Origin of the sequence: Maribacter halichondriae (assembly GCF_027474825.1) — a bacterium.
Lineage (GTDB): Bacteria > Bacteroidota > Bacteroidia > Flavobacteriales > Flavobacteriaceae > Meishania > Meishania halichondriae.
On the sequence record NZ_CP107030.1, the window covers coordinates 3,404,154 to 3,519,496 of the forward strand.

Consider the following 115,343-nt stretch of genomic DNA (forward strand, 5'->3'; position numbering starts at 1 on the left):
CCGTTCCGGAAATCTGCGGTAGTTCGCGAATACAGTCCTTGTACCAATTGATGCAAAAGTTTGGTCCGTGCAATTACTTGGTCTTTTTGCACTTCAATTACGTTATTCTGAAACTCTACAGGGTTTCCGATACCGTACAAACACGAAACGGAAGCGACTACAATAACGTCACGTCGACCGGAAAGTAAAGAGGAGGTGGTACTGAGACGTAGTTTTTCAATATCCTCGTTGATGGATAAATCTTTCTCAATGTAAAGTCCTGAAGACGGAATAAAGGCTTCCGGTTGATAATAATCGTAATAGGATACGAAATACTCGACTGCATTCTCGGGAAAGAATTGCTTAAATTCGGAATATAGCTGGGCCGCTAAGGTTTTGTTATGTGCCAGAACCAAAGTTGGTCGTTGTACTTTTTCGATAACATTGGCGACCGTAAACGTTTTACCAGAACCTGTAACCCCAAGAAGCGTCTGATAACGCTCCCCCGACTCCATGCCCTCGACCAATTGTTTGATGGCTTCGGGCTGATCGCCGGTCGGTTTAAAATCGGATACTACCTTAAATTTCATCCTTTAAAAATACAAAAGACGAATGTTAAATTTCAATTGAAGAAGTATAATTTAAAAGGTTACCTTTTTAAAGTAAAGTGTCCTTGGATCAGTTGTTGACTAATAGACTCGGCCCTGAACCAATAATCAGAAGAAGGTACAGGTCTTCCCTTGACCAAACCATCCCAGCCTTTTGATTTTGGATCGATTTGTTTGATCAGTCTTCCATACCTATCAAAGATGGAGATATTTCCCTTGATGACCTCGGCTGTTTTTTCATTTTCTGGCGGGGGTATGAATTGCCAATAATCGTTTATTCCATCTGCGTTCGGTGTGAAAAATTTTGGAAAATCCTCAGATTTTAGTCCCCGTTCTATGAGTCGCGAGACTGTACCACAGCCATTTTTATCCCTAACAAAAATAAGATGTGGGCCTTCGGCGATATTGTAAAAGCTAGCCTCATCTTGGTACGGGCCATCTTCATTGTCAATAGCAAACTCATAATCTCCAAGACCCGTTACATTCACGGTTGCTTGTTTACCGGCCGTAAGCTTTCTTATGGCTACGGATTCTATGGTGGCGACCCCTGACGGAATGACATTAAAACTATTGATGGTCGGACATTCCAAGGTAATGCCTGAGCGGTCTATTCTATTATAGGCCTCAAGAAAGTAATTGCCTGTTTCAGTAATTTGAAAGTCCCTATTTTGCGACAATAGTAATTCATTTCCATTTTCAACGCGATACCAACGAAAGCCATCGGCCTCGCCTTCGGCCGAAACAGCAATGGGGCCGCTATTTTCACATTTGATGAATAGGTTTGGAAATTCGATTTCGGGCCCCGATGATTTTATTTCTCCGGTAATTGGGTCTTCCTCCTTACAAGGGTCGTCTATGGCTCCCGTAAAAAAACGTTCTTCCCTACAAGGCAGAGCAATACCATTTTCGTTTTCGGGAATCACGGTAACATATATCCAAAGGTCTTGTGGTAAGTCCTCAGGAGGGTCATAGGACAACACATTACCGACGTTGTGTTGGTCTAAAATATCCGTTCCTCCTTCTGAAGTTCCGATAGAGAGGGTATAACTTGTGGCTGTCGGGGCATATTCCCAAACAATATCGGTTACTACGGTCACATTGGCGGCATCATTGTCCGGTGCAAGCAATATAGTGCAGGCCGGAGGAGTGGTCACATCAACAGTGGTGAAACTTATTTCGGTACAGGCCCTAGGTATGGTATTGAATTGAATAATACTTAAATTGACATAAATGGGACTATTTTCGGGCAACCCTACAGGGGCTTTATAGAAATTATCGATTCCGGTGGCCTGTCGATTGACAATATCCGATCCGCCGGGAGTGGTTCCAAGCGAAATGAGGTATCCATTAATACCATTGACCGCGGGCCAAGTGACGGTGGCATCGACCGGGATATTGGTAGCACCATTCAAGGGATAGCTTATGTTCGGGCATTCTTGGGCATGCGCGAAGCATACAAATAGAAACAGAACATAGAACAGTTTTTTCTTCATTTGAATAAAATTCAAATATGATGTACGCAATAAGGGTTCATTAATTTATGCTAAAATCTATCGTTTAAGGGAAAAATGCCCCGTAATCTCTTGGGCATCGTTCGTAATTGCCTTAAACCAATAGTCAGACGATGGTAATCTTTTTCCCTTAAAAGTTCCATCCCAACCTTTTGAACTTGGATCGACCTGTGAGAGCAATATTCCATAACGATCATAAATATGGATTGTCTCAATGGTGATACCGTTATTTTCTGAAGGAGGGACATATTGCCAAAAATCGTTATATCCGTCTTCATTGGGAGTAAAAAATTTTGGAAATATAATTGAAAAAGTCTCCTTGGGCTCTTCTTGACAAATTGTTGGGTCGATGGTAACATTAAAACTGCTTTGGTCGTTACAGTCACCAGCCACTGCATAAATATAGATACGTTGCGACGTTGAAATAACATCTCCCGCAGAAAATATCGTACCGCGCCCACCGGTTTGTGAAAAATAGTCGATGCCCTCATCAAGTTCTGGTAAAACATAGTTTTCGCATTCCGCAACATTCTCAAATTCGGGCACTTTTGGCGGCGGAAGGACGATTAAATTGAAAATAGTTTCCTCAAAACAACCATCAGCGTCGGTCGCCCTGGCCATAACCCTACGTTGGTTTACCGCGAACTGGGTACCCAAGCTGAAATCAATAAGATCACCACCCGGATTATGATACGTAACCGTCAAACCAGTCTGTGTGCCGATGAGACTTATTTCAAGTGCCATAAGATCTATATTGAATTCTTCAAAGTTATCTTCGTCGGGGTCGCAAGTGAAAAAGTCGGGTACAGGATTTATAAAATGATCACAACCTTGTTGGGGTTCGGCATTGCCCGTGGTGAAGAGTTCATACGGACATGTTTGATCCGGTCTACCGGGAAAGCGTACTGTGATCTTTACGGATATGATTGTGTTTGCGGGGTATGTATCCCCTTCCGGAAGTTCGAACTCGGTACTGGTTCCAACGTCTACACGATCTACGAGATCTCGCCCACCGGGCGTTGTACCGATAAGAACATAATAACCCAAGGCATCCTCGACGGGTGTCCATGAAATCGGAGTAGTTACCGACACATTGGTGGCATCGGATGAAGGAACGGTTATACTCGGGCAGGTTTGGGCCATGGAGATACCTATGTGAAAAAAAGAAATAATATATAGGAATTTCTTGATCATATTTATAACTCTCAATTCGGCGTTTACTATCGTTTCAATGTAAAGTGCCCCTTTATCTCTTGTCCACTAAATGATGCCGCTTTATACCAATAATCAGATTCCGGCAATCGCCTACCTTTGAAAGAACCGTCCCAACCCTGTGATCTTGGATCTAATTGTTTCAGCAAATTGCCATAGCGATCATATATTCTAATGTATTCCAAATTGATTTCACCGCTTTCAGGGGATGGTCTGAATTGCCAAAAATCATTCGCACCATCTTGATTCGGTGTGAAGAAACGGGGGAAATTATCGGGAGACAAATCGAGTTCTATGGTACGCTGTACTTGACCGCATCCATTTTTGTCCCTGACAAAAACGGTTCGTTCTCCTTTGGGTACATTTTGAAAGACAGGACTTGCCTGATAGGGGCCAAATTCGGAATTTATCGTGTATTCATAATCTCCTTCGCCCGCCACGTTGACCGTGATTTCCAGTCCCGAGGTTTGCCTCTTTATGTCAACCGAGTTTATGGTAGGTACTTCTGAACGAACCACGGTAAAATCTTTCGAACTGATACATTCTATTGGAACCCCATCTTGACTGACAGTATTGTAAGCTTCAAAACGATACTCCCCCATATCAGAGGGTACAAACTCGTTGGTTTCAGAAAGTAAGGTCTCGCTTCCATCTTGGTTTTTCCTGAACCACCGAAAACCGGAAGCCCTTACAATACGGCTTAAGAGTGTTGTTGTGGTACCATCTATGCAAATGCCCACTTGATCAGGTATATCGACTTGTGGTAGAAAAGGGCTACAGTCAAATTCCGGTTCACTTACAATCAGACTTTCAATCTGACAGGGCCCATTATCACCATTTTCATTGTATGGTACAATCTGCACAAAAATTTCTTGATCCAAGGGTAAATCCTTTTCTGGAGCATAGGATAATACATTACCCACGTCGACATTATCAGCAATATCATTTCCCCCGCTTGTTGTACCTATGTTAACGCGATATCCCGTAGCCCCGTAAGCATAAGCCCAGTAAATACTTCCGAAGGTATCTCCTGAAACCAATTGGGTACATGGGGGCGGTTCGGTAACATCTTGTGTTGTGAAGGTCTCACCAGGACAATCTACTAAGGTGCCTTCGGTCACGAACAAACTAATGGTTACGTAAATACGAGTGTCATCCGGTAGGCCCAACTCCGGCGAGAAAGAATTGACCAGGCCGGCGGAACGACGGTTAAGTATATCTGTGCCTCCAGGGGTTGTTCCTAAAGAAATGAGGTATCCATCGACTCCGTTAACTTGGTTCCATCGGATCTCAGTATCCACAGGAACACCCACTGACCCGTTGGCAGGATCCTGTACCCTTGGACAGGTCTGGCCATAACTTAGTAGACCAAGACAAAAGATAAATATATAAAGTACCCTTTTTCGCATTTGTTATGATTTGCCAACTAGTAAATCATCTATGTTCTTATCTTTTAAAGTGAAATGGCCTTTGAACTCCCTTCCATTTGCCATACTTACTTTGAACCAATAATCAGAACTTGGCAGCATTGTGCCGTTATAGGTTCCGTTCCAGCCGGTACCGTCTGCGCCAATTTGCGCCATTTGCTTCCCGAAACGATCATATATCGCTATGAATGAGTCTCCCTGAAATCTATCATCGATTCCTATGAGTTGCCATGTATCGTTATATCCGTCGTTATTAGGGGTAAAAAATTTCGGGTAACCCAGTACCGAAATCAATTCTTCCGAAATACCGCATCCATTTTTATCCCTCACAAAAACTGTGCTAAGACCAGCGGGTACGTTCTCAAAAAAATTGGGTTCTTGATAGTTTTCACCATCCAAGGAGAATTCATAATCACCGTCACCTGAAACCTCGATCTGCACTGTATTGTTATCCGAAAAATCCGCAACGAGCAAATCTTCTATAATCGCTATATTCGATGGCAATACCGTAAACTCGAACCGGCTCTCACATACGGTGGTATTTCCATTTTGGTTATATGTGTAACCAACATCAAGTGCATATTGGCCTATCTCAAAAATCTCAATCTGCTGTGTGGTTGAAATAAGTTCTTCCGAGCTACCTACGATTTTATAAAAGGTATAGATGTCAAAACCTTCCGGCGCATCAATGGTCAATGACGGATTATCGGTACATATTAAATACGATGGTTCTAGTGAGAACAAAGGGGTGGGATTTACCATCAATGAAATTTCCAATACATCTTGACATTGATTAGCGTTTTCAAGTCGCACATATACCGTTTCGGATTCTGTGGCGTACAGATTTAGCAATTCATTTTTTTCAAGGGAAACATCTTCAAGAGAACTATAAAAACTTACTTCGCTATCCGGATATGTGGTGTTCTTAATTTCCTCTAAATCAAAAATTCCGATAAGCACATTATCCGTGGCATCTTCATCGCAACTATAGAAAGTATTCTCAGGACCATTGAAAACTATCGGCTGTACATGGATCGCTATTTCTCCAGAATTTCCACATCCCAAATTGTTGACGACACGATAGTAAATAATCTGATCAAAAGAGTTTGTATTGCCATAGTTTTGAGGGTTTTGAATCGGGGTGTTGTTCTCCATATCAGCTATGGTCTCATAATATAAATAGGTCACATCGGGGTTCTGTTCCACCTGTTTTAAATCCATAACCGTAAGACCATCGGTTGAGTTTTGGATATCGACATCACATTGAACTAATTCGATATTGTTCGCTTCAGGTATTGGTTCTATAGTAACGGTAGCTTCACCGATAATTGGGCATTCCGATGGATCGGTGGTCGTAATGGAAAGTCGATAACGTCCTGAATCATCGGCATCTGTGCTTTGTATTTCTAAAATGTTTTCAGTTAGATTTTCAAAAGGAACACCATCTTTTTCCCAAAAATAAGTAGCACCAGGAATTAGTTCTGTCTGTAGTACCAGACTTTCATTCCCACAAAGAGAGACGGTACTGGCGGTAGACCCATCAGGATTCAAGATCAAATCAATTTTGCTAAAGAACGATTGGATGAATGGAGGCAATCCCTGACCGGAGACTCTGCCGTTCAGTGAGATTGCGTTGTGCTGATAGTTAGAGGCTACGCCCTTGACATTCGGGTTGTTTATAACCCCGAGATAGGATGTGCCGATAAAATAATTCTGTGATATGGTTCTATATATTTTTCCATTGTCGGCCAATTGAAGACCCCCTCGATATAAGGGTCTGGAATCGAGAATTACTTCTGAAGCGGAAATATTCTGTGACAGCATATCATACTGAAGTAGATTGGAGAAATGCCCCGTAGCTTCTAAAAGATCATTGGATGCATGAACGTACAGGAATTGCCCATTAGGCGAAAACTCGACTCCGTACGGCACTTTATGAGGTGCCGAAATCGAGATGCGCTCTTGGTTTGATAGCTGTCCTGTGGCCGCATCGAAATCATAAGAATAGAGGCCAAAGTCACCATTGGCGCTGACAATTTTTGTGCCATCGGGAGAAACTTTCAGATTCCCCCTCGCATCTTGAATGGCCAAATCAGGGAATGTAGATCGTATCGATGTGGTAGCCACTCCTGTGGTGCTTATTTCAAAGGCGTGATAGGTATTGAAAGGATTTGGCCCACCGTTATTATCCGCTAACGTGATTAACCAGATTGATTGGTCCGAACAGTCTCTTAATACCGCGGTAATCTTTTCGGAACAATCGCCCAAGAGCCTGATATTTTTTTGAGTTATGGCGCCCGCACCAGAATTCATCGAAATGTCGACGACAGAATAGTTCAGGCCGTTATCCACATCCCCTTGCTGCACTGAGGTGTCTACGGTGAAGATGTAATAAATAATTGGTGAGCCTGGTCGTGGTACGATCAGTGCCGATTGCGTACTCGAAGGGTCTCCATATAATCCTCGGCCATTTTCCATGACCTGATGATTGCGATCGTATACGGTTATGCCATCGGTGTAGAAAAGTAGATTTCCCAGAGGGTCTGAAATTGTAGCACACCCCTCTATGGTATCGATCTGTCCGTCGGTCAGACCGGTAACACTACCATCTGGATTGAACTGTATGCCAGCGCCGTTGCCAAAATACCAATTATTGGTCTCACCTTGCCCAAAAAACAGGGTAGGGCATAGCAAAGCCAACATCAGAAGTTTAGCAATTTTCATTATCATAGCGTTCTCGGAACTCTACAATATACTACAAATCTCGCTTTTTCAATAATGCATAAGACAAATAGATAAAAATGGCCGTCCAACCGAGAACGATCAAAATCTCGTACCAGCGTACCGCATAGTCGAGTACAATTTGTTCACCTACCTGATCGGCCACGGTTTGTACGGCCTCTAATCGGGTCACGGGCTCCTTGATCAAGTTCCACATGGCATTCAAGGGAAAGAACCCCATGACGGCATCGGTGGTATCGCCATCGAACAATTTCCAACGCATCATTCCGCGTGCAAATCCTTCGAAGACCTGCCATAAAACAAGAAATCCTAAGGCGAAGGCCGATCGCTTTACTAAAATGCCCAAGAAAAGGCAGAAAGAGAAAAACCCCATCAGTTTTACAAAAAAGGCCAATAGAAATTCAAGGTCGGAAAAAATAATGGACAGTTCGTTGTAGTCGGAATAAATAAGCCCTAAAATCATCGACACCACAAAAACAAATACAGTGGAAATCAACGCGAAAGAAAATACGGTCAAGACTTTTGAAAGGATGAACTCTTTTTTAGAAAGACCGTCTATCAGGTTTTGTTTGATGGTCTTATTACTATATTCATTTGCCATCATTGATACGATTACAATGGCCAAGAAAAGTTTAAAAAAGGCGGTTACGAAGGTATTGAAATGCCATATATAGGGGAAGTTGAATATACCAACTTCGGCCAAATGAAATTTTACCGGCCCAATATCGAATTTTATGGCGGCGACCAGGGCTATCGATGTCAGAAGGATAAAGTATGATAGAATCAAAACCCTACTGGCCCGGTTGTTCCAAAGCTTTATGAATTCTATTTGAAGGAGTCGTACCATGTTTTTCGTTTAATTAGCTTGGTTCTTGGTCATTGTCAGGAATTGTTCTTCAAGACTTTCTTTTCTTTGGACCAAATGGGATAGGATGATACCCTTGTCAAAAAGCATTTTATTCAATTCGGCGGGATTAAGTTCCTCCTTTAAAAATGCGGTAATCGATCCGTTTTCTATTTTTAGTTCTCCAAAACTGGCATGGTCTTCCAAAAAAGATTTTAGTTTTTCGGTTTGATCGGTTTTCAATTCAAAGAATCCATGACTGGCCAACATACCGTCTACCGATCCTGAATAGAGTTTCTCGCCTTTTCGCAAGATGACGACGTGACTGCAAACTTTTTCGACTTCATCCAATAAGTGCGATGCCAACAAGATGGTCGTGCCTTGGGAAGCGATTTTTTTTATGATTTCCCGAATTTGATGAATTCCTTGTGGATCGAGACCGTTTGTAGGTTCATCCAAAATCAGAATTTCAGGGTCGTTCAGAAGCGCGGAAGCTATCGCCAAACGTTGTTTCATTCCTAAGGAATAGGTCTTGAATTTGCTGTTCTTTCTATCCAGAAGGCCGACCAGTTCCAGTTTTTCCTCAATTTTAGCCTCTTGTACCTCTTTGATTTTACAGACCAATTTTAGGTTTTGAACTGCAGTCATGTAAGGATAGAAATTGGGACGCTCAATAATAGCACCTACTTTTTTAAGGGCCTGATGGGTCGATACGTTTCCGTCGAACCAAGAAAACTCACCGCCCGTTCGGTTGACTACGTTCAAAACGATGCCCAATGTTGTCGATTTTCCGCTCCCGTTCGGGCCGAGAATACCATAAACATTGCCTTTTTCAATAGAGAAGGAAAGATTTTTGACAGCGGTCAGATAACCGAATTTTTTGGTAAGGTTGTTTACCGTAAGTATTTTTTCCAAAATAGGGCTGTTTTTAAGTGGTCTGTTCTTACTTGACGAAGAAAGCCTAAATTTGTTACAAAGAAGACCCATAAATTCGAAATATGTCCGAAGAGCGATTAATGTCAAAGAAAAAACCGGCCTATCCGGTAAGTGCGAAGTTGGACGAGTACTTGGACCACTACAGCCGAAAAATCGAAATCCCCATTTTTTATGAGGATTTGCTTCGCTTTTCTGGTTCGGTGGTAGTCTATGACGCCAATGACGAAGACACGCTTTGGATTCGTGTATATTATTCGGAGTTCGACCGGAAGGAAATAGACGAAAGTCTGAAAAAAGTATATTCTATTTTGCATTCCGATGGCAGCAATAATATACATCAGTACCTTAATGTCGATGCTGTCGATTTCTGCACTTTTGGTAACTCCAAACCCTTCCGTATTAAAATCAGAAATATCCTCAACGACAATTTCACGTATTTCTATATCAAGAAAACCGACGCTTCAAGAATTTACGGGTTGGAGCTTGAACACATGTTGTCTCCTTATAATTTGAACTTTTTAGTGTACAAAGATACACTGATCGAAGAGCATATAGCCGGTATTCCCGGCGATGTTTTTATAAAGGATATGTTGCCTAAATGTACCGAATCGGAAAAAGCACAATTGGCCAAGGAGTTCGTTAAATTCAATGAACGCTGTATGATCCGCCTTTTGGGCGACATGCGTTCTTATAATTACGTAATCGTACCGGTGCATGATTTTGACCATGTCGTTTATAGAATTAGGGCCATCGATTTTGACCAACAATGTTTCGAAGGAAAGTTAAAAGTCTATCGCCCACAGTTTTTCAAGGAAAATTTTAAAATGGTCGAATTGGTACGTGGAAAACTGATGCGTGACTCTGTCGATCAATATAAGTTAGAGGAACGTTCTATCGTTGCAAAGCGGATTCTTAGTTCTGGCAACAGAATTAAAAAATTAAGGGCCATTAGTAAAACGGATACAATTTCCACTGATGAAAATATTGATTTGCTCAAAAATCAGATTTATGATATGACTTTGGACATGAACTTTAAGAAATGTAAGGGCATGGGAGAGGTCCTAGATCTAGCTTTGAACTTTGTGCGCCGAAACTATGAGGATGTTAGCATGAAGCAGATTATCGAGAATAAGATAAAAATATAAAATTCCAAATCGCAAGCTCCAAGTTGCAAAAATATGTAATTGGTGTTGGTACGTAGGATTTTATTTTTGTGCTACGTGCCCTAACTTTTCTGCTCTTTATTGAAATACACGAGGTAATAGTACATCTGCCGCTCTTCGTCCCAACCTTTCTCCACGAACTTTTCGGCGGATTCAGGGTTGATGAAATCAAGTTTTATTTGAATATTGGTATCTAGATTGATGACGTTCTTGATTTTTTTTCGAGCGTCTGATACGGCTTTGTTCGCTATATCAAAATTGGAAACATCTTCAATACTGTATTTTGGTCCTTTTTCTACCTTGTAGTGCTTGAATTCGGGAATCAGCTCAGGGTTCTCCATGACCTCGTTCAGAAAATTACTTTCCTCGAAGGCGTCGTTTTTTGCAAAATGATTGACGGCACGGTTCATGAAAAGCACTTCTTGCTGTTTATCCTCGGCCGGTAAAACGACATCCTTCGCAAAATTCTGGCAAAACTTCAGGTAATTCTTTGTATAAAAGTTTTCATCGGCAAGTGCATTCACTTCCAAGAAATTCTCCAGCCAATATTTGGCGTCGTAGCGGTTGTTATCTACCGATAGCACTTTATACCCTGCTTCTTTTTGTACATTAAAAATCAAACATCCTTTGTCCAATTTATTGATGTTGATGCCTTGTTGTACCACAATATCTAAGTTTTCGCCTTGCTCTTCGAGCTGTAGAAAATCATGTTTTAGCTCACTTTTAAAAATTCCGACGGCATCAACTTTTTTATTGTCCAAAAGAATACCTGACAAATACGTCACATAAACCTCTCCACTTTTGATATGTGGATGGTTGGACTGCTCATAAAGATGTGTGGCCAGTTTTTTGGAGTTTTGGTGGGTTTTCGAAGAGTCGTCAAAAATCTCGGATACATATTTATAGACTTCATTGAATTCGACATCGACCTCATTTGCCAGATGAAAATAATTCTCTTCTTTTTCACGGAAAGGTTTAAAGAAATATTCCTTTAGCAGACCTGTCGTTTCATCATTTAAGTTAAAAGGCTCCGCAGAAAGAAAAATACTTTCGCTTTTGTTTTTATTGCCAACACGGTGCAAAGAAATACTTTCAATTTGAGTAGGGTAGAGGTTAATCATTCTTTTGTTAGGAGTTAGGAGTTAGGAGTTAGGGCAGAAATGATTCAAAAATTCGGTATTAATTCCAATTTTCATCAAAATCAAGGTCATCGTAGTTTTCAAAAGTGTCATCAAAATCGAAAGTGGGATCCGCTTCAAATTTTTTTTCGGGGGGTGATTCGGGTAACTCACCAAAACTAAAAAGTACGCTCGGATATGTTTGCCCATCTACTTTTTCAACAATATCGGCAAGTTCTACGAAGAACGTCCACATGCTTAAAAAATCATAGACATAAATGAGCTTTGGCGAATCTTCATCTACGACATCGACTAGAAATGTCTCGTTCATCAATCGTACGTCAGAGCCATTTTCACTCATGTCGAAGAGTGCAATTTCTTCATCTTGCACCCAATTTTCGTCGCAGGTATAGAACGATGCCATTTCATTTCCCAAAAACCCGAATGATTGCGCAATGACATTGTGGAATTCTTCCATAGAACTGTCCGCATCAATTTCGATATCTCGAAAAATATCATCTTCGGCATCCAGGATTATCCTGATTTTGTAAATCATCTCCCTCATTTTTTGAGTGAGGCAAAGGTACAACAATAACTTAAAATGGGCTGATTATTTCGAAAAGCGATGAAGTGTAAAGGTCATTGCTGCCAATAGAAAAAAGGCTCCGATTTGGTGTGTTACACCAAGCCATAGCGGTACCGCATAAACCAAGGTAAATACACCAAGAATGAATTGTAAAGCGACGATGGTCAGTATTGACTGAACGCCGTATTTCTGTGGCAACGTCAAATTTCGGCCTTTTGTTCTGTACCAAATTGCAACGCAAAAGCCGACTACGATATAGGCTAGATATCGATGAACGAACTGCGCGCCGCTCTTACCTTCCAGAAAATTTTTCATCAGTGAGTCATGCTCGATATAGACCGTTTCATGAACTAGTTTGCCTTCATTCATCATCGGCCAATGATTATGAATCCAACCGGCATCTAAACCTGCCACGAAAGCACCCCATACAATTTGAAGTATTAAGAAAAAGAACGTGAAACGAACCAAGTTTCGAATACCTAGCGAAATCTGTTTTCTTTCAGGATATATCAAATCAAGAGCTACCCACAAGCTATAGGCAAAGGTCAAAAAGGCTGTTGTCAAGTGCGCGGCCAATCGGTAGTGGGAAACATCGGGCCGGTCCACTAGTCCGCTTTTGACCATATACCAGCCCAAAAACCCTTGAAAACCTCCTAAAAAAAGAAGTACAAGGCATTTTTTGAGAGTAGCTCCACTCAGTTTTTTGGTTAATAAAAAAAACAGAAAAGGAACGATGAAAACTATGCCGATAAACCTGCCGATGACCCGGTGCAGCCATTCCCAAAAATAAATATCCTTAAAATCCTCAAGTGTAAAATGAGTATTGAGTTTCTGATATTCAGGATATTGTTTGTAGAGTTCAAAAGCCTCGTTCCACTCTTGTTGATTCATAGGCGGTATAGTGCCGCTTATGAGCTTATAGTTCGTAATGGACAGGCCAGAGTGTGTCAGTCTGGTTATACCACCGACCAGCACCATAATAAATATCAGTAAACAACCCGTAAGTAGCCAGTAGACAATAGGTTTATGTGTTTGCATCCAATTTTCTTTTTCAGTGCAAAATTAACACACTTTAGCCAAAGAATACGAAATGATAAGTATAAAAAAGGACGACCTAAGTCGTCCTCTTCTAAAATCCACCCACTAATCTATTACTCTATTACAATGAACTCCGATCTACGGTTTTCTTGATGTTTTTCATCCGGACAGCTTTCTCGGGTCGTACAGTCGTTGGTCAACTGTGTTTCACCAAAACCTTTTCCGGTAATCCTAGTTTCTTCGATACCTCGGTCCACGAGATATTTTACGGTTTCTTTGGCCCTTCTATTTGAAAGTCTGTCATTATATCGCTTTCCGGCTTTAGCATCGGTGTGCGATTGAACTTCCACTTTGATATCATTGAAAATGCCCATGTATTCGATGACCTTGTTCAAGGTTACTTCCGCATCCGGGCGAATGGCCGATTTGTCCAAATCAAAATAAACAGGCTCTAGGTTCAAGAATTTTACTAAATCAGAACCGACCGGAGCGCGACGGATTGTTTTTTCTAGCTCCACCTCGATACCTGAGCTATCGTTCGCATTGACGATGGTAAATATTTCGTTGCCATCGTTGTAGTCTTCTTTTATGGCGGTAATAGTGTAGCTTCCATCCTTACAATCACCGTCCAATGTGAAGGAACCGTCATTTGCTGAAATGGTTTCGGCAACAATTTCTTTTTGGTCGTTCAATATCGTGACTTTGGCGCCAGATAACGGATAGCCTGTTTCTTGGTCCTTTACGATTCCATCGACCGTGGTATTACAAATAAGGTCGATTGGTTCTTTTTCGATAAAACTATAGATATCATCATTTCCGAGACCACCTTCACGGTTCGAGGCAAAATATCCTGTTTTGGAAGATTCATTGACTATGAATGAAAAATCATCCTCCTCGCTATTGACCGGTCCGCCTACGTTGACGACGTAGATATCATCTTCGTTGCCGATTTTAGTGGCGAAAACGTCCAAGCCGCCCAGGCCGGGATGCCCATCGGAGGCAAAATATAGCACGTCAGATTCAGTTACATAAGGAAAGGTCTCACGAGCTTCGGTATTAATCTTGTTGCCTAGATTGACAGGCGTTCCAAAATTTCCGTCCGAATTGATATCGACTACGAAAAGATCCGATTCGCCCAGTGTACCTTCCATATCCGATGCAAAATAAAGTTTACTGTCATCAGCACTAAGTGCCGGATGTGCTACCGAATACGAATCGCCGTTAAACGGTAGTTCAAAGATATCGGACCATACACCGTTATTCATCGTGGCGCGATAGATTTTCAGTCGGCTCACGCCTTCCTCGTCCCTTGAAAAACTTCCATTATCGGAATTGTTTCTGGTAAAATATACCGTACTACCGTCTTTTGTGAAAGCAGTAGAAGACTCGTGGGTCTTTTTGTTCAAAATACCGGAAAGCCTTGTTGCATTGATGAGTTCCCCTTCTTCAGAAACTTGGGCCGTATATAGATTCAAAAAAGACCTATTGTTCCATTTATGTATGATGCGCGCTACGATACCACTATCCCTGGCCGTTGAAAAAACGATTTGGTCATCGTTGAAAGAAGGCGCAAAATCAGATGCCGCAGAGTTGATACCTAAATTCTTGAAATCATATCGCCCTGATTGCTCCCGAATTTTTTCGAGGTAATCAGAATTGTTCAGATACTTTGAGGCGCGCAGATCGTTTTCCGTGGCCGCTTCGAACTTCTTCATCCATTCAGCCGACTTTGCATAATTACCCATCGATTTTAGACTTTGGGCATATCGATACATATATTCAGTGTCGATTTCACCATCGGTTTGAAGTAATTTTTCATACCATATCGAAGCTTCGTCGTAATTGGCGTTCAGGTAATTGGCATTGCCTAAATTCTCAAATACCTCTTTATCGGAATACCCTTTCGTCACAAGATTTTCGTAGCTTTCTATGGCATCTACATACGAATAATCGTTGAAATTATCAGCGGCTTTTTTTCCTTCTTGTCTTGCGCGAAAGTCAATGAACAGACAATAAATAAGGCTCCTATGGTTAATGTTAGTGTTTTTTTCATTTTGAAATGTCTTTTAAAAGAATCTTGGTGTCAATACCCTTTTGTATCTTGTTTTTAGTTCATAACGTAGCAGGACTTCAAAAGAACCGTCGTTAAACTGCGTACCACCCAATTCAGTGGTCTCCTTATCATAGGCCAGACCGATCATAAAGGCATCCGAAAGTTGGAAACCTACAAGTGCACTCAGGGCTGCATCCCATCGATAAGCAGCTCCTAGGGTAAATTTTTCATTGAACATAAAATTAGCGGAAACATCAACTTGTAAAGGTGCTCCACTTACCGCTTTTAATAATGCCGCCGGCTTGAATTTTAAATTTGGATTCAAGTCGAACACGTACCCAGTAATCAAGTAAAAGTTCATGCGCTCGGCCGCCAAAAATGAACTGTTCGAGCTGCTGTTATCGAAATGCTCGGTCTTCAAAAAGTTCGGTACCGAAAGCCCTGCATAGAATTTATCGGTATGGTAATAAATGCCGGCACCAAAATTAGGGGCAAATTTCTTATCAATATTGCTTTGACCAATAATAGCAGCCTCGTTATTATAGTTTTGGAGTTTTGTAAAGTCAACATTCAATAGATGACCACCCGCTTTCAATCCGAACGATAGTTTTCCGGTATCGGAGGTCGGTATCGTGTATGAAAAAACCGCATCGAAGTAGGTATCTTGATTCGTGCCATTTCCTATTTCATCATTCACGATGGAAAGCCCAATACCGACTCGTTCGCTTACCGGAGTATTGAAATTCAACGTCTGGGTATTCGGGGCACCATCAAGGCCGACCCACTGTGATCTGTGTAGCCCAGTTATGCTCAGTACACCTCGCGATCCTGCATAAGCTGGGTTTACCGCGATAGTATTATACATGTATTGTGTATACTGCGCATCTTGCTGCGCCAAGACTCCCCAAGTCGTAATCGTCAGAAAGAAAAGTGTTATGAGGGATTTTTTCACGATATTTTTGCTTTTATATTCTAGCATGGGTTTGTTTTTATCGGTTGACGTACAGGTAGCCGTTCTTGGTTTTATTCTCTCCGTTGTTCACGTAGTTTACGATATAGAAATACACGCCTACCGGCAAGGCCTCGTTCTGTTGAATGGTCGCCCTTCCATTTGAAAACCCTCTAAAGGCATTTCCTGTATTGTCATAGGCATTCGTTTCAAAGACCAGCACGCCCCATCGGTTATAAATCTGTACCGTATTGTTCGGATAGGATTCGATATTCGTAATTCTGAAAACACCGTCGTTGATTCCTGGTTGTACAAGATCCGATTCGAAGATGATATCACACGCTACCCCTGCAGGAGGTGTACCTCCGATTGAACTACAAGGGTCGGCCGGATTCGTACCATCGGTAATCTCTTGCCCGTTCGAGATGGTATCGCCATCACAATCGGCAGTCAAATAATCACCTGATCTTTCCAGAGTAACACTTGGCTCTAAGAAATCACAGGGATCTGATGGGTTTGTGCCATCAGTGGCTTCGGTACCATTAGTTACGCCATCGCCATCACAATCAGAAATCAAGTAATCACCTGAAGTTGCCAAGGAAACATTTGCCGTATTGAAATCACATGGGTCTTCTGGGTTGGTACCATCGGTAATTTCCTGTCCGTTGGTTACGCCATCGCCATCACAATCCGCGCTCAAGTAGGGTTCCCTTTGGGGTTCTGTAATACTTGCTATCTCATAATCACAGGGATCGTTCGGATCCGTGCCATCGGCGACCTCAGTATCATCGAGTACACCATCGCCATCTGAATCAAGACCTTGTCGATAATCCACATCACCGCCAGGCACTTGGGTGTCTGGTAGGGTAGAAGGATCATCGATTTCGTCGTTTACATCGTTGGGGTCATTGTTATCGACACCTTCAAAACCATCGTCCAGACCATCACCATCGGTATCGGTTCCTGCAAAATCTCCTCTTCCACCTTCCATCAGGTCGTCGATACCGTCATTATCGGAATCCGAATCCAAATAATCAGGAATCAGATCTCCGTCGGTATCCTCAGGAACGAATCCTGTGGTATAAGCCGTATCCAATCCGTTTTGTGCGGAGGTACCGTTTGGTGTAATATAACCCACCGTAGGTTGGGCCTCAATATTATCGGGAAGGCCATCGTCATCGGCATCGATATCCAAATAGTCGGGACCGTCGTTTGCATTGCCGTCGGTGTTCGGTGGAGTTAATGGACTTGTCGCTGTGGGATCGTCCAAGCCATCACCATTTGCATCTGTAAAGCCATCGATCTCGCCGTCTGCGCTTGTATCGGTACCGCCTGCTTCGGTCGCATCGGTAATTCCGTCGTTATCAGAGTCGATATCCAAATAATTGGGTCTTCCGTCGCCGTCAAAATCATCTCTCGGCAAAGGTATTCCACCGCCATCCAAGACAGTGAGAGTTGTATTGTCATCGGTATCGATGCTATCGGCAAACCCATCACCATCGGTATCAGTAAAGCTATCGATTCTTCCATTGCCATCGGTATCGGCGCCACCGGCCTCGGTTACATCGGTAAGTCCGTCATTGTCGGAATCCAAATCCAATCGATCGTCCACACCATCATTATCCGTGTCGGGATTTGGTAATGGTGTTCCTGCGGTAGCTGGGCCTATAGGATCAACACTATCAGCCAAGCCATCGAAATCGGAATCCGTGTTAAAAGTGTCAATAACACCATCACCATCTGTATCTGGGCCACCGGCCTCGGTAACATCAGGTATACCATCGTTATCAGAATCCAAGTCGATTCTATCGTCAATACCATCGTTGTCTGAATCAGGATTCGGAAGGTCGTTACCTCCATTATCCGCATCGACTAAATCGCCCAATCCATCATTATCGCTATCGGTAAAGGGGCCATCGCCTATAATACCATCGCCATCGGGATCGCTTCCGCCTGCTTCGGTAACATCGGGAATTCCATCATTGTCTGAGTCGAGATCGAATTTATCGATGATACCATCGCCATCTGTGTCCGTAGTTTCTCCTTCAACAATGTCTAAGATGCCATCGTTATCGTCATCTGGATCTGCAGAATCCGGAATACCATCATTATCATAATCTAGAGCTTGTCTCCAGTCGCGATCTCCGCCGGACAATTGTGCATCGGGGAAGTCGCCCGGTACCTGTCCGTTGGTCGGATCTGGATCAGCGTCATCATTGTCGAAGTTATCATCTAATCCATCACCATCGGCATCGGCATTGGCCGGGACAGTTTCCGGAGTGCCGTCGGCATCGGTATCCCATCCTTCTACAATATCGTTGATTGTATCATTGTCCGAATCCAAATCCCTGAAATCGGGAGTCGTATCGGTATCGGTGTCGACAATAGGGATCGGAGTGCTTCCTACAAAATCGGGATCATATTGGTTGTCGATTCCGTCTCCGTCATCATCCGCGCCCAAAGGAGCTTGGTACGCACCGGTCGGTTGACCTTCAATATTATCCACAATACCATCATCATCGGCATCGATATCCAAATAATCAGGATTTCCATTGCCATCGGTATTCGGAAGGGCCAACGGTGTTCCGCCGGTAACTTCGCTACCGCCACTTCCATTATCGATGTTATCCTGTGCGTCGTTCAATCCGTCGCCATCGGCATCGGTAAATCCGTCTATGATACCATCAAAATCAGCATCGGTTCCTCCTGCTTCATAGACATCGGGAATACCATCGTTGTCGGAATCCCTATCAAAACAGTTGGCGACCCCATCTTGGTCGTCGTCGGCCTGCGTCAAGAACCCGAAGGTCAAGGCCTGAAGGCCGCCACTTGTTGGATCGGTAGTTCTAAAGGTTATTTGTGATACGTTGTTCGACTGCACCAGCGGCACACCAAAATTCGTATCCATAAAGATTACATATGATGTTCCGAGTCCTGTAACCGTAGGGCCTGCACCGGAGTAGGCGACCTGATCGACCAAACTCCAATTTGTACCATTGGTAATGGCCTCATTCGTTTCTCCAGTATCGGAGCTTTCGCCATCGGTAAAAATGACCGATGGATTAAAGGTGTTGCCGTTCGCCGTGGTTCCGACCACTTGAAAGGTTACTTCGAGTTCAGCTCCCCTAGTGGGATCGGTGTTATATAGGGCATAATTATCATCAATATCGTCATATTCGGTTTGCAAAAGTGCTCCGCCGTAGGTCGCAATCGAACTTGGTAAAAAGCCTTTGGCCCCAGCATTGGCGTTCAGTACGGTCAAGGTAATGGTAGAACCGTCGCTTAAATTTTGGGTGATTTGATCTCCAACGTCAATGCCATCGGCAAAATCGCCTACCCAGCCAATAAAGGCGAGTTGTGCCGCTAAATCTCCGGTGCTGTTGTCTGTATTTCCAACGGGATTTGGTTCTGAACATTCCACACTATCGGGAATTCCATCGTTATCGTCATCAAGATCCACGGAATCTTCAACCCCGTCGCCGTCGCTATCTATCGAATTATCGCGATAATCGACTTCTGGATCATTGGGGTTTTGCGTGTTCGGCAAATCTATGGACGGATTGTTGACCGGTCCATCGGGATCGGTATAATCATCACCGTTGTTCAGGGTATCATCATAGCCGTTTAGGCCTACGGGACTATTGGTCCTGCCATCGTTATTGGTATCCAAGGTACCGTTACCGGATTCTATGATATCGGCCAATCCATCGCTATCGGAATCTAGGTCCAGGTAATCGGCAATACCATCAAAGTCGGTATCCTCGGGCGTATCGATACCGTCAGTATCGCTACCTATCGCAGGTATTCCGGTCGCAGGGTCGATAACTCCAATAGGTTGATAAGTGCCGGTCGGTTGTGCTTCGATCACATCAGGAATGCCATCATTATCACTATCAAGATCGAAACAGTTGGCAACTCCATCGTTATCGTCATCGGCCGGTGTCAAAAAACCGATCATCATGGCCTGTTGTCCTTGTGGGGGACCATTCGTCACATCGGTCGTCGTAATAGTCAGTTGGGAAACATTGTCAGAACGCATTAAAGGCACCCCTAGATTGGTATCGGCCAGGGTTACTTGGCCCGTGCCTGTTCCCGTAATGGTAGGTCCGGCACCGCTATATGAGATTTGTTCGACCAAAGCCCAAGGGGAGCCATTGGTCACTGCACCATTGGTCTCACCACTATCGGTGGATTCCGCATCCGTGAAAATGACGGAAGGTTTGAACGGGGATCCGTTTGGAGTGAGTCCGCTTATCTGAAACGTAACATTAAGTTCCGCTCCGCGATCGGTGGGCTGCACATAAAGCGCATAATTTTTGGCCGTATCGTCGTAACTGTTCTGTAATAATGCCCCGGAATAGGTTGCTATCACATTGGGCACAAAACTTTTGGCACCTGTATTTGCGGCGATCACCGTCAAGGTAATTTGTGATCCGTCACTCAAAGTTTGCGTAATTTGGTCGTTCACATCGATACCATCGGCAAAATCGCCACCCCACTCGACAAATGCCAATTGGTTCGCCAAAAGCCCAGAGCTGTTATCGGAATTACCGACATTGTTGGGTTCGGCACATTCGACGCTATCTAGAATACCATCATTGTCGTTGTCAAGGTCTACATTATCTCCGACACGGTCTTGATCTATATCGGTCTGAACAAAAATAGTTTCTGTTAAATCATCGGTATCGGAAATAGGATCGGCTAGATTGTCGGCAGTTGCCGGGCCAGAAATGTTATTTATGATATCAGAACCCGCGGTGCCAGAATCGACAGTAGCCAAAATATCAATGCTGGCAGTGTTCCCATTGCTCAAATCGCCAATTGACCATATTCCATTACCGTCGTTATAAGTGTTGGTCGTTCCGCCTAAGTTATTGGCAGTGCCTGTAAATGTCAATCCAACGGGTAGAACATCAGTGACTTCGACATTCGTAACGTCATCCGGCCCATTATTCGTAACGGAAAGTGTAAAAACCAATGAATTTCCTTCTATGGGAAAGTTTTCGTCAACAGCTTTTGTCGTTACCAAATCTGCATCTGTGGTTGAACTAAAGCAGTAGTCAAGTAGGGGGAAAACTCCGCAGTCCAGAGCAACGAAGCTACCGTTCGACAAGTCACCATCGCCAACGTTCCCTTCCGATTTGTGACCGCCGAAACAAGGTCTGTCGTTTCCAACTTTTTTTACTAAGATATAGTGGCCGGAAACCCCAATGTAGGTTGCGAATTCGGTTCCTTGAACGAAGCCATCAGGAATACGAGGATTATTATATTGAGACCCGGTTCCCGTTAGCATTTGCGAGCTGTTATCGCCCCAAAAATAGGGTGTGCCATCACTTAATATCGCACCTGCTGCTGGATGACCGGGGCTATTGTCCGCAGCATTCAAGAATACCACATTTTCCAAATCGCCTGTGTCGGTCGGGTTTTGGACTATGACCCAAGAAAGTTGGTCTGTAGTGCTCCCGATACCCAATTGTCCGTCTTTGTTCTCTCCAAAAGTATATATTTTGTTATCTATGGGGTTAAGCGCATAGTACGATATGGTATCTCCAGTATCACCACTGCCCGTTATTGCCAGAAAAGTTGCGACACCGGCAAAAGGTGCGGACATTTGGGTAGGCGAATTACGTGCAGAAAAGGCAGTACCATCACCAAGGGCGCATGAGGCTCCCCAAGTATAGTAAGCACCTGATGTGATAACTGCGAAGATTGCATCTTCGGTTACCTTAATGCGCTCAACATTTGAAATTGTAGCTTGATGCCAGTTATTGTCGATTGAGGTAGATCCGTCTCCGAGGATTTCAAAATCGTCGTCGGCCATTATATAAACATTCCCCGTATTTGTCAAAAGTGCGATTGCGCCCTTAGAGGCCGACATATATTTTACATCCGTTGGACTTAGACCAGAAGGAAGGCCCGTCGATGGATTTCCGGTCGGCGCTGTTACTGTCAGCAGCTGAAAAGAAGTACTTGAGGTCAAGGTGCCGTCCACTACCGCATTTTCTTGGCCCCATACATAAAGGCCATCGGTTGCAAGTAGAAAGTTTTGAGGATTGGCACTGCCCTGCAAATCATCGCCCAACGTAGCCAATAAAGGAGTTCCGGAATAAGCGTAGCCATTCGCCGGTGTTATATCAGTAGGGTTGCCGGTCGTAGTGCCATCTGCCAAGGCCTTATCGCCCCATATGCTAAACCCGGTTTCGGTTCTTACTATCGTAGAGTGATATCCCTCTATTAATATTTCCGAGTCATTGGTGAAGGGCAACGATGGACAGCTTCCTTGGGCCAATACAGAATTCATGCTAAGTAATCCTAACAATAATAAAATAGACTTTGCTCCTATTTTAGAAAACAATAGGTACTTGAATACGCTTTTCATGGGCTTTTGGGGATTTCGGTTAGTGTAATTAATTACGTACAGATGTGCGAAAAAGCCTATGGGATGCACATCATTAATAACAAATATAACTTACCACTAATGGAATTTTTAGGATTTGTTGACTGTTAAGAGGAAAATGTATGTGAAAAGAGCAAAAAGTGTTGTTTGTCGATAAGGTATTTTCTTTATTGACTTGATCGATGAAATGCGGCTCTAGAACGAAGTATTTGATTTAAGACCCAATTCTCTACCTTTTTTCAGCATAAATTCCCTTGCGGCTCCATGCTCGTTGGCGATTTCCCCTTCCAATATGGCCTCTTTTATAGCTTCTTTTATGATTCCAATTTCTTTGGAAGGTTTTAAGTTAAAGGCTTCCATGATTTCCTCGCCGCTTACAGGAGGTTGAAAATTACGAACATGATCTCGAGCTTCGACTTCCTCTATTTTTTGACGGACCAGTTTGAAGTTGTTCTTGTACTTGTTTTGTTTTTTCGGATTTTTTGTGGTGATATCCGCTTCACATAAGGTCATGAGATCATCGACGTGATCTCCCGCATCGAACACCAGTCGCCGTACCGCTGAATCGGTCACAAAATCCTCTGAAAGTACTTGTGGTCTTGAACTCATCAAGACCATTTTTTGTACAAATTTCATTTTGTCGTTCAAAGGCATCCGCAGGCGTTTAAATAATTTGCACACCATTTTTGAGCCTACAAATTCATGTGCATGAAACGTCCAACCCAGTTTTTTATGGAATTTTTTCGTTGGGGCTTTTCCAATATCATGTAAAAGGGCGGCCCAGCGTAACCAGAGGTCGTCCGTAGTTTCGGATATGTTATCCACCACCTCCAAGGTATGCCAAAAATTATCTTTATGACGTTGACTCTCAATTTCCTCGATGCCTTCCAAATCGGTTAGTTCAGGGAGGATTAACGGCAATAATCCAGTTTTGTGTAATAGGGCAAAACCTACCGAAGGTTTCTGACTTTCCAAAATTTTGTGCAGTTCGTCAACGATCCGTTCGCCTGAAATGATTTTGATTCTGTCTTTGTTTTCGGTGATGGCCTGTAACGACTTCAATTCGATTTCAAAGCCTAGCTGGGTAGCAAAACGTATGGCCCGCATCATTCGTAAGGGGTCATCAGAATAGGTAATTCGGGGTTCAAGGGGGTGCGTATCAATTTTTTATCAAGGTCGCCCAAACCATCGAAGGGATCTAAAAGATTTCCGAAGTCTTTTTCATTCAGTGAAAGTGCCAAGGCATTTATGGTGAAGTCCCTTCGTTTTTGATCATCTTCCAAGCTTCCATCTTCCACAACGGGTTTTCTGCTGTCGCGATGATAGCTCTCTTTTCTCGCTCCGACGAATTCGAGTTCTTCATCGTCATGTTTCAGCATGGCAGTTCCAAAATTTTTGAAGACCGAAACTTTAGGTTGTCCAGAAAGTTTTGATGCTACTTTTTTGGCTAGGGCTATTCCGCTCCCAACCGCAACTATATCGATGTCTTTTGGGGTTCCCCTTTTCAAAAGATAATCACGTACAAAACCGCCTATCACGTAGCAATCCATGCCAAGTTCTCGTGCAGCTTCGCTCACGATTTTGAATATTGGATTTTTTAGGGCTTGTTTGTAGTTCAAAATTTAAGGTTCAATATTTAAAGTCCAAGGTGGTAAGGATTTGTGAATTTCGTTTCCGGTGGCTTGGGCTTTACCCCTCCGTCTTTTTCCGCCAAAAAGCGGAAAAATCCACCTCCCCTTGCCCTTCGACTGCGCTCAGGATGACAGGGGGGCGAAAGGTTTAGCCATATAAACAAACTCACCAATGTGGCACGATTAACTTTTAACGAATAACTATTCACGAATAATTTTTACCGTTCCATCATTACCTAATTTAATTATAGATGATGGCGTACCGTTTATTTCGTCCCGGCGCAAATTTACCACATAGTCCACGCCTTTTAAAATCGGATCGCTGATTTGTCCAAAATTTTGAGGGGTCGGTTCGCCCGAGAAGTTGGCTGAGGTCGATACGATCGGTTTTTTGAATTTGTTGATCAAATATTGACAAAATTTATCAGATGCCACGCGTATTGCCAAGGTATTATCGCCAGCGACTAGATTCTTGGCAACACCTTTGGGGTGGTCGTAGATTATGGTTGTCGGTTTGGTCGAGAGATCAATGATGTCATACGCCACCTCGGGCACTTTTTCAATATGTCTTTCGAGCATGGCATCATTCGAGACCAGGCATATCAATGCTTTCGAATCTTCACGTTTTTTAAGGGCGAAGACTTTCTTTATGGCATTTTCGTTTGTGGCGTCACAACCAATTCCCCAGACAGTATCGGTAGGGTAGAGAATGAGTCCACCTTTTTCTAGTACCGAAATAGCTTTAATTATTTCTTCTGCAAACATTATTTTCAAGTTCAAGTGTCAAAAAAATTATGAGTTATGAATTTTTAAATTTTCCTCACTCCTCACTCCTCACTGCTCACTGCTCACTGATTACCTGTTTATGTCTTATGGATTTTCCTAAGGGCAGCCCAATTAAAATACGATGTAATAATGGAAAATATTTGGGCTTGACGATGGAGACCAAACCGTATCGCAAGATAAAAAAGAGACGCAAGGCTTGATAATGTAAATAACAATAATTTTTACGGATGACATAGAACATCGAGGTCTTTAGTTCAATTTTTGTCGCAATCGGAATACCCGTTTTATCGATGCTTTTTCCTTGGTAATGCAAATAGGAAACCGAGGGAATAAAATATGTCTTTTTGCCAAGTTTTTTGAGCCGGTAACAAATATCACTTTCCTCGAAATAAAGAAAAATATTGGTATCGAATCCGCCTACCTTATTAAAATCTGACGCTCGAAAGAACATAAAACTCCCATTTACGTAATCAACGGCTATCGGTGCGGTGTAGTTTTTCTTCTTTTTGGTTTTGAATAAACCATTTCAACAAACTTTCTACCAAAAACCTCCCTGGAAAAAGATGTAAAATGGTCGAAACTTACTTCTTTTTGTCCGTGTTCGTTGTGAATTTGTGCTCCGCATACCGCAGCATCCGGCGTTTTTTCCATAAAATCAAAACACGTTTTTATGGTAGTATCCTTTACAATTGTATCGTTGTTCAGAAAAAGATAATATGAAGCCTCGATCTGCTGAACGCCCGACATATTACCTCCACCGAACCCCGTATTGATCCTACTTCTAAAAAGCGATACCTGGGCACTCACCAAGGTTTTGATATTTTCTTCCAGTATTTTGTAATCACTTGCTTCCGAAGCGTTGTCGACAACTATGATCTTGAAATCGACTGCTTGCGGTATTAGGGTTTCGAGAACACTTTGAACACATTTCACAGTGTATTCCGAAGAATTATAGTTGATTATGATTATGGCGATATCGCAACTTGTCTTTTTCATTTGGCCCGCTAAGATCATTGACAATATTTTTTCAAAAATTCAAGCAATGGTTCTTTGAAAAGCTTGGGTTCAAGTGAGGCATACAAGGCGACAATATTCCTCTTTATTTCTTTATTGTCCATTTTTTCGAGCTTTTGTGGATAATAATCCGATAGGTGGATTCCGTAATGAAGGCTTTTATTTTCACTATGCCACGCTCCTTTTATGATGAAAGGACTGAATATGCAAAATGTGGGAACCCCCAATGCTTTTGCCATATTTACGGCACCACCCTCATTACCTATCAGAGCATTGCATTGTGATAAGAGCGCGATAAATTTACGCAATGAAGACGCATAAAAATCCAAATCGATTTGAGCTTTTGTTTTTTCATTGCACTTATTGTAGATGGCTTGCGCCTCCTCTTTTTGACTAGGAATGTAATTGAAAAGTAATTTTGCGTCGACCTGGTCGCAAATGATATTCAATACTTCCGCTATATATTTCGGAGGATACGTTTTTAAACCACTACTTCCCAAAATACCGATCATGATTAATTTTTGATCGGGGTGATTTTTTATGCTTTTGACACTCTCGGAAGCCTCACGAATTTCCGATTCCTTCAAGAATATTTTTGGACTGGTCAAAAAGTTACCAGGTCGATCTAAGATAGGTTGCAAAAGGGCCAAGCGGTTCTCTATGGCCAAAGGAATTCTTCCATCCGGATTAAGATTTTCAACTACCGTATGGGTATATATCCATCGGGTATAGCTTTTGTAATGTGAGATCTTATATTTTGATGTAGTAAATAGTGAAATCAAGTTGCTCTCCAACTTTCCGTAAGCATCGATGACGGCGAAGTATTTTTCTTTCCCCAAAGATTTTAAAAATTTATAAAATGCCCACTTGCTTTCCCTTAACTCATTTCCAAAAATGATGACCTTATCAATATGTGGGTTGTTCAGAAGTACGGGCAAGGTATTCTCATAGGCCACAAAATGGACCAGTGCATCGGGAAAATGGTATTTTATACTTTCGCAGATTACCGTACTGGCCAAAACATCACCGATCATTTTTTGCTGTATCACAAGGAATTTCATTTTGGCCAACGAACTACGATTATGAATTGCGCCAAATATAGCCAATTTGAGTGCATCCTGTCGAAAAATGGCTCATTTCCTTTTGAAATCCATGGAAGATCTTATGCAAAAAACTACATTTGTAAAATGCCTAAAATTCCAGAAAATAGATGAGCACGGTAAGTGTTATCGTAAGTACATATAATAAACCGGAGTGGCTTGCAAAAGTGCTGTGGGGTTTCAATTGCCAGACGTATAAAGATTTTGAGGTCATTATTGCGGATGATGGCTCAGGCCCAGAAACGACTCAAATGATCGATGCTATGCGTGACCAGGTTTCTTTTGAAATGAAACATGTTTGGCAAGAAGATAGCGGCTTTCAGAAATGCCGTATTCTCAACAAGGCAATAGCGGCCAGCACGACCGATTACATTTTAATGACCGATGGGGATTGTATACCGCGGGAAGATTTCGTTCAGGTGCATTACATCAATAAAGAACCGGGTACTTTTATTTCAGGAGGATACTATATGTTGCCCATGAATATTTCATTGGCCATTACCCGAGAGGATATCGAAAAGCAAAACTGCTTTAACATACAATGGTTAAAGGAGAAAGGATTGCCCAAGACTTTTAAAAACAATAAGTTGACCGCCAGAGGGTTCATTTCTACGCTCTTCAATACGTTTACCCCAACCACAGCGAGTTGGAACGGTCACAACTCTTCAGGTTGGAAAAAAGATATTCTCAACGTAAACGGTTTTGATGAACGGATGCAATATGGTGGCGAAGACCGAGAATTTGGCGAGCGATTGATGAATTTTGGGGTCAAGACGAAACAGCTGCGCTATAGCGCGGTTTGCGTACATTTAGATCATGAGCGCGGATATCGAACTCCTGAAGCCATTGCCAAAAATCAAGTGATTCGAAAAGAGGTCAAGCAGAATAAAAGTGTTTGGACGTATCACGGCATTACCAAATAATAGGCAAGCTCGTTTTTCTTTTCCAACTTTTTGAGTTCTCTATAACGTTCGTAGTCTCCTAATGCATTCAGGTATGAAATGGTGATTCCTTTTTTTCCATCCAAAATACCCAAGCGCAGAACATAGTGATGAAAGAATTTCCAAACGGGTTTAAAAACTAATGAAAAATAGTTGAACCGCTTCTCTCTGTAAAAAGCTTCTTTGGCCTTAAGACGTCCGTATTTCAACATTTTCGATTTATAGTCTTCGTAGTTTTTATAACAATAATGGGTCAACTTCTCTTTCAAAATACCTGATGCACCATCGACGTTCAAGGTCTCATGAACGATTTTCTTATCAGAAAATTTGGCTTTACTTTTTCTAAAAAGTCTGTAATTTTTATCTGTCTGCCAGCCACTAAAATTCAAGACACTATTCTGGAACATGAATTTTCTGTAGAACCAATAAGCGACAAACTCGGTATCGCTATTGACCGTAGCTACAATTTCTTCTTGTAATTTTTGAGAAACCACTTCATCGGCATCTAAAAACAGCACCCAGTCATTGGCAGCCTGTTTAAGAGCAAATGATTTTTGTGCAGTGAAATTGGCAAAAGGATGTTGAATAACCTTGACCTTCGGGTGATTTTGTAAATATTCATAGGTGCCATCGGTACTATACGAATCTACGACGATGATTTCGTCGGCAAAAGTGACCGATTCGATACATTTTTCAATGTACCCCATCTCGTTAAAGGCAATAATTAAAGCCGAAATTTTCTTTTTCTGGTAACTCATATTATAATAGAATCAGTAGGTTTTTTTAGTCTGGTCGACAGGATAATAACTAAAAAAAAGTAAAAAAGTATACTTTACCATAAAATTCCTACAATCTATACCGCAACATCATATTCGCGAAGGGCATCGTTCAAAGAAGTTTTTTTATTGGTGCTCTCCTTTCTGGTTCCAATAATCAGGGCACATGGAACTTGAAAATCACCAGCAGGAAATCTCTTTGTATAGCTCCCTGGTATAACAACTGAACGTGCCGGAACCCTACCTTTTATTTCAATAGGTTCGTCTCCGGTCACATCGATAATTTTTGTCGAGGCGGTCAAAACGACGTTGGCCCCAAGTACGGCCTCACGTTCTACACGTACGCCCTCCACCACGATACACCTGGATCCGATAAACGCATTATCCTCAATAATCACCGGTGCCGCCTGTAAGGGTTCCAATACGCCACCGATCCCAACTCCGCCACTCAAGTGTACGTTTTTACCTATTTGCGCACAACTGCCGACGGTTGCCCAAGTGTCTACCATGGTGCCTTCATCAACATAAGCACCAATATTGACATAACTTGGCATCAAAATAGTACCAGAGGAAATATAGGCACCGTGTCGGGCCACGGCATGAGGCACCACTCGAATTCCTTTTTCCGCGTACCCTCTTTTTAAGGGAATCTTATCATGATATTCGAAAATTCCGACTTCGAGCGTTTTCATTTTTTGAATGGGAAAGTAGAGCACGACCCCTTTCTTCACCCATTCATTGATCCGCCATCCGTTATCAGACGGCTCGGCACAACGAAGTTTCCCAAGATCCAGTAAGTCGATGACTTCCCGTATTGCTTCCTGGGTGGTATTTTCCTTTAAAAGTTCACGATTTTCCCAGGCATTTTCGATGGTTTCCTGTAGTGCTTTCATATCATGTTAAAATTTCCGCAAAGATACGGGCTTGTGCGAGAATTCATCCATCAATTTCGGGCATATAACAATTTTAGGTTTATTTTTGCCAAAAATTTAATTTGGGAAGGATTTTGGCTTTGGATTATGGAAAAAAAGAACGGGAATTGCGATTACCGATGAATTGCAATTGATCGCATCCGGGCTTACCACCGTACTGACCCATGACGTGTTACGTTATTTAAAGGAATATACCTCGGCTGAGAATGTGGACCGATTCATTGTTGGAGAACCAAAACAAATGGACAATACACCATCAGAATCGGAAGTCCTGATAGGCCCCTTTTTAGATAGACTTAAAAAAGAATTCCCCCAAATACCTATTGATCGGCAAGATGAGCGTTTTACCTCAAAAATGGCGTTTCAAACCATGATCGATAGTGGACTCAATAAAAAGCAGCGTAGAAACAAGGCGCTAGTAGATGAAATCAGTGCGACGATTATTCTACAGGCATATTTAAATAGAATAGCATGATATTACCCATTGTCGCCTATGGCGATCCGGTTTTACGAAAATTGGCAACCGACATAGACACCGATTATCCTAAATTGAACGATTTGTTGGCCAATATGTGGGAGACCATGTATAATGCCAACGGAGTAGGGCTGGCCGCACCACAAATCGGGCTTCCCATACGATTGTTTTTGGTAGATACCAGTGCCTTTGCTGATGATGAAGATCTTTCCTCAGAAGAGCGAAAAGTATTGAGTGGATTCAAAAAGGCTTTTATCAATGCAAAAATGGAGGAAGAGACCGGCACGGCATGGGCCTTTAACGAGGGGTGTTTGAGTATACCCGACGTCAGGGAAGACATTACACGGCAAGATACCATAACCATTTCATATCTTGACGAAGATTTTAAGACCCATACCGCGACCTATGACGGACTTTTGGCAAGGGTCATTCAGCACGAGTACGATCATATCGAGGGAATTTTGTTCACCGATAAACTTTCATCCCTGAAGAAACGATTGCTCAAGGGCCGATTGAACAATATCTCAAAAGGGAAGATAGACGTGGATTATCGCATGCGATTTCCTGCGGCAAAAAAAGCAAGATAATGAGACCTCATTATCCAAGGAAAAATATAATATTTGATTTCCCATTACCAATAGGAACTTGAAAAATATAAACGCTATATGAGTCTAGATAAAATTTTGTCGATTGCCGGAAAACCGGGACTGTACCGATTAGTAACCCAAACACGCTCCGGTTTCGTCGCCCAGTCACTTTTAGATGGAAAGAAAATCACGGTGGGCATTCGCAGTAATGTGAGCGTACTTTCGGAAATCGCTATCTATACTTTGGAAGAGGAAGTGCCACTACGCGAAGTATTTCTTAAGATACAGACCAAAGAAAACGGTAAGAAAACTTCAGTTGCCCATAAAGACGAGAAAATTAAATTGGAAGAATATTTCTTCGAGGTATTGCCCGATTACGATGAAGATCGCGTCTACGCCAGTGATATTAAGAAGGTAATTCAGTGGTATAATATTCTTCAAGAGAACGGTATTACCGATTTTGCCGAAGCAGCGGAGGACTCAGAAACCAAAGCAAAACCGACCGAAAAGAAATCGGCCGAGAAAAAGCAGGGCATGGAGAAAACAGTTTCAACGAAAACATCAAGCCAAAAGACTTCTGGAAAAAAGGTAACCCAGAAAAATCCTGCTGCGAAAAAGAAATAAGTACAGAACGCAAATTTAATAGCGAAGTTCCTCTCCTTACTTCTTTACTTCGAAGTTTCCAAAATAAATTCTGAAACCTCTTTTTTAAATTGCTCCAATGAGGGTTGATGGGTGTACATCATGTGACCTGCCTCGTAATATTTCATAATAATATTGTCCTTGATTTCTTTTTTAAGACCCAAATGGTTGATAGAATGCTCTACTCCGTAGAAGACGGTAGCGATGTCATAGATTCCGTTCAATATTAGAACTTTCATATTAGGATCACGTGATAACGCTTCGGCCATATCGATACCGGTGTTAATGGCCGCTTGGGTACCCCAACGTTTGTTTCCTTCATGTTCCCAATCCCATTTGAAACCTTCGCGTCGACCTGCGGTGATGGAATAAGTGGTTTCTTTGTTCACGTTAAGGGCTCCGTAGAAATAATCTAGGAAACCTGCGATATAGGCGGGAGAAATGGCAGCACTCTGGGGGTCATGGCTTCCTTCTTGCGAAAGTAGATCTTGGTTGATTCCGGTAAAACGGGAATCCAATCTACCGACGATTTGACCTTCGTCCCTTAAAAATTCTGCAAAATACTCACTGGCCGTTACCCGAAGATCGGCCTTTACCCAATAATCAGCTTCAGTACCTGTATAATTGGCGAGTTTTTCGGCAACGGCTTTTTTATCCGCTTCTGAAAGTTGGTCGCCTTTATAGAGTGCGGGTACGTATTCGTTTTCGGTAAAACTACGGACATCGTCTAGAAACTGATAAACATCCTCGGGTTTGTTCGCAACCTTATCGTGGTACCAAGCGGTAGCCGCATAAGTCGGGAAATGGGCAATGAAGGGCATATCATCCCCCGGAGGAAATACTAGGGTGCGTAGGTCGAAAACGGCTGAAACCATAATGACCCCGTTCATAGCGATACCTTGACCCAACAATTTGTTCATCAAGCCCGCATTTCGAAATGTACCATAACTCTCACCCAATAAGTATTTTGGACTGTTCATACGATTATTGGCAATTAGAAATTGTGTGATAAAAAGCGAAAGACTACGAATATCTTGATCCACGCCCCAAAAATCTTTGAATTCCGCCTTTCCGATGGGAATGCTCAACCCTGTGCCCACAGGATCGATCATGACCAGATCGGCCACATCGAGAATCGAAAAATTATTATTGACCAATTGATAGGGTGCTGCCGGGGTCGATACAGGGTCGTTTACGACTATACGTTTCGGTCCCAGCACCCCCATGTGCAACCAAAACGAGGAGGAACCTGGTCCGCCGTTGTAGGCAAAGACAATGGGTCGCCTATTGTTTCTGGTTTTGGATTCTTTGGTGTAGTACGTGTGGCCCATCAGCGCAATGGGTTCGTTATTCTCGTCGCGAACTTGAAAGGTGCCGGCCTGAGCGGTTAGGTAAATGGTATTGCCATTGATGTTAACACTTTGCATGGTGCTAGAGACTTCCGCCTTGGGCAATGTGTCATTTTTAGTTTGAGAATGTCCCATAACTAGAAAGGTGAGTAGGGTCATGGTGAGTACTATTTTTTTCATCATCTGAGTTTTTGGTTTGTATTTTTTATAATTTATTTGCGTTGTGCCTTAATATACACTTCAATATTATCCGGTCGCCCGTTCACAAAATGTAGGGCAGTCAGTCCATCTTCATTTTGGTCGATGACCGCGGGAATGGAACTGGTGGTTAAAAACCATCCTTCGGGCAAAACCACCACATTGCGGTTTCTGCCGAAACTACGGTCCCAAACCAGTTCATCTTCATCGAGACCGTATCGGTTCTCGTCGGTATAGGTCTCCGTAATGCGTAGGCGTTTTGATTGACCTTCTTCGACCGGATCATACCATATGGCGATAACTTCGGAGGTTTCGGTAATCGGCCCATCGATTGCTATTCCTTTTTCTGCGATTTCTTGCCCTTTAAAAGTTTCTACTTTTAGCGATTCTCCAGTATCTAAAAGGATTGCAGAAGGGTCTGAGGCTTTGCTTCCTGCCCTGACGATATTGAGATAGCGATCCATACCTGGTCGTGTCTCGGTGTAATCGTGGTAGAGCCGAAAGGAATGGGTCTCGGGCTGCCGTAAAAAATAAACGATTTCACGGTTTTGGTAGGCACGTTCATCGAATTCCCACCCTAACCGGACTTGTGCCATATTTCTTCCCGAACCGGAATTATCAAAAACGTATTTGTTCTCTTCCGGTTTTTTAATGCTTACGGTTGGCGGTAATGGTTTTGCCTTGATTTTCAAGGGAATAGCTTGCGGTCCATCATTCATAAAACTAAGTTTAATATGGCCCTCTGAAGTCAATTGCACCTGTGAAGGATAATTGCAATGGGTCAATTCATAGCCTTTTGGCAGTACGATGCTGTTTCGTTCGATGCCCAAACTCCTCGAAAAAATGATAGATGCATCGTTCGTAAAATAACTTTCTGCATCTTTATAGGTCTTGTCGATTCGTAACCGCGCCTCCCCATTTTCAGGAACGACGCGCGCCAATTGTATTTGCAGGTATTCGCCTTCATCATTGGCATTGGCGAGTCCATTTTGTTTTGCGGTCTTGCCGTCTACGATTTGCCAGGTTAGTTCTTTTCCGGAATATAAATCCCAAACCGCATCGACTTGATGTTCACTTCCTTTTCGTAGCGTGTTCCAATAATACTTGGCCCCTGCGGCGGTAGCACTAACGTCATATATGATTCGGAACGATTGGCTTTCAGGTGTCAAAAGTTCGTAACGGGTATAACTATCGGCTTGGGTCTGTTGCCCGATAGTCGAAGTGCAAAAGCATACTGCGAAAACTAAAAAAAAGTTTTTACAACGACTCGAAAAATAGCAGGGAAGATGGATAGAAAATTTGTTGAATTGGCCATTTGCTAATATAAAGAACTTGTTTAGCAAGACCATGTTTTGTTTTGTAAAAAAATGTTTTTAGATAGGGGGTTATTGCTGCTAAGTCAGGAGACTTCGCAGAGGGTAAATTTATAGTTCAGAATTATTAATTTGATTGGGCAACAATGCTTACATTAAAACTTCCGGTCTGGTTTAAATTGGCAGTATGGGAATTCCCGATTTGAAAGACCTTTGCAAAGTTGCCTAATTGTCCGTTTTGACTAATAGTACTAAGGTGTCCCTCGCCCACTTGAAAAGATTTCGCAATACTCCCGAGCGAATTTTGAGAGATAGTGGTTTGATTATTATATCCTTGTTGATTGATTATGGCCATATCGTTCTCTCCTTCTTGAAAGATTTGACCATTATGGTTTAAAAGCCAAATTTAAAAATTTGGTGGTCTTTGTGAATTAGCACAAACCTTTCGATTTAGCAATTACTAGCTATGTTTTATACACGGTGTGCCTGTTGCACAAGTTAGCGAAAAAAGTTGTTGATGATCATTGTGCTTTGGAGGTTGGATCGTAACTTTAAGTATGCAAGGCAAGAAAGATTATCAAGAAAAGCTGTTCGCCCAATTCCAGCTTAGCGAACGGATCCCGAAGAACAATTTTTATCGGGGTTTAAGAGGTGCCATCGATCTGGATTTCCTCTATCCCCTTACCAAGGATTACTATGGGCAGAGCGGCCAGAAGAGCATTGACCCTGTTGTATTTTTCAAGTTGTGTTTGGTTGGTTATCTGGAGAACCTGATCAGCGACCGCAAGCTGATCGACCATTGTTCGCTGCGTTTGGATATTCTATATTTCATTGGTTATGATATTGACGAGGAGCTGCCATGGCACAGTACTATAAGCAGGACACGGAATCTTTTTCCTGAAGCCCTGTTCGAAGAAGTCTTCACAGGAGTTTTGAGTCTGTGTGTTGAAAAGGGTATGGTCAGCGGTCATACGCAAGCTATCGATAGTGCACCTGTCAAAGCGAATGCCAGTATGGATACCTTGGAACTAAAAGTGCCGGAAGAAGATCTGGAAGAACATCTTCGAAGGGTCCGGGCGATCAGTTCAATGGATAAAGAAACACCCCATCGTAAGAGTAAAGGCGACAGGTCGGATAAAGGTCAACGCGGTATAACTGCAAGCAAGAAGGAACTTGATGCGATAAAGGGCCGTAACAAGAAATGGGCGAAGGATCAGGACCAAAGACCAGGGGCGGGCAACAAGGGTAGTAAGTACACCAGTAACAAGACGCATTATAGTCCGACCGACCCTGACGCCCGTATCAGCGTAAAGCCGGGCAAGGCCCGGAAGCTGAACTATCTCTCACAATTGAGCGTGGACACCGCACACCATGTAATCACCGATATCAGGGCTTACCACGCTGATGGCAAAGACAATCAGCAGCTTCCCGATATCGTAAGGAGATTAAAGAAGCGATTGTGGAAGCAAGGTCTGGTTTGGAAAAACTGTGTAGCCGATACCGGGTATAGCAGCGGAGAGAACTATGCCTTTCTCGAAGCGAAGGGGCTAAAGAGTTTCATTCCGCCCCACGGCACCTATAAGGGCGGCCCAGATGGTTTTGTATACGTTGAAGAACAGGATTTTTATCTATGTCCTCAAGGCAAGGTCGTTCCTTTCAAGAAAGTATTTTTGGACAGCCGCACCAAGACAAAAAAGAAGTCTTACCGTGCATCGAGCAAGATCTGCAAGGGCTGTCCGCTACGGTCTACATGTTTGGGAAAGGTGAACGAGAAACAGTTCTCGGTCACCTATTATCGAGAAGAATACGAGCGTAACATCGAACGGGTGAACAGTAAAGAGGGCAGGTACATGAAGGGCAAGCGGCAGAGTACTGTGGAACCGGTCTTCGGGACCCTCACCCAGTTCATGGGCCTGCGCAAGATAAATACCATCGGTATCGGTCAGGCGAACAAGGTCATGCACCTCTCGGCGATTGCATACAATCTCAAAAAGTATCTAAAATTCGTTCAAAAACGTTCTAAAAGTGGGGTGGGGCAGCTTGCTTTTAAGGTCTTTGTGAAAAGTGTTGTCCAAGACCTGTTTTCAGCTTTGTTAAGGCATCGAAAATTGACTTTGATTTATTGACAGGATATAGAAAAACCCCCTTACAGTGGCTTATATCGATTCAATATTTCAAAAATTATTGGCTTGCGCAACGGTTACCATTGTTGTAACACGTTTTTTAGCTTTCTAAAAAGGTTAGGTCTAGATAATTATTATGCGGATTTTGCGAATCAACATACAATTCCGTTTTCTCTTTGACTGCGAAATGCATTTTCAATTTAGTCAGCTCCATATCAATATTCAGTTTATACTTGATTAATTCATTTTGATATGGCACTTCAAGTAATATTACATTATGATTTACATCAACATATTCATTCCGCTGTTGATATCCACTTCCTACTGTTATTTCCTGTTTGTAACTGTTCGTTTGGATTTTTAAATTATCTAAATCTATTATTAGTTTGTCTCCAGTTTTTACCAATTTGTTTATTCTCTCAATATTTTCGTCAGATGCTTTTTTTATTATCAGTTTTGTTTTAATCATATAGATTAACATCGGAATAATTAGGACTAATCCTATTCCAACAAAATACCAATTTGTCTCTCCAACTGGCACGTATCTTCCCCTTCCACCAATTCCTGTATAAATCAATGCAATTCCTAAAAATGTTAATCCTGCAAAAAGCCATCCACCAAAGTCAGACAATATATTCTTAATATTCATTGATTTTTTAAATGTGTTACAACGGTTGGGCTAAGCGTAGTGCGGAGGCAAGGAAACTTTTCGTTTCCGTCTGCCGACGTAGCCAAAGCTTATTGTTTTGCTTTTTCTTTTTTGTTCCAAAGCTAAATCCATAAGATTTAGCGACTTTATAAATATACACAGACCTTTCGGTTTCGCCCTAAAGTCCGCATTACGTTTAGGCTTTGTTGAACTAAACCTAAAGGTAGCTTTTGGTACGAGACCATTGGCTACCTTTATTAGTTCCAATAAATTCTAATATTTAAAATTATGAAAAAAAAGTAGTACCCTTATCGAAAGGGCCAGTGAAAGTGTTCCCGGATTTGATGTGACCTACCAAAAGTTGAAGCGTTCAGTGGAACTCTCGGGCAAGAGCCAAAGTACCTTGACCAATTATGCGCGCTGCCTTGCCCATGTTGCCCTGCATTTCAACTGCAGTCCGTTGGAACTGGACTCGGAGCAAGTGTTGGATTACCTGCACCACCTAAAATCGCTGCACAAGACCCCTTCGGACAGTTTTTTCAAGCACACGGTCTATGGCCTTCGATACCTTTATCGGGTGTACGGACTTCCCGAACATCGGGTCGCCCTTCCTTCCATAGAAAGGCCGAAGAAACTTCCAGTGGTCCTGAGCAGGAACGAGATCAAATTACTTCTAAAGACCCCGAAGCTGCACAAACACCGATTGATGCTGGCCTTGCTCTACGGCTGTGGTCTTCGCAGTCTGGAACTGCGGAACCTGTGTATCAAAGATATCGGTATGGACAGGGAACAGCTGCATATCCGCCAGGGGAAAGGTCGCAAGGACCGCTATGTTCCCCTGTGCGACCTATTGGTGCGTGGCATACGCAAACACCTGGCATCGGAAAGGCCGGTACAATGGCTTTTTAATGGCAACAATGCAGAGGGCAATGCTGTAGGCCTATCCGCCAATGGGGTACGATGGGTGGTGAAACAGGCCAGGCAACAGAGCGGTATCCAAAAAGTGGTCACCACCCATACTCTCAGGCACAGCTATGCCACTCACTTATTGGAGATGGGCATGGACATCATGACCCTGAAAGACCTGTTGGGCCATGTGGCCATCCAGACCACCCTGGTGTACCTGCATGTAGGGCGGATCGACAAACAAATGGCCTTTTCCCCTTTGGAGAGGCTTTATACCCGTTAAGGATGCAGGTGCGCCATGAAGTGGCGCAGGTGTTGGAACGCAACGTGGGGGACCTATCGGGGCTTTGTGCCAATAGCTGGCAGGCAAGGACATTGCATGCGTTGCGCAAATGCCGTACTTCGGCCTTGGGAGGCCATATCGATAGGTGTGACAATCCCATATGCAACAGCCTGCACCTGAGCTACAACAGCTGCCGTAACCGCCACTGCCCCAAATGCCAGGGGCACAAACGGGAAGAATGGATCAGGGCAAGGGAAGCGGAACTGTTGCATGTTCCCTACTTCCATGTGGTGTTCACCCTGCCCCATGAATTGAACCGCATATGCCTCTATGCCCCGAAAGAAATATACGGCCTGTTTTTCAAAACGGCATGGTCGGTCATCCGGGATTTTGGGGCCAACAGAAAGTTTCTCGGGGCCGCTACGGGCATGATCGCGATACTGCACACCTGGGGGCAGAACCTGTCATTGCACCCGCACCTGCACTGCATTGTCCCGGGTGGCGGCATTACACCATCGGGAAGATGGAAGCATATCAGGAACAAAGGCAAGTACCTGTTCCCGGTAAAGGCGATGGGCAAAGTCTTCAGGGCCAGGTTCACAGAAAATCTCAGAAAACAGTTCGATCATCCTGCGGCTTTTTACGACAAGCTCTTCGCCAAGGACTGGGTGGTGTATTGCAAGGCCCCGTTTTACAATACTTCGCAGGTGGTGGAATATCTGGGCAGGTATACCCACAAGATCGCCATAAGCAATCACCGCATCGTAAAATCGGGGGAGGGCACCGTGACCTTTTCCGCAAAGGACTACCGCCATGGTGGCAAAAAAGCGTTGCTCCGATTGACGGATGAGGAGTTCATCAGGCGCTTTTGTCTGCATATACTCCCCAAGGGCCTAGTACGCATACGCCACTATGGGATACTGAGCAGTAGCAAAAAGAAGACTGTATTGCCCATTGTACGGGACCAGGTAGGTGCTGCCACGGTAAAAAGAGACCCGGGGCCGATCCTGCACAGAAGATGTCCCACATGCAAAAAGGAAGGTTGGTCACACTGATGACCTTTGACAGTAGGGGGCCACCGAAACATTGGACCGAGAAACTGGAAAACCGACATACAAGGCCCCAAAACAGAACAGCTCAATGGCTGTAATAGATGACCATTGCCCAAATCGGGGGTTCTTGATAAAACGGTGGCCCGCTACGAGCGAACAAAGGGCCTTTAAAGAAGAAAAAAACAATACGCCTTGAATTTGGGCAGTAGATCCAATTTTATCAAGGGCACATAGCTACAGGATCCCATGCCCGATCCACACCAATCCCCATAGGAAGAGAATACCGACCCGGTTCAGTCAACACTGGCTTCATGTTGGGTCGTACCGACCACACGAAGCCTTAGTTATTGTGCATAGTATTTTAATACCCAGACCCAAGTTCTATAACAAGCTCAACCTTTTCAGTAACTCCAACCGTTATGGAGTCTCTAAAACTAAAAAGTCCCACATATTCCGTCCGTATTAAATACTTTCCAGATGGAATATTTTGAAATTTGAAATTACCGCCTTTGTCGCTAGTTTGAACATATGAATTTTTAATACTTATTAATTCAATGTTTGCCGCTCCCAAACCATACCTGTCGTTTTTTTCAATTATTTTCCCATAAATATCAGCGCGTAATGTCGCCCCGGTACTACTTTTGTTTACTGTAAATACATTTCCATCGCCCCTTTTTGGTAAAGTCCGGCAACTGTTTAGGATTAATAATATTAAGACTATGATTGCAATGTTTCTCATTTTATGCACAACGTTTATGTATATGGAAAGTTGCGTGTTTGTGTGCGAGGATTTTCCGAAGGAAAATCAGAAGCTAGCAAACAAAGCAACTAACATTGATTAAGCACAAAACAGCAATTTTTTATATACGGTGTTGTGCGTAGTATTTTTTATAGTTCAATTATTTTCGTAAAATTATTATCCAGTTTAATTTCCGCCGTTAATGTCAGAGGAAAAACATCTGTTAGCTTTTTTCCTATTTTTTCAGCAAATGGAATTGGACCATCTTTTTCCAGTACAAAATCGGGTGCTGGTTTTGTCAACAAAGTAATCCAACTATCATTGATATAAAAACTGTAGTTTGTTAAAGAACCTTCGTTAATGTCCAGATTACAAATTCCATTAAATTCAGTTTTGTCGTTTGTTTTGCAATTTATTCTAACCCAAATTTGTTCGTCGCATATTTGTTCAAAATCATAATCAGTCAGAGGTGTTACTAAAATATCAATTCCATTTTCAAGGTCGTATTGAGTGCAAATCCAAATTCTATTATTGTCAAAATCTGATAATTCTAAATTATGTATTGATTTTTCTAACATTCACTATTTATTATTAATATCGAGATTTCCCATATTACGCACAACGGTTGGGCTAAGGTTCGTTGCTGTGATTCGTCCGAAGGACAATCCAGCCGAACCTAAAGATAGCTTTTTGCGTGTGATTTCCGTTTAGGAAATCCGCAAGCAATGAATTTTAGGCTTTGTTGTGCGTAGGCTTTTTTCTCCTAACTGCAAGACGAATAATTATTTGGGCAAAGTTTTTCGGATTCAATCCATCCAGCAATTCGTTTTCCTTCAAAGTCAACAGAAACCTTAGACCATTCCGCACCACATTCTTCAATCGTGACAAATCCGGCTTTCCAATTTTTAATTTCTATCAGTTCCGATAACCTGTCATTCGGTTTACTATAAAAAATCAAATCCATATATTCCTTTTCATGTTTCATAAAAGCGCCTATGTATTCTCCTCTTTCAATCCAGCCATGATGCATTGTATCGTCCATTGCTAGTCTTATTTCAACGCAAAAAAAGTTGTCTTTAAGTTCTTTAATTTTTAGGTCAAGATGATTTTCGTTTTTTATATCATTATACAAAGATGTCAATTCCTTTCCGTGCGGTTCGTCAAAGATTTTCACTTCTCCTTCGTATTTCCAGTAAATGACCGCCCCACATAATTCTGTTTGTCCAAATCCAATTTGACAAATGATTAGTAAAAAGAAGGTTGTTAGTATATGTTTCATTTTTTTCAGCTTACGCACAACGGTCTCGGCTATGAGTAGTTGCGTGGTTTAGCGGTTAATTTAGCAAGTACACACCAAACTGAAAATCCGGGAGGATTTTCAGAAGTAAACGAGAACAAGCAATTACTTATAGCCATTGTTGTAAGCCGTATTTTTTATTCTTTTATTAAATGTATTCTCACATTATTATCAGTTCTTACCTGAGTTCCATTTACAATTCCTGGAACCCAAGTCGGATAATTTTTCTTTAAATGATTTTTGGCTAACTCAAATAATTCATTCTTATATTTTTTATTAGATTCCAGCCCTTCGAAAAAATAATTGATATAAAAACTATTAATTGTACTGTCTCTTTCTACTGTAAAACCAACATCAAAAAATGGCCATCCGCCATATTCTGATTTATCTTCTTCAATTTCCAAATTTTCAACTTTAACGTTAGGAATATAGTCTGAATTTCTATTTTTTTCAGATGGTAATTTCGGTCTTTCATCACAATCTCCATAATAAACAGCCAAATTGTTTTTTATTACATTTTGAAGAAATAGGCTGTCCGCTTTCTTGTGCATTTGCTGTTTAAAATCAAGTCCGTACTTATCCGCTAAAACTTTATCCATATAAGCTCCATAGCATCCTTGAGTTTGACCTTCAAAAACGACACAACCAATTAAGTCAATTTCATAATTTAAGCCATTTTGTTTGCAAAGCGCTTCAAGTTCTTTTTCATATCTATTATGTCCGTATAAAAATCCAACTTCTTGCGTGAATGCAATTCCATTCGTTTTTATTTCATCTTTAGCTCTATTAATTTCAGATATACAAAGTGTATCCGTCTTTTCTGGATTTGAAACATATTTAATTGGGTCAAATTCAACATATTCATTTTCCAAGTTGGAATCTTCAATTTCGGCAACTGGTTGTTTTTTATTCTCAACACAAGAAATGAAAATCGTTAGTGAAATTAATATGACGAAAGTTTTTTTCATATGGCTTACAACGGTTGGGCTAAGGTTCGTTGCTGTGATTCGTCCGAAGGACAATCCAGCCGAACCTAAAGATAGCTTTTGCGTGTGATTTCCGTTTAGGAAATCCGCAAGCAATGAATTTTAGGCTTTGTTGTGCGTAGGCTTTTTTCTCCTAACTGCAAGACGAATAATTATTTGGGCAAAGTTTTTCGGATTCAATCCATCCAGCAATTCGTTTTCCTTCAAAGTCAACAGAAACCTTAGACCATTCCGCACCACATTCTTCAATCGTGACAAATCCGGCTTTCCAATTTTTAATTTCTATCAGTTCCGATAACCTGTCATTCGGTTTACTATAAAAAATCAAATCCATATATTCCTTTTCATGTTTCATAAAAGCGCCTATGTATTCTCCTCTTTCAATCCAGCCATGATGCATTGTATCGTCCATTGCTAGTCTTATTTCAACGCAAAAAAAGTTGTCTTTAAGTTCTTTAATTTTTAGGTCAAGATGATTTTCGTTTTTTATATCATTATACAAAGATGTCAATTCCTTTCCGTGCGGTTCGTCAAAGATTTTCACTTCTCCTTCGTATTTCCAGTAAATGACCGCCCCACATAATTCTGTTTGTCCAAATCCAATTTGACAAATGATTAGTAAAAAGAAGGTTGTTAGTATATGTTTCATTTTTTCAGCTTACGCACAACGGTTTAGCTATGCGCAGTGTCCCGAAGGGCATTGCGTATAGGTGTTGTTGTAGCCAGTTTTTTCTTGAATTAATTCTTATTTCTATTTGAAAGTTTGTTCCTTTAAAAGTTTACCATTCTCATCGTAGACCTTCCAAGTCCCTCTCTTCTTTCCATGTTCAAAGCGACCTTCGTCCCAGAGTTGACCGTTGGAATGGTATCGTTTCCATACACCGTGCTTCTGTTCCTCATCATTGAATCCACCTGTCCCTCTGGGCTCACCATTCTTGAAGTACCATACCCACTCGCCAGTTATCTTGTTGTCCTTGTAGCTGCCCGTGGATTGCATCTGCCCATTATTTAGAAAGTAGGTCCATTTTCCTGACTTCTTTCCATTGTTGAACTCACCTTCGCAAGAAACAAGTCCATTCTTGAAGAACAACTTAAATGGACCATTCTTTGGTTTTCCGTTTTCATCAATTCCTGATATATCTTTCACTATGTCTGTTTTTTTAATTGGCTACAACGGTGAGGCTATGATTAGTGTGGGGCGGTGATTTACAATTCCCGTTGCGCCACAACTCGAAGCCAAATCTTTTTGTTTTGTTTTAATTTTTCTTGTCAAAAGCAAAATCCCAAAGATTTTGCGACCTCATAAATATACACAGACCTTGGCGTAAAAACCTAAACCCCACATTAATTATAGGCATTGTTGTATGCAGTTTTTATTTTTCAATCAGTTGCTCAATTTCTGTTTTGTCGGTCATTTTGTCAAACCACAAAATGTTAGAAATATACTTTTTACTCAATTCAAATTCATACTGTTTATTTCTATCCAGTTGTTCAACACGAATAGAGGTTAACGCAATTTGGTCATTTTCAGATGCAGGTCCATATGATAGAGCGAAAAAATAACGATATGGTGCGAATCCAGTATTTTCGAAAGGTCGAAATTCCAGTATTCTTTTCAGTCGAGCATAATCAGATTTTACAATTCCGAATCGTAGGTTTAGTTTTTTCCCGTTTATAGTATGTCGAATAAGTGATGAATAGATGTTTTCCGCTTTTGAAACGTCCAACAATTCAACCATATTTTCGTGATTATCTCGCATTTTTTAAAATTGCATACAACGGTGAGGCTATGGCAAGTAGGGCGGTCGGTAAGCGATTACTTTCCACCACGCACTTAGCAAAACCTTTGGGTTTTGTTTTTTCTTTTCTGGACAAAGCAAAATCCCAAAGATTTTGCGGACTTTCCAAACACGCCCAAGCCAATGGATTCAGCACTTACCGCCCTATTTGCTATAGCCATTGTTAGCAATAGTTTTTATCCGTTCGCCTTTTAAATATCCAAGATTTTCATATTCCTCCGATTTATAAACTCGGAAAACTTGGTTTATTTCGCTTTCAGTTAATTTTTGAATATTTTCTTTGAGTATTTCGTCTGAAATTGATTTGTCTGCAAATATTCGAAAATGACTTTCATATTTTAGTTTCTCTTCGTGATACTTGTCTTGCGGATTAATCTTTTGTTTGAATTTAAAAATATCTTTTTCGAGAGAATCCAATCCGTTTCCAAATTCGGTTACAATTGTTACACTACCATTCTTATTTCCAGCAAATATTTTAAATCCATAATCGCCGTCTATTTCCATATGTTGGACTTTGTTATCAATTGGTAATTTAAAATCAATTGCACTTTTTTTACTTAGATAATTCACATAATTATTTGCTCTAATCAAATTGAACCTTCTTTCTTCCGTTGAGTCTTTTATTGTGCAGAAAAGAGTGTCTTTACTTTTTGAAAGAATGTAATCTGTTTTGAATCTTTTTGGGTTTTTCTGAGTAGAATCTGGGAAACGTAAATGATAATCAAATTCTATTCTCGATTTATTTGCTGTCCATTGAACGTTTTGAGAACCCATTTCAATTAAAATGAGACTGTCTGGATAAAAGAACATTCGTGTAAATCCATCATTTTCAATTCCGTACCACTTTCCATTCAATTCCCGTTCAAAGGAGTTTTGTCCGCATGATATTAGTACCAAAGCAAATAGTAAAATCAGGATGTAAATTTTCATTTTCAAAATTATTGCTAACGTCTCGGCTATGATTAGTGCGGCGCAGAAATCCGACGGATTTCCAGCTACGCGCTAAGCAAAAGCTTTTGGTTTTGTTTTTTCTTTTTTTGTCCAAAGCAAAATCCCAAAGATTTTGCGACCTTATAAATATACACAGACCTTGGCGTAAAACCCATAAGTCCGCATTAATTATAGGCATTGTTACCACACGTTTTTATTCCGTTTCGAGTTTCAAAAAGTCGTAACCTTTATGTTTTAAATAAGTCATTCCATGAATCTTAAACTCGTTTTTCGATAAATATTCAATATTGGTTGTGTCGGAAAATACCAACCCTACTCGTTCCATTTTTACTTGACCATTTATTTTAATTAGACCAATATATGTCGGGCAGGATTTATAAGGCAATATTTTGGTCCGTTTGATTTCGGATGTATACGGAATCTGTTCCCAAGTCGTTGAATTTTTCTCCTTATTGAAATTTAGCCATAATATTTCTTGTCCATCTACATCGTCTTTAGGAATCCAAAATCCATTAAGATTTTCACGTACCGAATCCAGTTGAGTTAAGTCAATTTCAGAATTATTTTTTGCAACAATTAGATTCCGTTTTGGGTCTGAACATCCAAAAAAGAAAAAAGTTAGAATTGATATGCAAATGATTAGTCTCAAATTGTCTTTTTTTTTGAAGTTCTCATAAATCATAACAAATTCCATTCCTTTTTTACTGATTTTAGTTCAAGAAATAAATAGAGTTTCTTAATATGAGAAATGTGTGGTAACGGCTGGGCTAAGCGTAGTGCGGTAGTAAGGAAACTTTTCGTTTCCGTCTGCGCACGAAGCTAAAGCTTATTGTTTAGTTTTATTTTTTCTTGTCCAAAGCTAAATCCATAAGATTTAGCGACTTAATAAATATACACAGACCTTTTGTTTTTGCCCTGAAGTCCGCATTACGTTTAGGCATTGTTGAACTAAACCTAAAGGTAGCTTTTGGTACGAGACCATTGGCTACCTTTATTAGTTCCAATAAATTCTAATATTTAAAATTATGAAAAAAAAGTAGTACCCTTATCGAAAGGGCCAGTGAAAGTGTTCCCGGATTTGATGTGACCTACCAAAAGTTGAAGCGTTCAGTGGAACTCTCGGGCAAGAGCCAAAGTACCTTGACCAATTATGCGCGCTGCCTTGCCCATGTTGCCCTGCATTTCAACTGCAGTCCGTTGGAACTGGACTCGGAGCAAGTGTTGGATTACCTGCACCACCTAAAATCGCTGCACAAGACCCCTTCGGACAGTTTTTTCAAGCACACGGTCTATGGCCTTCGATACCTTTATCGGGTGTACGGACTTCCCGAACATCGGGTCGCCCTTCCTTCCATAGAAAGGCCGAAGAAACTTCCAGTGGTCCTGAGCAGGAACGAGATCAAATTACTTCTAAAGACCCCGAAGCTGCACAAACACCGATTGATGCTGGCCTTGCTCTACGGCTGTGGTCTTCGCAGTCTGGAACTGCGGAACCTGTGTATCAAAGATATCGGTATGGACAGGGAACAGCTGCATATCCGCCAGGGAAAGGTCGCAAGGACCGCTATGTTCCCCTGTGCGACCTATTGGTGCGTGGCATACGCAAACACCTGGCATCGGAAAGGCCGGTACAATGGCTTTTTAATGGCAACAATGCAGAGGGCAATGCTGTAGGCCTATCCGCCAATGGGGTACGATGGGTGGTGAAACAGGCCAGGCAACAGAGCGGTATCCAAAAAGTGGTCACCACCCATACTCTCAGGCACAGCTATGCCACTCACTTATTGGAGATGGGCATGGACATCATGACCCTGAAAGACCTGTTGGGCCATGTGGCCATCCAGACCACCCTGGTGTACCTGCATGTAGGGCGGATCGACAAACAAATGGCCTTTTCCCCTTTGGAGAGGCTTTATACCCGTTAAGGATGCAGGTGCGCCATGAAGTGGCGCAGGTGTTGGAACGCAACGTGGGGGACCTATCGGGGCTTTGTGCCAATAGCTGGCAGGCAAGGACATTGCATGCGTTGCGCAAATGCCGTACTTCGGCCTTGGGAGGCCATATCGATAGGTGTGACAATCCCATATGCAACAGCCTGCACCTGAGCTACAACAGCTGCCGTAACCGCCACTGCCCCAAATGCCAGGGGCACAAACGGGAAGAATGGATCAGGGCAAGGGAAGCGGAACTGTTGCATGTTCCCTACTTCCATGTGGTGTTCACCCTGCCCCATGAATTGAACCGCATATGCCTCTATGCCCCGAAAGAAATATACGGCCTGTTTTTCAAAACGGCATGGTCGGTCATCCGGGATTTTGGGGCCAACAGAAAGTTTCTCGGGGCCGCTACGGGCATGATCGCGATACTGCACACCTGGGGGCAGAACCTGTCATTGCACCCGCACCTGCACTGCATTGTCCCGGGTGGCGGCATTACACCATCGGGAAGATGGAAGCATATCAGGAACAAAGGCAAGTACCTGTTCCCGGTAAAGGCGATGGGCAAAGTCTTCAGGGCCAGGTTCACAGAAAATCTCAGAAAACAGTTCGATCATCCTGCGGCTTTTTACGACAAGCTCTTCGCCAAGGACTGGGTGGTGTATTGCAAGGCCCCGTTTTACAATACTTCGCAGGTGGTGGAATATCTGGGCAGGTATACCCACAAGATCGCCATAAGCAATCACCGCATCGTAAAATCGGGGGAGGGCACCGTGACCTTTTCCGCAAAGGACTACCGCCATGGTGGCAAAAAAGCGTTGCTCCGATTGACGGATGAGGAGTTCATCAGGCGCTTTTGTCTGCATATACTCCCCAAGGGCCTAGTACGCATACGCCACTATGGGATACTGAGCAGTAGCAAAAAGAAGACTGTATTGCCCATTGTACGGGACCAGGTAGGTGCTGCCACGGTAAAAAGAGACCCGGGGCCGATCCTGCACAGAAGATGTCCCACATGCAAAAAAGGAAGGTTGGTCACACTGATGACCTTTGACAGTAGGGGGCCACCGAAACATTGGACCGAGAAACTGGAAAACCGACATACAAGGCCCCAAAACAGAACAGCTCAATGGCTGTAATAGATGACCATTGCCCAAATCGGGGGTTCTTGATAAAACGGTGGCCCGCTACGAGCGAACAAAGGGCCTTTAAAGAAGAAAAAAACAATACGCCTTGAATTTGGGCAGTAGATCTAATTTTATCAAGGGCACATAGCTACAGGATCCCATGCCCGATCCACACCAATCCCCATAGGAAGAGAATACCGACCCGGTTCAGTCAACACTGGCTTCATGTTGGGTCGTACCGACCACACGAAGCCTTAGTTATTAGCAAATGTTTTTTCCGTCGGTTCGATTATAACTTCCACCATTCCGCTGATTATTTTTCTTTTTTTCAACATGGTGCTAATCCAGAAATAAGGAAGTAACAAAACTAAAAAACAACCAAACCCAGTATTATAACTAAATCTATCTCCAGTAAATTTTTGATTCCAATAAACGTAGGACTTATAGTGTTTATCAGCTATATAAAAATCTTGACTCGACCACCCAGTTTTAATTGCTGGCTTAAGAAAATCATCTAACTTTTTCTTTTCGATTTCAGAAAATTTTGATTCCCAAAACTCTCCAGAACTACCTTTTGTTTTTGGATTGTAAAATTGAACATCTCCGATTTTTGTCCAATCCTCGTCCGGATAGATGAAATCGAATATTGTCCCGGTCAAATTATGAGTAAGTCTATAAATTCCATTCCCCTTATCAATAGTCCCATCCTCAATTTGAAACTCCGATTTCGGTTGAAATTTTTGTTCAATATATTCTTTCCAGTTGTTCAATTCAAATATTTGCTAACACCTAAATATGTTTAGTTTTAGGCTGTAGCTATAAAAGTACTGAAAAAGTCGCAAAAGCCTTACTAACGCTAAAAAAATTAAATCTGAAACTATTTGGTAATTTGTATATAATAAATATATCTTTATCAAATTGATATACAAAATACCTAAGTGAATAATTCTAATTACTCGTATCAAATCGATAAGCATAGAACTAAAAACGTCATATTGATTAAGTTTGAATATGACCAAAATCTGGTAACCGCGCTACGCAATAGATTTCCCTCTGCAAAGTGGAGCAAGACAAAAGTTTCATGGTATTTGCCCGATTTGCCCAGTATTAGAAAAGCCTTGTCAATTGAGCAGGAGAGCCCAGTTGATTGTTCGCTATTAAAAATCGACCCTGTCAATAGAGCTGCTTTTGTTTTGATGAATGAACAACTTCAACTAAAACAATATAGCGCCAATACAGTAAGAATATACCTTGGTGAATTTTTGCACCTTTTGAAGCTATTAAAGGCTTTTCCTGTTGATGAGCTGACCCCCAAAAGACTTAAAGATTATTTTCTTTTTTGCCTGAATAAAGAGAATATGCGAGAAAGAAAAATGAACGGCAAGATAAATGCTATAAAATTTTATTTCGAACAGGTCTTACACCGTCCAAAAATGTTTTTTGACATACCAAGACCCAAAAAACCACAGGTATTGCCAAAAACACTTAGTAAAAATGAGGTTAAGAAGATTATTCAGGCAACTACGAATATCAAGCATTCTGTGGCCCTACAATTGTGCTACGGTATGGGCCTAAGAGTATCTGAAGTGGTAAATATAAAAGTTGAAGATATAGACAGTGAACGAATGGTTGTACATATACGGGGAGCAAAAGGAAAAAAAGACAGAATGGTACCATTACCTGTCTCCATACTACCATTGTTAAGAAGGTATTATATTGATTATAGACCAACGGATTTTCTTTTGGAAGGCCAGTATGGTGGTCAATATTCGAAAGCAAGTACACAGAATATTTTTAAAAAAGCCATGAGAAAGGCAGGTATTAATAAAAGAGTGGGTATTCATGGCCTACGACATTCGTATGCAACACATCTGCTAGAGGCCGGTGCCGATATGCGATTCATACAAGAACTCTTAGGTCATAACTCAATTAAGACCACTCAGATTTATACCAAGGTCACACCCAGAAGCTTATCTAGTATATCAAGCCCTTTAGATTCGCTCTAATCCTTCTTAATCTCCTCATACGTATACTTACTCTTCTTCCAATCGATTAACGGAGAGGGATAATATTTCACATCCATACGATCCAAGAACGGGGCCTGATTTGCTAAGCGTACTTTAAAGTTTTCCCAATCACGATTTTCTTGGGTCGTCCAACCCAATTCGGCATGGCCGATGGCCCTCGGGAAGGCCAAATATTCCAGCTCCCCGATATCGCTGATGGTCTCCGACCACAAGGGTGCCTCGATGCCCAGTATATTTTTTAAAGGTACTCCTTCATATTCTTCAGGGTTCCAAACATAGGCCGAATCTACGGGTATATAGGCCGCCCAATGCAGGCCGTGTTTCGAGAGCGTATCGTATTGCATATCGAGATAGGTCTTCTTGGCAGGCGACATGATGACCTTCATTCCTTTTTTGGCAGCCTTGTCGGCATTTTCCTTACTGGACCAAAATTGGGCGATCGATGTGGAATCCAAATCGGCTTGAGCGATTTCGTCCCATCCAATCATACGCTTGCCATGTTTTTGAACAATTTTTTCGACCCGCTCCACAAAATAGATATAATCGTTCTTTTTGGTCACGTGGCTTTCGTCGCCCCCGATATGAAAATAAGGGCCAGGGGTGATGGCCGAGATTTCCCGTACCACATCATCAATAAAGGTATATACCGTATCTTTTCGGGTATCGAAGGTGCTAAAACCGACATGGGTGCCTTCGTATAATTTTGGGGTTTTTCCGTTTCCGTTTAAAATAGGGTAGGAGACCGAGGCGGCGTTCGTATGCCCCGGCATGTCGATTTCGGGTACCACGGTCATAAAGTGCTTGGCCGCATAGTCCACGATTTCAGTATAATCTTCTTGGGTAAAAAAGCCACCCGCTTCGCCACCGACTTCGGTACTGCCACCGACCTCGGTCAATTTGGGCCAAGACTTGATCTCGATACGCCACCCTTGGTCATCCGATAAATGCAGATGCAATACATTGTATTTGTAATAGGCGAGTAGGTCGATATATTTCTTGACATCTTCGACACTAAAGAAATGTCTGGCGACATCGAGCATACTACCACGATATTCAAAAGTCGGGTTATCCATTACCTTTCCCGTGGGTACGGTCCACACGGGATATTCCGCCAACGTATCGTTGCTCGTTTCGGGGATGAGTTGGCGTAGGGTCTGCACGCCGCGAAATGCACCTTCGGCCGTATTCGAATTCAAGATAATCGAATCTGCCGCGACATAAAGCTGATAGGCTTCGGAAGCGTTCAGTTCAAGACTGTCGGATTGGTTGATGTAGATGATACCTTCCCTTCCGGGGATTTCGGGTACATTGACCTGAACATCCAAAGCGGTTTGCTCCTTTATTTTTTTGGCCAGGAATTTGCCTACTTCCTCAAAATCGGAAGCATTTTCCGAGGTGTAGATAGCGGTAAATTGATCCAATGCAAACCCCTCGTGGGTAGGAATCATTTTCAACGGTTTCGGAATCAAATTTTCCGCAGCCAAATCGGTTTTAGGAAAGTTCAGTGCCCGTTTCTTTTTTTCTTCGCCGCAGGCGATGAGGGTTGCGATTATGGTTATGGCCAAAACTGTTTTGGTGAGCGTTGATTTCATAAATTTATTTTTTAGTAAAAACTTTAAAGTAAGCATAAATCGTTCTTCTGACCTCCGTCTTCCATCATCCGTCATCCGTCATCCGTCATCCGTCATCTGTCTTCCGTCATCAAACACCCAACATCAATCCACATAATTTTTAATGACCTCGTACCATAGGTCGTACCCTTTGCTATTCATGTGCAGGCCGTCTTCTAGAAAAATATCCTGCTTTACTTTTCTTTTTTCCAACATGGGCCGCCACACATCGGCATAGTCGATCAAAACATCTTTTTGACTCATGCGACGGAACTTCCGGTTCAGTTTTTTGTAATTGCGTTTGAGATTCCAACGGGCGATACTGGGTTTGGCGGCAATGAGCACAATTTTTGTTGTGGGATTAGTACCACGAATTCTGGCAATGATTTCTTGGGTGGTGGCCATGATTTCTTTTGGTTTTTTCTCTGAAGCGATATCATTGTCCCCCTCATAGATAAAAACTTTTTTCGGTTTATAGCGAAGAATTAGCGCTTCGGAATGGGCCAAGAGGTCACTGGCCTGAGAGCCTCCGAAACCAGAATTTACAATGTGATGTTCGGGAAATCGTTTTTCGAGATCACTCCAAATACGTATACTCGAACTTCCCGTAAATACGATGGTTTCTTTGGAGGAATCCCAGAGGGAGTCGTATTTTTTTTGAATGTCTTCGATTTCAGAAGCAAAACGAAGCGGGTCTTGCCCATAGCCCGCCAATACCGAAAATAGAAACAGAACAACAATGTATCTCATACCTTAATTTTGAGGCCGAAAGATACTTTTAATTTGACAAACGTTCAATAATTTTGGATTTGCTACATGGGGTACAATATCCATTTCCTCGGGCATTACAACAGAATTCATTGTTTCATCACGGGTTTGGCGATCCCTCGGCCACGGCCCAATCGTGAAAACGTTGGATCCAGTCGTCGGAAGGAAGTCCTTGTGCCTTCATGCCGAAACCATGCCCACCTTTTGAATACATGTGCAACCCCACTTTTTTACTATCTTTCAACCAGGCCGAGTATAGGTCTGCACTAGGCGCCGCCAATTGCAAAGGATCGTCCGAAGCACAGATAACCAACATCGGGGGTGCATTTTCCGGCACTTGATAAGGTCCTACGACAGCCATCCAAGGGTAAACAGGTACTATAAAATCAGGTCTATTTTCTTCGGAATAATTGAAAGTAACGCCCATAGTTACCGCACCACCCGCGGAAAATCCCATAAAACCTATTTTATTTGGGTCGAGCCCAAATTCCTTGGCATTTTTTCGAACATGTGAAATTGCGGTAAGGCCGTCCGCTATCGATAAAGACAGCACCGGTGCCACACGTTCGCCGATACGCGCGGGATTGGTCTCTCCCTCCTCGGAAATTTCCTTGACCCCATCTTCGCCGGTGGGCACCAAACGATATTTTAAAACGAAGGCAGTGATTCCTTTTTCATTTAACCATTTGGCCACATCGGTACCTTCACTTTTGATGCTCAGGGCATAAAGTCCACCACCGGGTGCTACGATTACCGCAGTCCCGTTCGGATTTTCTGGTCTAAAAACTTCCATTGTCGGTTCCGAGACATTCGTAACTACATGGTTCTGCCAAATATCGGAGAAGTAATCTTTCTCCCCACCTTCCCAAGTAACATCGGGAGAAGTTTCGTGCTGAAGTTTGATTATTTCTTGCGAGGTGACCCATTGCACCATTCCCGAACAAAGTAACATTGCGATTAATTTTTTCATTTTCAAAGTACGTTTAGAGGTTGTTTTTTAAATTCCGATAGCAAGAAAAACCAAGGCCGCCAAGACCCCACCGGTAAGCGGACCAAGAATCGGGATCAGGGCATAGCCCCAATCGCTACCGCCTTTTCCTTTTAAGGGCAATAAAGCGTGCATGATCCGTGGCCCCAGATCACGTGCCGGATTGATGGCATAACCCGTCGGGCCGCCCAAGCTGAGTCCAATACCAATAACCAAAAGCGCAACGGGCAAGGCATCTAAAGATCCAAGTTTTACAGGTTCATTGCCCATGGTTCCGCCGGCGATATACATGACTCCGAAAACCAATGCGAACGTGCCGATGACCTCGGTGATAAAATTCCACAACGGACTTCGTATCGCGGGCCCCGTCGCAAAAGTCGCCAATAAGACGCTCTGATCTTCGGTGGCATCATACTGTTTTTTGTAGGTCAACCACACCAGGGTAGTTCCTAACATGGCGCCAAGGGTCTGTGCAATAATGTAGCCGGGTACCAAGTGCCACGAGAACTTTCCGGCAGTCGCCAAGCCTATGGTCACTGCTGGATTCAAGTGTGCCCCACTGACATCGGCTGAAATAAATACCCCGGTAAATACCGCGATTCCCCAAGCGAGGGATATTCCTACCCATCCGGAGTCAGATCCTTTCGTTCCTTTAAGTATTGCATTTGCGACGATGCCATTTCCCAAAAGAAGCAGCATGGAGGTTCCTATGAATTCAAATAAATATTGCGTCATAATGATTGGTCGTTTATATGCCGTAATATAATTAATTGCGCCGATAGTTTGAATCCTAACACAAAATATCTCAATTGCAAAAGATCAGCACGGGGTCATGGAAAATAAAATTTGTTTGATTTTTCTTTCCTGTTAAAGTTTTTTTTAACTTACAGTACTATTACAACAATTAACTATTAACCCTATTTAAAGACAGTAATTATGAGTGAATTGGCAGACAAATTAGCCGCGTTAAAATCTACGGCGGTTAAGCAATTGAATGAATGTGGTGTTTCTAATATCGACCACGATAAATTGGATGGTTATGTAAACAGTCTTAAATCAATGGTGGACAATAAGGATGCTACTTTGGTTTCAGGACAAGATGTATCTGAATTGGAGACGGTTCGCAGAAATTTTGTTGAAAAGAAGTTAGGCGTTAACGATAAGGACAAAGCTATGAAAGCTATTAACTCGGTAGCAGGAAAAATGTCGGGAATCCGTATGAAGAGTAGACCTGCCTTTTATTATTTGGTACAACAAGAATTGAACTAGTCATTTCTCTTGCATTAAGAGGATTAATAAAATCAAAAGCGGCTCAATGGGCCGCTTTTTTATTGAACGGGTTTCAAAAAATATAGTACATTTATTCTGATGATTTTTCACAAACCGACCAAGACTAATGCAGCACTTTAAAAAACTAGGGCTTTTCTTCGGCCTAATGTTCCTTCCTATTATTTCTGTATCCCAAGTTGTCTCACCCCCAACGAGTAATGACCGTCCTACGGCAAATACGGTCGCACTTGAATCGACTCCCGTAGTCGATGGAGAAGTGCTGAACGATGCTGTTTGGCAGGCTATCGAACCCTTTGGCAATTTGGTGCAGGCCCAGCCTAATTTTGGTCGCCCGGCCAGTGAGAAGACCGAAATACGCATCGCATATACTAAGGAAACTTTCTACCTTTCCGTTGTTTGTTATGATTCCCGACCAGATGCGCTGGTCGTATCTGATGCACGACGTGATGCCGATTTGGACAATACCGATGCTTTCCTTTTTATCTTGGATACCTATAAAGACGGCCAGAACGGTTTTATCTTCGGAACGAATTCGTTGGCCGTAGAATACGATGCGCAAGTAGATAATGAGGGCCAGGGCAACTTTAACGCAAATCGCCAACAAGGAGGAACCATTGGGGGGTTCAACCTGAACTGGGACGCATCTTTCGAGGTGCGAACGAAAGTCGGTGATTTTGGTTGGAGCGCCGAGTTTGCCATTCCCGTTCGCACGTTGCGTTTTCAGGCTGGTAAGGATTGGGGCATCAATTTTCGAAGAAATATCAGGAAAAGTAATGAGATAGTCTATTGGGCACCCATGCCCGTAGGACTCGACCTCAAAAGGCTTTCGTTGGCAGGCACCTTGACCGGTCTTGATTTGCCCAGCCCCGGAAATCTGAAAGTTATTCCCTATGTGCTCGGTCGGATGGACAAGGATTATACGGTGGCCGACCCAAAAAATAGATTAGATGGCGAAGTGGGCGGCGATGTCAAGTTTAGCGTTACGCCAAGTTTGACCCTAGACCTTACCTACAATACCGATTTTGCGCAAGTAGAGGTCGATGACCAGCAAGTGAACCTGGATCGCTTCAATCTCTTTTTCCTGAAAAAAGACCCTTCTTTTGGAGAATGCCGGATTGTTCAGTGTGGGAAGTCCGGGCGAGGTCGATCTCTTTTTCAGCCGTCGTATCGGAATCGGTGACAATGGAAATATCGTACCCATAGTCGGGGGTGCCCGTCTTTCGGGAAAATTGAATCGCACCAATGTGGGACTCTTGAGTATGTGGACAGAAGATGTACAGGATAATGGTATCGAAGAAAATAATTTTACCGTAGCGCGTGTCAACCATGAATTTAAGGGGCGAACCGCTTTGGGCGCCGTTTTTATAAATAAGGAAGGATTACAGTCCGACAACTTTAATCGTACCCTTGCGCTCGATGGAAAACTTGGTCTGGGAAGAAAAGCACGTATGTCGGGCTTTTTCTCAAAAACGTTCGACCAGAACGATACGCTGAACGCCCATTCGTTCAAATTTCAAACCGATTACAATTGGAATAATTGGGAGCTACGGGCAGGGTATACCGAAGTAGGGCAGGGGTTTAATCCGGAAGTTGGTTTTTTATTGCGATCGGCTTTTAGAAAACCGGAAGGCTTGGTGCTCTACCATTTAAGACCTAAAAATCCAGATTCAAAAATTTTGGAATATCGTCCGCATATCTCCTATCGTGGCTACTGGAATTTCGACGGTTTTTTGGAAACCAGCTTTTTACATATTGACAACCATTTTGAATGGAAAAGTGGTAATGAACTTCATACCGGGATAAATTTTACTCGTGAAGGGGTTGTTGATGCTTTTGATATTTCAAGAGGCCAGAATGTTATCATTCAACCAGGCGGCTACAATCATGTAGAATCTCAAATCATATTTTTTACGAATAGAAGTAAACCTCTATCGGTAAACCTGCGATCCGTTATAGGAGGTTCTTTTGGTGGCACCCGATATCAAGAAAGTATTACCGGAAGTCTGCGGATAGGAGATAAGTTCAATTCCGACCTTAGCTTGCAATACAATAATTTTCAACTTCCCGTAGGTAATTTTACAGCCAATATCGTAAGCAGTAGATTGTCGTACGCCTTTAAACCCAACATCTATCTACAAGGTTTGATCCAACACAATACAAGCGACAAATTGTGGGCGGCCAATATTCGCTTTGGGTGGCTGCAGCAGGCTAATACAGGCCTTTTTGTCGTTTGGAACTATAATGTATTGGACAACGGGCCTTTGAATAATAGCTTTATTATCAAGTATACTCGAATGTTCGATTTGGTGCGGTAGAGCATCAAACCCCGAACTGCTGCAAATGGTGGTCTAAATGTTTGGAGAAAAGCGTATTCCATTCTTTGGTGGATAAAGCGCCAAAGGCATGTGATTCTTTTCCATCAAAATGTTCGGCACCCAATTGCTGTGTTTTTTGTAGATGTTCGATGAGCCGGTTTTTTTCAATTTCAAAATCCCGCTCATCGTCAATGAGAAACATCGGGGCGGTTCTGGTATTTCTTTTATAAGGTTTTGGCCCAACGACCATATTTTTCGCAAAGAGTTTGATCATGAATTTTTGGAACCCACCGGGTTTTGGATGTTTGTCGGTATAGACCAATTCATAGGCCACGTTGCAATGGGCCAACATTTGGTCAACGCTCATTTTTCCCCATTGTGGTTGGGTTTCAGGGGTCAACGCATTGATACGCTCAATAGTTTCTTGTGATTCGTTTTGGTCAAAAAGGTTTTTCCAGCTCATGATTTTCGTTTTTTATGATTGCTACAAGATATTCATTTTTATGAGATTACAAAATCCTCTGATTTAATTATAGACGTACTGGAATCATGAATTAGGACATGCTGAGGATTACATTTCCTGTTTTTTCTCCTTTTATTACATAAGTATAGGCTTCCGAAATTTTTTCCAGGGGATAGGTGCTGTCGATTATCGGTTTGAATTTTCCTTCCTCTATAAGCCCTTTTATGAAATTTATACTCTGCAAAATGTTCGACGGGAATGGGAATTTCACGCTCTTGCCTCCAAACAACGGGGTAACCAGCGCTAAAAAAGGATTCTGAACTCCAGGCCCAAGTTCTGAAGAAATGTACACTCCTTTTTTATGCAACAAGCGTTTGCACTTGCCAAAAGTACTTTTTCCAACCGCATCAAAGACATAATCGTATTTTTCATGGTCTTTGGTAAAATCCTCCTTTTTATAGTCAATAGTTCGGTCAACCCCCAAAGAATCTATTAGTGCCACATTCTTTGTATTGCATACGGCGGTAACGTATGCTCCGTAATATTTAAGAATCTGTACCATTGCCGAACCAATGGCACCTGTGGCGCCGTTGACCAATACTTTTTGTCCCGGTATTAGTTTTACCTTGTTAATGAAATTATAAGCATAATGTGCACCTTCAAGACTGGCGACCGCCTCATCAAAAGTGAATTTGTTGGGGAAAGTCGCTACGGCCTTCTTTTCTGGGATAGTCATGTATTGGGCCTGTGATTGTATGCCCTCGTCGCCAAAACCAAAAACCTTGTCCCCGATTTTGAACGCGGTTACGTTCTGCCCGATGGATGCTATTTCTCCCGCAAAATCGGTTCCCGGTATGCCGTTTTTGGGCTTGAAAAGTCCTATAAAAAGGCGCATGATATAGGGTTTACCGGTTACGATTGCGCAATCGGTTCTGTTGACCGTAGTAGTGTGCACTTTTATGAGTACTTCATCCGCTTTTGGTAGCGGCTTTTCAACGGTCTCGATTTTTAGAACATCGGGCGGACCGTAGTTTCTTCTGACTGCGGCTTTCATTGGAAATTAAGCGTTTCAAGAATTTATATCGACTAACTATTCAAGGCTTCCAACACACGTTCCGGGGTAAAAGGTAGATGTCGCAATCGTTTTCCGGTCAAGCTTAAAAAAGCGTTCGCAATGGCACAAGCGACCAAAGGCGTACCTGATTCGCCAACCCCTTGAGGCGGCTCGTTGGATTCGATCATCGCGGTTTCGATGCTATCGGGAATGTCTTCCATCCGTAACAATTGATACGTATCAAAGTTGGATTGCTGTACTTTTCCATCGACCATGGTGAGTTGTTCTTTAAGTACACTGCTCATGCCCATGATGATGCCACCTTCCATTTGTGCTTTTACATTGTCGGGTTGTACTATGACACCGGCATCAATAGCGCTCCAGAAACGGTGGACGTTTATTTTTCCGGTATTGCGATCAACGGAAATTTCACATACTCCCGTGCTTAAGGTTCCGCTTCGCTCTAAAAATGCAACACCTTTTGCCTTTCCATCAATACTTGTGCTATCCCATTCACTAATTTCGGCGGCCTTCTCCAAAGTCGCCAAGGCTCTTGGCGATTTGGACATAAGTTTGCGCCTAAGGGTAACCGGGTCTATTTTTTGGTCATGGGCAACGTCATCGAGCAGGCATTCTATGGCAAATTTATTAGGACCGTGACCCACGGCACGCCAATGTTTTAGACGAATGCCATGCGTTGTTTCCCGCCAATCAACAAGCTGATTGGGAATATCATAATAGTCATTTCGGACACCGCTTGTGGCCAGATTACCGTTTTCGGCCACCACGATATGTGAGAGTCCGGTTATATTTCCCTTTGAATCGGTACTTGCGGTCAAGCGTTGAAGAGACAAAGGGCGGTAGGCTCCATAGGTCATATCATCTTCGCGAGTCCACATCAACTTTACGGGTTTTGGGGCCATCTCTTTGGCCAATGCAGCACATTCCACAACGAAATCGGTCATGCTTCGCCTCCCGAAACCTCCGCCCAAATACTGCAAATGAACGTTTACATCTTTCGCGGGAATACCCAGCAGGTCGGGAACACCCAATTTGGTATCCCCACCTTGTTGGGTGCCGACCCAGACTTCGGCACTTTTACCATCTTCGGCAACTTTGACGATGGAATTCAATGGCTCCATTTGTGCATGGTATACATAATCATTTTTAAAATCGGCGCTATATGTTTTTGCCGGATTGCGGAAAGCTTGTTGCACATTTCCTATTTCGGGCATTACCTCGCCCTTTTTAGTTTGAGATGCAACTTTCTCATATTCGTCAAAGATATCTTGAGAATTGTAACCCGTAGAAGTTGCCTCGCTCCAATCGATTTTCAACTGCTTTTTGGCTGCCAGAGCCTGTTCCAAAGTCGTGGCCACAATTCCAATGGCATACTCAAAGGGAACGATTTTTAGAATGCCCTCCATGGCCAAAATTTCAGATTCGTTTTGTAACACAGGTTTGGCTCCATGCAGATTTCCTCGTTCAAGTACCCCGTAAAGCATGTCGGGCAATTGTAAATCGATTGCGAATTTCGCCGCACCGTTCACTTTTTCAGGGATTTCATAACGGGGTATATCTTTCCCGATCAATCGAAAGTTTTTCGGATCTTTTAATTGGTCTTCCTGAAAATCGGGTAGGGTTTCTGGCACCTCTAAAAACGGAACCAATTCTCCATAACTTATTTTTTGGTCCGTCTTGTCGTAAAGGACGAAACCGTTTTCGGTATGTAGTGCTTCGATGGGGGCATCCCAATGTTTTGCGGCCGTATGTAAAAGCACATGGCGCGCTTGGGCACCGGCTTTTCGCATCACGGGATAATTGCTTTTGGTAACACGACTGCCCGCGGATAGCATGATCTTTACTGCCCGGTTGCCATCCTTCGGAACCATAAATCTCAGGTTCCTGAGGAGAAAATTCGACGCTGACCTTTGACCAATCGGCATCCATTTCTTCGGCAAAAACTACGGGCAATGAAGTCATGGATCCCTGGCCCATTTCGGCCGCGGGATTATAAATGGTGATCAAGCCATCTTCGGAAATACGTACCCAAGGGTTTAGCGGATGCGTTTCTAGTTGTGCCTTTAGGGCTTCCTTTTTATCACAGGAAATGGCCAACGGCAGCAATCCGGAAGCACCAATGAAGAGTGCCACGCTTCCTGATGTTTTTAAAAATTCCCTTCGATCTATTTTTTTCATGGTCGTGCTCATGATATTATTATTTTAGGGATTTTACGTATTTGAAGCTTTGGTATTCGATGCCAACTCAATGGCCTTCACAATACGCATATAGGTGCCACATCGACAAAGAATCCCGTTCATATAACGCTTTATCTCTTGCCGCGTGGGCTTTGGGTTTTGCTCCAACAAAGCGACGGCCTGCATCACCTGACCCGATTGACAATAACCACATTGGGGTGCTTGTGCGGCTATCCAGGCTTTCTGAACGGGATGGTCTCCATGTTCCGATAGGCCCTCGATAGTGGTGATTTTTTGTCCCACGGATAAGGTGTCGATCGGTAGAACACAGGCGCGCATCGGCTTACCATCAACATGAATAGTGCAAGACCCGCATTGGGCAATACCACAACCGTATTTCGTACCGGTCAACCCCAGATGTTCGCGAAGTGCCCAAAGCAGGGAAGTGCCCTTGGTGACCTTAACTTGTTGGTCTTTACCATTTATATTCAGCGTATAATTTTCCATATCGCAATAATTTCTCCATTAAATTACACAATATCGAATATATAACAGTGATCGGGCGAAAAGATTAACGTATTCCATTGACGGCCATCTCCAAGGTATAGACAGAATCCATGGCCGTGATAAATAGGATATTCTGTTGAGGTCCGCCAAAAGTCACATTGGCTGTCCATTTTTCCGGTACGGAGATATGATGGATTTGCTCTCCTTTTGAATTAAATACAGTGACCCCGTCTCCTGTTAAGTACACATTGCCTTGATTGTCCAAAGTCATCCCATCCGATCCGAGCTCACAGAACAATTTTCTTTCTCCTAGCGTTCGGTCTTCGTTAACAGGGTATACATACGTTTTTTTATCTCCTATATCCGCGATATAAAGCGTCTTTCCGTCAGCTGTGCCAATAATACCATTGGGCATCACGAAGTTTTCGGCTACGATTTTTACCTCGCCAATATCAGGGGTCACATAGTAGACCCTACGTTCTTCCAATCTGTTTTCGGTCGGCTCCCACCAAGGGCGATCGTACAACGGGTCGGTAAAATAAATTCCGCCGTCAGGGTCTACCCAAAGATCATTGGGGCCGCCCAGTTTTTTTCCTTCAAAATTGTCTACTAGGACTGTGGCATTTTTTTCCATGTCAATGCGCCATAATTCATTTTTTTCGTCCGCACAGGATAATAAGTTTCCGTCATGGTCGAAATAAAGTCCGTTTGAGCGGCCTGAAGGACTCATCCAATCGGATACGGAATTGTCGGAAGCATTCCATTTAACGATACGGTCATTGGGTTGATCGGTAAAATAGACATCGCCGTTTTTATCCACAGCGGGCCCCTCAGTAAAATCATAACCTTCGGCGACTAAGGTCAGTTCGGCTTTATCGGAGATTATCCCTGCTTTTTGACTTTTGCAGGATACACTAAGCAATAGTGCCGCAATCAATAATGGTGTTGGTTTCATATTTCTTTTTTTTAAACATCAGTCATTCTTCCATCCTGGGCCTTTTACAAATCTTCCAGAAAAAGCGCCCGTGTGTTCTCCGTCTTTTAGAACCAATGTTCCATTTACTAAAACATGCAGCATGCCAGTTGCATATTGATGGGGTTTTTCGAAGGTCGCATTGTCTTTGATTTTTTCTGCATCGAAAATGACCACATCGGCAAAATACCCTTGTTGCAAGGCACCTCTTTTCTTCAATTTGAGGTTGGAAGCTGGCAGACTTGTCAACCTGTAAATGGCATCTTCAAGGGTGATTACTTTTTCTTCTCGAACATAATGGCCCAAAAGTCTTGCGAATGAACCGTAGGCACGGGGATGCGTACTCTGCTCTAAAAACACGCCTTCGTTCGTATAGGAACCGGCATCGGAGCAAATACTCATGTAGGGGAGTTTCAATTTCTTTTTGATATTCTCTTCGGACATGGAAAAATATACGACTTGAATTCTACTGTCATCTTCATAAATGAGGTCGACCAAAGTTTCATTAGCGGTTTTATTTCGTTCTTGGGCGACATCGGCCAAGGTTTTGCCAATAAGATTCCGGAGTTCTTTGTTGCGAAAACCAACCAACAGGATTTTATCCGGCGGCACATGAAAATCGATTTCGGCCATCATCTTTTTCCTCTTTTCGGGATTCTCGATAAGTTTCATAGTCGCCGAGTGCCCGCCTTCTTTTGCCCATGCGGGGAGTACTACATTTAATCCCGTGGAACTCGCATTGTACATATACATATCAGTAGTAACGGGAAATCCTTTTTTTCTCGCACTTTCGACCAGCTGTATGGCACTGTCCAACAATTGCCAATTTGCATTTCCGGAAGCCTTGAAATGATAAATTTCGGCGGTAAGTTTTGCTTTTTCAGAAATAGTAATAAGTTCGTTGACGGCATCCAGAAGTCCGCCTTCCTCGTCGCGGATATGTGAAATATACATGCCGTCATATTCCGCAACTACTTTTGCCAGTTCTATGATTTCATTGGTTTTGGCATGTCCGCTAGGCACGTAAATCAAAGAAGTTGACAGTCCTACCGCTCCCTCTTTCATGGCTTCTCGAGTGAGCCTTTTCATGGTTTCCATTTCTTCGTCCGATGGCAATCTGTTTTCATACCCCATCACAAATTCTCGCAGTGTGCCATTACCTACGAATGAGGCTATGTTGGTAGAAACTCCTTTTTTCTCCAAAAAATTAAGATACTCGCCGAGACTTGACCAATCGATATCATAGGTGATGCTGCCCTGGCCTGCTTTCATTTCTTCACGCATTTCAGCGTTGAGCGGACCCATGGAATGACCTTCTCCCATGACTTCGAGCGTGACTCCCTGTCGGATATCGCCTTGGGAACGACCATCTTCGATTAACGATTCATTTGCCCAGCTTAGCATGTTAATGAAGCCTGGGGCAACTGTAAGGTTAGTGGCGTCGATTTCTGTTATGCCGATGGCATTTTCAAGTTGACCTAATGCCGCAATGGTATCGGCATTGATGGCGATGTCACCTATGAAAGACGCTCCTCCAGAACCATCAATAATTTGTCCGTTCTTAATAAGTAGATCATACTGTCTTGGCTGGGTACATGCAGTTAGCATAAGACAAACCAAAAATGTGATAAGCTGGCCCGAACGTAACATATTTATAGCTTGTTAAGGAATTCCATATTATGTTTCATACTTTCTAAAGGGGTGCTGGCGTATTCTTCTTGTTCGATAAAGATGTGTTTTACGCCCGATGCTTCCTGATTTTGCATCATAGTTTTGATATCCAATCCGCCTTTTCCGAATTCGGTGCTTTCTTTTTCTTCCATGTTCATATCCTTTAAATGCCATAGTGGAAAACGCCCCGGATATTTTTTAAAATAATCCAAAGGATCTTTTCCGGCCACGATGACCCAACCGAGATCCAGTTCCATATGGACCAGATTTGGGTCCGTGTTATCCATTAACACATCATAAAGCACTTGCCCACTTTCAGATTCGAACTCGTATTCATGATTGTGATATCCGAATTTTAAACCAAGTTTTTGGCATTTTTCACCAGCCTTATTGAACTCCTTGGCCACTTTTTTATAATTGTCGACCGTTTGTCCGTTGGACGGCATGGTCGAACAGATTACATATTCCTGTTCGGCGGCCACGGCATCTTCCATTGTTTTTTGAAATTGGTCGTCAAGATGTACATGACCGCTTTTGAGGTCCATTCCCAAATCAATGCAGACCGTTTTCATTTCGGTTGGGGAAAGTCCGTAAAAATGCCCTTTGCTTGAGCGGGCGCTTTCGATTTCCTTGATTCCTATGGCGGCGATCTGTTTTAAAGTCCCGATGGCGTCTTTTGCCATTTCATCCCGGAAGGAATATAGCTGTACGCCATATTTAGTTCCGGTATCCGAGGCGAACATACAGGAAGGAAAAAAGAGTGTTCCTGCGGTCAAAGCTGATGATTGCAATAAAAAATCTCTACGTTTTAGCATGTTATTTAATTTTTATGGTGTGCTTTATAATGGGCACTGAGCGTATCTTCAGCGTAATCGTTATCAAGATCCCTGATGGCGGTATGGACATGATTTGCGTTGTTCTGAATATTATCGTATTCGATGAGCAAAAAAGTACTCTGTATCCTGTAATAGTGTCCAGCCACGGGAGCTAAGCTACCTGCCCATGCAAAATAAAGTTTGTCAAGACCGTTATCGCTCAACTTTTTCTTTAGGTTCGAAGCATATTTCGATTCGTAATTATCTATATAAACGTTTACCAATTGCATGAACATTGCTTTCTGTTCGTCACTCAATTGGTCATACGCTATTCCAAGAGGTTCAATGGCTTTTACTTTTCTATGGTTTCCAGTGATGATTTCGGAAGGAGCTGCATCTGAAAACAGGGCCGTTCGCAATTGTTCTTCGGACATTGAATTGATAAGAGCAAACCCTAAATCTGTTTCCTTTTTCAATACTTCTTTTCCTTTTTGCGCAGTGCTTTTTACGATTCCCGGATTAGAACCAAAAAAGGTTGGGGTCGAAGAAACTATCGTTCCGTTGGCAGCCGTAAAATTGAAGGAGATATGATGCCCCTCGAAACGCCAACCCCAAAATGAATCAGGTGCGGGATCTCCAAAAATGCAAAAGTGATAATTTAGGGGGTCGCGGTAGGGCCGGCCATCCTCCATCTTTTGATTATTGTTTTCCAACTCGAACAGCACGTTTTCAAGTTCCATGATTTCTGTGGTCTTTTCGTATCCTTGGGCACTTAACGAAGCCCGTAACAAGTTCAGTGCCAATTCTTTTTGTGTTGTATTAAAGTCATGAAAAGTTGGCCCATTTCGCATTTTGGGGACAAAATTCATATTAAAGCGCTCCTCGTCTTCGAAGGTATAATGCGCTTGCTCCTTTTGTTCTTCCGAAAGGGAATTTAAAAAAGAGTTAGCCTTATCAGATAATTCTTGGGCATTCGAAGTGCAGATGACAAGCAATAGTAATAACGATACACCAATTTTTCTAATGACCATTGTGCTGATTTTTATGTGTACTTGTTTTATTTCAGTTGATAACTAACGAATGCCACTTTACTGCTATCCGGGGACCAAGAGGGAACATTGATGGTACCCTGCCCACCAAAAAGCTTGGCCATCACTTGAACTTCTTTGGTTTCCAAATTCATCAACCGTAGAATGACATCTTTATTCGGTGGATGGCTCCCTGCCGGCACGTCGGTACCGAAGGTGACATAAACAATCCATTTTCCATCGGGCGAAGGGTGGGCGAACCAATCGTTATATTCATCGGTCGTTAACTGTTCTTGATCGCTGCCATCGGTTTTCATCCTCCAGATTTGCATAGTGCCGGTCCGTTCTGAATTAAAGTATATGTATTGCCCATCGGGAGAATAATCAGGACCGTCGTCCAAACCTTCGGCTGTGGTCAATCGAATTTCCTCGCCTCCTTGCAGTGGAATGGCATAAATATCATAGTTGCCATTGCGTTCGGCACAATAGGCCAAGGTATTTCCGTCAGGCGACCACCCATGCCAATACGATGGACCAACCGGCGTTATTTTCTTTGGAACCCCGCCTTCGATCGGCATGGAGTAGATAAGCGATTTGCCCGTCTCGGTCTGGTCACTGATGACCAACTTTGTGCCGTCTGGAGAAATACCGTGGTCGTTGTTTATCCGTTCGGCAAAATCGGTCGGAATCAATTCCGGATTCCCGCCCTGCACGGGAATCCTATAGAGCAGCCCCTTACTATTAAAGATCAAGGTCTTGCCGTCGGGTGACCAATTGGGTGCTTCGATATGACTTTGGGTGTGATGGACCACTTTTCTATCGAAGGAAGATACCGATATGATTTCTAAGGTACTTTCCAATTGCTTCAGCGAGTCGGGTCTTTTTGGAATTTTTTCGATGGCGACATCACTGAATTTGGCAGTTTCGAGTGCCTCGGCATTATGGGAACAAACACCTAGACCTACGTAAAAAGGTTCTTTAAAAGGAAGTTTAAAAGACCCCCCTGAAGATTTTAACTTGCCATCATCTTGGGCAATGGACATCGAAACATACTCTCCTTCTTTTTCGATTCGAACCCTTTTCGGTGAGGTACTGTTCGCTTGTACTTCTCGGGTCACCGCCCCGTCCGTTTCCCGATACTGGATTGAGGTGAGTCCGTCTCCGTGAACGGCGACATCGGCATAAGCCGCATCGGGTTCCAAACTCTGGCGAATAATCAAACAAGCCTTGCGGTGCGGGTCTACTCGCTCGGTCATCCATTCGATATTCGATGCAATGGATAAATCTCCCGACATTTTTTTCCACACATAATGAAGTTCATCGCTATCGAACCACATATTGACGCCACTTCCGGAAATAGTATAGGTATTTTCGGCCTGGTCGAATTCGGCGTTGCCCGCAAGTTTCGGATCGCCGATATCGATACTGCCTGAGAACAGCCCCAATTCCTGTCCCTGAACAAATGCACTAAAAAGAATTCCGGTTAGTACTATTATTAAAAGGTTCTTCTTCATATTAGGGTTTTGGTTGATTTCAAGACAATTAAGGTAATCAAAATAGTGTAATACTCGCATATCTTGAAACAGTTTGTATTTGTATTTTTGCCCAAATTCTTTTTATGAACTCAAGGGAAAAACAACTAAAGGCATTCGGTCGCTTATTGACCATTATGGACGAATTGCGCGAACAGTGCCCATGGGATAAAAAACAGACCATGCAGACCCTTCGTCATTTGACCATTGAGGAAACTTATGAACTAGGGGATGCCATTCTCGACAAAGATCTTGAGGAAGTAAAAAAAGAATTGGGCGATGTTCTGTTACATATTGTTTTTTATGCCAAAATAGGTTCTGAAACGAATGATTTTGATATTGCGGACGTATGCAACGATATCTGTGAAAAACTGATTAATCGTCACCCACATATCTATGGAGATGTCATCGTGGCGAACGAAGAAGAAGTCAAGCAAAATTGGGAGAATATCAAATTGAAGGAAGGTAAGAAAAGTGTACTTGAAGGCGTGCCGACAAGTTTACCGGCGTTGGTAAAGGCCAATCGCATTCAAGATAAAGTGGCGGGAGTCGGTTTTGATTGGGAAAAACCAGAGCAAGTTTTTGAAAAGGTTCAAGAAGAACTGGAAGAACTTCAGGAAGAGGTCAAATCTGGAAATCCTGAAAAAATGGAAGAAGAGTTCGGTGATGTACTATTTTCGATGATCAATTATGCCCGGTTTTTGAATGTCAATCCTGAGAATGCCTTGGAACGGACCAATAAAAAATTCATCAAGCGGTTTCAATATCTCGAATCTAAAGCAAAAGAGTCCGGTAAGAGCTTGAAAGAAATGACTCTGGCCGAAATGGATGTATTTTGGGAAGAAGCTAAGTTGCAGTGAGCAGTAAACAGTATTCGTTAAAAAGTTATGAGTTATAAGTTCAGAGTTATGAAAAGCTGAAACAAAAGAAACCTGAAACTATTTTTTCTTGCTAAACAATTACACCAAAGAATTTCGCTATAATATTAAACTCTCGGTTCCGGTTATCTTGGGCATGTTGGGGCATACGTTTGTGCAGTTGGCCGATAACATTATGGTCGGTCAATTGGGTACCGCTGAATTGGCCGCGGTTTCTTTGGGCAATAGTTTTGTTTTTATCGCCATGTCTTTGGGTATCGGTTTTTCTACCGCGATTACCCCTTTGGTGGCCGAAGCTGATGGGGCCAGTAACAAATCCGATGCTAAGAGCGCTTTAAAACATGGCTTAGTACTGTGTACGATTCTTGGTATATCACTTTTTGGGATTATTCTGCTGTCCAAGCCCTTTATGTACATGATGAAGCAGCCCCTCGAAGTGGTGGAACTAGCGATGCCCTATTTGGATCTGGTCGCCTTTTCTTTGGTTCCTTTAGTTGTGTTTCAGGCCTTCAAGCAGTTTTCGGAAGGCCTTTCACAGACTCGGTACCCTATGTATGCCACCATCATTGCCAATGTTATCAATGTGGTTTTAAACTATCTTTTGATTTTTGGCACTTTTGGTTTCCCGAAAATGGGTATTGTAGGGGCCGCTATCGGCACCTTAGCGGCACGTATTATGATGGTCGTCTATATCTGGTTCTTGCTCAAGAGCAAAAAGAAATTCCACGATTACGTAACCGGATTCAATTTCAGGAAAATCGAGAAAAAGGTAATGAACAAGATTATTGGTTTGGGCTTTCCGTCCGCATTGCAGATGTTCTTCGAGGTTGCGATTTTTACGGCAGCCATATGGCTTAGTGGCGTATTGGGGAAGAATGCCCAGGCAGCGAATCAAATTGCATTGAATTTGGCCAGCATGACATTTATGTTCGGTATGGGTCTTGGCGTGGCTGCCATGATCGGGGTCGGCAATCAAAAGGGGTTGAAAAATTTTAGTGAGCTCCGACGTATTGCCCAGTCTATTTTTTTATTGACATTGTTGATAGAGATAGTTTTTGCGATTCTTTTTCTTTGGGGGAGGAATTGGTTTCCGACCTTATATCTAGATCTCGATAATGCCCTGAATCTTGCCGATAATTCGGAAGTAATTGTCCTGGCGGCCCAACTGCTTCTGGTCGCAGCTTTTTTTCAGATTTCCGACGGAATACAAGTGGTGGTTCTAGGCGCCCTACGTGGTTTACAAGATGTGAGGATCCCCACCTTGATTACGTTTATCGCCTACTGGTTGATAGGTTTTCCGATTTCATATTATTTGGGGCTTTATACCGATTTAAAAAGTATGGGAATTTGGATAGGGTTATTGTCCGGCCTGTCTGCCTCGGCGATTATGTTGTATATTCGATTTAATTATTTGACGAAGAGATTGATTCGAAGTCGAGTGAATTCCCCCTTTGAAGGGGGCGAGGGGGATGTTGGTTAATATAACTCCAAAGCCCAATAAATAGTACTTAGATCAATCAAGATTCAAAACAATAGAAAAAGATTCCCCTCTTCAGGGGAATGAAAAAATAGACTAATTTATGGAACTCCCTAAATTTATATTGGGCGACAATACCGATTATCCGGAAGCCATATTTATCATCCATACCGAATACCCGCGTTTTATCATCAACCTCGAAAATGATGAGGTCGAATGGTTCGAGGATTTCTCGAAGGAAGACGAAGCCGATCTTGAATCGGAGATGACCACGCTTGTAGAACAGGCCACCGAATTCTATGATCGAGAGGTGGCACGTTATGATGCATAGCTCAGTGCACAATCAATATGCTTGAAGAACTCATTAAATACGACAAAGAACTCTTCGTGTTTCTCAATAATTTGGGGAATCCAACTTGGGACGCGTTCTGGATGTTCATCACCAATAAGTTCAGTTCTATTCCATTATATCTTATTTTACTGATGCTGGCCTATAGGGAATTAGGACTTAAAAAAACAATTCTTCTTGTGGTGACCGTCGCAGTTTTAGTCCTTGTTACGGATCAACTATCCAACTTCTTTAAATATGGCCTACAACGTTTACGGCCGTGCTATGATCCTGATGTAAATTCGGTAATGCGCTTGGTCAAAGATACCTGTGGAGGTAAGTTCGGATATTTTTCTGCCCATGCCGCCAATTCTTTTGCCATCGCTTTTTTCTTTACGAAACTTTTAAGTCAGAAATTCCGCTACATAGGAATTTTCTTGATGGTTTGGGCTGTTCTTATGGCCTATAGTCGTATTTATATCGGTGTGCATTTTCCACTAGACGTCATTACTGGCGGGCTATTTGGACTTGTTCTAAGTTGGATTGCCACAAAGTTGTATATATTTGCGCTACAGAAATTTCCCCAATGATTTCTAACAGAAGGTATTGGTTTTTACTGGTTTTGACCGTTCTGATATACATCGCAGGAATGTTCGTAACCCTCTTCGAGAACGACTCCGCCCAATTTGCCGCAATGGCTATGCGCATGGTTCAGGAGAATGATTTTCTCAGCCTTTTCAAAGGTCCCGAAGAATACCTCGATAAACCCCACATGCATTACTGGCTGGCGGCCCTCTCTTTTAAGATTTTCGGCATTCAAGATTGGGCCTATCGTATTCCCGGTGTTCTGGCGACTTTGTTGGGCGCGTATAGCTGTTTCGGCCTAGGAAGGTTACTCTACAGTATTGAGGTCGGGAAATTGGCTTCCCTCATCTTTATGACCGCACAGACTATAGTTCTTTCCGCTATTGATGTACGGACCGATGCGGTACTCACCGGTTTTACCATATTGGCCATCTGGCAGTCGGCCCAGTACATCGAAAAAGAAAGACAAAACATATCCTTCTGGGTGCATTTGCAGCAGGAATCGCATTTTCGACCAAAGGGCAGATCGCGATGGTGGTTATCGGTTTGCCCCTGATCTGTCATTTAGGGTATACCCGAAAATGGAACACTTTATTGAACTGGAAGGTATTGGCTGCCCTATTGGTTTTTGCGTTGACCATTACACCCATGCTTTATGCCTATTACCATCAATTTGATTTGCATCCAGAAAAAATAATTCGAGGCAGAGGAGACCGTAGTGGTATATTTTTTATTTTCTGGGAACAGAGCTTCGAGCGTATGAGCGGTGAAGGCATCGGAACGAATAGCAGTGACTACTTTTTCTTTTTCCACACCTTTCTATGGGTATTTCTACCATGGACCGTGCTGGGTATTATGGCCTATGGAAAACGAATAAAAGGTTTTATTAATGAAAGACTTCTTTATAATCCTAAAAAGGAGCTATTGGCCTTAGGTGGAATTACCTTAATTTTTATCATTATCAGTTTTGCCCAATTTAAATTACCGCATTATCTGAATATCGTAATTCCGTTATTCGCAGTATTGACCGCTTCTTACCTTAACCAATTATTTCTGGACCAGAAAAAGAATGCCATAAAGGTTTTACTGGGAATACAATACTTCATACTGGCCATTGTTTTCATTGCCTCGGCATTGCTATGTTTTTATGTTTTCGAATTTCAAAAACCATTCGCCTATGTAATACTTCTCGTTGCCGCGGCTATTATCATTAATTATAGTTTAAAGCGGGAAGGCTACTACTATAGAATCATCACCATTACGGTTTGTAGCTCTTTGTTGTTGAATGCGGTGCTCAACCTACATTTTTACCCTCATCTGTTGACATATCAAGGTGGGTCGTCGATGGCCGAGAGAATTGAGGAAAATGCGATTTCAGTTGAAAATATCTATAAAATATCTGAAAAGTATACCTGGGCCCTTGATTTTTATAACCGAGAACCCGTCAAAATTTCTTCCATAGAAGAAATTGGAAAGAGAAAGGATATCTGGGTCTACGCCGACGATGAAGACTTGCAAAAACTACATGCCGCAGGATTCGATTGGGATAAGCAAATTAGTGAAGACCAATTTCGGATTACTAGATTGCAACGCACTTTCTTAGATCCTTCAACACGAAAAAAAGTACTGAATAAAATGCATTTGGTACACATTTATTGAAATACGAAAAGCACGATACCCGCACATTTTTTCATTCGGTAGCAACCTGTAAATCTACTTTCTTAAAATGGTAAAAAATGCCTAACAGTGATACTATAGCGGTAATCAGGAAAAAAACCATACTTACACCAACAGAAGTGTTTTGATCCAAAGCCAATAGGGTAGCACCGTAATAGAAAGTGACTTCCCGGCTTCCTATTCCGCCAATGGTCAAGGGCAAGACCGAAACTATCGATGATACCAAAAATATAAACAAATATGCTGTAATATCTACAGCGATTCCCAAAGACTTTAAAATAAAAAACGCACTGCATAATTGTGTGAGTTGCACGAATGCAGAATAGCTAAAAGATTTCCAAAAAATGGGAAGCATTCCTGAAAAGAAACGCTTGTTCATTAACCAAAAAATCAGAAGGCTGAAAACAATTGCTATACCGAACAACCATTTCGTATTCCGAAAAAGCTCATTTTGAACAAATAGTGCCAATATACAGGCGTACAAGAACAAAAGTAGTAACCCGCTTAATCGGTCTAAAACCAAGACCGACACTACTTTTTTAGTATTGACTTGAAATTTCTTTCGGATTACATATCCTTTATAAGCGTCGCCGCCTATACCTCCCGGAAGAAATAGATTGTAAAACATACCGAGCAAATACAGCTTTAAATTACTTTTTTTGGGTCAGAAAAACACCTAGTTGATGGAAATACAGGTTAAGCCGAAAAGCCGCGATAATTTTTGAAATGACAAAAAAAGAAGTGCCAATAAAAAGTAAAAAGGATTTGTTGTGCGAAGTATATCGAAAACTTCCGAAAAGTCGACCTTGGTAAAGATAAAATAGATAAGCACCGCACTGATGGCGATTTTCAGCGCGGAAATAAGTGCCTTACGCTGCTTTGCCACCGATGGTTACTTTTTTAATTCGGTAGGGACGCTTGTTCTGGGATTCGTAATAGGTACGTATCAGCAATTCCATTACAATACCGATGGTAAACAATTGTATTCCGGCAAGAATGAACATGAGTCCGAAAATCAACAAGGGGCGGTTGCCGATATCCTCTCCCCAATAAAATTTCACGAAAAGGAGGTACATATTGATGACAACCCCCAATAAAATCAGTAAAAATCCAAAAATGCCGAAGAGATGGATAGGCCGTTGAAAATACTTTCTAATAAAGAGCAAAAGCATCATATCGGCCACTACCTTGAAAACCCGTTCCAGTCCATATTTTGATTCACCTGCATGCCGGGCATGGTGTTTAACGGGCACTTGTTTGATCTGGGCTCCTTCCAAGTAAGCCAGTAAGTTGATAAATCGGTGCATCTCACCGTAAAGGTTAAGGTCTTTGGCAATATCTTTGGTAAAGACTTTAAGAGCGCAACCGTTATCCTTTATATCCAATTTGGTAACTCGCCTGACGAGAAAGTTGGCAATCTTTGAGGGTATTTTTTTGATGGGGGAGTCTTTACGCTTTTGACGGATACCCGTCACTACATCATATTCACCGCTAACGGCATATTCCAACATTTGTGGTATATCGCTAGGGTCGTTTTGAAGATCCCCGTCCATGGTAATGATATAATCACCACGGGCATAGTCCAATCCTGCGGCCAATGCCAGACTCTGACCATAGTTTTTCTTAAGTTCCAGCAGATGTACACGTTCATCGTTGAGGTTCTTGATTACTTTGCGCGTACCGTCCCTTGAAAAATCATCGATATAAATAATTTCATACTGATAACCTGCAAGACTTTCGTGAATCTTGTCGGTCAAGAGAACGACATTTTCTTCTTCGTTGTATAGTGGAACGACGATGGAAAGCAAAGACGATGTAACGGGATTCATCAAAGAAAATTAGGGTTTGGCAAAGTTATGTTTTTTATTTCTTCTGGTTTTCATACATCTTCAGCAGCTTTTCAGCTGCCATGAAGGAGAAACCGTACTTTTTTGAACTTCCAGTAAAAGAATCTCCAATTCTTTCTTGATAACGGGATGGTTATAAAAGTGCCGCCTAAGCCTATCATCGATACTTTGTAACAACCAACTCTTGTACTGTTCTTTTCGATTTGTCTCGAAATGGCCGGTTTTTTTGCGAGCTTGAAAAACTCCGACAGCATTTCCCATATTTCAGCGATGCCGGTCTTCTCATAGGCGGAACAGGTCAGGACTTTAGGGATCCATCCATTCGCTTTGGGAGGATATAAATGTAACGCCCTTGTAAATTCTGTCTTGGCCCTATCGGCCGCATCTATATTTTTTCCGTCCGCCTTGTTGATGACCAAGGCGTCGGCCATTTCTACAATACCTCTTTTGATACCCTGAAGTTCGTCTCCGGCTCCTGCCAGTTTTAGCAAAAGAAAAAATCAACCATGCTATGAACCGAGGTTTCGCTCTGACCTACACCTACGGTCTCGATAAGGATGACATCGAATCCCGCCGTTTCACACAGAATCATAGACTCCCTAGTCTTTCTGGCTACACCACCCAGAGATTCACTGGATGGCGAGGGCCGAATAAACGCATTGGGGTCTTTGACCAGTTCGTTCATCCGGGTCTTATCGCCCAAAATACTTCCCTTACTTTGGGTGCTCGTGGGATCGATGGCGAGTACGGCGACTTTTTCCCCGATTGAAGTAAGGTGTAAGCCCAAAGCTTCGATAAAGGTACTTTTGCCCACACCGGGTACTCCGGTAATACCAATTCTAAGACTGTTGGATTTTTTTGCTAGGCATTGTTCCAAAACGGCGCTGGCCTTTTTTGAGTGCTCAGGTTGAACACTCTCGACAAGTGTAATGGCCTGGGCCAATGCCGTTCGATCACCTTTTTTAATACGGGACACGAGTTCCTCTTCCGTAGGGACTTGTTTCCGTTTTCGCAGTACTTTCGAAGTACGCTTCAGGTCGCTGTTCTTTTTCTCGCTCAATGCTATTGGCTAATAGGGACTTTTATTTCCGTTTCGTCCCATGATAAGGTAAGATATAGTTGTTGAGTGTCTTCAAAATCTATTTGAAAACTTTCTTGCGGTTCGGATAAACGTTCCGTAGGAACTTCAACTTTAACAACATCGCTTTCAGGGTTTCGCGTGGTTTCTGCACCTGCGCTGAGTATGGTAACGCCCCATTCCGGAACTTCCTTGTTGAAGAATATCGTCCACTTTTCAGGGTTGGGTTTTGTCCATAACGAATATGTGCCCTGGGACAAAGTCTGATTACCGACCTGTATATCTGATTTTGTGGTAAAAGTTGTTGGTTCGTTAGCCCCTGTTCTCCATACCGCGTCGTAGGGGACCAATTCACCAAAAATAACCCGGCCTTTTTTAGAGGGACTGCTATATTTCACCGCTAGATCTAAGCCATTCTTGGTATAGGTTGCCACTTTTTCCGGGCTATGTTTTTTCGTCTGTTCCTGCAAATAAGGCTTTCCAACGGTAAAGAAAAGAACACCTAATACTACCAAGACGATTACCAACCATTTTAAAAATTTCATATTTCCGTATTAATATTTCTCCTAAATTACTAAAACCAGTTCTATTGTACTTCATTTTTAGTCTTTTCGGGTTTAATCAGCCCGCCTGCCTGCAGGTTTGGAATTTTATCTGTCTTGTAACTTTCACATAAATTTAATATCCCGTTTTATGGGGATTGACTTGCAAGAAGTATATTATCCCTCATAAAAAAATAGAAAATGAAGACGATTTTTAAAACAAAAGCGACCAATGAAGGTGGCAGAAACGGACATGTGAAAAGTGAGGATGGGGCAATCGATTTTGATATCAAAATGCCGGAGGGCAAGAAATCTGATGGAAAATCAACAAATCCGGAACAACTTTTTGCCGCTGCTTATTCCACTTGCTTTGCTGGTGCACTTCAAGTTGTGGCCAAGGAACATAAAATAAATGATCTTGGCGATTTCAGCGTGACCGCAGTTATATGTTTCAACAAAGATGAAGATGGTTTTTTCATCGGTGCGACGCTTGACTGTTACTTGCCAACTGTAGATATGACCACAGGGGAAAAATTGGTCAATGCAGCCCATGAGATATGCCCGTATAGTAAGGCGACCCGAGACAATATAACGGTCAAGTTAAATTTATTGATTGAAGAATAAACAAGAGCTAGTGTAGTATAAATCCCGATACCTTCAAGTATTGGGATTTTTATATTTCAATATCGAACGTAAACTTGGAATCGTTTAAATAACGTTCTCCCGGCCGCAATACACTACTTGGAAAATTCTTTTGGTTCGGGGCATCGGGATAGTTTTGGGTCTCAAAGCAAATGCCAGGAAAATGAGGTGGCGTATAGACCACTACGGCTGGCTGATTGGTACTTACTTCCATTGAGATTCCTGATTTTTTGGAAGAGACCTTCGCCGCTGTTGCTGCGTCCGGATTGATTATGTAGGGTGTATCCAAAGGTTGGCCGGCTATTTTCTTCCGATTCAAAAAATCGTACTCCGTATTTTTTACCGTAATAATATTCCCGGTCGGGAGTAGGTTCTCTTGGGTCTCGACCATTTGGGAACAATTCAACTGCAGTTCATAGTGGTTGACCGATTCAGAATCGTCCAACTTAAAATAGGAATGGTTGGTCAGGTTTATGACCGTCGTTCGGTCGGTAGCGGCTTCATGGGTAATCTGTAACGTATTTTCTACCAAACGATAGGTCACGAAAACGTTCAGGTTTCCTGGATAGCCTTCCTCCAAATGTTTACTGAAATACGATAGTTTTACGAAAGGGTTTTTTCCTCGATGTACTTCCTCGATCGTCCAATATTTTTTTCCGAAGCCTTCCTTCCCTCCATGTAAATGCATGCCATGCTCGGTAAATAAAGGGTAGGTTTGTCTATCGAGTTCGAACTTGCCCTTTGAAATGCGTCCCGCATAACGCCCGACACAGGCACCTAAAAAGGCCTTGTCGGTAGGGTATAGGCTAGGGTAGTCATAGCCAACAACTACGTTTCGTGAATTTCCCTCCTTGTCCTTCACCAAGATTTTTTGAATAATCGCCCCATAGTCCAAAACGATTAATGTAATAAAAGGGAATATTTATGGTAACTTGTTTCAAGCCTTACGGTTTATTTCAATGTAAAAATACTTGATTTTTGCAACATCGGTATTTTTCTTTCGTCCTTAAGGTAACAGAACAATCAAAACCAACAACGAAACTCGTACATGTTTCAAATTGATGTCGTAGAACGGTGCAAAGCCAATGACAGATCAGCGCAGCTGAAACTGTATAAACAGTATTGTGACGGTATGTTCTGTGTGGCCATGCGATTTTTGAAAAATGCGGACGATGCCGAAGATGTACTTCAAGAATCGTTTATCAAGGCCTTTCAAAAAATACATCAATTCGAGGGAGAGGTCAGTTTCGGGGCATGGTTGAAGCGGATTGTCGTCAACAAGAGTATTGATTTTTTGAAATCGAGGAAAGAAAAAATGATGGCATTGGATGAAGGATATATGCATATTGCAGAAGATGAGGATTGGACGGTCGATGACGGAATTACCATTGAAGAAGTCAAGGAGGCCATTGAAAAACTTCCGGAAAAGTACAAATATGTGGTCATGATGTTTTTGGTCGAAGGATATGACCACAGTGAAATATCCGAAGTACTCGATTTGACAGAAACGACTTGTAGAACACGACTACTGCGCGGAAAGGGTATGTTAAAGGAAGCATTAAAACAAAAAAACTATGGCACAGGATCTTGGGGAAATATTTAAAAAGGAACGGGAAGTCAAAAACTTTCAGATGAAACCGGGTCATGAAGAGCGGTTTTTGGAACGCTTGGAAAATGAACTTCCCGAAAGGAGAAAAACGGTCTTTGCGTATTGGAAAATTGCGGCGGCCGTCTTGGTAATGATCAGTGCGGGTTGGTTTGCCTACCAGCAATTGAAACCTGTTGATATCTCTGTAAAAACTACTGTTGTAGATAGAAATAATATCGAAGATGGTCCGGAAGGCATTTCCTTGGGCGACCTATCCCCGGATCTTAAAAAAGTAGAAAATTATTATGTAGCTAATATCAATCTGGAACTTTCACGACTTGAAATTTCCGAAGAGAACAAGACCATGGTCGATGGTTTTATGAATCGATTGGCAGATTTGAATGTTGAATACAAACGATTGAACATCGAACTGAACCAGATAGGCCCGAACGACCAGACCATAAACGCCTTGATCAAGAACCTGCAGCTCAGATTGCAATTGCTGCATAAATTAAAAGAGAAGTTGAACGAATTAAAATCATCAAAAAATGAACATGACACAAATATCATTTAAATCGATCATACTTGCACTGTGCCTCATCAGCATCAGTGCATATGGTCAGAAGCAGACCAAAACCTTCAAGGAAAGTTTTAAGGTCAACCCAGATGCGATATTGGACATCAATACGAGCCATGCCGATATCGAATTCGAAACATGGAACAAAGATGAAGTTTTGGTCGAAGCGACCATCGAGATCGATGGGGTTTCCGATGCCGATGCCGATGCCTATTTCACGGACGGGGCGATAGAAATCCTTGGAAACAGCAAGAAAATAACGATTTCGACCGGTGGTGGCAACGGCTTATTTTTTAGCAACTCCGTTGGCGGATTTAACGATTTCGATTTTCATTTTGACTATCCCCTGCTTCCGGATATGGATTCCCTATTGTTCGATACGCACGATATGCATGAGTTTCCTGAACTTTTTGAAGTGCCTCCTATGCCAAGAATGCCCCGACCGGAATTCGATTATGAGGCCTTTAGAAAGGATGGAAAGGAGTATCTGGAAAAATGGCAAAAAGAGTTTTCAAAGGGCTTTGACAAAGAATATGAGGAAAAATTGGAACGATGGGCAGAGCGAATGGATGCCCGACGACAAAAACGAGAGGATCAACGTGCCTTGATGAAGGAGAAAAGGGAAGAATCCCGAGAGCGCATGATGGAAAAACGTGCCGAAATGAACCAGCGAAGGGCCGAAATGAACGAAAAACGCAGGGCATTGCTGGAAGAGCGCCGAAACCTACAGCACCATACTGGAAATGGAATAAAAAGTATTATCATTCAAAGCGATAGCCTGAACGGTGGCCAGAACATGTACTATTTTTCCACCGGGGGAGAAAACAAAAAGTACAAGGTCAAAAAGACAATTAAGGTAAAACTGCCCAAATCGGTCAAGATCAAGATGAACGTGCGACATGGGGACGTGAAATTGGCCGAGAACACGAAGAATATCAATGCGACATTATCATATGCCAATCTGCTCGCAACCACTATTGACGGAGATGCCACAATAATCAATGCTTCGTATTCTCCGGTAAGCGTTCAAAACTGGAACTACGGACAGCTGCAAACCAGTTATTCTGACAATGTAAATTTGAAGGAGGTGCTCAACTTACGGTTGAGCGCCACTTCTTCCGATGTGGTTATCGACCGATTGCTCAAAAGTGCGTATATCAAAAATGATCTGGGCCCGTTGCGAATCAATGCCATATCCAAAGATTTTGAGGATTTGGATATTTCGTTGCAGAATGCCGAATTGGATTGTGAGTTGCCTTCTTCTTCCTACACTATTTATGTGAACGGAATCTCTTCGAAATTCAGTTGTCCTTCAAATTTGAAGTTAGAGCGTACCGAAAACCTGAACAGTTTTATTCAAAAAGGATATCATATTACAAAAAACACAGATCGCTCCATCACTATCAATTCAAAATATAGTAACGTCTCTCTTGACGAAAAGTAGTTTTTCGCCGCTAACTTTCCAGACCCAAATCTGAATTCCAACGCACGATTTTATCATGATGCATAGCATCGAGTCCCATTTGAACACAGGCCGCTGCTTTGGCGCCCGAAATGATATTGGAGATCGGTTCGGTATTGTTCAGAACACTGTCCCTAAAATCAAGTAGTGCCTGCTTGCTAGGATCTTCATGTGCTACTTCGACAGGAATTCCTTTGCCTTGATCCCATTTTACCGTAGCTCCGGCAACCCCGTCAACATTGACCATTTGTTTGTTTTCTTTTCCTTCGGGATAAAACCAAGCTTTGGTATAATCAAGAATAATCGTACCCTTATCGCCCATGACCTTGATTTGATAATCGTCCATGGCGTTGCTAGTCAGGCACGTGAATTTAGCCTTTATCCCATTGGGATAACTATATAAAAGATGGACATTGTCATAAGTCTCTCGACCATCTTTCCAATAGTCGATGCCGCCTACGCCCATGACCTTTTCAGGTACGCTCTCGGTCACCCAGTTTACAAAATCGATTTGGTGGGAGCAGAGTTCGGCCACCAATCCCCCCGAAAATTCACGGTACATGCGCCAGTTGATGTTCCGTTCCAATTTGGGGTCGGGTACGGGTCGTCGCCAATCGCCGTTACGATTCCATTGGCATTCGAAGGCTGTTATTTTACCGATTTTTCCATTGCGGATTAAATCTACGACATGGGTGTATAGTCTTGAACTGTGGTATTGATGACCGGTTTGAAATATTTTGTCCGATGTTTTTACCTTGCCCACTAGATTTCCTATTCCGTCGAACCCTTTGGCCATGGTCTTTTCGCAGTATACATGTTTGCCGGCATCAAGCGCGTCCATAGCAATTTTGGAATGGGTGTTGAAGGGAGTGGCGATCAACACGGCATCTATATCCTGATTTTCTAGAAGTTTGCGATAGTCTTTATAGCTTTCGGCTTGCCCATCGACTTTGCTTAGACCGCCTTCCAATCGAAAAGGAAGAATATCACAACAGGCTACTACATTTAGATTTTCAATTTCATTGATAAAAGGTATCAGGCCGCCTCCGCGATCTCCCGTGCCGATGACCCCGATGTTAATGGTATCGATGGTATTTTTTGATGATAGGATATGGCCCAACGATATATTGGATGTGGCGATTGCCGATGTCGTCAATGTGCTTTTGATTACGAAGTCTCTTCTTTTCATTTATTGATAGATAAATCCGAATGGGAAATGATTACGGAATACACTCCGTCCCTAAATCGATTCAAAGTGCCCACTGCTACTGCAAACTGAATACTCACAATTTAGGCTCCCATCCATTTTCATATTCCCGCTTCCAGCTTTTCATCACTTTTTCGTTGTTCAGTACCTTACCAGTAGCTTGGTCTATTTTCAGCATTTCTCCCACATCTTGTGCCATATTGCCTAAATGACAGAGCATGGTTGAGATACTGGCATCGTTGATGTCGGCTTGCAGGCTTTCGTCTTTTCGTATTCCGGCAAAGAAATTGGCGACATGGTTGACATCCAAACTGCCTTCGCCACGTGTATTTGTTGTTGCGCTTGCCGCTCCTTCTTTTTCCTCTTTTATCAGTTCGCCGCCCAGATCGAAAAGTTTATAAAAGTTACGGTCGAGCATGATGGTGCCTTTGCTTCCGTAGATGGTAATGCCCCGTCCAGGTTGTTCTGGTTTGATTAAACCTCGACTATGGCCTGTCCAGGTAATGAACTTATCCCCAGGGTATTTGAAAGTGACCTGTTGGTTATCGACAAATTCCCAATCGTCGTCATAGGCATATTTCCCTCCAAAGGAAGTTACGCTTTCCGGCAAGTTTACACCAAGGGCCCAACGACACATATCGACTTCATGGGTGCCATTGTTGTGCATCTCGCCCGTACCCCAATTCCGGAACCAATGCCAGTTATAGGGGTGAATATTGTCTTTATAATCTTTACGGGGCGCCGGACCTTGCCAAAGCTCCCAATCCAAAGTTTTTGGGACATCGATTTTCTTACCGATACCAATAGAACCACGATTATTGGAATAATAAGCTTCTCCTTTAAAGACATCGCCTATAATTCCGTTTCGAATATCATCAATAGCCATAATCGAGGTTTTGGCAGATCGCTGTTGGTTGCCCATCTGTACTTTTTTACCGTACTTGTTTTGTGCCTCGACCAACAGTCCGTTTTCATGGGGGTTATGGCTACAGGGTTTTTCAACATACACATGCTTACCTGCTTGTAGTGCCATTATGGCCATGGGTGCATGCCAATGTTCCGGGGTGGCGATAAAAACGGCATCGACATCCTTATCTTCCAGCATTTTTCGAAAATCCTTTTCCACTTTCGGTACATAGCCTATATTTTCTTGGCACCAAGTATTGTGTTCCTCCAGGATAACATCGTCTACGTCACAACTGTAAACAATTTTTGCATTGGGATCCGCATGAATGGCCTTGACATGAGCCTTGGCACGACTACGCACACCGATGATGGCACAATTGATTTGGTCGTTGGAACCCAAAATATTGCCGTAACCAAATTTTGGCAGTACGAGACCACCTAATGTTACGGCGGCTGTTCCGGCTGAGGTCTTTTTGATAAAATTACGTCTTGTGGTCATAGTTTATTCTTTAGCGATTGGTCGAATTTTTATGTTTTTGAAGGAAACTTTGTCCCCGTGATCTTGCAATAGAATATGCCCTTGTTCGGATTCACCGAATTTGGGCCATTTTACATATTTGCTCTCGGATACCAGTTTTCGGTACTCAGGACTTTTTCTTTCATATTCCAACACTTTCATCCCATTCAACCAGTGCTCTACGTGATTATCTTTTGCAATGATGTGGGCGGTGTTCCATTCGCCGGGCGCATTCATGGGTTTGTTCTGGTCTGCCGAAATGAGATCATAAAGTGAGGCAACAGTTCGGCTACCTTCGTGATTTCCCAATTTGGCATCGGGATGTTTTGCATCGTCCAAAATCTGATACTCAAGGCCTATGGATGACCCAGGACCTTTGTTGATGTCGGTATCCACATAATATTTGATACCGCTGTTCGCCCCTTCCGTAATCATGAAATCAACCTTTAGTTCGAAATCGCCGTACAAATCCTTGGTTACGATATCGCCACCGGCGGCCGATTCTTCGCCACCAGAGGGTAGCACTGTCAAAACTCCATCGCCAATCTCCCAACCTGAATCGGGGAACTCATCTAATCTTGCACCGCGCCAGCCGTTCGTCGTTTGGCCATCCCACAGCATTTTCCAACCATTCTTTTCTTCATCAACGCCTACTTTATTTTTGGTAATTATGGGTGGAATCGGGAAGGGTTTTGAATATTTTGAAAGGCTATCGGTCAGAATTTTGATGTTTTTCCAAATGATTTCGGTACCTGCTTTGTTTTCCTTTGGAATGCTGTGTACCTGTAGTCCTATAAAACCACTAGCGGTCTTATCGTCGATCAAATGCGCTGCTGGAACCCCGTTGATCCAAGTTTGAATTGTATCGCCGATCGCCTCGATCCGATAGTGGTTCCAATCGTTTTGTTTGAACGCTTTTTGGGCTTCGGGATTATCGGTCAATGGGTTCAGCCAACCTCTTCGTGCTTCATCATAGATGCCCGCACTCCAGGCACGATCTGACGGGTCGATCTCGATTTGATAGCCGTGTACGCGTCCATCCCTATAATGCGGATAACTGTTACTACGTATCTGTACCCCCGAATTCATGGTGGAATCGACCATATATTCAAATTCCAAAATAAAATCATCGTACATCTTATCGGTGGTCATAAAAGAATTCGGGGTGTCATGTACGGTGGAGCCGACAATCATTCCATCCCGAACTTCGTAGTTGGCTTCGCCTCCTTTTTGGGTCCAACCGTTGAGGGTTTTTCCATCAAAAATTTCAATCCAAGGGATATCGTCTTTTTTGGTTTCGGCACATCCTATTAAAAGTATTGTAATCCATGTTAATGCGAATATTTTCTTGTAATTCATACAGGCCCGTATTTAAATAAAAAATTTACTCCCTAAATCTACAAATAAAAAAGCGACCTGAAATAAGTCGCTTTGTGATAATTACATGCCCATGAATCAATTCGATTCCAACACTTCGATATCGTACAGACCGCTAACGGGCCTTCCGTCACTGGTAATACCTTCTACCTTGACCCAATAGCCTCCTGTTTGATCTCCGGTGTAGAAGTCCAAAGATGATTCTCCTTCGTCGTTCAAAGTAACTTCGGGCTCCCAGAAAAGGGTCGTCCGATAATCGGGTTTCTCAGGTTTTTCCTTTGCATAATCGGGGGTGTAGAATTCACGCGCCTTAAAGAAACCGGGTATTTTAAATTTAGTAATTCCTGGGTATTCCTGAGGTGTTAGATTGTCTAATTGGAAACCTCTATTGGTATAAACAGCAATTACACCTGATGCTCCTCTAGCTCCCCACAATGCTGTATAGAACCCCAAACCACATCGATAAAAGCTACTTCGGTTGCCCTGAGGGGTTGTAGAAAAGATAAATCAGTTGCTATCCCATCAACAAGCACTAATGGATTTGATCCTGAATTGACGGTCCTGGGTCCACCAGGTAAACTAATACCTTGCATTGGATAGATACCGGTCACCCAAACACCGGGCATTCTTGCCAACAAATCCATAGCACTAAGGGCTTCACTCCCAGCAATGGAATCCTTATATACGCGTCTAGAAAAAAGACCAGAAGTTGTTTCTGCATTGTATTCCTCATTGATAATCTGCCTAGGCGATTTTTTCTTTCCGACACGACAACCTCGTCAAGCCGGGTCACCTTTTTTGGATCGTACTTGAAGTCGGTCACTTTTTTTTCGTACGCCTCCTTTAAATATTCTTGGGCCAGTTCAATGGTACGGCGATTGGTACGCTCTGTTTTTTTAAGTCGTGAGGGTAATTCGGGCCGTTGATCTTCCAAGACGATGGAGAAATTTTTTCGTTTGTATTCCCATTTTGGTATAGAATCGTAGGCCTCTACGGTAGCTTCAAGGCTGTCTTGAAAATAGAAGGGCCCAAAACTAAACTTACCCTGAGACGTTGTCTCTTTCTTCGCATTAAGAATGTCAGGACCATAGATATTAAGTGTCGCGACGGTTTGCCTAGTTTTAAACGGTTGGCCGAAAACTGTAGTACGACCATCGATCATAATGCCCTTTTCCGGAGCATAGGTAGGTGCCTTGCTGACGTTTTTGGATAGCATGTCTTTCCAAACGAAGCGTCTCCAACCATGGGTGAGCATAAGCGCGTCCAAAAGAAATTTGCGCTCCTGCGAATCATCGGCAAAGAAATAATCGGGATTTTGTACCGTACCTCCCAAATCGGAATCTAAAAGGAGCCAACTTTTGATATTGGTTGTCGAGACGTTGCCACCTGTTTTTGACACGACACTCATGGAGAAGTCCCCTTTGAGCGGCTTACCTTTTTCGTCGGTAAGAGTTACGTTCAAGTCCACCTTTTCTCGTTTTCCGAATTCTTTCGCGGGTGCCGAAATGGTGAGCAAGGCATCATTGTCAGGATCATCGATAAAGATCAAGCGCTCGCTTACCGGCTCGCCATCTGGGGCGAAAAGGGTGAACTGGGCTACACCGTCTTGTAGCTCATCGGTATATATTTTAGTAGCGTACGAATCGTTGTCATCTGACTGTCCGATGCGCTTGAATATCAGGTCGCCTCGTAAATGCCCTACTAAGATAGTTCCTGCGAGCCCTTCAGGTTCGTTGCTTGCCACTTGAACAAGCAAATGATCTTTCCTGTTCTTCAAACTGAGCACATACCCTTCTGACAGTGCCTTGGGTAGCGGAAATCGTTCTTCTTCGCCATTGAATACTACGCTGGCATAATATTCGGTGTCGGGCAGGGGCGTGAAGCCTACGCTGCCCAAACCGAATTCGAGGCTTTCGAAAGGTTCGATAACGTTGCCTTCTTTATCTTTTATGGCTCCCTTGAAGGCGATACCGTTGCCCTTGGCATCCAATACCTCCAATCCCATTGTTGCAGGCAGCCCCTGTACGAGATTCCCACCTTCCGGAAAGAACTTGATGTTGGGTTTGCCGAAAACGGTATTGGCACTGGTCGCATTTCGTTCGAAGCCACGCAACGACCTGGTGAGCGGAACCTGATCGGCGGTCATGTTGCTTCGCACTTCCTGTACGAAGATCGGTACGTTTTTCTCGAAAATGACCGGTTCCTCTTCATTGAGCATATATTTGGTATACGAGCGCAGGGTGTAATCCCCTTGGGGAATGGTTTCGTCGATTTCGATGTCGCCCGAGGCTCCAAGGTCATTGACGAAGAGTTTGCGCTGGGCCACGATGCTATCTTGGTTATTTACCAATTCCACATAGACCACATTACTTTTTGCGGTACGGCTGTGCGAAATGCCATCCACTAGATAGGTCTTGAACCAAATGGTCTCGCCATTGGTATAGAGGTCCTTATCGGTATGCAGGTATGTTTTTTCAGGGGCTTGGTTACGGTTGTAGTCTAAGAGTCTTTCCGTAATCTTTTTTAATAGCAGCCGCTCTTGTGATAATGTGGTAAAGGCGAGAATAGAACAAAGACCTACGAATCCAATTATAAAAGTAATGCCTGCTTTCTTCATAGTAATGCTATTATTGTTTATTTAAAGATAGAGCAAAGAATCTTTTATTAGGATAAGGTTTACAAAATTTTAACATCGACGACCTAATTACATTTCACTAATGTGCATCCTCCTTCAAATACTCGGGAAAATTCTTTTTGAACCGATTCAACCTCGGGATGGACACATTTCTTATGTATGAATTATTCGGATTTTTCAGCTCATAGTCCTGATGATACTCCTCGGCATCATAAAAGATTTCGAATGGGGTCACTTCGGTAACGATGGGCGCATCGTAGACATTTTGTTCGCGTAAGGCGTTCATATAGTCTTCAATGATTTTCTTTTCTTCGGCGTTTTTATAGAAGGCTACAGATCGGTACTGTGGACCGCGATCGGGTCCCTGTCTATTGAAACTTGTGGGGTCGTGGGAACCAAAAAATACTTGTACCAGTTTCGTAAACGAAATTTCCTTTGGGTCGTAATAGACTTCAACGGCTTCTGCATGCGAGGTAAGTCCACCGCCTACCTGTTCATAGGTCGGATTTTTTTCTTTTCCACCGGAATACCCCGAAATAACTTCCTTGACGCCCTTTACACTTTCAAAAATCGCTTCGACGCACCAGAAACAGCCGCTTGCAAAGTATGCGGTTTCATATTGGCTTAAATCTTGTGGGGTTGGGGCAATTTCTTCTTTTTGGGTTTCCGAATTCTGGGCTTTATTGGATTCTTTTGTTTTTGATTGGCAGCATGCGCTAATCAACGTCATCATAACAAGTGTTGTAATTTTCAATAGCTTCATTTTTTTCTTTTTTTAGTGCCCAAAAGTTACGAATACTTACGCAAGTCTATTTGAAAATGTTTGACTGTGTGGTCAGCCGTTCCGATTTTCACTTCATTTTTGTCATGAATTAGCTTCATAAACCCATGCACTACCGATAAAGTGCTTGATTTCTTCGGTCAATCGTTCCTACAAGGCATTTTTCTGGATTACAAAAATCTGTGTTTCATCGATTTGTGATCACTTTGTCGTGAAAATAGGGCGTTTTACCGAATAATACCGCTCTGAAATGCGTTGTCAGAGGTTATCATATGACCAAACCTTATTACCATGCGAAGTATTCTTGTTTTAATCTTAGTGTTGTTTTTTGGCGTAGTAGCCCAAGCGCAAAGGTCAGCTGTGGAAAAAGTCATCGTTATAAAAGAAACAGAAAATTCAATAGTTAAGCTGAATAATTCTTTCCCAGATAATCATAAGGTGGGCAAAGAACTTTCTCTTTTGTACAAGAGAAGAAGGTCAGCGGTAAAAAAGCATTTGCATTTTGCAGTTCGACGAAATAGGATAAAGGTAGCTTGACACCAATATTTTCCGCTACGTTTTCATTTAATCATTGTTCCAAAAAACACCAGCGGTTTCATTCAAGCGTCTCGTGATTAGATTAAAATTTGTGGGATTTGGATCTAAATCAACATACTTATCCCTGACGTTGCTATTCTTGTACAAAATGAGGGTACTCCTTACTTCCGGATTGATTTTAATAAGATCAACTTCAGAGTCTGAATCCCAAAATGATGGTACAACGGTCAAGGCGACATGTTCAAGGGCCAACTCTTCACCCAAGGATTCCAATAATTTAGTGTGGTCCGTTTTATTGTAATCAATGTCATTCCCATACACAAAATACACCTTTAATCTTTTTGCCCTTTTCAGGCTCTCTGCCTCAAAATATAAAAACCATTTTTTGATTGCCGCCCAATCAGGATGTCTTCCAACAAAGTAAAGAATACCCTGCCGCTTTCCATATTTGCAAACGGGACAGGTCTTTGTGCCCTTATCCGGTCCCCAAGCGTGAAAGGGGTAAATGAAAGTACATCTTCCCCGATGGAAATACCTGAAACAATATCCGTTTTATTGGTTTGGGGATAATTCGGAATGTTCAATCCAAGAATGATATTATGTTCCGCAACCTGAAAACCATTCCGTTTCATAGCTCTCAAAATACCACTGCCTCCCCGGTTGGTCAATGCTTTTCTTTTTCAGTATTCAATAGTCGGTCATCATCAAAGACCAGTTCATCGAGATAATATTCTTTTTCAATATTCGGCTCTTTTACGGAAATGTGAATATGCGCTGGCTCCTTACGATTGGGATAGGGGGCAGGGCGTACCGTATAAATTGTGTAGTTTCCTTGGTCGTCAGATTTTACCCAGCCGCGAATATACCCATGGCGTTTCGCCCTAGGGTCCAAACTTTCGTGGTCGGAGTAGTATCCGGCCGTATCCGTTTGATAGTAGTAAAGTATGACATTGGGGGCGGGTGTTTTTCCATCCTCTCTAAACATTCTTCCTTGAATCATCAATTTTTGTCCATCGAGATGCCAAGCAGCACTAGTATCAACGGCACTTATGGTTTCTGGCATTCCGTAGTACATAAATTCTCCATTTTCGAACGGACCACCAACTATTACATTTTTAATTGACTTTTTCTCAGGAATATTGGTTTTGTTCTGCCCCGAACATGAAGCCATACATAACAACAGAATGAATACAAAGAAGTTGTGGAAACGATTTGTCATACTACCTTTTTGAACAAAATACACAGAAACAAGTTTGTCTAAATGGGAAAACACCTTCAATATGCCTAAAGGAGTAGTATTATATCCCAGTGGAGGCCAATGGCGCCCAATAATTCCGATAATGACGGCTAAACCTAACGGAACTACCACTGGTAAGGGTGGCATCGTAGTCTCCGTTACCTCTTGATTTCAAACCTACGATATGAAGTTTATTGACCAGAACGGACCGGTGAACCCTAATAAACATTTTCGGGTCCAACGTACTTTCAAACTTTTTGAGCGTACCATTGTGTAGATATTTCGTACCATTTGTTGTTATTTCAGTATAAGGCTTGTTTGCAACGATAGATTGAATATGCTCGACCTTAATAGAAATTCTATTTGATCCTTTACGCACCGTTATAGAATTGTCATACATACTATGGAGTGCCTCTCTTTCCGGAACTATTTTTCTAAAATATCGAATAAGCAGTGGTACAAAGGCATAGATAATAAAAGTAATGTAGGCTTGGTTCGATAGTGCAGATTCAAAAATACGCCCATAACGATGCGGATTGGAAAATAAAAGTCGACTGAAAGTTACGAACAACTGGGTAAAAACCAATATATGCGATATCGTTAAAACTAGACTAATAGTCCCAAGAAAGAGTATATTCAAAAGCAAACTATGGGGTCTAAGGGATATATAAATCTTCAGGGCCAGCCAAGTAAAAGGAATCAACCAGAACCAATATATGTTGTAGAGCATGGTTTCCGACCAATAAAAACCTGTGGTATTTATTTGAGATGATATATAATCTTGAAAAATGGCGGCCGCGTAAAGTGTGCCGCAGAATAGAAGTAGGAATGCTAGCTTATTTGCATCGCTAATGGACTTTTTATTGATCAGATCGATTCGTAGCATACGCTCAAATTTTAGTAAAGTGCTCTATAACCACACTTCAATTTAATTATAAATACCTTTTCGCACTACTAAAGCTTTCCTAAAGTTATTGATTTGGTCGATTAACGTCCCTTTTTTCGATAAGGTGTTTTTCGGGTTCTGTGCATTCACCGAGGCTTTTTTGCACTTTATCCGAGTTGTTGTCGGTTAACGAGTATTTGGTCTCGTTGAACGAACCAAATCCCCTAAAAATGGGGTCTGTGGGTTTTATATATATAAAACAAACAGTCATGAAAACTATCGCAACTTTAATTTTTGTTCTTTTTATCGGAGTCGCTGCCCAAGCACAAGATAATAAGGTTGAGACTTTCGAAAAGGGAATCGTTACCGAGATTACCGTAAAGGAAATTAAAACCGAAAAGAATACTGAAGTTGCCCGTTTGTACAGAAGAAAGTTTTCTACTGCTAAGAAAGCGCTTTCTTTTACTACAAAAAGAAATGCGGCTAAAATGGCTTAAAAGACTTTTTTCCTAAAGAACTTCCTCAAGAACCTTCCAAACATTTTCCCTGACAATTTTTTGTCCTTCGGCCGTAGGGTGTATTCCATCTTGTAAGTTCAGTTCAGGTATTCCGGCGACACCATCCAAAAGAAACGGAATGAGCCTTAAATCGTTTTCGGCCGCTAGCTCAGGATATATTTTTCGAAACTCATCAGTATAGTCCTGACCCATATTGGGCGGAATCTGCATACCGGCCAAAATAATCTTCGTGCTTGGGTTCTTTTCTTTTACCAAGTCGATAATGGATTGAAGGTTCTTTCGGGTTTCTTTTAAAGGGATGCCCCTTAGACCATCGTTCGCTCCCAATTCGAGTACGAATACATCAGTTTTTTGATTCAGTACCCAATTGAGTCGATTCAATCCCCCGGACGTGGTTTCGCCACTTAGGCCCGAATTAATGGCGGTATAATTCATTCCCAAAGAATCCAATCGGTCTTGTATCAGCGCAGGAAACGATTCTTCGGTATCTAGGCCATACCCCGCGGTCAGACTGTTTCCAAAGAACAAAATGGTTTTGGTATCAGTTTCAACTTCTGATTTGACCGTGTTTTCCACAGGATTTTCAACAGATGTGTCAGATTCCTGCTTCGGATTCTCTTTACACGAAATAAAAAGAGCCAATACTAAAAAATAACGAAATTTTAAGAAGGTCTGCATAGCTATAGGTTGAGAAAATCGAAATCAAATGCTTATTTTTCAGGTTCTGTCATTATATGACAGTTTGAAAAAGAAGATTCAATCAATTTATGACAAAGATATTAAACGTCAGTCATCTGGGGAAGCGTTATAAGAGCGGTTCGAAAGAATTGACCGTACTCGACGATGTCTCGTTTACTGTCGAGGCCGGTTCCACATTCGCAATTATTGGCCCTTCGGGGAGCGGAAAAACAACACTTTTAGGGCTATGTGCAGGTCTCGACGAACCGGATTCGGGTACGGTCGAACTTTGTGGTGTAGAACTTAACGGACTTACCGAGGATGAGCGCGCCCAATTGCGCAATAAACAAGTAGGTTTCATTTTTCAAAATTTCCAATTACTTCCGACCTTGACTGCTTTAGAAAATGTTATTGTCCCGTTGGAATTACAAGGCGTGAAAGGTGCACGAAAAACTGGGGAAGAATTACTTGATAAAGTGGGCCTTAAAGATCGTATGCACCATTATCCATCACAACTATCCGGTGGAGAGCAGCAGCGTGTGGCTTTGGCTCGGGCATTTTCGAATAAGCCCTCGATTCTTTTTGCCGATGAGCCTACTGGCAACCTCGATGAGGAAACAGGTGAAAAGGTCATTCAATTGTTGTTCGATCTGAACAAAGAAGCTGGCACGACACTTATCATCATATCCCATGATTTGGAACTGGCAAAACGTAACCAGCATATCATACAATTGAAAGGTGGAAAACTGGTGGCAAACGAAATCACGGCAGTATTGTGAGTGATAGCCCACTTCATACACCCAAAGCCAGTTTAGGATGGCTCTTCAAAATGGCGTGGCGCGATGGTCGGGCGAGTTTGAAACGTCTCTTTTTATTTATGGCCTCCATTATTTTGGGTATCGCTGCGTTGGTCTCTATACAGTCTTTTGGTGATAATCTAAAACAAAACTTTACCCAGCAATCTAAATCGTTGATGGGTTCTGATTTTTTAATCGCAGGAAAGCAGCCCCATACGGAAAAAGTACAGTCCATTATCGATTCTTTAGGCGGTGCGAACGCCACCGAGATTAATTTCCCTTCCATGGTCGCTTTTCCGAAACAGAATGCAACAAAATTGGCTTTTGTTCGCGGTATTCAAGGGGGCTATCCTTTTTATGGAAGTTTGGTTACAAAACCGCCTTCTGCTGCCATCGAATACCAACAAAAAGGTGGTGCCTTGGTCGATGCCACGCTAATGCTACAGTTCGATTTAAAAGTTGGGGATTCGATTCAGGTAGGCCTTATCAAAATGCCCATTGCGGGCTCAATAGTTTCAGGTCCGGGAAGTACTGGGATTTCAACTTCCGTGGCTCCTCCTGTATATATTCCGTATCGTTTCATTGATGAAACAGGATTGGTTCAGACCGGAAGTCGGGTCGAGTACAAGAGTTATTTTGTGGCAAATCCTGAACCCGATTATACGGCATTGGCAAAAAGAATTGATCCAATTCTTGATGCGGAGAATGCCGATTTGGACACCCACGAATCTACAGGGCGTCAATTAGGACGTCGATATGATAATTTTGGCAAGTTTTTAAACCTGGTCGCTTTTATAGCGCTGTTATTAGGATGTGTGGGAATTGCCAGTTCGGTACATATTTATATTAAGGAAAAGCTGGTTTCCGTGGCCGTATTGAAATGCCTGGGAGCCACCCGTAAACAGTCCTTTTTGATTTATTTGATTCAAATTGCCGGAATGGGCCTGCTCGGAGGAATTATCGGCACCCTTATCGGACTGTCCCTTCAGCAGTTCTTCCCACTATTGTTGAAAGACTTCCTACCGTTGGAAATTGATATCTCGGTGGCGTTGCAACCTTTAATTGTGGGTCCCTTGTTAGGTTTGATAATGTCCGTGCTTTTTGCTTTGTCCCCCTTATTAAGCACTTGGTACGTTTCTCCTTTACAGGTTTTACGAATTCAAGAGAGTACCTCGCCAAAAGCACGTAGAATGACTTTCGTCGTCATGATGGCGATTCTGGTCTTTCTAACCGGATTTTCGTTTTGGATATTGAAGAATACCCGTTTTGCCCTGTTTTTCGTTCTGGGGATTCTAGTCGTATTTTCGGTACTGACAGGTATTGCATTCCTTTTTATGAGGGCGGTTAAAAAGTATTTTCCGAATTCATGGGGATATACATCACGGCAAAGTTTACTCAATCTATATCGCCCGAACAATCAGACCTTAGTATTGCTCCTGGCGATAGGTATTGGTAGCTTTTTGATAAGTACACTGTATTTCGCCAAGGATATTTTGGTGGCCAAGACCTCTTTGGAAGCCAGTGGTAAAACTCCAAATCTTATCTTATTGGATGTACAATCCGATGAAACAAAAGAAGTCGCCGAAAATATCAAAAACAATGACCTAAAAGTGATCGACAACTTTCCTATCGTTACCATGCGTATTCAAAGTATAAAGGGAAGGCCGGTGAACGATATCCGTGAAGATACCACCTCGACCATTAACCGATGGATTTTGAACCATGAATTCCGTACCACTTATAGGGATTCCTTAGTCGAATCGGAGACTCTGGCAACTGGAGAATGGAATCCTGAATTTACGGAAGGCGATGCGGTACCCATCTCGCTATCGGATAATGTTGCCCGTGATGCACAGGTTATCGAGGGAGACACTTTGGTTTTCAATGTACAGGGTGTTTTAATGAAAACCGTTGTGGCGAATACCCGTGCGGTAGATTGGGGCCGTATGCAGATGAACTTTTCTGTGGTTTTTCCTAAAGGAGTTCTTGAAAACGCGCCACAATTTCACGTATTGAGTACCAATGCTCCGGATGAAAAATCGTCTGCAAAATTGCAACGTGAACTCGTTAAAAAATTTCCTACGGTATCTATTATCGATGTGCGGCAGTTATTATTTATGGTCCAAGACATTCTTGACAAAATTTCTTGGGTCATCAATTTTATGGCCTTCTTCAGTATTCTAACCGGAATTATAGTATTGATAGGTTCGGTTCGCACAAGCAAATACCAACGTGTCAAAGAGAGTGTGCTGCTACGAACCCTCGGGGCCAAGAGTAAGCAAATTTTAAACATTACCGCTTTGGAATATCTTTATCTAGGTTTTCTAGGCTCTGGTATTGGCATACTGCTTTCCTTCTTTGCAAGCAAACTGTTGGCCGTATTCGTTTATAAAACGGACTTTTCGCCCTCTTGGGTGCCTTTTTTGGTTGTTCTTCCGGGGATAACTTTGTTGGTTTTGCTTATCGGGTTGAGCAATAGTCGTAGTGTAATTAAAAGTCCGCCTTTGGAGGTGCTGCGAAAAGAGGGAGTATAGCCTATTTGACCAACCGGATGTTTAAATCACTTCTAAATTAAAATAGAAAATTATGAACTACAGAAAAATCCCCAATACCGACCTTGATGTTTCTACAGTTGCTTTGGGGACTTGGGCCATGGGAAATGATTTTTGGGGAGACATAGATGACCAGGAATCCATTGACGCGATACAGGCGTCGATTGATGCGGGAATCAATTTTATCGATACCGCTCCCGCCTATGGCGCAGGCCATGCCGAAAAAGTAGTCGCCAAAGCGATTGAAGGAAAAAGGGACAAAATTATCATTGCCACCAAAACGGGAGTTATTCGTACGAAAACAGAGTTTATCAGAGATTTGAGTCCGGCGAACATCCAAAAAGATATGGAGGAATCCTTAAGAAGGTTAAAAACCGATTTTATCGATTTGTACTACATCCATTGGCCCGATACAAACACTCCGTTGGAAGATTCGGTAAATACGTTGATAAAGCTAAAGGCACAGGGAAAGTTTCGGCATTTGGCGGTTTCCAATTTCACGACCGAACTTATGGAACAAATTCAAGGTATGACAGATATCGTTTGCCTTCAGCCAAATTACTCCATGGTAAACCGTAAAATCGAGGAGCAGATTGTACCGTATTGCGAAGAAAACGAATTGGGTCTTGTTACCTATGGCACGCTTGCAGGCAGTCTTTTGACAGGAAAACATCGCGAACTGCCCGACTTCGCCGAAAACGACAATCGAGGTCGTTTCTACAATTACTATCGACAGGATATTTGGCCGCAGTTGCAAGGATTACTTTCCCTTATGGATTCGATCGCAGAAATCCATTCGTGCACGTTGGCACAGGTAGCCATAGCATGGGCCTCCCAACAGAATGGAATTACTTCGGTCTTGGTCGGGGCGAAGAATGCAAAACAGGCCAACGCCAATGCCCAAGCTTCGGAAGTTGCCTTGAATGATTTTGAACTTCAAGAAATCGATTCTTATCTAAGAAATGAACTGCGGGAAACTATTTTCTAAAAACTAGTTTTTCAGACACTTTTCGTATTCCGGATGAGACCTACGCCGGCAAAAAAGAAAATGGCACCTAAAATACCATACACCATTAGCATTTTGGTTGTACCCGAATCGTTCGCAAAAAGAATGGCCGTATAGATTAGGCCACCTATGCCCAGTAGGGTCAGTACTGTTCCAAATAGTTTTTTCAAATCCATGGGGCCAAAAATAGAAAAATTGTTTGAATTGGCGCGCTACACTGCACATTAAGGTTTTTAGTCGATGAAATTTAATCTAAAAACTAGGTTAAAACGCATGTTCTTTCGGTAAAGTGTTTTTAGGGCACGATCCCGTTATCGAGGCTTTTTTACACTTAATCCGAAGTTTTGTCGCTTAACGAGTATTTGGTCTCGTTGAACGAACCAAATCCCCTAAAAACGGGGTCTGTGGGTTTTATATATAAATATATATAACAAACAGTCATGAAAACCATCGCAACTTTAATTTTTGTTCTTTTTATCGGAGTCGCTGCCCAAGCTCAGGATGCCAAAGTTGAGACTATCGAAATGGGAATCGCTACTGAGATTACCGTAAAGGAAGTTAAAACAGAAAAGAACACCGAAGTTGCTCGTTTGTACAGAAGGTCTAACAGCCAAGTTAAGAAGGCTTTGTCTTTCACAACAAAAAGAAATGCTTCAAAAATGGCTTAATACTTACAATATAATTTACTCTTCCAACCCATAAAACGATTTTTCATCCACTACCAAAGTGGTCAACTCTACAGTGTGACCATCTAAATCTTTAGTGTAGATGGAATGAAAATAAAAGTGGTCTTGAAAATTATAGATTAGGCCTAACTCCTTATATCTGATTTGAGCCTTGTCAAAATTCTCGTTGGTCACGTTAAAAGCAAAATGGTCGATTTTTATATTTCTGGAAGTTTGGTCAAGCTTCGGATGTTCTGCATTCGCAGGAAAAAAGCAACGCCCGCTTTACCGGCCAACATAAAAATAGGAAAGTCGCCCCATTCGGACAATTGGTAGCGTTTCAGGCCCAAGACTTCGGTATACCATTTGACCGATGCTTCAATGTTCTTTACTCGAATGGCGACATGATCTAAGCCAGTAATTTCAAAGTGTGACATGGTTCTCCTATTTATTTCTTCATTAACTTTTCAAGATCAGACGGTGTGCGCGGCAAGCTTTTACTCAATACTTCGCAACCTTCTTCGGTCACTAAAATAACATCTTCCGTAAAGACTGAAATTTGGTCATCGTGATTGTAGTACCAAGGTTCCACCGTAAAGATCATACCGGGCTCAAGTTTTGCTTCGGGTAGGTTAGGGTCTCCAGTCGATAATCCTAAATGGTGTCCGAAAAAGAGTCCGACTTGCATATATTTTTTGGCATCATCGGGAATAATTGTATCCGTCAGTTTTTTGATATCGGCAAAAGTGATTCCGGGTTTGATAAAGTCGATTATCTGGTCGGCGATACCCACTTCCATGGTTAAGATTTCTTTTTGCTTATCCGTAAATTTTCCGGAGACGGGGAAAGTTCTCCCCATATCACTAACATACTGATGGTATTCACAACCCACATCAAAAATAACTAGATCTCCATTTTCCATGACCCGGTTTCTTCTATTGTAATGGGTAGCCAATATCCGCCAAGGCCATAGCGAATTGGGTCCGGACTTTATAATCGACCCAAAGGCAAGGCGATGGGCACCGTTGACTTTGTAATTTCCTTCGAGAACGCCTTCTAAATAGCGCTCATCGATGCCCGCTTTGATAGTTTTTGCGGCGGTTTTGATTCCCTCGATATTAATGGCCGTTACCTTTCGCATGATATCTATTTCGGCCGGAGATTTTATCATCCGGACTTTGGCCACTGCCTCGTAAATATTTTCAAATCGCAGTCCTGAATGCTTTTCTTTCAAAGCATCACAAAGTATTTGGACAGGGGAAGGGGTTGCTATGTAGTCCATTTCAGGAAAAGATAGGGTTCCCTTTTTTCCGATATCCACAAATATGGTCTTGCCACTTTTGGCCGCGGCATCCATTGCTGCCAAAAAATCTTCTATGTTTTTAAACGACAGACCTGAATTTTGTGAGATGTTTGAATCCCTCAGTATAGGCCTCCCGGGAAAGTCGTTCGGCCTTGAACTACTTTCAAAGCGAAGATCGCGTTCTGGAACATATAGAATCTCGGATTTTTTAGCGAGATCTAGAACCAAGAGACTATTGGGCAGTTCCAATCCCGTGAAATAATAAAAATTGTCGAGTTGACGAAAAGTCTCACCATACGAAAAACCATCCTTTGCAGGTATGATGATTAATCCTTCCTCGGGAAGCTGTTTTATAAGGTTCTCCCTGCGTATCGAAAGTTCTTCCTTAGAAAATGGCAGGCTCGTCCAATCAAAATAATATTGCTCAGGAGTCTGGCAAAAGGATACCGAACAAATGAAAAGAACGATTAATCGTAACGTATTTTTGATCATAAAGGAAGTTTAGAAGGTTTTGAGATAGGGTAAAATACATAATCCGTGCTATTTGAGCATCGCAATTGCCTAATTATTTCGGATTAAAAGCATCTTTTTTCGGTAAGTTGTTTTGGCCGCCCCTTACGTTTATCGAGCCTTTTTTGCACTTTATCCGAGTTGCTGTCGGTTAACGAGTATTTGGTCTCGTTGAACGAACCAAATCCCCTAAAAATGGGGTCTGTGAGTTTTATATATATAAAACAAACAGTCATGAAAACTATCGCAACTTTAATTTTTGTTCTTTTTATCGGAGTCGCTGCCCAAGCACAGGACAACAGGATTGAGACTATCGAAATGGGAATCGCTACCGAGATTACCGTTAAGGAAGTTAAAACCGAAAAGAACACCGAAGTTGCCCGTTTGTACAGAAGAAAGTTCTCTACAGCTAAGAAAGCACTTTCTTTTTCTACTAAAAGAAACGCTCCAAAAATGGCTTAATATTTTATTGCCTCATCGAAAAAATACTACAGTATATTTTTAGGAATTACTTTTCGTGACAAGGTTTTAACTCTTTTGGTTCTTGCTACCTCTCCATCAGGGTTCCATTCCAAAGTCGTTTCCCAGGCATTTTCAGGTTTATATTCTTCCTTCATAGCGCGCAGCACCTGTTGCGCCACTTTCTTGTCAGGAATTATCGCAATACATTCTGTATTAAGGTTTGCGCTGCGCGGATCTAGATTGAATGTACCGATAACGGCAATTTCTCCATCTACGACCATTGTTTTTGCATGAAGTCCAAAAGTAGGTCGATACTCCAATTCTTTTTGCAATGCCCCTGTCATAATTTTGACCCGTTCTGCTGCGTCAGGTCTGAACTCATAAATTTTCACTCCGCTTTCCAGTAAGGCCTTGCGGTCTTTTTGATATCCACTAAAGGCCTCAAGATTATCAGTAGAAGCGAGGCTGTTAGTAAGAATTCGAACATTCACTCCTCGAGCCACTGCTTTTCGAAATAGTTGTCGGCTCAATTCGGAAGTTACCAAATATGGGCTCTGTATGTCCAAGGAATTTTTGGCATTTTTTACAAGTTCAATCAATGCATCCGTGGAAACACCTCCGCCCGACAGACCCTCTTCGCCATCATTTTTTCCAGGGATATCTGAAACGAATCGGACATCGTCTACCCACACCAATTTATCGGAAGCTTTGATAGCCGGAAAAGCCTTTGGCAGGTTCTTAATCTGTTCTCGCACCTGAGGCCAGAAATTTTCGGGATTGCAGGCGTATTCGTGCAATTTGTCAAAACGGTTTGGGTCTGCAATGTTATCGGGAACAACTTCCGCAACTTCGGTTACGGGAACCGCCAAATCATTTTCCCAGAATTCTTCAAAAGAAGTATTCATGGTCTGGATTTCCTTTCCTAAAAGCAACACGTCCCGATCTCTGAAATTATATTCATGGTCGTAGTCGAAATATTCGTCCGCAATATTTCGTCCGCCAGTAATTCCGACTTTTCCGTCAACAATAAAGGTCTTATTGTGCATACGTTGATTGGCATTTCGGAAATCGGTTGCAAACTTGGTCACTTTTTCCAAAATATTCTTCCCCAAGTTCACGCCGGGGTTATAGACCTTGATTTCTATATTCTTATGGGAATCCAAGGTCAAAATATCCTGTACATCGGTATCGACCATGATATCATCGACAATCATTCTGATCTTTACACCGCGATCTGCGGCACGCACCAAATAATCACAAGCGATCAAACCCACATTATCCGTGGAAAAGATAAAATATTGAATGTCTATGGTCTTTTCGGCATACTCCGTCAGCCAAGCACGGGTAACCATGGCGCCCCCTCCATCTTCGAGTACATAGACTCCGGTCTGTGATTCCATTTTGTCCTCAATATCCAGTAATGCATCGGAAAGGCTGCTAATCGTATCCCTTTGAATGGAAGCGCAGAAATCGGTATGCTGTTCTCCGGCAAGCGGTTTTTTATCCTTTTTACACGAAAATATTATCCATGTCAAAAAGATGAAGGCTAACAACTTCTGCCGATGAATTAGAATTGGTTTATGCATTGAATTGTGATAAATGATGGTCTAGATGATATATGGTGATGGCCATCCAACTTTTTCGGTCGCTTTTTCCAAAGTAGGGGTGGGGTGCGTAGTCGAAATCTTCAGGTAGGTTTAAGAATTCCAGCAGATGACTTTTTAAAAGCGCTTTGTCATTTTCAAAAGTAGTAGGAGAAGTTCCATCTCCTTCGACTTGCCCCAAACCTTTTGGCGTAGGCACCGGCTTTTTAGCCAAGGCCAAATTCTTTACCACACTTGGGTCTATAAGTGTGTAGTTATCGTCTGCTTTTATCATGCCCAGGGACAAACGCAACTGATCCGTACAATGACAGACCATTTGATGCACGTTCATTTTGCCAAATTTCGGTTGATGTTCGGGAGTCAGTTGCACAATCCTTCTTAAAAAACCTTCAAGTTGAACCTCGTTCATGGATCAAAGATAAAGTTCTTGCGCCAAAATTCGATTGAAAATAGGCCTTGGTCATTGAGAAGCCTGTTCTTTTTGCCGATTAAATCCACCTTTTTTCGATAAGCTGTTTTTCCTTCCATAAACGGTTGTCGAAGATTCATGACCGTTTATCCAGTCTTTTGTAAAATACCTAAAAATAAGAGTTTTCAGCGATTTCAAAGCCTTCTGGGGTCATGTTCGGGGTTATCTTAGTGTAACCCAATCTAATATAATGAAGGCTATTTTAACCCTTTTGTTTGTTCTCATCTTCGGAGCGATTGCTCTGGCCCAAAACTTAGAAAGCCATGATAAAATTCAGTCTCTTAAAATGGGTGTTGTTCTGGTCGATAGCATTGATCGTACTATTTCTGAAAAAGAAATGGCAGCCCAAACGGAAGGCAGTATAGCTCGCGTGTACAGATTTAGAAATTCGAGGGTAAAAAAAGCACTTGACTTTAAAACAAAAAAACAGAAAGCCAAATTGGCATAATACTTGAAGTACCCAAACCGACTTTACAAAACTGTATAAGTCTAAATACTTAGAAGCCATGATATTATTCGTAATCTCAATACCAATCGCTCTTTTTCTTAGCTATGTGACGATTTTTCCCAAGACGAAGGGTCAATTGCAACCTCTTAAGGTTCGCGTTGAACATAACAAGAGAAAATAGAATACTTGAAAAAATAATAAAGCTCCACGTTCACTTTGTGATGGTGGAGCTTTTTTCGTTTAGGGCTGACCTAAAAATCCAATTTATTATTCTTTTACTCCTGGCTGTAGAATCTTGAATCCTGTTTTTGCTTTTTCTTCCGCTACCATTCTTTTGACATCGTCTAATAAGGCTTTTGCATCGTAGATGATTCCGTCTTTTATAGTGTATTTAACACCACCTTCCCGAATGACCTCATTATCCTCTGTCAATTTGACCGCTCCGGTACCGTAAAGAACTTTTAAATTTTTAAGCGGATTGGCATCGACGACTACAAAATCTGCTAGCTTTCCTATGGCAACACTTCCAATTTTATCATCTGCGCCAAGGGCTTCCGCACCATTCAAGGTCGCGGAACGAATAATTTCCAAGGGATGGAAACCCGCCTCACGAAGCAACTCGAACTCGCGTATATATGCGAAACCATACAATTGAAATATAAACCCTGAATCGGAACCTGTAGTTACACGGCCCCCACGGTTCTTATATTCATTGATAAAGGTCATCCATAATGTATAGTTTTCACGCCAAGCGACCTCTTGCTCAGTGCCCCAATCATGCCAATAACTGCCGTGTGAAATCTTACTGGGTTGATAGAATTCCCAAAGCGAAGGTAGCGTGTATTCTTCGTGCCATTCGGCACGGCGCGCGCGCTGCAGGTCGCGACTGGCTTCGTAAATATTGAAGGTGGGGTCCATTGTAAAATCCAGTTCCAATAATTCGGTCATTACGTTCTCCCAATGTTCGGAATAGGGTTTGGCGGCCTGCGCCCAAAGTTTCCCGGCATTTTCAAAACGATGTTGCTCGTTCTGGTAATTGTAATCCAAAGGATAATCCTGTACCGTGCGGTCATCGAACAAAGCTTCAGGTAGTCCATACCAATGTTCCATCGAGGTCAATCCCGCCCGTGCGGAATGTAGCACGTTCCATCGAGCGACGCTCAGTTGGGCATGGTGGCAGGCAGAACCTAATCCCAATTTCTTATTCTCGTCCAAGGCGGCCGCCATGATTTCGGGTTCCGCTCCAAAGAACTTAATACCATCAGCACCTTTTTTGGCATTAGCACGAACCCATTCCCGAGCCTGTTCCGGGGTTGAAATTGGTAAATCATTCAAGGGATTAAAACTTTCGCTGGTTTGGCCGAAAGCGGTGTAGGCATAGATTCGAGGAGCGATAATTTCGTTTTTCTCGCTTTTGCGTTTAAGATCCATAGTAAAATCTACGCCTCGACCACTAGGTTCTCGAACAGTGGTTACGCCATGGCCCATCCAAAGTTTGAAAACGTAGTCAGGTTCTGCACCTTGGGATTTGCCACCGATGTGTCCGTGCATGTCTATAAAACCTGGCATGAGGTACATACCGTTGCAATCGAGTTCCTTACCTCCGGCGTTAAGTTTTGGGCGCTTCAATTCATCGATGGGCACCCCGTCGTACCCGACAACTTGTATTTTTTTAATGATATTGTTTTCGACTACAATGTCAATAGGCCCCTGTGGTGGTGCCCCATTTCCGTTGATCAACATGACTCCGCGAATGATCAATTGTGAGTGTGGGCCATCACCTTGTAGGGATTGGGCATTGGTCTGAGAAATTCCAAAAATGATAAAGGCTAGAACTGTAAGAAAAAATTGGTTTTTCATATAATCGATGGTTGGATTTTTAGATGTTTGTATAATTTCAACGTGTGGCTAATCATTGCTAGGCACTCTTATTTTATCCCCTAAAAACAATGCGTTCAAAAACAGGCGGTTGGTTCCGTACCAAGACCCCCTAAAGTTCGGATTGTCGGCGAATAGCACTACACGGCCGCTTCCTAATTTGCTGACAATTAGCGAGGCGGAAGGCTTCACGAATTCATCTCGGTTCTTATCGGTCATAAAACCATCGATATGCGGATCTGCATTATATTTCACAACCGTGGCATATTCATTTTTACTGGGAGCCAACCACACCTCATTGTTCTTGTAAACGGGAATGGAGGCGTCGTTATAGCCGAATGCCAAAGGGTGGGTAATATCGATATCCGCTTTTAGGATTACCCCGCCCAGACTTTCTTTTCCAAGGTTTTCACGGGCATCGACATAGGGTTTTCTTTCCACGATTTTTGTGGAATCCTTTGATGTCGAATCTTTTTTGCTTTTGGTCAATGTTTCCTTGACCAATTTCTTTTCGACCGCCCATTTTGAGGCCGACCCTATGGTTATCAAAGTGTTGCCCTTGCTTACCCAATCCTTGATTTTTTCTTGTTGTTTGTCGGTAAGTGAATACCGTCCGGAGACCATGACCATCGTATTGTATTTGTCAAAATTGGTCCGGTTGAAATTTCGCATCGGAATTTTTGTAATGGGCATATGAACCCGTGTATCCAAAAGATGCCAAACCTCACCAGCTTCGTAAGACCTCACCCCATCGCCGATTAACATCATGGCTTTTGGCTTTTTGATGGGGGAAATGTAAGCACTTCCTAAATCGACTCCTTTTAGATTAAAGCCTGAATTCACGGCGTACATGGGGACCTCAAATTTCTTTTGTGCCTTTTGGAGCAGATCAAAGACCTCGTCCGAACTTTTCTTTTGAAGGCTTATGGGAAGGACCAAGGTTCCATATCCAAAACTTTTTGAATCAGAACTGACTTTGGCCGTAAAGGGCTTCCCGGAACTTGATAAAACCAGACCCTTCGATTGTAAATAGTGCAACGTAGCCGGGGCATTGTAGTCTTGCCAATCGATAAGATAGGCGTAATCGGATTTTTGAACCCGAGAAACCGAGATAAGGGTTTCAATATTCTCGACTTTTTCGCCCAAACTCAAACTCGTAACCGGTCGATACTTCATATTATAAAAATTCGCGACCGACCAGGCGGAAGCATCATAATAGACGCTATCACGATATTTTTCATAGGTTTCGAACATCGATTGCACCATTCGATATTGGGGTTGATTGGTCGGTACGACATATTTATCTCCTGATTTATACACATCGATTTTATGAAGCAATAGCTTGTCGATAAAGGCTTTCGTACGGTTTTTATCGCGTTCGTCACCGAACGAATACCCTCTAATTTTTCCTTTACCTGCATTGGTCAGCGCACTTTTAAAAAAGTCTTGTTGATACTTTCTCAAGTACCCTTTGTTCTCTACCGCCGCCCGCACGGTAGTGATACTTGATGTATATTGGTTTCGTATGGTAAAAGGGAAAGTAATTTCCCCAAAAGCCGTTTTCTGTCGATGGCCCCGTGAACTTGCCTGTTCAAATAGCAGTCCCAGCCCACCTTGTAGATCCGGATAGGAAGAACCGTAACCGGGGTAGGTCCCATCAAAAACTTCTTTGGTAAAATAAAAAGAACCGATACTATCGAGTGCCTTGGCAAAATAATTGCCGAAAAGTGTATTCAGATCTTCATAGTTCTCTTTCGGCATTATCGGATTCAAGGAACCGTTCGTCTTCATCGGTTCGAAAAAATAGGTGCTTTGCGTACCCATTTCGTGGAAATCGGTGACAACGTTCGGATACCATTCATGGTACCAAGCCAATTTTCCCTGGCTTTCGGGATTGATGGCCAGTAACCAATCGCGGTTCAAATCGAACCAGTAGTGGTTCGTACGCCCCCCAGGCCAATATTCATTATGTTCAGCGTCTTGTGTATCGGCCACTTCCGGATTTCCCTGATAGGTATTTGCCCATTGTGTATGCCGGTCCCGTCCATCAGGATTTATAGTGGGATCAATAAATATAACAGCGTTTTTTCGGTATTTCTTTATTTCGGAACTTTCCGATGCTACAAAAGTATATGCGCTTAACAAAGCAGCCTCAGAGCTAGAAGGTTCATTACCATGTACGTTATAGGCCAAATTTATAAATATGGGAAGAGCATCATAATTAGAAACGTTTTGAGCTGGATCGGTAAAGGCGAGATGTTGCTTCTTTAGATCGTCAAGATTTGAAAGGTTTTCAGGTGTTGTTATTGTTAAAATAACCAGCTTACGACCCTCATGGGTTTTTCCATAGTAGTGAATGGATGCCCGATCGGAGACCTCGGCCAATTTTTCCAAATAAGCCACTATGAGGTCATGGCGGGTATGTTGCTCCCCGATGCCATAGCCTAAAAATTGTTCAGGTGAAAGGATTTTGTCATTATATGGTTCATATTTTTTTAGAAAATAGTCCTGCCCGTAAAGTGTAGTACCACAAAAAAGCACCAATAGGAGTAGTCGTCTCAACATTGAAATATATTTAGGATTAGTCGCCTAAATATAGGAATAAAAATAGAAGTAGAAGTCAGGAAAACAAAGCCCCTTAATGTCTTCTGAAAACAGGAATGCTCAAGCCAAGGAATGAAAATTACCTCCCACTTCCTTGAATTTTACGATGTAGTAGGTTCCTTTTTTAGATACATCCCTGCTTATAGAACCTTTCAGTTGTCTTGCAAGGTTGTGTATCAATTTCAATCCTAATGATTTTGTATTCTTGTACGTAATACTTTCAGGAAAACCCACTCCATTGTCCCCGATATTCAAAACATAATCGGTGCCTTCCCCTTTTTTGAGGGCGATATCTATTTCTCCTTCCGCATCGTCTTTGATACCATATTTCAAGGCGTTCGTAATTGCCTCATTAATTAGTAGACCCAAGGGAATCGCCGTATCGATTCCCAATTTGATGTCATTAATATCAATGTTGAGTTTTACATGGTTTTCGGTTCCTTTGAGGGATCTCACCAAATAGTCGGCAAGCTCTTGCACATAAGAATGGTATTCGATTTTAGAAAGGTCGTCGCGCATGTAGAGCATCTCATGTACCATGGCCATGGATATAACTCTGTTCTGGCTACTTTTGATAAGACTCTTCATTTTTTTGTCCTCAATGCTTCTAGATTGTAAACTCAAAAGGCTTGAAACGGTTTGAAGATTGTTTTTTACACGGTGGTGTATTTCCTTCAATAGAATTTCGCGCTCCTTCATCTGTTGCGCAATCGCCATTTTCGATTTATACAGACGGTGGTGGGTACGTAACAAGTTTTTCCCAAAAACATGACCTAATAAATAGACCGAGAAAAGTACCGATAGCAAATTGAACATGTTTTGGGACTCTTCAGGAACAACGTTTCTGGTGAAGCTATAATTTTCCAAACTTTGGGAATAAATCAATACCACCAGAAATAAAATCAAGTTCAAGTAGATTTGGCCGTACTGACGGGTGGTCACATAGCCCGCAAAGACAATAAGGGCCAAGGTAAAAATGAACGGACTTGCAATCCCTCCGGTATACAATGTAATGATCAAAGCACAGATCAAAGCCGTAATCGATGAGATATTATAAGTGAGGGCTAGATTTTTATGGTATCGGAACACGAAGGTATTGGCCAGATTGAAAAGGCCAAAAAATAGAAAGGCGTACGGTACGATTTCGGTGATCTTTAAAAAGAATAAACAGAGCGCAAAAAACACGATGGCCAAGGCCGAGGAGATATAATTTACCCTCAGTACCAAGTTGATTTTATCCCTTAGGCGCTCTACATCAACTGTTGTACCCTCCATACCGGTGCATTTTTACTGAAATCTGCCGAAATAACAGATTGTAAAACTAATCATGTTTATCATATAAAAAAAGCAAATTAAACGGAATACTACATTCGTAAAAGTGTCTTAACTCCTTTCTTTTTTGGTTTTAAGTCGGTCAGTGAATCGATTCGCACCGCTTTGCCGGTTTGAATACTATTTCTTGCTGCGATACCGATGAGACATGACATTGCACCATCTCTAAACCCGGCCGTTCTGCCATACGGATCTTCAATATCTGTTTCCCTGAAAATTTTATCCTGAAGCCGACTATCGCCGCCGCCGTGACCACTTTTTTCCGTTTTGACTTCAACGGTCTCATATTCTTTCCAAAGTTTATGTACGATGATAGGTTCTATATGGAATTCTTGATCTTCGGATTGGGCCATTTCCTGCGCGTGCATTTCAGCTTGGTTCAGTTTGATATTTTTATTATACGGAATGTCTAACCATGCCTCTATTCGGCCTTCGGTACCATTGAAAGAAACCCGCCAACCTTCAAAGGGGGAGTAGGTCGTCAAAGAATAATTGACCACAACGTTATTTACATATTTTATTTGGGCCGACATTTTATCATAGATATTGATTTCTTCCCGAAAAAGACAGTTGTCACGAATGTATCCATCGTGTTCTTCGTGGTCTACATAAAGGTTCATGGAGCGCTCGTCTTTTGTGATATCCCAATGAAAATCGCATTTTGATTTATGTTCACAAGTCCGGCAATTGGCTCCGCGAAAAGGGCCATTTTTGCCATAGAATTCCAAATCTCCATAGGCGAAAACTTCGCTGGGTTCCGAATTGATCCACCAATTCAGCAAATCGAAATGATGGGTGGCCTTATGTACCCAAAGGGATCCACCGCTCTCTACTTGTCCGTGCCATCTTCTAAAGTAAGATGCCCCGTGGTACGTATTCAAATACCAATGAAAATCGACCGAGGTTATCGTTCCGATAGAACCGGAGCGCAGCAATTCCTTGATTTTTGTTGCATACGGACTCCAACGATAATTGAAACCGACAATGAGAGTTTTATCGGATTTCTTTTCAGCCTCTAAAATGGCCCGACATTTAGTTTCATCGGTGGTCAAGGGTTTTTCCGTCAATACATCACAGCCCATTTCAAGGCCTTTGACAATAAACTCGTGGTGTGTCGAATCTTTTGTCGTCACGATAACCAAATCCGGTTTAGCGGTTTTGACCATTTCATCGAAATTTGTATACGTCGGACAGGAAACACCGATATACTTTTTACCATATTCAAGTCTTCCGGGATTGATGTCGGAAAGCCCGACGAACTCTAAAATATCGGAATATTCATCAACAAGTCTTTTGCCCCAAAAACTTGTTCCGCGAATACCAGTGCCCACAAGCGCCACTTTTAGTTTTTTGTTATTGCCAAAACTGAAGGCTTGTAAGGGCAGTGCGCTGCTTGCGGCAAGCATACTGATCGAGGTGAGAAATTTACGGCGTGCGATAGTCATTTTCCATGTTTTGATGTCCACTAAAGATATTGAAATTTGTGTAATAAAAAACGGCGATCAATTAAGGCCGCCGTTTGTTCTAATTTTTAAAACTGAAAAAATCGGTTTGTGCTGGCTTGGCTTGCGCTTTCAACCCCTCCGTCTTCCTATCCGCCAGCTGGTGGATAGGAATCCACCTCCCCTCAGATGAGGGGAGGAGCCGTTACAAAATTTTTTATTAAGGAGTGTAGGTATTTAATCTTCCGTCAACACCCATTCCCCCTTATCCAGCAGTGGTTCGGCTTGTTTGTATTTTACGGTCTTGCTCTCGCCTGACATTACATTTTTTATGGTTACCTTTTCGTTGCGTCCAATTTTTGGCCGTTCCCTGACTATGGTTTCCGTTATTGATGGCCTACCTCCTTGATTTTGGCCAATGGCCCTGCTTTGGGCTGCACGTTCGTCACTATTCGGGATTTCTTCTTTGCTGGTCTGAAGGTTTTCCTTAGGTCGTCTTACATTTCGTTCTTCCTGTATTTCGTTGGGATTGCCGGTTGGCAATTCTCCCTTGAAAAGGAAGGATACGACTTCTTTATTGACTTTTTCGATCATACTTTTGAAAAGTTCAAAAGCCTCGAACTTATATATCAATAAAGGATCTTTTTGTTCGTGAACGGCCAATTGCACGGACTGTTTCAATTCATCCATTTTGCGCAGGTGGGTTTTCCACGAATCATCGATAATTGCCAACGTGATATTCTTTTCAAAATCGGTTACCAACTGCTTTCCATCACTTTCATAGGCATCTTTCAGATTCGTAACAACATTCAAGGTTTTGATACCGTCCGTGAAAGGTACGACGATACGCTCGAATTTATTGGCATTATCCTCATACACTTTTTTAATGACAGGAAAAGCGGTCTGTGCGTTGCGTTCTATTTTATTTTGATAATACTCATAGGCTGCTTTGTAAACCACATTCGCGATTTCCTGAACCCCCATTTTGGTAAAATCATTCTCGGAAATTGGGGAAGTAATGGAGAAATACTTGATTAGCTCAAATTCAAAGTTTTTGAAGTCATTGGCCGCTTTGTTGGTATCTACGATTACCTCGCAGGTATCATAGACCATGTTCGCAATATCAACTTTCAAGCGTTCACCTTGTAGTGCGTGACGTCGTCGTTTATAGACCACTTCACGTTGCGCGTTCATCACATCATCATACTCCAACAGTCGCTTACGTACCCCGAAGTTGTTCTCCTCTACTTTTTTCTGTGCACGTTCAATGGATTTCGTCATCATCGAATGCTGAATGACCTCGCCTTCTTCCAAGCCCATTTTATCCATCATTTTGGCCACACGATCGGACCCGAAGAGACGCATAAGGTTATCTTCTAAAGAGACGTAGAATTGTGAAGACCCAGGATCGCCCTGTCGCCCTGAACGACCTCGAAGCTGTCTATCGACCCGACGCGAATCGTGTCTTTCGGTACCTACAATGGCAAGTCCCCCAGCTTTTTTAACCTCTTCGCTAAGCTTAATATCGGTGCCACGGCCAGCCATGTTGGTGGCTATGGTAACAATGCCCGACTTACCTGCTTCGGCCACCACGTCCGCTTCTTTCTTGTGTAGTTTCGCGTTCAATACATTATGAGGGACTTTTCGAATGTTCAACATACGCGACAGAAGTTCTGAAATTTCTACGGAAGTGGTACCGATCAATATCGGTCGGCCCGCTTCAGAGAGTTTGGTGACCTCATCGATAATCGCATTATATTTTTCACGTTTGGTCTTATAGATTAAATCGTTTCGATCGTCTCGTGCAATGGGTCGGTTGGTGGGAATTTCCATCACATCCAACTTGTATATTTCCCAGAACTCGCCAGCTTCGGTAACGGCAGTACCGGTCATACCTGCCAATTTTCGGTACATTCTAAAGTAGTTCTGTAGCGTGACCGTGGCAAAAGTTTGGGTCAAGGCTTCTATCTTTACATTTTCCTTGGCCTCGATGGCTTGGTGTAATCCGTCGGAATATCGTCGACCATCCATAATACGGCCGGTCTGTTCATCAACGATCATCACCTTATTTTCCATCACTACATATTCCACATCCTTTTCAAAAAGGGTATAGGCCTTGAGCAACTGGCTCATCGTATGAATGCGTTCACTCTTAACAGTAAAATCCTTGAAAAGTTCCTCTTTTAGTTCGGCCTCCTTTTCGATTTCAAGGTTCTGACTTTCAATTTTTGCAATTTCCCCTCCGATGTCTGGCATGACAAAGAAATCTTTATTATCGGCACCGGAAATATATTCAACCCCTTTGTCGGTCAATTCAATTTGATTGTTTTTCTCATCGATAACAAATAACAGGTCTTCATCTACCTTGGGCATTTCGCGGTTATTGTCCTGCATGTAGAAGTTCTCCGTTTTTTGCAGCAACTGTTTTACGCCTTCTTCACTCAAAAATTTAATGAGTGCTTTGTTTTTTGGAAGCCCACGGTGTACCCGTAACAATAAGAATCCTCCTTCTTTGGTGTCTCCTTCGGTAATCAGCTTTTTAGCTTCCGCCAAAACCCCAGTTAGGTGCTGCTTTTGTTTACCGACAATATCTGAAATCTTGGGCTTTAATTCGTTGAACTCGTGACGGTCGCCTTCTGGTACCGGACCAGAAATAATTAAAGGTGTACGCGCATCGTCGATCAGTACCGAATCCACCTCATCGACAATGGCGTAATGATGAGGTCGCTGTACCAAGTCTTTTGGCGTATGCGCCATATTGTCCCTCAAGTAATCAAAACCAAACTCGTTGTTCGTACCGTAGGTGATATCGGCATTATATGCGGCACGTCGCCCTTCGGAGTTGGGTCTGTGATAATCGATACAATCGACCGAAAGACCGTGAAATTGAAAAATAGGGGCCATCCAGGCACTATCTCTTTTTGCGAGGTAGTCGTTGACGGTTACCAAATGTGAACCGTTGCCCGAAAGGGCGTTGAGATATAATGGTAGCGTGGCCACCAGGGTTTTACCTTCCCCGGTTTGCATCTCCGCAATTTTACCTTGGTGCAAACAAATACCCCCTATCAATTGTACATCGTAGTGTACCATATCCCAAGTCACCTCTTTGCCGGCGGCATCCCAAGAATTTCTCCAGATGGCATTGTCGCCATCCAAGGTCACATAATCCTTATCTCCAGAGAGCAATCTGTCATATTCCGAAGCGGTTACGGTCAAGGTCTCATTATCTTTAAAACGCTTGGCGGTCTCCTTAACTACGGCGAAGGCCTCGGGTAAAATCTCGTTAAGGGTATCTTCGGAGATTTTGTAAAGTTCTTCTTTCAAGGTATCGATTTCCCCATAAAGTTCTTCGTTCTTATCGATATCCAAAGAGGCTTTGACCTCTTCCTGTAACTCCTCTATCTTGGCATCGATTTCCTTGGAGTTTTCTTTGATCTTAACCTTGAAGGTCGCTGTCTTTGCCCGAAGTTCGTCGTGACTTAGACCTTCCAAAGCAGATTCGAACGATTTTATTTGATTGACCAAAGGTTGTAGTTCTTTCACATCTTTTTTAGACTTATCACCTACAAAAGCCTTTAGTACAGAATTTATAAAACTCATAATATGCTATTATTTATTGGAAAAACAGGTCGATGAAAAACCACAGACTGTTTTGAAATATGTAAAACATAGGTCTTTTCGACCAACGGGTATTGGTTAGCAAAAGGCATTCCAGTTTGTGAATACCTGTAAAACATGACAAAAGCCTGCCAAAATTACCGAGAACTTTCCCTAAGGTCATAATCCTACCTGCGAAGGTAACATTTTGCCCTCTAATTTCGTCTTTTTTCCTCATCATAGCTAGGGCTATGATTCAAAAAAAAACTTCATTATAGAATAAAAGCTTTGCTTCTCGGTTCATGATTAAGACCTTGGGGAAAGTTCAAAAAAAAAGTCTCCTAAGAGACTTTTTTGATTCAATTAACGTAATGGTATTAATATTCGTCCTCGTTCCAGAGGTAATCTTCTTCTGTAGGATAGTCTGGCCAAATTTCTTCGATGGACTCGTATATCTCGCCACCTTCCTCTTCCATTGATTGAAGGTTTTCTACAACCTCAAGGGGAGCTCCCGTACGGATGGAATAATCGATTAATTCATCCTTTGTGGCCGGCCATGGTGCGTCGCTCAAATAAGACGCTAGTTCTAATGTCCAATACATTGTAATAGTTTGATTTTAAAATTTTTGCAAAAGTAATTTTTTAAAGCAAATAGCCAACTTTTTTAGGAAGTATTTCGACTATTTTATCAACAATGACTTTTGCCTGAATAAATTGATAACGAAGAAATTTCGGATTTATTAGACCTTTTTTTCAGGAATCCATTTAATTTCCTCTGCCTGTAAATCTTTGGACAACTTTCGTGCCAAGACGAACAGATAATCGGAGAGTCTATTGATGTATGTAAGCACCCTTTCGTCAAAAGGCTCATTTTCGTGAAGATGTGATGCTAGACGTTCAGCCCTGCGGCAGACGGTTCGCGCGATATGACAGTATGACACGGTGGTATGCCCACCAGGAAGTATAAAATGGGTCATAGGAGGTAGGGCCTCATCATTAGTATCCATTTCTTTTTCTAAAAATACAATGTCGTCCGTATTAATTTTAGGGATATTGAGCCGTTCTTTTCCACTTTTTAAAAGGGCTTTTTTTGGATCTGTTGCCAAAATGGCTCCCACCGTGAACAATTTCTCTTGAATCAGCATTATGGTTTTTTTGAGCGATCATCAATATCTTGGTCGCGAAGAAGGCCTAACCAAGAATTCAGCTCATCTACCGTACCGTAACTTTCGATGCGTATGTGATGTTTCTTGACACGCGTACCTCCAAAAAGGGCCGTCGTACCATTGTCTCCAGTTTTAGTATAGATTTTCATGATTGAAGTTCAAGTGCAAATTCAAATGTCAGGACTTTCCAAGTAACGTTGTTCAAAAATTCAATCCCCCAGGTCTTATTCATCCTCTTTTTTGGTCTTACGGGAATAACCATCCATAAATTTTCTAGACTTGCGTTTTCTTGACCTGCTTCTATTTGTGATTGAAATCACCAAGTAGATCGCAGCTACGATTCCCAGTACAACATACATGTTCATTTTTGAAACTCTCTTAGAATTATGCTAAAATTACAGGATTAAATTCGAATCTTAAAATGCTCTTTGGCTTGCTCTTTCCTGAAAAATATCACTCCGCAATAGAATAGGTCGAGAGTGACGGTTACTTTTTCATGTGCCTTGATGGCTTCCCAATAGATTGACAAACTTTTTGATTTATAAATATTGTTTACCAAGACGATAGTATCATTATGAATTTCACCAAATAACCTAAGCTCTTGGGATTCTTTCTCTTGAACATCCAAAAAGATAAGGTCACAGGGGACAAGGTCAAATTTCATGTTCGGATATTTGGACGAAATTTGCTCACGTAACGCTTCACTGTTGGCATTCAGACCAATACTTTTTACATTGAAATAGGAAATACTTTTCAATAATACATTCAACGACTTTTTAGAATCCAATTTTTGCTTGGAATACAAACATTTCGTGACATATTGATAGATAAAAGGAGTGCACCCCGTGTTGGTTCGTAGAGGTTAGGAGGAATTTCAGATACTGAAAAAATCTGGGCATTGCTTCAAGGGTTAGTTGCCACCTATATGGTCGGGGCTTTCAACCCCTCCGTCTTCCCGTCCGCTAATGGCGGACGGGAATCCACCTCCCTTCGTCTGAGGGGAGGAGCCGAAATAACTCACAAGTTGAAAATTTATGAACAACATTGCAATTATCAATTTTCTTTAATCTTTAAAATAAATGTTCTGGGGTTACTCCAACATCGCTGAAAGCTCAAACCAACGCTCCGTTTTTTGGTCGATAGCGTTCGAAATTTCTTTGAGTTCGACGGATAGTTTATCGATTTCTTCTCCTGAAAGTGTACCGTCGGTAAATTGATGCTGTAATTCTACCTTTTTTGTCTCTAATTTTTGAATCTCTTTTTCTAAGGTTTTATGCTCTTTTTGTTCCAAATAGGTCAATTTTGGTGCCTTTTCATCACTTTTCCAGCTATTTTTGGACTTTTTTACCTCATTTTGTTTTTCGGCCCTGTTCTCTATTATGGCACTATCCTCATAGGCCCGGAAGTCGGAATAATTCCCTGGAAAATTTTCTACTACGGCATCCCCCCGAAAAACGAAAAGATGGTCGACGATCTTATCCATGAAATATCGATCATGGGAAACGACTATCAGACATCCCGGAAAATCAAGCAAGAAACTCTCCAATACGTTCAAGGTCACAATGTCGAGATCGTTCGTTGGTTCATCCAAAATCAAAAAATTTGGATTTTGAATCAACACTGTACACAGATATAATCGTTTGCGTTCACCACCGCTTAGCTTTTCAACAAAATCATATTGTTTTTTTCGGTCAAAAAGAAAGCGTTCCAATAATTGTTGTGCCGAGATCTGTCTTCCTTTTTTTAGGGGAATAAAATCCCCGAAATCGCGAATGACATCAATGACTTTTTGGCCTTCTTTGATGGTAATTCCTTTTTGGGTGTAATACCCGAATTTAATGGTGTCGCCTACCACCACTTTACCAGCGTCTGGGGTGTCGGTTCCTGCGATGATATTCAAAAAAGTGGATTTACCCGTACCGTTCTTTCCGATAACTCCGACCCGTTCCCCCTTGGTAAATACGTAATCGAATTTTTCAAGTATTGGTTTGTCGGGATAGGATTTCGATACTTTATGAAGCTCCAAAATTTTGCTACCGACACGCTCCATGTTTATTTCCAGTTGTACCTCATGTTCTTTTCGACGCTGATTGGCCTTTTCCTTGATCTGATGAAAATCATCGATGCGCGATTTTGACTTTGTTGTACGTGC

General features: G+C 42.3%; 103 protein-coding genes and 8 pseudogenes (2 of these 111 cut by a window edge). 33 read left to right on the forward strand and 78 right to left on the reverse strand.

Annotation, left to right across the window (positions count from 1 at the left end):
* From uvrB to N8A86_RS15840, 7 genes are all read right to left on the reverse strand, one after another.
* Positions 1-569, reverse strand: partial view of an excinuclease ABC subunit UvrB gene (gene uvrB, locus N8A86_RS15810; protein WP_273566264.1) — the start only. 1,420 nt of this gene lie to the left of the window's left edge; only the first 569 of its 1,989 coding nucleotides appear in the window; its start codon is at positions 567-569; its stop codon lies beyond the left edge, outside the window.
* A gap of 59 nt (positions 570-628) precedes the next feature.
* Positions 629-2,080 carry a T9SS type B sorting domain-containing protein gene (locus N8A86_RS15815; protein WP_273566265.1) on the reverse strand — a complete coding sequence of 484 codons (1,452 nt, stop codon included), beginning with the start codon at positions 2,078-2,080 and terminating at the stop codon, positions 629-631.
* Positions 2,081-2,137: 57 nt separating this feature from the next.
* On the reverse strand, positions 2,138-3,241 hold the full coding sequence (locus tag N8A86_RS15820; protein WP_273566266.1) for a T9SS type B sorting domain-containing protein: 1,104 nt from the start codon (positions 3,239-3,241) through the stop codon (positions 2,138-2,140).
* Positions 3,242-3,318: 77 nt separating this feature from the next.
* Positions 3,319-4,719: a T9SS type B sorting domain-containing protein gene (locus N8A86_RS15825; protein ID WP_273566267.1), complete on the reverse strand. Its 1,401-nt coding sequence runs from the start codon at positions 4,717-4,719 to the stop codon at positions 3,319-3,321.
* A gap of 3 nt (positions 4,720-4,722) precedes the next feature.
* On the reverse strand, positions 4,723-7,461 hold the full coding sequence (locus N8A86_RS15830; RefSeq protein WP_273566268.1) for a T9SS type B sorting domain-containing protein: 2,739 nt from the start codon (positions 7,459-7,461) through the stop codon (positions 4,723-4,725).
* Positions 7,462-7,492: 31 nt separating this feature from the next.
* Complete coding sequence (locus tag N8A86_RS15835) at positions 7,493-8,326, reverse strand: ABC transporter permease (RefSeq protein WP_273566269.1); 834 nt, start codon at positions 8,324-8,326, stop codon at positions 7,493-7,495.
* 9 nt (positions 8,327-8,335) lie between these two features.
* Entirely contained in the window at positions 8,336-9,238 is a 903-nt protein-coding gene (locus N8A86_RS15840; RefSeq protein ID WP_273566270.1) for an ABC transporter ATP-binding protein, read from the reverse strand.
* Positions 9,239-9,321: 83 nt separating this feature from the next.
* On the opposite strand from N8A86_RS15840, the gene N8A86_RS15845 reads away from it, so the two are divergent.
* Positions 9,322-10,404, forward strand: coding sequence for a hypothetical protein (locus tag N8A86_RS15845; protein WP_273566271.1), 1,083 nt, complete (start codon positions 9,322-9,324; stop codon positions 10,402-10,404).
* 80 nt (positions 10,405-10,484) lie between these two features.
* Here N8A86_RS15845 and N8A86_RS15850 read toward each other — a convergent pair whose 3' ends face one another.
* From N8A86_RS15850 to N8A86_RS15900, 11 genes and pseudogenes are all read right to left on the reverse strand, one after another.
* Entirely contained in the window at positions 10,485-11,543 is a 1,059-nt protein-coding gene (locus N8A86_RS15850; protein ID WP_273566272.1) for a nucleoid-associated protein, read from the reverse strand.
* Positions 11,544-11,601: 58 nt separating this feature from the next.
* The gene (locus N8A86_RS15855) at positions 11,602-12,096 is read right to left on the reverse strand and encodes an IS1096 element passenger TnpR family protein (protein WP_273566273.1); all 495 of its coding nucleotides are present in this window, start codon (positions 12,094-12,096) and stop codon (positions 11,602-11,604) included.
* Between the two features lie 54 nt (positions 12,097-12,150).
* A complete protein-coding gene (locus N8A86_RS15860; RefSeq protein ID WP_273566274.1) occupies positions 12,151-13,164 on the reverse strand; it encodes a COX15/CtaA family protein in 1,014 nt (337 codons plus the stop codon).
* Between the two features lie 113 nt (positions 13,165-13,277).
* Positions 13,278-15,074, reverse strand: coding sequence for an OmpA family protein (locus tag N8A86_RS15865; protein ID WP_273566275.1), 1,797 nt, complete (start codon positions 15,072-15,074; stop codon positions 13,278-13,280).
* Positions 15,075-15,230: 156 nt separating this feature from the next.
* On the reverse strand, positions 15,231-16,196 hold the full coding sequence (locus tag N8A86_RS15870) for a PorP/SprF family type IX secretion system membrane protein (RefSeq protein WP_273566276.1): 966 nt from the start codon (positions 16,194-16,196) through the stop codon (positions 15,231-15,233).
* A 10-nt stretch (positions 16,197-16,206) separates the two neighbouring features.
* A complete protein-coding gene (locus tag N8A86_RS15875) occupies positions 16,207-22,545 on the reverse strand; it encodes a T9SS type B sorting domain-containing protein (RefSeq protein WP_273566277.1) in 6,339 nt (2,112 codons plus the stop codon).
* 213 nt (positions 22,546-22,758) lie between these two features.
* A pseudogene (locus tag N8A86_RS15880) lies at positions 22,759-24,182 on the reverse strand (CCA tRNA nucleotidyltransferase).
* Positions 24,183-24,395: 213 nt separating this feature from the next.
* Positions 24,396-24,959, reverse strand: coding sequence for an L-threonylcarbamoyladenylate synthase (locus tag N8A86_RS15885; RefSeq protein ID WP_273566278.1), 564 nt, complete (start codon positions 24,957-24,959; stop codon positions 24,396-24,398).
* A 76-nt stretch (positions 24,960-25,035) separates the two neighbouring features.
* Positions 25,036-25,431, reverse strand: a complete 396-nt coding sequence (locus N8A86_RS15890) for a glycosyltransferase family 2 protein (RefSeq protein ID WP_337251638.1) — start codon at positions 25,429-25,431, stop codon at positions 25,036-25,038.
* 26 nt (positions 25,432-25,457) lie between these two features.
* Positions 25,458-25,994, reverse strand: a complete 537-nt coding sequence (locus tag N8A86_RS15895) for a glycosyltransferase (protein WP_273566279.1) — start codon at positions 25,992-25,994, stop codon at positions 25,458-25,460.
* On the reverse strand, positions 25,991-27,043 hold the full coding sequence (locus tag N8A86_RS15900) for a glycosyltransferase family 9 protein (protein WP_273566280.1): 1,053 nt from the start codon (positions 27,041-27,043) through the stop codon (positions 25,991-25,993). Before N8A86_RS15900 ends, N8A86_RS15895 begins: the two co-directional genes overlap by 4 nt.
* A gap of 161 nt (positions 27,044-27,204) precedes the next feature.
* On the opposite strand from N8A86_RS15900, the gene N8A86_RS15905 reads away from it, so the two are divergent.
* Positions 27,205-28,017 carry a glycosyltransferase family 2 protein gene (locus N8A86_RS15905; protein ID WP_273566281.1) on the forward strand — a complete coding sequence of 271 codons (813 nt, stop codon included), beginning with the start codon at positions 27,205-27,207 and terminating at the stop codon, positions 28,015-28,017.
* Here N8A86_RS15905 and N8A86_RS15910 read toward each other — a convergent pair.
* Together N8A86_RS15910 and N8A86_RS15915 are read right to left on the reverse strand one after the other, a co-directional pair.
* Positions 27,999-28,793 (reverse strand): glycosyltransferase family 2 protein, encoded by a 795-nt coding sequence (locus N8A86_RS15910; protein WP_273566282.1) that lies wholly within the window; start codon positions 28,791-28,793, stop codon positions 27,999-28,001. The two genes, N8A86_RS15905 and N8A86_RS15910, sit on opposite strands and share 19 nt — an antisense overlap.
* Before the next feature lie 95 nt (positions 28,794-28,888).
* On the reverse strand, positions 28,889-29,704 hold the full coding sequence (locus N8A86_RS15915; protein WP_273566283.1) for a 2,3,4,5-tetrahydropyridine-2,6-dicarboxylate N-succinyltransferase: 816 nt from the start codon (positions 29,702-29,704) through the stop codon (positions 28,889-28,891).
* 101 nt (positions 29,705-29,805) lie between these two features.
* On the opposite strand from N8A86_RS15915, the pseudogene ruvX reads away from it, so the two are divergent.
* The 3 genes and pseudogenes from ruvX to N8A86_RS15930 form a co-directional block, all read left to right on the forward strand.
* Positions 29,806-30,218, forward strand: a pseudogene (gene ruvX / locus N8A86_RS15920) (Holliday junction resolvase RuvX).
* Positions 30,215-30,805, forward strand: a complete 591-nt coding sequence (def, locus tag N8A86_RS15925) for a peptide deformylase (protein WP_273566284.1) — start codon at positions 30,215-30,217, stop codon at positions 30,803-30,805. Before ruvX ends, def begins: the two are co-directional and overlap by 4 nt.
* A 78-nt stretch (positions 30,806-30,883) precedes the next feature.
* Positions 30,884-31,312 (forward strand): annotated as a pseudogene (locus tag N8A86_RS15930) (DUF5606 family protein); the annotation flags it as partial.
* Positions 31,313-31,473: 161 nt separating this feature from the next.
* On the opposite strand, the gene N8A86_RS15935 reads toward N8A86_RS15930, so the two are convergent.
* Positions 31,474-32,979, reverse strand: a complete 1,506-nt coding sequence (locus N8A86_RS15935; RefSeq protein WP_273566285.1) for a S10 family peptidase — start codon at positions 32,977-32,979, stop codon at positions 31,474-31,476.
* 29 nt (positions 32,980-33,008) lie between these two features.
* The gene (locus N8A86_RS15940) at positions 33,009-34,163 is read right to left on the reverse strand and encodes a hypothetical protein (RefSeq protein ID WP_273566286.1); all 1,155 of its coding nucleotides are present in this window, start codon (positions 34,161-34,163) and stop codon (positions 33,009-33,011) included.
* 701 nt (positions 34,164-34,864) lie between these two features.
* Here N8A86_RS15940 and N8A86_RS15945 point away from each other — a divergent pair.
* Positions 34,865-36,433 carry an IS1182 family transposase gene (locus N8A86_RS15945; protein ID WP_273566287.1) on the forward strand — a complete coding sequence of 523 codons (1,569 nt, stop codon included), beginning with the start codon at positions 34,865-34,867 and terminating at the stop codon, positions 36,431-36,433.
* A gap of 97 nt (positions 36,434-36,530) precedes the next feature.
* Here the strand turns inward: N8A86_RS15945 and N8A86_RS15950 are convergent, their stop codons facing one another.
* Positions 36,531-37,079 carry a hypothetical protein gene (locus N8A86_RS15950; protein WP_273566288.1) on the reverse strand — a complete coding sequence of 183 codons (549 nt, stop codon included), beginning with the start codon at positions 37,077-37,079 and terminating at the stop codon, positions 36,531-36,533.
* Positions 37,080-37,539: 460 nt separating this feature from the next.
* Here N8A86_RS15950 and N8A86_RS15955 point away from each other — a divergent pair, with 460 nt between their 5' ends.
* Together N8A86_RS15955 and N8A86_RS15960 are read left to right on the forward strand one after the other, a co-directional pair.
* Positions 37,540-38,268, forward strand: a complete 729-nt coding sequence (locus tag N8A86_RS15955; protein WP_273566289.1) for a tyrosine-type recombinase/integrase — start codon at positions 37,540-37,542, stop codon at positions 38,266-38,268.
* Positions 38,269-38,270: 2 nt separating this feature from the next.
* Positions 38,271-39,418: pseudogene (locus N8A86_RS15960) on the forward strand (IS91 family transposase).
* A gap of 263 nt (positions 39,419-39,681) precedes the next feature.
* On the opposite strand, the gene N8A86_RS15965 reads toward N8A86_RS15960, so the two are convergent.
* The 9 genes from N8A86_RS15965 to N8A86_RS16005 form a co-directional block, all read right to left on the reverse strand.
* Complete coding sequence (locus N8A86_RS15965; protein WP_273566290.1) at positions 39,682-40,059, reverse strand: carboxypeptidase-like regulatory domain-containing protein; 378 nt, start codon at positions 40,057-40,059, stop codon at positions 39,682-39,684.
* Between the two features lie 149 nt (positions 40,060-40,208).
* Positions 40,209-40,637, reverse strand: coding sequence for a hypothetical protein (locus tag N8A86_RS15970; RefSeq protein WP_273566291.1), 429 nt, complete (start codon positions 40,635-40,637; stop codon positions 40,209-40,211).
* Between the two features lie 185 nt (positions 40,638-40,822).
* Positions 40,823-41,338 carry a hypothetical protein gene (locus N8A86_RS15975; protein WP_273566292.1) on the reverse strand — a complete coding sequence of 172 codons (516 nt, stop codon included), beginning with the start codon at positions 41,336-41,338 and terminating at the stop codon, positions 40,823-40,825.
* Between the two features lie 155 nt (positions 41,339-41,493).
* Positions 41,494-42,324 (reverse strand): hypothetical protein, encoded by an 831-nt coding sequence (locus N8A86_RS15980; protein WP_273566293.1) that lies wholly within the window; start codon positions 42,322-42,324, stop codon positions 41,494-41,496.
* A 151-nt stretch (positions 42,325-42,475) separates the two neighbouring features.
* Positions 42,476-42,991 carry a hypothetical protein gene (locus tag N8A86_RS15985; protein WP_273566292.1) on the reverse strand — a complete coding sequence of 172 codons (516 nt, stop codon included), beginning with the start codon at positions 42,989-42,991 and terminating at the stop codon, positions 42,476-42,478.
* Positions 42,992-43,093: 102 nt separating this feature from the next.
* Positions 43,094-43,489: a toxin-antitoxin system YwqK family antitoxin gene (locus tag N8A86_RS15990; protein ID WP_273566294.1), complete on the reverse strand. Its 396-nt coding sequence runs from the start codon at positions 43,487-43,489 to the stop codon at positions 43,094-43,096.
* Between the two features lie 226 nt (positions 43,490-43,715).
* Positions 43,716-44,081, reverse strand: a complete 366-nt coding sequence (locus N8A86_RS15995; RefSeq protein ID WP_273566295.1) for a hypothetical protein — start codon at positions 44,079-44,081, stop codon at positions 43,716-43,718.
* Between the two features lie 204 nt (positions 44,082-44,285).
* Positions 44,286-45,071, reverse strand: coding sequence for a hypothetical protein (locus N8A86_RS16000; RefSeq protein ID WP_273566296.1), 786 nt, complete (start codon positions 45,069-45,071; stop codon positions 44,286-44,288).
* A gap of 214 nt (positions 45,072-45,285) precedes the next feature.
* Positions 45,286-45,786 carry a hypothetical protein gene (locus tag N8A86_RS16005; protein ID WP_273566297.1) on the reverse strand — a complete coding sequence of 167 codons (501 nt, stop codon included), beginning with the start codon at positions 45,784-45,786 and terminating at the stop codon, positions 45,286-45,288.
* 416 nt (positions 45,787-46,202) lie between these two features.
* On the opposite strand from N8A86_RS16005, the pseudogene N8A86_RS22140 reads away from it, so the two are divergent.
* Positions 46,203-47,017, forward strand: a pseudogene (locus tag N8A86_RS22140) (tyrosine-type recombinase/integrase).
* 2 nt (positions 47,018-47,019) lie between these two features.
* A complete protein-coding gene (locus N8A86_RS16015; RefSeq protein WP_273566298.1) occupies positions 47,020-48,168 on the forward strand; it encodes an IS91 family transposase in 1,149 nt (382 codons plus the stop codon).
* A gap of 242 nt (positions 48,169-48,410) precedes the next feature.
* On the opposite strand, the gene N8A86_RS16020 is transcribed toward N8A86_RS16015, so the two are convergent.
* Positions 48,411-48,926, reverse strand: coding sequence for a hypothetical protein (locus N8A86_RS16020; RefSeq protein WP_273566299.1), 516 nt, complete (start codon positions 48,924-48,926; stop codon positions 48,411-48,413).
* Positions 48,927-49,151: 225 nt separating this feature from the next.
* On the opposite strand from N8A86_RS16020, the gene N8A86_RS16025 reads away from it, so the two are divergent.
* Positions 49,152-50,162: a tyrosine-type recombinase/integrase gene (locus N8A86_RS16025; protein WP_273566300.1), complete on the forward strand. Its 1,011-nt coding sequence runs from the start codon at positions 49,152-49,154 to the stop codon at positions 50,160-50,162.
* On the opposite strand, the gene N8A86_RS16030 is transcribed toward N8A86_RS16025, so the two are convergent.
* The 4 genes from N8A86_RS16030 to N8A86_RS16045 all read right to left on the reverse strand — a co-directional run bounded on the left by N8A86_RS16030 (position 50,159) and on the right by N8A86_RS16045 (position 54,284).
* Positions 50,159-51,775, reverse strand: coding sequence for a beta-N-acetylhexosaminidase (locus N8A86_RS16030; protein ID WP_273566301.1), 1,617 nt, complete (start codon positions 51,773-51,775; stop codon positions 50,159-50,161). The two genes, N8A86_RS16025 and N8A86_RS16030, sit on opposite strands and share 4 nt — an antisense overlap.
* 123 nt (positions 51,776-51,898) lie before the next feature.
* Positions 51,899-52,543 carry a GDSL-type esterase/lipase family protein gene (locus N8A86_RS16035; protein WP_273566302.1) on the reverse strand — a complete coding sequence of 215 codons (645 nt, stop codon included), beginning with the start codon at positions 52,541-52,543 and terminating at the stop codon, positions 51,899-51,901.
* Positions 52,544-52,661: 118 nt separating this feature from the next.
* Positions 52,662-53,531, reverse strand: a complete 870-nt coding sequence (locus N8A86_RS16040; protein WP_273566303.1) for an alpha/beta hydrolase — start codon at positions 53,529-53,531, stop codon at positions 52,662-52,664.
* Positions 53,532-53,558: 27 nt separating this feature from the next.
* Positions 53,559-54,284: an MIP/aquaporin family protein gene (locus N8A86_RS16045; RefSeq protein WP_273566304.1), complete on the reverse strand. Its 726-nt coding sequence runs from the start codon at positions 54,282-54,284 to the stop codon at positions 53,559-53,561.
* Positions 54,285-54,485: 201 nt separating this feature from the next.
* Between N8A86_RS16045 and N8A86_RS16050 the strand changes: the two genes are divergently transcribed.
* The 3 genes from N8A86_RS16050 (at position 54,486) to N8A86_RS16060 (ending at position 57,154) form a co-directional block, all read left to right on the forward strand.
* The gene (locus tag N8A86_RS16050; RefSeq protein WP_273566305.1) at positions 54,486-54,818 is read left to right on the forward strand and encodes a DUF2853 family protein; all 333 of its coding nucleotides are present in this window, start codon (positions 54,486-54,488) and stop codon (positions 54,816-54,818) included.
* A gap of 127 nt (positions 54,819-54,945) precedes the next feature.
* The gene (locus N8A86_RS16055; RefSeq protein WP_273566306.1) at positions 54,946-56,019 is read left to right on the forward strand and encodes a carbohydrate binding family 9 domain-containing protein; all 1,074 of its coding nucleotides are present in this window, start codon (positions 54,946-54,948) and stop codon (positions 56,017-56,019) included.
* Positions 55,940-57,154, forward strand: coding sequence for a hypothetical protein (locus N8A86_RS16060; protein WP_273566307.1), 1,215 nt, complete (start codon positions 55,940-55,942; stop codon positions 57,152-57,154). The genes N8A86_RS16055 and N8A86_RS16060 overlap by 80 nt, the downstream gene beginning before the upstream one ends.
* A gap of 4 nt (positions 57,155-57,158) precedes the next feature.
* Here the strand turns inward: N8A86_RS16060 and N8A86_RS16065 are convergent, their stop codons facing one another.
* From N8A86_RS16065 to N8A86_RS16075, 3 genes are all read right to left on the reverse strand, one after another.
* Positions 57,159-57,617, reverse strand: a complete 459-nt coding sequence (locus N8A86_RS16065; RefSeq protein WP_273566308.1) for a DUF1569 domain-containing protein — start codon at positions 57,615-57,617, stop codon at positions 57,159-57,161.
* A gap of 91 nt (positions 57,618-57,708) precedes the next feature.
* Positions 57,709-58,671, reverse strand: coding sequence for an NAD(P)-dependent alcohol dehydrogenase (locus tag N8A86_RS16070; RefSeq protein ID WP_273566309.1), 963 nt, complete (start codon positions 58,669-58,671; stop codon positions 57,709-57,711).
* A gap of 32 nt (positions 58,672-58,703) precedes the next feature.
* Positions 58,704-60,563, reverse strand: coding sequence for a xanthine dehydrogenase family protein molybdopterin-binding subunit (locus N8A86_RS16075; protein ID WP_273566310.1), 1,860 nt, complete (start codon positions 60,561-60,563; stop codon positions 58,704-58,706).
* Positions 60,564-60,688: 125 nt separating this feature from the next.
* On the opposite strand from N8A86_RS16075, the gene N8A86_RS16080 reads away from it, so the two are divergent.
* Entirely contained in the window at positions 60,689-60,898 is a 210-nt protein-coding gene (locus tag N8A86_RS16080; protein ID WP_273569118.1) for a hypothetical protein, read from the forward strand.
* Between the two features lie 5 nt (positions 60,899-60,903).
* On the opposite strand, the gene N8A86_RS16085 is transcribed toward N8A86_RS16080, so the two are convergent.
* The 6 genes from N8A86_RS16085 to N8A86_RS16110 form a co-directional block, all read right to left on the reverse strand.
* Positions 60,904-61,377: a (2Fe-2S)-binding protein gene (locus N8A86_RS16085; protein WP_273566311.1), complete on the reverse strand. Its 474-nt coding sequence runs from the start codon at positions 61,375-61,377 to the stop codon at positions 60,904-60,906.
* 64 nt (positions 61,378-61,441) lie between these two features.
* Complete coding sequence (locus N8A86_RS16090) at positions 61,442-62,332, reverse strand: SMP-30/gluconolactonase/LRE family protein (protein WP_273566312.1); 891 nt, start codon at positions 62,330-62,332, stop codon at positions 61,442-61,444.
* Positions 62,333-62,350: 18 nt separating this feature from the next.
* Positions 62,351-64,000, reverse strand: a complete 1,650-nt coding sequence (locus tag N8A86_RS16095; RefSeq protein WP_273566313.1) for an N-acyl-D-amino-acid deacylase family protein — start codon at positions 63,998-64,000, stop codon at positions 62,351-62,353.
* Positions 64,001-64,002: 2 nt separating this feature from the next.
* Complete coding sequence (locus N8A86_RS16100; protein ID WP_273566314.1) at positions 64,003-64,836, reverse strand: sugar phosphate isomerase/epimerase family protein; 834 nt, start codon at positions 64,834-64,836, stop codon at positions 64,003-64,005.
* Between the two features lie 5 nt (positions 64,837-64,841).
* The gene (locus N8A86_RS16105) at positions 64,842-65,867 is read right to left on the reverse strand and encodes a DUF3500 domain-containing protein (RefSeq protein ID WP_273566315.1); all 1,026 of its coding nucleotides are present in this window, start codon (positions 65,865-65,867) and stop codon (positions 64,842-64,844) included.
* A 26-nt stretch (positions 65,868-65,893) separates the two neighbouring features.
* Complete coding sequence (locus tag N8A86_RS16110) at positions 65,894-67,378, reverse strand: DUF5050 domain-containing protein (protein WP_273566316.1); 1,485 nt, start codon at positions 67,376-67,378, stop codon at positions 65,894-65,896.
* Positions 67,379-67,482: 104 nt separating this feature from the next.
* Between N8A86_RS16110 and mazG the strand changes: the two genes are divergently transcribed.
* The 6 genes from mazG to N8A86_RS16140 all read left to right on the forward strand — a co-directional run bounded on the left by mazG (position 67,483) and on the right by N8A86_RS16140 (position 72,323).
* On the forward strand, positions 67,483-68,256 hold the full coding sequence (gene mazG, locus N8A86_RS16115; RefSeq protein ID WP_273566317.1) for a nucleoside triphosphate pyrophosphohydrolase: 774 nt from the start codon (positions 67,483-67,485) through the stop codon (positions 68,254-68,256).
* 88 nt (positions 68,257-68,344) lie between these two features.
* Positions 68,345-69,754, forward strand: a complete 1,410-nt coding sequence (locus N8A86_RS16120; protein ID WP_273566318.1) for an MATE family efflux transporter — start codon at positions 68,345-68,347, stop codon at positions 69,752-69,754.
* Between the two features lie 100 nt (positions 69,755-69,854).
* Positions 69,855-70,082, forward strand: a complete 228-nt coding sequence (locus tag N8A86_RS16125; protein ID WP_273566319.1) for a hypothetical protein — start codon at positions 69,855-69,857, stop codon at positions 70,080-70,082.
* Positions 70,083-70,099: 17 nt separating this feature from the next.
* On the forward strand, positions 70,100-70,669 hold the full coding sequence (locus N8A86_RS16130; protein ID WP_273566320.1) for a phosphatase PAP2 family protein: 570 nt from the start codon (positions 70,100-70,102) through the stop codon (positions 70,667-70,669).
* Positions 70,666-71,220, forward strand: coding sequence for an ArnT family glycosyltransferase (locus tag N8A86_RS16135; RefSeq protein ID WP_273566321.1), 555 nt, complete (start codon positions 70,666-70,668; stop codon positions 71,218-71,220). The genes N8A86_RS16130 and N8A86_RS16135 overlap by 4 nt, the downstream gene beginning before the upstream one ends.
* Positions 71,196-72,323, forward strand: coding sequence for a hypothetical protein (locus tag N8A86_RS16140; RefSeq protein WP_273566322.1), 1,128 nt, complete (start codon positions 71,196-71,198; stop codon positions 72,321-72,323). Before N8A86_RS16135 ends, N8A86_RS16140 begins: the two co-directional genes overlap by 25 nt.
* 31 nt (positions 72,324-72,354) lie before the next feature.
* On the opposite strand, the gene N8A86_RS16145 is transcribed toward N8A86_RS16140, so the two are convergent.
* The 5 genes and pseudogenes from N8A86_RS16145 to N8A86_RS16160 form a co-directional block, all read right to left on the reverse strand.
* Positions 72,355-72,984 (reverse strand): lysylphosphatidylglycerol synthase transmembrane domain-containing protein, encoded by a 630-nt coding sequence (locus N8A86_RS16145; RefSeq protein ID WP_430682203.1) that lies wholly within the window; start codon positions 72,982-72,984, stop codon positions 72,355-72,357.
* Positions 72,985-73,017: 33 nt separating this feature from the next.
* Entirely contained in the window at positions 73,018-73,227 is a 210-nt protein-coding gene (locus N8A86_RS22055; protein WP_430682211.1) for a hypothetical protein, read from the reverse strand.
* Positions 73,211-74,170 (reverse strand): glycosyltransferase family 2 protein, encoded by a 960-nt coding sequence (locus N8A86_RS16150; RefSeq protein ID WP_273566323.1) that lies wholly within the window; start codon positions 74,168-74,170, stop codon positions 73,211-73,213. Before N8A86_RS16150 ends, N8A86_RS22055 begins: the two co-directional genes overlap by 17 nt.
* Positions 74,171-74,204: 34 nt before the next feature.
* Positions 74,205-75,248, reverse strand: a pseudogene (gene meaB, locus N8A86_RS16155) (methylmalonyl Co-A mutase-associated GTPase MeaB).
* A 2-nt stretch (positions 75,249-75,250) separates the two neighbouring features.
* A complete protein-coding gene (locus N8A86_RS16160) occupies positions 75,251-75,811 on the reverse strand; it encodes a DUF2911 domain-containing protein (RefSeq protein WP_273566324.1) in 561 nt (186 codons plus the stop codon).
* Positions 75,812-76,009: 198 nt separating this feature from the next.
* Between N8A86_RS16160 and N8A86_RS16165 the strand changes: the two genes are divergently transcribed.
* Positions 76,010-76,432 (forward strand): organic hydroperoxide resistance protein, encoded by a 423-nt coding sequence (locus N8A86_RS16165; protein ID WP_273566325.1) that lies wholly within the window; start codon positions 76,010-76,012, stop codon positions 76,430-76,432.
* A gap of 49 nt (positions 76,433-76,481) precedes the next feature.
* Here the strand turns inward: N8A86_RS16165 and N8A86_RS16170 are convergent, their stop codons facing one another.
* Positions 76,482-77,312 carry an aldose epimerase family protein gene (locus N8A86_RS16170; RefSeq protein ID WP_273566326.1) on the reverse strand — a complete coding sequence of 277 codons (831 nt, stop codon included), beginning with the start codon at positions 77,310-77,312 and terminating at the stop codon, positions 76,482-76,484.
* Between the two features lie 186 nt (positions 77,313-77,498).
* Here N8A86_RS16170 and N8A86_RS16175 point away from each other — a divergent pair, with 186 nt between their 5' ends.
* The 3 genes from N8A86_RS16175 to N8A86_RS16185 are packed head-to-tail and all read left to right on the forward strand — an operon-like array spanning position 77,499 to position 80,059.
* Positions 77,499-78,053, forward strand: a complete 555-nt coding sequence (locus N8A86_RS16175) for an RNA polymerase sigma factor (RefSeq protein WP_273566327.1) — start codon at positions 77,499-77,501, stop codon at positions 78,051-78,053.
* A complete protein-coding gene (locus N8A86_RS16180) occupies positions 78,025-78,612 on the forward strand; it encodes a hypothetical protein (RefSeq protein WP_273566328.1) in 588 nt (195 codons plus the stop codon). Before N8A86_RS16175 ends, N8A86_RS16180 begins: the two co-directional genes overlap by 29 nt.
* Positions 78,593-80,059 carry a hypothetical protein gene (locus N8A86_RS16185; RefSeq protein WP_273566329.1) on the forward strand — a complete coding sequence of 489 codons (1,467 nt, stop codon included), beginning with the start codon at positions 78,593-78,595 and terminating at the stop codon, positions 80,057-80,059. The genes N8A86_RS16180 and N8A86_RS16185 overlap by 20 nt, the downstream gene beginning before the upstream one ends.
* 10 nt (positions 80,060-80,069) lie before the next feature.
* On the opposite strand, the gene N8A86_RS16190 is transcribed toward N8A86_RS16185, so the two are convergent.
* The 6 genes from N8A86_RS16190 to msrA all read right to left on the reverse strand — a co-directional run bounded on the left by N8A86_RS16190 (position 80,070) and on the right by msrA (position 87,482).
* On the reverse strand, positions 80,070-81,266 hold the full coding sequence (locus N8A86_RS16190) for a Gfo/Idh/MocA family protein (protein WP_273566330.1): 1,197 nt from the start codon (positions 81,264-81,266) through the stop codon (positions 80,070-80,072).
* A 94-nt stretch (positions 81,267-81,360) separates the two neighbouring features.
* On the reverse strand, positions 81,361-82,689 hold the full coding sequence (locus N8A86_RS16195) for a Gfo/Idh/MocA family oxidoreductase (protein WP_273566331.1): 1,329 nt from the start codon (positions 82,687-82,689) through the stop codon (positions 81,361-81,363).
* Between the two features lie 3 nt (positions 82,690-82,692).
* Positions 82,693-84,066: a 3-keto-disaccharide hydrolase gene (locus N8A86_RS16200; RefSeq protein WP_273566332.1), complete on the reverse strand. Its 1,374-nt coding sequence runs from the start codon at positions 84,064-84,066 to the stop codon at positions 82,693-82,695.
* Between the two features lie 96 nt (positions 84,067-84,162).
* A complete protein-coding gene (locus N8A86_RS16205; RefSeq protein WP_273566333.1) occupies positions 84,163-84,537 on the reverse strand; it encodes a hypothetical protein in 375 nt (124 codons plus the stop codon).
* A 154-nt stretch (positions 84,538-84,691) separates the two neighbouring features.
* Positions 84,692-86,701: a hypothetical protein gene (locus tag N8A86_RS16210; RefSeq protein ID WP_273566334.1), complete on the reverse strand. Its 2,010-nt coding sequence runs from the start codon at positions 86,699-86,701 to the stop codon at positions 84,692-84,694.
* Positions 86,702-86,798: 97 nt separating this feature from the next.
* Positions 86,799-87,482 (reverse strand): peptide-methionine (S)-S-oxide reductase MsrA, encoded by a 684-nt coding sequence (gene msrA, locus N8A86_RS16215; RefSeq protein ID WP_273566335.1) that lies wholly within the window; start codon positions 87,480-87,482, stop codon positions 86,799-86,801.
* 309 nt (positions 87,483-87,791) lie between these two features.
* Between msrA and N8A86_RS16220 the strand changes: the two genes are divergently transcribed.
* Positions 87,792-88,037 carry a hypothetical protein gene (locus N8A86_RS16220; RefSeq protein WP_273566336.1) on the forward strand — a complete coding sequence of 82 codons (246 nt, stop codon included), beginning with the start codon at positions 87,792-87,794 and terminating at the stop codon, positions 88,035-88,037.
* 27 nt (positions 88,038-88,064) lie between these two features.
* On the opposite strand, the gene N8A86_RS16225 is transcribed toward N8A86_RS16220, so the two are convergent.
* The 4 genes from N8A86_RS16225 to N8A86_RS16240 all read right to left on the reverse strand — a co-directional run bounded on the left by N8A86_RS16225 (position 88,065) and on the right by N8A86_RS16240 (position 90,160).
* Positions 88,065-88,367, reverse strand: a complete 303-nt coding sequence (locus N8A86_RS16225; RefSeq protein ID WP_273566337.1) for a hypothetical protein — start codon at positions 88,365-88,367, stop codon at positions 88,065-88,067.
* A 20-nt stretch (positions 88,368-88,387) separates the two neighbouring features.
* Positions 88,388-88,705, reverse strand: coding sequence for a hypothetical protein (locus tag N8A86_RS16230; RefSeq protein WP_273566338.1), 318 nt, complete (start codon positions 88,703-88,705; stop codon positions 88,388-88,390).
* Positions 88,702-89,256 (reverse strand): dioxygenase family protein, encoded by a 555-nt coding sequence (locus N8A86_RS16235; RefSeq protein WP_273566339.1) that lies wholly within the window; start codon positions 89,254-89,256, stop codon positions 88,702-88,704. Before N8A86_RS16235 ends, N8A86_RS16230 begins: the two co-directional genes overlap by 4 nt.
* 79 nt (positions 89,257-89,335) lie before the next feature.
* Positions 89,336-90,160 (reverse strand): LytR/AlgR family response regulator transcription factor, encoded by an 825-nt coding sequence (locus N8A86_RS16240; RefSeq protein ID WP_273566340.1) that lies wholly within the window; start codon positions 90,158-90,160, stop codon positions 89,336-89,338.
* A gap of 269 nt (positions 90,161-90,429) precedes the next feature.
* Here N8A86_RS16240 and N8A86_RS16245 point away from each other — a divergent pair, with 269 nt between their 5' ends.
* Positions 90,430-90,657, forward strand: a complete 228-nt coding sequence (locus N8A86_RS16245) for a P-loop NTPase family protein (RefSeq protein ID WP_273566341.1) — start codon at positions 90,430-90,432, stop codon at positions 90,655-90,657.
* Between the two features lie 12 nt (positions 90,658-90,669).
* Here the strand turns inward: N8A86_RS16245 and N8A86_RS16250 are convergent, their stop codons facing one another.
* On the reverse strand, positions 90,670-91,356 hold the full coding sequence (locus N8A86_RS16250) for an arylesterase (protein WP_273566342.1): 687 nt from the start codon (positions 91,354-91,356) through the stop codon (positions 90,670-90,672).
* 89 nt (positions 91,357-91,445) lie between these two features.
* On the opposite strand from N8A86_RS16250, the gene N8A86_RS16255 reads away from it, so the two are divergent.
* From N8A86_RS16255 to N8A86_RS16265, 3 genes are read left to right on the forward strand one after another with little or no spacing between them, the layout of a single operon-like run.
* On the forward strand, positions 91,446-92,135 hold the full coding sequence (locus tag N8A86_RS16255; RefSeq protein WP_273566343.1) for an ABC transporter ATP-binding protein: 690 nt from the start codon (positions 91,446-91,448) through the stop codon (positions 92,133-92,135).
* A 50-nt stretch (positions 92,136-92,185) separates the two neighbouring features.
* On the forward strand, positions 92,186-94,687 hold the full coding sequence (locus N8A86_RS16260) for an ABC transporter permease (protein ID WP_273569081.1): 2,502 nt from the start codon (positions 92,186-92,188) through the stop codon (positions 94,685-94,687).
* Positions 94,688-94,739: 52 nt separating this feature from the next.
* Positions 94,740-95,693 carry an aldo/keto reductase gene (locus N8A86_RS16265; RefSeq protein ID WP_273566344.1) on the forward strand — a complete coding sequence of 318 codons (954 nt, stop codon included), beginning with the start codon at positions 94,740-94,742 and terminating at the stop codon, positions 95,691-95,693.
* An 11-nt stretch (positions 95,694-95,704) separates the two neighbouring features.
* Here N8A86_RS16265 and N8A86_RS16270 read toward each other — a convergent pair whose 3' ends face one another.
* Positions 95,705-95,887 carry a hypothetical protein gene (locus N8A86_RS16270; protein ID WP_273566345.1) on the reverse strand — a complete coding sequence of 61 codons (183 nt, stop codon included), beginning with the start codon at positions 95,885-95,887 and terminating at the stop codon, positions 95,705-95,707.
* Positions 95,888-96,151: 264 nt separating this feature from the next.
* On the opposite strand from N8A86_RS16270, the gene N8A86_RS16275 reads away from it, so the two are divergent.
* Positions 96,152-96,379: a hypothetical protein gene (locus tag N8A86_RS16275; RefSeq protein ID WP_273566346.1), complete on the forward strand. Its 228-nt coding sequence runs from the start codon at positions 96,152-96,154 to the stop codon at positions 96,377-96,379.
* A 15-nt stretch (positions 96,380-96,394) separates the two neighbouring features.
* Here the strand turns inward: N8A86_RS16275 and N8A86_RS16280 are convergent, their stop codons facing one another.
* From N8A86_RS16280 to N8A86_RS16290, 3 genes are read right to left on the reverse strand one after another with little or no spacing between them, the layout of a single operon-like run.
* The gene (locus N8A86_RS16280; protein WP_273566347.1) at positions 96,395-96,571 is read right to left on the reverse strand and encodes a hypothetical protein; all 177 of its coding nucleotides are present in this window, start codon (positions 96,569-96,571) and stop codon (positions 96,395-96,397) included.
* A 23-nt stretch (positions 96,572-96,594) separates the two neighbouring features.
* Entirely contained in the window at positions 96,595-96,813 is a 219-nt protein-coding gene (locus N8A86_RS16285; protein ID WP_273566348.1) for a VOC family protein, read from the reverse strand.
* An 11-nt stretch (positions 96,814-96,824) separates the two neighbouring features.
* On the reverse strand, positions 96,825-98,171 hold the full coding sequence (locus N8A86_RS16290) for a M24 family metallopeptidase (protein ID WP_273566349.1): 1,347 nt from the start codon (positions 98,169-98,171) through the stop codon (positions 96,825-96,827).
* A 252-nt stretch (positions 98,172-98,423) separates the two neighbouring features.
* Between N8A86_RS16290 and N8A86_RS16295 the strand changes: the two genes are divergently transcribed.
* Positions 98,424-98,651 carry a hypothetical protein gene (locus N8A86_RS16295; protein ID WP_273566350.1) on the forward strand — a complete coding sequence of 76 codons (228 nt, stop codon included), beginning with the start codon at positions 98,424-98,426 and terminating at the stop codon, positions 98,649-98,651.
* Between the two features lie 26 nt (positions 98,652-98,677).
* On the opposite strand, the gene N8A86_RS16300 is transcribed toward N8A86_RS16295, so the two are convergent.
* Together N8A86_RS16300 and N8A86_RS16305 are read right to left on the reverse strand one after the other, a co-directional pair.
* Entirely contained in the window at positions 98,678-100,186 is a 1,509-nt protein-coding gene (locus N8A86_RS16300; RefSeq protein WP_273566351.1) for a phospholipase D-like domain-containing protein, read from the reverse strand.
* Positions 100,187-100,229: 43 nt separating this feature from the next.
* Entirely contained in the window at positions 100,230-100,664 is a 435-nt protein-coding gene (locus tag N8A86_RS16305; RefSeq protein WP_273566352.1) for a DUF1569 domain-containing protein, read from the reverse strand.
* A 250-nt stretch (positions 100,665-100,914) separates the two neighbouring features.
* On the opposite strand from N8A86_RS16305, the gene N8A86_RS16310 reads away from it, so the two are divergent.
* Positions 100,915-101,172, forward strand: a complete 258-nt coding sequence (locus tag N8A86_RS16310) for a hypothetical protein (protein WP_273566353.1) — start codon at positions 100,915-100,917, stop codon at positions 101,170-101,172.
* 267 nt (positions 101,173-101,439) lie between these two features.
* On the opposite strand, the gene N8A86_RS16315 is transcribed toward N8A86_RS16310, so the two are convergent.
* The 9 genes and pseudogenes from N8A86_RS16315 to N8A86_RS16355 all read right to left on the reverse strand — a co-directional run.
* The gene (locus tag N8A86_RS16315) at positions 101,440-103,032 is read right to left on the reverse strand and encodes an amidohydrolase family protein (RefSeq protein WP_273566354.1); all 1,593 of its coding nucleotides are present in this window, start codon (positions 103,030-103,032) and stop codon (positions 101,440-101,442) included.
* Between the two features lie 48 nt (positions 103,033-103,080).
* Complete coding sequence (locus N8A86_RS16320; protein ID WP_273566355.1) at positions 103,081-105,615, reverse strand: M14 metallopeptidase family protein; 2,535 nt, start codon at positions 105,613-105,615, stop codon at positions 103,081-103,083.
* Between the two features lie 99 nt (positions 105,616-105,714).
* The gene (locus tag N8A86_RS16325; RefSeq protein WP_273566356.1) at positions 105,715-106,929 is read right to left on the reverse strand and encodes a sensor histidine kinase; all 1,215 of its coding nucleotides are present in this window, start codon (positions 106,927-106,929) and stop codon (positions 105,715-105,717) included.
* Between the two features lie 89 nt (positions 106,930-107,018).
* On the reverse strand, positions 107,019-108,431 hold the full coding sequence (locus N8A86_RS16330) for a Gfo/Idh/MocA family oxidoreductase (protein WP_273566357.1): 1,413 nt from the start codon (positions 108,429-108,431) through the stop codon (positions 107,019-107,021).
* Positions 108,432-108,665: 234 nt separating this feature from the next.
* Positions 108,666-112,028, reverse strand: coding sequence for a preprotein translocase subunit SecA (gene secA / locus N8A86_RS16335; RefSeq protein ID WP_273566358.1), 3,363 nt, complete (start codon positions 112,026-112,028; stop codon positions 108,666-108,668).
* A 374-nt stretch (positions 112,029-112,402) separates the two neighbouring features.
* Entirely contained in the window at positions 112,403-112,627 is a 225-nt protein-coding gene (locus N8A86_RS16340) for a DUF2795 domain-containing protein (protein WP_013994285.1), read from the reverse strand.
* Between the two features lie 138 nt (positions 112,628-112,765).
* Positions 112,766-113,340: pseudogene (locus N8A86_RS16345) on the reverse strand (cob(I)yrinic acid a,c-diamide adenosyltransferase).
* A gap of 254 nt (positions 113,341-113,594) precedes the next feature.
* Positions 113,595-113,978, reverse strand: coding sequence for a hypothetical protein (locus N8A86_RS16350; RefSeq protein ID WP_273566359.1), 384 nt, complete (start codon positions 113,976-113,978; stop codon positions 113,595-113,597).
* Between the two features lie 303 nt (positions 113,979-114,281).
* Positions 114,282-115,343, reverse strand: a pseudogene (locus tag N8A86_RS16355) (ABC-F family ATP-binding cassette domain-containing protein); it runs 809 nt beyond the window's last position.

Coding starts and splice junctions, on each gene's coding strand:
- N8A86_RS15815 (WP_273566265.1), bottom strand. CDS start 2,080: ATGAAGAAAAAACTGTTCTATGTTCTGTTTCTATTTGTATGCTTCGCG.
- N8A86_RS15820 (WP_273566266.1), bottom strand. CDS start 3,241: ATGGCCCAAACCTGCCCGAGTATAACCGTTCCTTCATCCGATGCCACC.
- N8A86_RS15825 (WP_273566267.1), bottom strand. CDS start 4,719: ATGCGAAAAAGGGTACTTTATATATTTATCTTTTGTCTTGGTCTACTA.
- N8A86_RS15830 (WP_273566268.1), bottom strand. CDS start 7,461: ATGAAAATTGCTAAACTTCTGATGTTGGCTTTGCTATGCCCTACCCTG.
- N8A86_RS15835 (WP_273566269.1), bottom strand. CDS start 8,326: ATGGTACGACTCCTTCAAATAGAATTCATAAAGCTTTGGAACAACCGG.
- N8A86_RS15845 (WP_273566271.1), top strand. CDS start 9,322: ATGTCCGAAGAGCGATTAATGTCAAAGAAAAAACCGGCCTATCCGGTA.
- N8A86_RS15850 (WP_273566272.1), bottom strand. CDS start 11,543: ATGATTAACCTCTACCCTACTCAAATTGAAAGTATTTCTTTGCACCGT.
- N8A86_RS15855 (WP_273566273.1), bottom strand. CDS start 12,096: ATGATTTACAAAATCAGGATAATCCTGGATGCCGAAGATGATATTTTT.
- N8A86_RS15860 (WP_273566274.1), bottom strand. CDS start 13,164: ATGCAAACACATAAACCTATTGTCTACTGGCTACTTACGGGTTGTTTA.
- N8A86_RS15870 (WP_273566276.1), bottom strand. CDS start 16,196: ATGCTAGAATATAAAAGCAAAAATATCGTGAAAAAATCCCTCATAACA.
- N8A86_RS15875 (WP_273566277.1), bottom strand. CDS start 22,545: ATGAAAAGCGTATTCAAGTACCTATTGTTTTCTAAAATAGGAGCAAAG.
- N8A86_RS15885 (WP_273566278.1), bottom strand. CDS start 24,959: ATGTTTGCAGAAGAAATAATTAAAGCTATTTCGGTACTAGAAAAAGGT.
- N8A86_RS15890 (WP_337251638.1), bottom strand. CDS start 25,431: ATGTTCTTTCGAGCGTCAGATTTTAATAAGGTAGGCGGATTCGATACC.
- N8A86_RS15895 (WP_273566279.1), bottom strand. CDS start 25,994: ATGATCTTAGCGGGCCAAATGAAAAAGACAAGTTGCGATATCGCCATA.
- N8A86_RS15905 (WP_273566281.1), top strand. CDS start 27,205: ATGAGCACGGTAAGTGTTATCGTAAGTACATATAATAAACCGGAGTGG.
- N8A86_RS15910 (WP_273566282.1), bottom strand. CDS start 28,793: ATGAGTTACCAGAAAAAGAAAATTTCGGCTTTAATTATTGCCTTTAAC.
- N8A86_RS15915 (WP_273566283.1), bottom strand. CDS start 29,704: ATGAAAGCACTACAGGAAACCATCGAAAATGCCTGGGAAAATCGTGAA.
- def (WP_273566284.1), top strand. CDS start 30,215: ATGATATTACCCATTGTCGCCTATGGCGATCCGGTTTTACGAAAATTG.
- N8A86_RS15935 (WP_273566285.1), bottom strand. CDS start 32,979: ATGATGAAAAAAATAGTACTCACCATGACCCTACTCACCTTTCTAGTT.
- N8A86_RS15945 (WP_273566287.1), top strand. CDS start 34,865: ATGCAAGGCAAGAAAGATTATCAAGAAAAGCTGTTCGCCCAATTCCAG.
- N8A86_RS15950 (WP_273566288.1), bottom strand. CDS start 37,079: ATGAATATTAAGAATATATTGTCTGACTTTGGTGGATGGCTTTTTGCA.
- N8A86_RS15965 (WP_273566290.1), bottom strand. CDS start 40,059: ATGAGAAACATTGCAATCATAGTCTTAATATTATTAATCCTAAACAGT.
- N8A86_RS15970 (WP_273566291.1), bottom strand. CDS start 40,637: ATGTTAGAAAAATCAATACATAATTTAGAATTATCAGATTTTGACAAT.
- N8A86_RS15975 (WP_273566292.1), bottom strand. CDS start 41,338: ATGAAACATATACTAACAACCTTCTTTTTACTAATCATTTGTCAAATT.
- N8A86_RS15980 (WP_273566293.1), bottom strand. CDS start 42,324: ATGAAAAAAACTTTCGTCATATTAATTTCACTAACGATTTTCATTTCT.
- N8A86_RS15985 (WP_273566292.1), bottom strand. CDS start 42,991: ATGAAACATATACTAACAACCTTCTTTTTACTAATCATTTGTCAAATT.
- N8A86_RS15995 (WP_273566295.1), bottom strand. CDS start 44,081: ATGGTTGAATTGTTGGACGTTTCAAAAGCGGAAAACATCTATTCATCA.
- N8A86_RS16000 (WP_273566296.1), bottom strand. CDS start 45,071: ATGAAAATTTACATCCTGATTTTACTATTTGCTTTGGTACTAATATCA.
- N8A86_RS16005 (WP_273566297.1), bottom strand. CDS start 45,786: ATGGAATTTGTTATGATTTATGAGAACTTCAAAAAAAAAGACAATTTG.
- N8A86_RS16015 (WP_273566298.1), top strand. CDS start 47,020: ATGCAGGTGCGCCATGAAGTGGCGCAGGTGTTGGAACGCAACGTGGGG.
- N8A86_RS16030 (WP_273566301.1), bottom strand. CDS start 51,775: ATGAAATCAACGCTCACCAAAACAGTTTTGGCCATAACCATAATCGCA.
- N8A86_RS16035 (WP_273566302.1), bottom strand. CDS start 52,543: ATGAGATACATTGTTGTTCTGTTTCTATTTTCGGTATTGGCGGGCTAT.
- N8A86_RS16040 (WP_273566303.1), bottom strand. CDS start 53,531: ATGAAAAAATTAATCGCAATGTTACTTTGTTCGGGAATGGTGCAATGG.
- N8A86_RS16045 (WP_273566304.1), bottom strand. CDS start 54,284: ATGACGCAATATTTATTTGAATTCATAGGAACCTCCATGCTGCTTCTT.
- N8A86_RS16050 (WP_273566305.1), top strand. CDS start 54,486: ATGAGTGAATTGGCAGACAAATTAGCCGCGTTAAAATCTACGGCGGTT.
- N8A86_RS16055 (WP_273566306.1), top strand. CDS start 54,946: ATGCAGCACTTTAAAAAACTAGGGCTTTTCTTCGGCCTAATGTTCCTT.
- N8A86_RS16065 (WP_273566308.1), bottom strand. CDS start 57,617: ATGAGCTGGAAAAACCTTTTTGACCAAAACGAATCACAAGAAACTATT.
- N8A86_RS16070 (WP_273566309.1), bottom strand. CDS start 58,671: ATGAAAGCCGCAGTCAGAAGAAACTACGGTCCGCCCGATGTTCTAAAA.
- N8A86_RS16075 (WP_273566310.1), bottom strand. CDS start 60,563: ATGGTTCCGAAGGATGGCAACCGGGCAGTAAAGATCATGCTATCCGCG.
- N8A86_RS16080 (WP_273569118.1), top strand. CDS start 60,689: ATGGTGATCAAGCCATCTTCGGAAATACGTACCCAAGGGTTTAGCGGA.
- N8A86_RS16085 (WP_273566311.1), bottom strand. CDS start 61,377: ATGGAAAATTATACGCTGAATATAAATGGTAAAGACCAACAAGTTAAG.
- N8A86_RS16090 (WP_273566312.1), bottom strand. CDS start 62,332: ATGAAACCAACACCATTATTGATTGCGGCACTATTGCTTAGTGTATCC.
- N8A86_RS16095 (WP_273566313.1), bottom strand. CDS start 64,000: ATGTTACGTTCGGGCCAGCTTATCACATTTTTGGTTTGTCTTATGCTA.
- N8A86_RS16100 (WP_273566314.1), bottom strand. CDS start 64,836: ATGCTAAAACGTAGAGATTTTTTATTGCAATCATCAGCTTTGACCGCA.
- N8A86_RS16105 (WP_273566315.1), bottom strand. CDS start 65,867: ATGGTCATTAGAAAAATTGGTGTATCGTTATTACTATTGCTTGTCATC.
- N8A86_RS16110 (WP_273566316.1), bottom strand. CDS start 67,378: ATGAAGAAGAACCTTTTAATAATAGTACTAACCGGAATTCTTTTTAGT.
- mazG (WP_273566317.1), top strand. CDS start 67,483: ATGAACTCAAGGGAAAAACAACTAAAGGCATTCGGTCGCTTATTGACC.
- N8A86_RS16125 (WP_273566319.1), top strand. CDS start 69,855: ATGGAACTCCCTAAATTTATATTGGGCGACAATACCGATTATCCGGAA.
- N8A86_RS16130 (WP_273566320.1), top strand. CDS start 70,100: ATGCTTGAAGAACTCATTAAATACGACAAAGAACTCTTCGTGTTTCTC.
- N8A86_RS16135 (WP_273566321.1), top strand. CDS start 70,666: ATGATTTCTAACAGAAGGTATTGGTTTTTACTGGTTTTGACCGTTCTG.
- N8A86_RS16140 (WP_273566322.1), top strand. CDS start 71,196: ATGGTGGTTATCGGTTTGCCCCTGATCTGTCATTTAGGGTATACCCGA.
- N8A86_RS16150 (WP_273566323.1), bottom strand. CDS start 74,170: ATGAATCCCGTTACATCGTCTTTGCTTTCCATCGTCGTTCCACTATAC.
- N8A86_RS16160 (WP_273566324.1), bottom strand. CDS start 75,811: ATGAAATTTTTAAAATGGTTGGTAATCGTCTTGGTAGTATTAGGTGTT.
- N8A86_RS16165 (WP_273566325.1), top strand. CDS start 76,010: ATGAAGACGATTTTTAAAACAAAAGCGACCAATGAAGGTGGCAGAAAC.
- N8A86_RS16175 (WP_273566327.1), top strand. CDS start 77,499: ATGTTTCAAATTGATGTCGTAGAACGGTGCAAAGCCAATGACAGATCA.
- N8A86_RS16180 (WP_273566328.1), top strand. CDS start 78,025: ATGGCACAGGATCTTGGGGAAATATTTAAAAAGGAACGGGAAGTCAAA.
- N8A86_RS16185 (WP_273566329.1), top strand. CDS start 78,593: ATGACACAAATATCATTTAAATCGATCATACTTGCACTGTGCCTCATC.
- N8A86_RS16190 (WP_273566330.1), bottom strand. CDS start 81,266: ATGAAAAGAAGAGACTTCGTAATCAAAAGCACATTGACGACATCGGCA.
- N8A86_RS16195 (WP_273566331.1), bottom strand. CDS start 82,689: ATGACCACAAGACGTAATTTTATCAAAAAGACCTCAGCCGGAACAGCC.
- N8A86_RS16200 (WP_273566332.1), bottom strand. CDS start 84,066: ATGAATTACAAGAAAATATTCGCATTAACATGGATTACAATACTTTTA.
- N8A86_RS16210 (WP_273566334.1), bottom strand. CDS start 86,701: ATGAAGAAAGCAGGCATTACTTTTATAATTGGATTCGTAGGTCTTTGT.
- msrA (WP_273566335.1), bottom strand. CDS start 87,482: ATGAAGCTATTGAAAATTACAACACTTGTTATGATGACGTTGATTAGC.
- N8A86_RS16220 (WP_273566336.1), top strand. CDS start 87,792: ATGCGAAGTATTCTTGTTTTAATCTTAGTGTTGTTTTTTGGCGTAGTA.
- N8A86_RS16235 (WP_273566339.1), bottom strand. CDS start 89,256: ATGACAAATCGTTTCCACAACTTCTTTGTATTCATTCTGTTGTTATGT.
- N8A86_RS16240 (WP_273566340.1), bottom strand. CDS start 90,160: ATGCTACGAATCGATCTGATCAATAAAAAGTCCATTAGCGATGCAAAT.
- N8A86_RS16245 (WP_273566341.1), top strand. CDS start 90,430: ATGAAAACTATCGCAACTTTAATTTTTGTTCTTTTTATCGGAGTCGCT.
- N8A86_RS16250 (WP_273566342.1), bottom strand. CDS start 91,356: ATGCAGACCTTCTTAAAATTTCGTTATTTTTTAGTATTGGCTCTTTTT.
- N8A86_RS16255 (WP_273566343.1), top strand. CDS start 91,446: ATGACAAAGATATTAAACGTCAGTCATCTGGGGAAGCGTTATAAGAGC.
- N8A86_RS16260 (WP_273569081.1), top strand. CDS start 92,186: ATGGCGTGGCGCGATGGTCGGGCGAGTTTGAAACGTCTCTTTTTATTT.
- N8A86_RS16265 (WP_273566344.1), top strand. CDS start 94,740: ATGAACTACAGAAAAATCCCCAATACCGACCTTGATGTTTCTACAGTT.
- N8A86_RS16270 (WP_273566345.1), bottom strand. CDS start 95,887: ATGGATTTGAAAAAACTATTTGGAACAGTACTGACCCTACTGGGCATA.
- N8A86_RS16275 (WP_273566346.1), top strand. CDS start 96,152: ATGAAAACCATCGCAACTTTAATTTTTGTTCTTTTTATCGGAGTCGCT.
- N8A86_RS16285 (WP_273566348.1), bottom strand. CDS start 96,813: ATGTCACACTTTGAAATTACTGGCTTAGATCATGTCGCCATTCGAGTA.
- N8A86_RS16290 (WP_273566349.1), bottom strand. CDS start 98,171: ATGATCAAAAATACGTTACGATTAATCGTTCTTTTCATTTGTTCGGTA.
- N8A86_RS16295 (WP_273566350.1), top strand. CDS start 98,424: ATGAAAACTATCGCAACTTTAATTTTTGTTCTTTTTATCGGAGTCGCT.
- N8A86_RS16305 (WP_273566352.1), bottom strand. CDS start 100,664: ATGAACGAGGTTCAACTTGAAGGTTTTTTAAGAAGGATTGTGCAACTG.
- N8A86_RS16310 (WP_273566353.1), top strand. CDS start 100,915: ATGAAGGCTATTTTAACCCTTTTGTTTGTTCTCATCTTCGGAGCGATT.
- N8A86_RS16315 (WP_273566354.1), bottom strand. CDS start 103,032: ATGAAAAACCAATTTTTTCTTACAGTTCTAGCCTTTATCATTTTTGGA.
- N8A86_RS16320 (WP_273566355.1), bottom strand. CDS start 105,615: ATGTTGAGACGACTACTCCTATTGGTGCTTTTTTGTGGTACTACACTT.
- N8A86_RS16325 (WP_273566356.1), bottom strand. CDS start 106,929: ATGGAGGGTACAACAGTTGATGTAGAGCGCCTAAGGGATAAAATCAAC.
- N8A86_RS16330 (WP_273566357.1), bottom strand. CDS start 108,431: ATGACTATCGCACGCCGTAAATTTCTCACCTCGATCAGTATGCTTGCC.
- secA (WP_273566358.1), bottom strand. CDS start 112,028: ATGAGTTTTATAAATTCTGTACTAAAGGCTTTTGTAGGTGATAAGTCT.
- N8A86_RS16340 (WP_013994285.1), bottom strand. CDS start 112,627: ATGTATTGGACATTAGAACTAGCGTCTTATTTGAGCGACGCACCATGG.